This is a genomic window from Paraburkholderia sp. BL25I1N1 (genome assembly GCF_003002025.1).
Taxonomy (GTDB): domain Bacteria; phylum Pseudomonadota; class Gammaproteobacteria; order Burkholderiales; family Burkholderiaceae; genus Paraburkholderia.
Window position 1 is genome coordinate 114,201 of the sequence record NZ_PVZB01000015.1, and the last position, 110,809, is coordinate 225,009.

114 protein-coding genes, 2 tRNA genes and 1 other RNA gene (2 of these 117 only partly in view) are annotated in these 110,809 nt (G+C 63.4%); 52 read left to right on the plus strand and 65 right to left on the minus strand.

Annotation, left to right across the window (positions count from 1 at the left end; all coding sequences use genetic code 11):
- On the plus strand, positions 1-647 hold the 3' portion of the coding sequence (locus tag B0G73_RS22835) for an outer membrane protein assembly factor BamD (RefSeq protein WP_106283536.1). Its footprint begins 214 nt before the window's first position; 647 of the gene's 861 nt are visible here — the last part of the coding sequence; the start codon falls outside the window, past its left edge; the stop codon is at positions 645-647.
- Between the two features lie 120 nt (positions 648-767).
- Here the strand turns inward: B0G73_RS22835 and rlmD are convergent, their stop codons facing one another.
- The 6 genes from rlmD to surE all read right to left on the minus strand — a co-directional run bounded on the left by rlmD (position 768) and on the right by surE (position 7,034).
- Positions 768-2,186 (minus strand): 23S rRNA (uracil(1939)-C(5))-methyltransferase RlmD, encoded by a 1,419-nt coding sequence (gene rlmD / locus B0G73_RS22840; RefSeq protein WP_106283537.1) that lies wholly within the window; start codon positions 2,184-2,186, stop codon positions 768-770.
- A 215-nt stretch (positions 2,187-2,401) separates the two neighbouring features.
- On the minus strand, positions 2,402-3,178 hold the full coding sequence (locus tag B0G73_RS22845; RefSeq protein ID WP_106283538.1) for a 3'-5' exonuclease: 777 nt from the start codon (positions 3,176-3,178) through the stop codon (positions 2,402-2,404).
- 4 nt (positions 3,179-3,182) lie between these two features.
- Positions 3,183-4,265 carry an RNA polymerase sigma factor RpoS gene (gene rpoS, locus B0G73_RS22850; protein WP_106283539.1) on the minus strand — a complete coding sequence of 361 codons (1,083 nt, stop codon included), beginning with the start codon at positions 4,263-4,265 and terminating at the stop codon, positions 3,183-3,185.
- An 11-nt stretch (positions 4,266-4,276) separates the two neighbouring features.
- Complete coding sequence (locus tag B0G73_RS22855; protein ID WP_106283540.1) at positions 4,277-5,221, minus strand: peptidoglycan DD-metalloendopeptidase family protein; 945 nt, start codon at positions 5,219-5,221, stop codon at positions 4,277-4,279.
- A gap of 5 nt (positions 5,222-5,226) precedes the next feature.
- Positions 5,227-6,279: a protein-L-isoaspartate(D-aspartate) O-methyltransferase gene (locus tag B0G73_RS22860; RefSeq protein WP_106283541.1), complete on the minus strand. Its 1,053-nt coding sequence runs from the start codon at positions 6,277-6,279 to the stop codon at positions 5,227-5,229.
- Positions 6,276-7,034, minus strand: coding sequence for a 5'/3'-nucleotidase SurE (gene surE / locus B0G73_RS22865; protein WP_106283649.1), 759 nt, complete (start codon positions 7,032-7,034; stop codon positions 6,276-6,278). The genes B0G73_RS22860 and surE overlap by 4 nt, the downstream gene beginning before the upstream one ends.
- A 224-nt stretch (positions 7,035-7,258) precedes the next feature.
- On the opposite strand from surE, the gene B0G73_RS22870 reads away from it, so the two are divergent.
- Complete coding sequence (locus tag B0G73_RS22870; RefSeq protein ID WP_106283542.1) at positions 7,259-8,233, plus strand: NADPH:quinone oxidoreductase family protein; 975 nt, start codon at positions 7,259-7,261, stop codon at positions 8,231-8,233.
- A gap of 146 nt (positions 8,234-8,379) precedes the next feature.
- Here B0G73_RS22870 and B0G73_RS22875 read toward each other — a convergent pair whose 3' ends face one another.
- The 8 genes from B0G73_RS22875 to ffs form a co-directional block, all read right to left on the minus strand.
- Complete coding sequence (locus B0G73_RS22875; RefSeq protein WP_106283543.1) at positions 8,380-9,204, minus strand: ABC transporter permease; 825 nt, start codon at positions 9,202-9,204, stop codon at positions 8,380-8,382.
- 53 nt (positions 9,205-9,257) lie between these two features.
- The gene (locus B0G73_RS22880) at positions 9,258-10,070 is read right to left on the minus strand and encodes an ABC transporter ATP-binding protein (RefSeq protein ID WP_106283544.1); all 813 of its coding nucleotides are present in this window, start codon (positions 10,068-10,070) and stop codon (positions 9,258-9,260) included.
- A gap of 121 nt (positions 10,071-10,191) precedes the next feature.
- Positions 10,192-11,229 carry an ABC transporter substrate-binding protein gene (locus B0G73_RS22885; protein ID WP_106283545.1) on the minus strand — a complete coding sequence of 346 codons (1,038 nt, stop codon included), beginning with the start codon at positions 11,227-11,229 and terminating at the stop codon, positions 10,192-10,194.
- A 74-nt stretch (positions 11,230-11,303) separates the two neighbouring features.
- Positions 11,304-12,545: a CaiB/BaiF CoA-transferase family protein gene (locus tag B0G73_RS22890; RefSeq protein WP_106283546.1), complete on the minus strand. Its 1,242-nt coding sequence runs from the start codon at positions 12,543-12,545 to the stop codon at positions 11,304-11,306.
- Positions 12,546-12,745: 200 nt separating this feature from the next.
- Positions 12,746-13,342, minus strand: coding sequence for a recombination mediator RecR (gene recR / locus B0G73_RS22895; RefSeq protein WP_106283547.1), 597 nt, complete (start codon positions 13,340-13,342; stop codon positions 12,746-12,748).
- A 267-nt stretch (positions 13,343-13,609) separates the two neighbouring features.
- The gene (locus B0G73_RS22900; protein ID WP_007182071.1) at positions 13,610-13,936 is read right to left on the minus strand and encodes a YbaB/EbfC family nucleoid-associated protein; all 327 of its coding nucleotides are present in this window, start codon (positions 13,934-13,936) and stop codon (positions 13,610-13,612) included.
- A 67-nt stretch (positions 13,937-14,003) separates the two neighbouring features.
- A complete protein-coding gene (locus B0G73_RS22905) occupies positions 14,004-16,679 on the minus strand; it encodes a DNA polymerase III subunit gamma/tau (RefSeq protein ID WP_106283548.1) in 2,676 nt (891 codons plus the stop codon).
- A 228-nt stretch (positions 16,680-16,907) separates the two neighbouring features.
- Positions 16,908-17,006, minus strand: an RNA gene (gene ffs / locus B0G73_RS22910) — signal recognition particle sRNA small type.
- A 442-nt stretch (positions 17,007-17,448) separates the two neighbouring features.
- Between ffs and trxA the strand changes: the two genes are divergently transcribed.
- The 8 genes from trxA (at position 17,449) to B0G73_RS22950 (ending at position 26,399) form a co-directional block, all read left to right on the plus strand.
- A complete protein-coding gene (gene trxA / locus B0G73_RS22915; RefSeq protein ID WP_006048864.1) occupies positions 17,449-17,775 on the plus strand; it encodes a thioredoxin TrxA in 327 nt (108 codons plus the stop codon).
- Positions 17,776-18,014: 239 nt separating this feature from the next.
- Complete coding sequence (gene rho / locus B0G73_RS22920) at positions 18,015-19,283, plus strand: transcription termination factor Rho (protein ID WP_006048863.1); 1,269 nt, start codon at positions 18,015-18,017, stop codon at positions 19,281-19,283.
- A 223-nt stretch (positions 19,284-19,506) separates the two neighbouring features.
- Positions 19,507-20,058, plus strand: a complete 552-nt coding sequence (locus B0G73_RS22925; RefSeq protein WP_106283549.1) for a MerR family transcriptional regulator — start codon at positions 19,507-19,509, stop codon at positions 20,056-20,058.
- Positions 20,055-21,611 carry an MFS transporter gene (locus B0G73_RS22930; protein WP_106283550.1) on the plus strand — a complete coding sequence of 519 codons (1,557 nt, stop codon included), beginning with the start codon at positions 20,055-20,057 and terminating at the stop codon, positions 21,609-21,611. Before B0G73_RS22925 ends, B0G73_RS22930 begins: the two co-directional genes overlap by 4 nt.
- Before the next feature lie 14 nt (positions 21,612-21,625).
- Positions 21,626-22,459, plus strand: a complete 834-nt coding sequence (locus B0G73_RS22935; RefSeq protein WP_106283650.1) for a zinc-dependent peptidase — start codon at positions 21,626-21,628, stop codon at positions 22,457-22,459.
- A gap of 239 nt (positions 22,460-22,698) precedes the next feature.
- Positions 22,699-22,965 carry a type B 50S ribosomal protein L31 gene (locus B0G73_RS22940; RefSeq protein ID WP_007182076.1) on the plus strand — a complete coding sequence of 89 codons (267 nt, stop codon included), beginning with the start codon at positions 22,699-22,701 and terminating at the stop codon, positions 22,963-22,965.
- Between the two features lie 294 nt (positions 22,966-23,259).
- The gene (locus tag B0G73_RS22945) at positions 23,260-25,017 is read left to right on the plus strand and encodes a glycosyltransferase family 39 protein (RefSeq protein WP_106283551.1); all 1,758 of its coding nucleotides are present in this window, start codon (positions 23,260-23,262) and stop codon (positions 25,015-25,017) included.
- A gap of 2 nt (positions 25,018-25,019) precedes the next feature.
- Positions 25,020-26,399, plus strand: coding sequence for an MATE family efflux transporter (locus B0G73_RS22950; RefSeq protein ID WP_106283552.1), 1,380 nt, complete (start codon positions 25,020-25,022; stop codon positions 26,397-26,399).
- 190 nt (positions 26,400-26,589) lie between these two features.
- On the opposite strand, the gene B0G73_RS22955 is transcribed toward B0G73_RS22950, so the two are convergent.
- The gene (locus tag B0G73_RS22955) at positions 26,590-27,039 is read right to left on the minus strand and encodes a carboxymuconolactone decarboxylase family protein (protein WP_106283553.1); all 450 of its coding nucleotides are present in this window, start codon (positions 27,037-27,039) and stop codon (positions 26,590-26,592) included.
- Positions 26,991-27,485, minus strand: coding sequence for a MerR family transcriptional regulator (locus B0G73_RS22960; protein WP_106283554.1), 495 nt, complete (start codon positions 27,483-27,485; stop codon positions 26,991-26,993). The genes B0G73_RS22955 and B0G73_RS22960 overlap by 49 nt, the downstream gene beginning before the upstream one ends.
- A gap of 347 nt (positions 27,486-27,832) precedes the next feature.
- On the opposite strand from B0G73_RS22960, the gene B0G73_RS22965 reads away from it, so the two are divergent.
- Entirely contained in the window at positions 27,833-28,429 is a 597-nt protein-coding gene (locus B0G73_RS22965) for a helix-hairpin-helix domain-containing protein (RefSeq protein ID WP_106283555.1), read from the plus strand.
- Positions 28,430-28,509: 80 nt separating this feature from the next.
- Positions 28,510-29,079, plus strand: a complete 570-nt coding sequence (locus tag B0G73_RS22970; RefSeq protein WP_374957029.1) for a YidB family protein — start codon at positions 28,510-28,512, stop codon at positions 29,077-29,079.
- A gap of 155 nt (positions 29,080-29,234) precedes the next feature.
- Here B0G73_RS22970 and clpB read toward each other — a convergent pair whose 3' ends face one another.
- Together clpB and B0G73_RS22980 are read right to left on the minus strand one after the other, a co-directional pair.
- Entirely contained in the window at positions 29,235-31,832 is a 2,598-nt protein-coding gene (clpB, locus tag B0G73_RS22975; protein WP_106283557.1) for an ATP-dependent chaperone ClpB, read from the minus strand.
- 119 nt (positions 31,833-31,951) lie between these two features.
- Complete coding sequence (locus B0G73_RS22980; RefSeq protein ID WP_106283558.1) at positions 31,952-32,452, minus strand: Rrf2 family transcriptional regulator; 501 nt, start codon at positions 32,450-32,452, stop codon at positions 31,952-31,954.
- Positions 32,453-32,756: 304 nt separating this feature from the next.
- Between B0G73_RS22980 and B0G73_RS22985 the strand changes: the two genes are divergently transcribed.
- Positions 32,757-33,299 (plus strand): group III truncated hemoglobin, encoded by a 543-nt coding sequence (locus B0G73_RS22985; RefSeq protein ID WP_106283559.1) that lies wholly within the window; start codon positions 32,757-32,759, stop codon positions 33,297-33,299.
- Between the two features lie 156 nt (positions 33,300-33,455).
- Here the strand turns inward: B0G73_RS22985 and B0G73_RS22990 are convergent, their stop codons facing one another.
- The 6 genes from B0G73_RS22990 to B0G73_RS23015 all read right to left on the minus strand — a co-directional run bounded on the left by B0G73_RS22990 (position 33,456) and on the right by B0G73_RS23015 (position 39,833).
- On the minus strand, positions 33,456-33,932 hold the full coding sequence (locus tag B0G73_RS22990) for a molybdenum cofactor biosynthesis protein MoaE (RefSeq protein WP_106283560.1): 477 nt from the start codon (positions 33,930-33,932) through the stop codon (positions 33,456-33,458).
- Between the two features lie 45 nt (positions 33,933-33,977).
- A complete protein-coding gene (gene moaD, locus B0G73_RS22995; RefSeq protein ID WP_012432823.1) occupies positions 33,978-34,235 on the minus strand; it encodes a molybdopterin converting factor subunit 1 in 258 nt (85 codons plus the stop codon).
- A 30-nt stretch (positions 34,236-34,265) separates the two neighbouring features.
- Positions 34,266-35,510, minus strand: a complete 1,245-nt coding sequence (gene glp, locus B0G73_RS23000) for a gephyrin-like molybdotransferase Glp (RefSeq protein WP_106283561.1) — start codon at positions 35,508-35,510, stop codon at positions 34,266-34,268.
- A gap of 179 nt (positions 35,511-35,689) precedes the next feature.
- Positions 35,690-37,144: a threonine synthase gene (gene thrC, locus B0G73_RS23005; protein WP_106283562.1), complete on the minus strand. Its 1,455-nt coding sequence runs from the start codon at positions 37,142-37,144 to the stop codon at positions 35,690-35,692.
- A gap of 8 nt (positions 37,145-37,152) precedes the next feature.
- Positions 37,153-38,484: a homoserine dehydrogenase gene (locus B0G73_RS23010; RefSeq protein WP_106283563.1), complete on the minus strand. Its 1,332-nt coding sequence runs from the start codon at positions 38,482-38,484 to the stop codon at positions 37,153-37,155.
- 98 nt (positions 38,485-38,582) lie between these two features.
- The gene (locus tag B0G73_RS23015) at positions 38,583-39,833 is read right to left on the minus strand and encodes a pyridoxal phosphate-dependent aminotransferase (protein ID WP_106283651.1); all 1,251 of its coding nucleotides are present in this window, start codon (positions 39,831-39,833) and stop codon (positions 38,583-38,585) included.
- A gap of 405 nt (positions 39,834-40,238) precedes the next feature.
- Between B0G73_RS23015 and B0G73_RS23020 the strand changes: the two genes are divergently transcribed.
- The 12 genes from B0G73_RS23020 to B0G73_RS23080 all read left to right on the plus strand — a co-directional run bounded on the left by B0G73_RS23020 (position 40,239) and on the right by B0G73_RS23080 (position 53,911).
- Positions 40,239-40,613 (plus strand): Mth938-like domain-containing protein, encoded by a 375-nt coding sequence (locus B0G73_RS23020; protein WP_106283564.1) that lies wholly within the window; start codon positions 40,239-40,241, stop codon positions 40,611-40,613.
- Between the two features lie 407 nt (positions 40,614-41,020).
- Positions 41,021-42,772 carry a glycosyltransferase family 39 protein gene (locus B0G73_RS23025; protein WP_106283565.1) on the plus strand — a complete coding sequence of 584 codons (1,752 nt, stop codon included), beginning with the start codon at positions 41,021-41,023 and terminating at the stop codon, positions 42,770-42,772.
- 25 nt (positions 42,773-42,797) lie between these two features.
- Positions 42,798-43,169: a multidrug efflux SMR transporter gene (locus B0G73_RS23030; RefSeq protein WP_106283566.1), complete on the plus strand. Its 372-nt coding sequence runs from the start codon at positions 42,798-42,800 to the stop codon at positions 43,167-43,169.
- A gap of 247 nt (positions 43,170-43,416) precedes the next feature.
- Positions 43,417-44,568: a DegT/DnrJ/EryC1/StrS aminotransferase family protein gene (locus B0G73_RS23035; RefSeq protein ID WP_106283567.1), complete on the plus strand. Its 1,152-nt coding sequence runs from the start codon at positions 43,417-43,419 to the stop codon at positions 44,566-44,568.
- Positions 44,569-44,574: 6 nt separating this feature from the next.
- Positions 44,575-45,627 (plus strand): glycosyltransferase, encoded by a 1,053-nt coding sequence (locus B0G73_RS23040; RefSeq protein WP_106283568.1) that lies wholly within the window; start codon positions 44,575-44,577, stop codon positions 45,625-45,627.
- On the plus strand, positions 45,624-46,559 hold the full coding sequence (locus B0G73_RS23045) for a formyltransferase (RefSeq protein ID WP_106283569.1): 936 nt from the start codon (positions 45,624-45,626) through the stop codon (positions 46,557-46,559). The genes B0G73_RS23040 and B0G73_RS23045 overlap by 4 nt, the downstream gene beginning before the upstream one ends.
- Positions 46,556-47,602, plus strand: coding sequence for a bifunctional UDP-4-keto-pentose/UDP-xylose synthase (locus B0G73_RS23050; protein WP_106283570.1), 1,047 nt, complete (start codon positions 46,556-46,558; stop codon positions 47,600-47,602). Before B0G73_RS23045 ends, B0G73_RS23050 begins: the two co-directional genes overlap by 4 nt.
- Before the next feature lie 10 nt (positions 47,603-47,612).
- Positions 47,613-48,506 (plus strand): polysaccharide deacetylase family protein, encoded by an 894-nt coding sequence (locus B0G73_RS23055; protein ID WP_106283571.1) that lies wholly within the window; start codon positions 47,613-47,615, stop codon positions 48,504-48,506.
- A 142-nt stretch (positions 48,507-48,648) separates the two neighbouring features.
- Positions 48,649-49,110 (plus strand): peroxiredoxin, encoded by a 462-nt coding sequence (locus B0G73_RS23060; protein WP_073426815.1) that lies wholly within the window; start codon positions 48,649-48,651, stop codon positions 49,108-49,110.
- A 353-nt stretch (positions 49,111-49,463) separates the two neighbouring features.
- Positions 49,464-51,314 carry a PhoH family protein gene (locus B0G73_RS23070; RefSeq protein ID WP_106283572.1) on the plus strand — a complete coding sequence of 617 codons (1,851 nt, stop codon included), beginning with the start codon at positions 49,464-49,466 and terminating at the stop codon, positions 51,312-51,314.
- A 205-nt stretch (positions 51,315-51,519) separates the two neighbouring features.
- Positions 51,520-52,746 carry a C40 family peptidase gene (locus B0G73_RS23075; RefSeq protein WP_106283573.1) on the plus strand — a complete coding sequence of 409 codons (1,227 nt, stop codon included), beginning with the start codon at positions 51,520-51,522 and terminating at the stop codon, positions 52,744-52,746.
- A gap of 358 nt (positions 52,747-53,104) precedes the next feature.
- Entirely contained in the window at positions 53,105-53,911 is an 807-nt protein-coding gene (locus B0G73_RS23080) for an SDR family oxidoreductase (protein ID WP_106283652.1), read from the plus strand.
- Between the two features lie 59 nt (positions 53,912-53,970).
- Here the strand turns inward: B0G73_RS23080 and B0G73_RS23085 are convergent, their stop codons facing one another.
- From B0G73_RS23085 to B0G73_RS23130, 10 genes are all read right to left on the minus strand, one after another.
- Positions 53,971-54,981, minus strand: a complete 1,011-nt coding sequence (locus B0G73_RS23085; RefSeq protein WP_106283574.1) for an inorganic phosphate transporter — start codon at positions 54,979-54,981, stop codon at positions 53,971-53,973.
- Entirely contained in the window at positions 54,981-55,607 is a 627-nt protein-coding gene (locus tag B0G73_RS23090) for a DUF47 domain-containing protein (protein ID WP_012432805.1), read from the minus strand. The genes B0G73_RS23085 and B0G73_RS23090 overlap by 1 nt, the downstream gene beginning before the upstream one ends.
- A gap of 138 nt (positions 55,608-55,745) precedes the next feature.
- Complete coding sequence (locus tag B0G73_RS23095) at positions 55,746-57,131, minus strand: replicative DNA helicase (RefSeq protein ID WP_074763850.1); 1,386 nt, start codon at positions 57,129-57,131, stop codon at positions 55,746-55,748.
- A gap of 133 nt (positions 57,132-57,264) precedes the next feature.
- Positions 57,265-57,717 carry a 50S ribosomal protein L9 gene (rplI, locus tag B0G73_RS23100; protein WP_106283575.1) on the minus strand — a complete coding sequence of 151 codons (453 nt, stop codon included), beginning with the start codon at positions 57,715-57,717 and terminating at the stop codon, positions 57,265-57,267.
- 27 nt (positions 57,718-57,744) lie between these two features.
- Positions 57,745-58,020: a 30S ribosomal protein S18 gene (rpsR, locus tag B0G73_RS23105; protein WP_007182109.1), complete on the minus strand. Its 276-nt coding sequence runs from the start codon at positions 58,018-58,020 to the stop codon at positions 57,745-57,747.
- Between the two features lie 2 nt (positions 58,021-58,022).
- A complete protein-coding gene (gene priB / locus B0G73_RS23110; RefSeq protein WP_035550556.1) occupies positions 58,023-58,322 on the minus strand; it encodes a primosomal replication protein N in 300 nt (99 codons plus the stop codon).
- Between the two features lie 51 nt (positions 58,323-58,373).
- Positions 58,374-58,748 carry a 30S ribosomal protein S6 gene (gene rpsF, locus B0G73_RS23115; protein WP_006048823.1) on the minus strand — a complete coding sequence of 125 codons (375 nt, stop codon included), beginning with the start codon at positions 58,746-58,748 and terminating at the stop codon, positions 58,374-58,376.
- A gap of 288 nt (positions 58,749-59,036) precedes the next feature.
- The gene (locus B0G73_RS23120) at positions 59,037-59,978 is read right to left on the minus strand and encodes an anti-sigma factor (protein ID WP_106283576.1); all 942 of its coding nucleotides are present in this window, start codon (positions 59,976-59,978) and stop codon (positions 59,037-59,039) included.
- Positions 59,968-60,699, minus strand: coding sequence for an RNA polymerase sigma factor (locus B0G73_RS23125; protein WP_106283577.1), 732 nt, complete (start codon positions 60,697-60,699; stop codon positions 59,968-59,970). Before B0G73_RS23125 ends, B0G73_RS23120 begins: the two co-directional genes overlap by 11 nt.
- 153 nt (positions 60,700-60,852) lie before the next feature.
- Complete coding sequence (locus B0G73_RS23130; protein WP_012432799.1) at positions 60,853-61,767, minus strand: LysR family transcriptional regulator; 915 nt, start codon at positions 61,765-61,767, stop codon at positions 60,853-60,855.
- 163 nt (positions 61,768-61,930) lie between these two features.
- Here B0G73_RS23130 and gcl point away from each other — a divergent pair, with 163 nt between their 5' ends.
- The 4 genes from gcl to B0G73_RS23150 all read left to right on the plus strand — a co-directional run bounded on the left by gcl (position 61,931) and on the right by B0G73_RS23150 (position 66,583).
- On the plus strand, positions 61,931-63,706 hold the full coding sequence (gcl, locus tag B0G73_RS23135) for a glyoxylate carboligase (RefSeq protein WP_106283578.1): 1,776 nt from the start codon (positions 61,931-61,933) through the stop codon (positions 63,704-63,706).
- A gap of 105 nt (positions 63,707-63,811) precedes the next feature.
- A complete protein-coding gene (gene hyi / locus B0G73_RS23140; RefSeq protein WP_106283579.1) occupies positions 63,812-64,621 on the plus strand; it encodes a hydroxypyruvate isomerase in 810 nt (269 codons plus the stop codon).
- Positions 64,622-64,715: 94 nt separating this feature from the next.
- Complete coding sequence (locus B0G73_RS23145) at positions 64,716-65,624, plus strand: 2-hydroxy-3-oxopropionate reductase (RefSeq protein ID WP_106283580.1); 909 nt, start codon at positions 64,716-64,718, stop codon at positions 65,622-65,624.
- Positions 65,625-66,181: 557 nt separating this feature from the next.
- Positions 66,182-66,583, plus strand: coding sequence for a DUF3597 domain-containing protein (locus B0G73_RS23150; RefSeq protein WP_106283581.1), 402 nt, complete (start codon positions 66,182-66,184; stop codon positions 66,581-66,583).
- Positions 66,584-66,717: 134 nt separating this feature from the next.
- Here the strand turns inward: B0G73_RS23150 and B0G73_RS23155 are convergent, their stop codons facing one another.
- The 6 genes from B0G73_RS23155 to B0G73_RS23180 all read right to left on the minus strand — a co-directional run bounded on the left by B0G73_RS23155 (position 66,718) and on the right by B0G73_RS23180 (position 73,219).
- Positions 66,718-67,761: an asparaginase gene (locus tag B0G73_RS23155; protein WP_106283653.1), complete on the minus strand. Its 1,044-nt coding sequence runs from the start codon at positions 67,759-67,761 to the stop codon at positions 66,718-66,720.
- A 219-nt stretch (positions 67,762-67,980) separates the two neighbouring features.
- On the minus strand, positions 67,981-68,907 hold the full coding sequence (locus tag B0G73_RS23160; RefSeq protein WP_106283582.1) for a CysB family HTH-type transcriptional regulator: 927 nt from the start codon (positions 68,905-68,907) through the stop codon (positions 67,981-67,983).
- A 94-nt stretch (positions 68,908-69,001) separates the two neighbouring features.
- A complete protein-coding gene (locus tag B0G73_RS23165; protein WP_012432793.1) occupies positions 69,002-70,060 on the minus strand; it encodes a sulfate/molybdate ABC transporter ATP-binding protein in 1,059 nt (352 codons plus the stop codon).
- Positions 70,060-71,106: a sulfate ABC transporter permease subunit CysW gene (gene cysW, locus B0G73_RS23170; RefSeq protein WP_106283583.1), complete on the minus strand. Its 1,047-nt coding sequence runs from the start codon at positions 71,104-71,106 to the stop codon at positions 70,060-70,062. Before cysW ends, B0G73_RS23165 begins: the two co-directional genes overlap by 1 nt.
- Positions 71,103-72,005 carry a sulfate ABC transporter permease subunit CysT gene (gene cysT, locus B0G73_RS23175; protein ID WP_106283584.1) on the minus strand — a complete coding sequence of 301 codons (903 nt, stop codon included), beginning with the start codon at positions 72,003-72,005 and terminating at the stop codon, positions 71,103-71,105. The genes cysW and cysT overlap by 4 nt, the downstream gene beginning before the upstream one ends.
- A 173-nt stretch (positions 72,006-72,178) precedes the next feature.
- Entirely contained in the window at positions 72,179-73,219 is a 1,041-nt protein-coding gene (locus B0G73_RS23180; protein WP_106283585.1) for a sulfate ABC transporter substrate-binding protein, read from the minus strand.
- 312 nt (positions 73,220-73,531) lie between these two features.
- On the opposite strand from B0G73_RS23180, the gene lexA reads away from it, so the two are divergent.
- The 3 genes from lexA to B0G73_RS23195 all read left to right on the plus strand — a co-directional run bounded on the left by lexA (position 73,532) and on the right by B0G73_RS23195 (position 75,396).
- Positions 73,532-74,182, plus strand: a complete 651-nt coding sequence (gene lexA / locus B0G73_RS23185) for a transcriptional repressor LexA (RefSeq protein ID WP_012432789.1) — start codon at positions 73,532-73,534, stop codon at positions 74,180-74,182.
- A 105-nt stretch (positions 74,183-74,287) separates the two neighbouring features.
- Positions 74,288-74,632 (plus strand): hypothetical protein, encoded by a 345-nt coding sequence (locus tag B0G73_RS23190; protein WP_106283586.1) that lies wholly within the window; start codon positions 74,288-74,290, stop codon positions 74,630-74,632.
- A 101-nt stretch (positions 74,633-74,733) separates the two neighbouring features.
- The gene (locus tag B0G73_RS23195; RefSeq protein ID WP_106283587.1) at positions 74,734-75,396 is read left to right on the plus strand and encodes a DUF2939 domain-containing protein; all 663 of its coding nucleotides are present in this window, start codon (positions 74,734-74,736) and stop codon (positions 75,394-75,396) included.
- Between the two features lie 174 nt (positions 75,397-75,570).
- On the opposite strand, the gene B0G73_RS23200 is transcribed toward B0G73_RS23195, so the two are convergent.
- Entirely contained in the window at positions 75,571-76,035 is a 465-nt protein-coding gene (locus B0G73_RS23200; protein WP_106283588.1) for a universal stress protein, read from the minus strand.
- A 288-nt stretch (positions 76,036-76,323) separates the two neighbouring features.
- On the opposite strand from B0G73_RS23200, the gene nodI reads away from it, so the two are divergent.
- Positions 76,324-77,238 carry a nodulation factor ABC transporter ATP-binding protein NodI gene (gene nodI, locus B0G73_RS23205; protein ID WP_106283589.1) on the plus strand — a complete coding sequence of 305 codons (915 nt, stop codon included), beginning with the start codon at positions 76,324-76,326 and terminating at the stop codon, positions 77,236-77,238.
- Between the two features lie 104 nt (positions 77,239-77,342).
- A complete protein-coding gene (locus B0G73_RS23210; protein WP_106283590.1) occupies positions 77,343-78,170 on the plus strand; it encodes an ABC transporter permease in 828 nt (275 codons plus the stop codon).
- Between the two features lie 86 nt (positions 78,171-78,256).
- On the opposite strand, the gene B0G73_RS23215 is transcribed toward B0G73_RS23210, so the two are convergent.
- Positions 78,257-78,679, minus strand: coding sequence for a hypothetical protein (locus B0G73_RS23215; RefSeq protein WP_106283591.1), 423 nt, complete (start codon positions 78,677-78,679; stop codon positions 78,257-78,259).
- 317 nt (positions 78,680-78,996) lie between these two features.
- Positions 78,997-79,959, minus strand: coding sequence for a LysR family transcriptional regulator (locus B0G73_RS23220; RefSeq protein ID WP_106283592.1), 963 nt, complete (start codon positions 79,957-79,959; stop codon positions 78,997-78,999).
- Positions 79,960-80,187: 228 nt separating this feature from the next.
- On the opposite strand from B0G73_RS23220, the gene B0G73_RS23225 reads away from it, so the two are divergent.
- The gene (locus B0G73_RS23225; protein ID WP_106283593.1) at positions 80,188-81,591 is read left to right on the plus strand and encodes a M20 family metallopeptidase; all 1,404 of its coding nucleotides are present in this window, start codon (positions 80,188-80,190) and stop codon (positions 81,589-81,591) included.
- Between the two features lie 63 nt (positions 81,592-81,654).
- The gene (locus B0G73_RS23230; RefSeq protein WP_106283594.1) at positions 81,655-82,938 is read left to right on the plus strand and encodes an MFS transporter; all 1,284 of its coding nucleotides are present in this window, start codon (positions 81,655-81,657) and stop codon (positions 82,936-82,938) included.
- 219 nt (positions 82,939-83,157) lie between these two features.
- Here B0G73_RS23230 and B0G73_RS23235 read toward each other — a convergent pair whose 3' ends face one another.
- Entirely contained in the window at positions 83,158-84,210 is a 1,053-nt protein-coding gene (locus B0G73_RS23235; RefSeq protein WP_106283595.1) for an NADP(H)-dependent aldo-keto reductase, read from the minus strand.
- A gap of 154 nt (positions 84,211-84,364) precedes the next feature.
- On the opposite strand from B0G73_RS23235, the gene B0G73_RS23240 reads away from it, so the two are divergent.
- Together B0G73_RS23240 and B0G73_RS23245 are read left to right on the plus strand one after the other, a co-directional pair.
- On the plus strand, positions 84,365-84,577 hold the full coding sequence (locus B0G73_RS23240; RefSeq protein WP_106283596.1) for a DUF3820 family protein: 213 nt from the start codon (positions 84,365-84,367) through the stop codon (positions 84,575-84,577).
- A gap of 206 nt (positions 84,578-84,783) precedes the next feature.
- Entirely contained in the window at positions 84,784-85,029 is a 246-nt protein-coding gene (locus B0G73_RS23245; RefSeq protein WP_106283597.1) for a hypothetical protein, read from the plus strand.
- Positions 85,030-85,088: 59 nt separating this feature from the next.
- On the opposite strand, the gene B0G73_RS23250 is transcribed toward B0G73_RS23245, so the two are convergent.
- The 3 genes from B0G73_RS23250 to B0G73_RS23260 form a co-directional block, all read right to left on the minus strand.
- A complete protein-coding gene (locus B0G73_RS23250) occupies positions 85,089-85,739 on the minus strand; it encodes a trimeric intracellular cation channel family protein (protein ID WP_181196624.1) in 651 nt (216 codons plus the stop codon).
- 133 nt (positions 85,740-85,872) lie between these two features.
- Entirely contained in the window at positions 85,873-86,412 is a 540-nt protein-coding gene (gene cysC / locus B0G73_RS23255) for an adenylyl-sulfate kinase (RefSeq protein ID WP_106283598.1), read from the minus strand.
- Positions 86,409-88,019 carry a sulfotransferase gene (locus B0G73_RS23260; protein WP_106283599.1) on the minus strand — a complete coding sequence of 537 codons (1,611 nt, stop codon included), beginning with the start codon at positions 88,017-88,019 and terminating at the stop codon, positions 86,409-86,411. The genes cysC and B0G73_RS23260 overlap by 4 nt, the downstream gene beginning before the upstream one ends.
- 350 nt (positions 88,020-88,369) lie before the next feature.
- Between B0G73_RS23260 and B0G73_RS23265 the strand changes: the two genes are divergently transcribed.
- Entirely contained in the window at positions 88,370-88,735 is a 366-nt protein-coding gene (locus tag B0G73_RS23265; RefSeq protein WP_106283600.1) for a hypothetical protein, read from the plus strand.
- Positions 88,736-88,811: 76 nt separating this feature from the next.
- Here the strand turns inward: B0G73_RS23265 and B0G73_RS23270 are convergent, their stop codons facing one another.
- The 4 genes from B0G73_RS23270 to B0G73_RS23285 form a co-directional block, all read right to left on the minus strand.
- Entirely contained in the window at positions 88,812-89,873 is a 1,062-nt protein-coding gene (locus B0G73_RS23270) for an exo-alpha-sialidase (protein WP_106283601.1), read from the minus strand.
- Between the two features lie 619 nt (positions 89,874-90,492).
- Positions 90,493-90,568 (minus strand) — tRNA-His (locus tag B0G73_RS23275).
- 88 nt (positions 90,569-90,656) lie between these two features.
- A complete protein-coding gene (gene dusA, locus B0G73_RS23280) occupies positions 90,657-91,658 on the minus strand; it encodes a tRNA dihydrouridine(20/20a) synthase DusA (protein WP_106283602.1) in 1,002 nt (333 codons plus the stop codon).
- Positions 91,659-91,777: 119 nt separating this feature from the next.
- A complete protein-coding gene (locus B0G73_RS23285) occupies positions 91,778-92,023 on the minus strand; it encodes a hypothetical protein (RefSeq protein WP_106283603.1) in 246 nt (81 codons plus the stop codon).
- Between the two features lie 627 nt (positions 92,024-92,650).
- Between B0G73_RS23285 and B0G73_RS23295 the strand changes: the two genes are divergently transcribed.
- Positions 92,651-92,917 carry a hypothetical protein gene (locus B0G73_RS23295; protein WP_106283605.1) on the plus strand — a complete coding sequence of 89 codons (267 nt, stop codon included), beginning with the start codon at positions 92,651-92,653 and terminating at the stop codon, positions 92,915-92,917.
- 143 nt (positions 92,918-93,060) lie between these two features.
- Here B0G73_RS23295 and B0G73_RS23300 read toward each other — a convergent pair whose 3' ends face one another.
- Positions 93,061-93,333, minus strand: coding sequence for a DUF6566 family protein (locus B0G73_RS23300; protein ID WP_106283606.1), 273 nt, complete (start codon positions 93,331-93,333; stop codon positions 93,061-93,063).
- A 112-nt stretch (positions 93,334-93,445) separates the two neighbouring features.
- The gene (locus B0G73_RS23305) at positions 93,446-93,643 is read right to left on the minus strand and encodes a hypothetical protein (protein ID WP_041758893.1); all 198 of its coding nucleotides are present in this window, start codon (positions 93,641-93,643) and stop codon (positions 93,446-93,448) included.
- 152 nt (positions 93,644-93,795) lie between these two features.
- Here B0G73_RS23305 and B0G73_RS23310 point away from each other — a divergent pair, with 152 nt between their 5' ends.
- Entirely contained in the window at positions 93,796-94,089 is a 294-nt protein-coding gene (locus B0G73_RS23310; RefSeq protein ID WP_106283607.1) for a hypothetical protein, read from the plus strand.
- A 23-nt stretch (positions 94,090-94,112) separates the two neighbouring features.
- Here the strand turns inward: B0G73_RS23310 and B0G73_RS23315 are convergent, their stop codons facing one another.
- From B0G73_RS23315 to ssuD, 4 genes are all read right to left on the minus strand, one after another.
- Positions 94,113-94,328, minus strand: a complete 216-nt coding sequence (locus tag B0G73_RS23315) for a molybdopterin-binding protein (protein ID WP_106283608.1) — start codon at positions 94,326-94,328, stop codon at positions 94,113-94,115.
- 48 nt (positions 94,329-94,376) lie between these two features.
- Entirely contained in the window at positions 94,377-95,378 is a 1,002-nt protein-coding gene (locus tag B0G73_RS23320; protein WP_106283609.1) for an ATP-binding cassette domain-containing protein, read from the minus strand.
- A complete protein-coding gene (ssuC, locus tag B0G73_RS23325) occupies positions 95,375-96,217 on the minus strand; it encodes an aliphatic sulfonate ABC transporter permease SsuC (protein WP_106283610.1) in 843 nt (280 codons plus the stop codon). The genes B0G73_RS23320 and ssuC overlap by 4 nt, the downstream gene beginning before the upstream one ends.
- Positions 96,218-96,284: 67 nt before the next feature.
- Positions 96,285-97,445, minus strand: coding sequence for an FMNH2-dependent alkanesulfonate monooxygenase (gene ssuD / locus B0G73_RS23330; protein WP_106283611.1), 1,161 nt, complete (start codon positions 97,443-97,445; stop codon positions 96,285-96,287).
- A gap of 504 nt (positions 97,446-97,949) precedes the next feature.
- Here ssuD and B0G73_RS23340 point away from each other — a divergent pair.
- The gene (locus tag B0G73_RS23340; RefSeq protein WP_106283613.1) at positions 97,950-98,375 is read left to right on the plus strand and encodes a hypothetical protein; all 426 of its coding nucleotides are present in this window, start codon (positions 97,950-97,952) and stop codon (positions 98,373-98,375) included.
- Between the two features lie 96 nt (positions 98,376-98,471).
- Here the strand turns inward: B0G73_RS23340 and B0G73_RS23345 are convergent, their stop codons facing one another.
- Both B0G73_RS23345 and B0G73_RS23350 read right to left on the minus strand, forming a co-directional pair.
- Positions 98,472-99,596, minus strand: a complete 1,125-nt coding sequence (locus tag B0G73_RS23345) for an enoyl-CoA hydratase/isomerase family protein (protein WP_106283614.1) — start codon at positions 99,594-99,596, stop codon at positions 98,472-98,474.
- Between the two features lie 46 nt (positions 99,597-99,642).
- Positions 99,643-100,569: a TetR/AcrR family transcriptional regulator gene (locus B0G73_RS23350; protein WP_106283655.1), complete on the minus strand. Its 927-nt coding sequence runs from the start codon at positions 100,567-100,569 to the stop codon at positions 99,643-99,645.
- Between the two features lie 135 nt (positions 100,570-100,704).
- On the opposite strand from B0G73_RS23350, the gene B0G73_RS23355 reads away from it, so the two are divergent.
- Entirely contained in the window at positions 100,705-101,703 is a 999-nt protein-coding gene (locus tag B0G73_RS23355) for an NAD-dependent epimerase/dehydratase family protein (RefSeq protein ID WP_106283656.1), read from the plus strand.
- Positions 101,704-101,920: 217 nt separating this feature from the next.
- Here the strand turns inward: B0G73_RS23355 and B0G73_RS23360 are convergent, their stop codons facing one another.
- Positions 101,921-102,205, minus strand: a complete 285-nt coding sequence (locus B0G73_RS23360; RefSeq protein ID WP_106283657.1) for a DUF1488 domain-containing protein — start codon at positions 102,203-102,205, stop codon at positions 101,921-101,923.
- Positions 102,206-102,381: 176 nt separating this feature from the next.
- Positions 102,382-102,660 carry a hypothetical protein gene (locus B0G73_RS23365; RefSeq protein WP_106283615.1) on the minus strand — a complete coding sequence of 93 codons (279 nt, stop codon included), beginning with the start codon at positions 102,658-102,660 and terminating at the stop codon, positions 102,382-102,384.
- Positions 102,661-102,949: 289 nt separating this feature from the next.
- Between B0G73_RS23365 and B0G73_RS23370 the strand changes: the two genes are divergently transcribed.
- Together B0G73_RS23370 and B0G73_RS23375 are read left to right on the plus strand one after the other, a co-directional pair.
- A complete protein-coding gene (locus B0G73_RS23370; RefSeq protein ID WP_106283616.1) occupies positions 102,950-103,141 on the plus strand; it encodes a hypothetical protein in 192 nt (63 codons plus the stop codon).
- A gap of 74 nt (positions 103,142-103,215) precedes the next feature.
- Positions 103,216-103,608 (plus strand): hypothetical protein, encoded by a 393-nt coding sequence (locus B0G73_RS23375; protein WP_106283658.1) that lies wholly within the window; start codon positions 103,216-103,218, stop codon positions 103,606-103,608.
- Between the two features lie 31 nt (positions 103,609-103,639).
- Here the strand turns inward: B0G73_RS23375 and B0G73_RS23380 are convergent, their stop codons facing one another.
- Complete coding sequence (locus tag B0G73_RS23380; RefSeq protein WP_374957030.1) at positions 103,640-103,972, minus strand: DMT family transporter; 333 nt, start codon at positions 103,970-103,972, stop codon at positions 103,640-103,642.
- A 10-nt stretch (positions 103,973-103,982) separates the two neighbouring features.
- Positions 103,983-104,480 carry a heme-degrading domain-containing protein gene (locus B0G73_RS23385; RefSeq protein ID WP_106283618.1) on the minus strand — a complete coding sequence of 166 codons (498 nt, stop codon included), beginning with the start codon at positions 104,478-104,480 and terminating at the stop codon, positions 103,983-103,985.
- A gap of 241 nt (positions 104,481-104,721) precedes the next feature.
- Between B0G73_RS23385 and B0G73_RS23390 the strand changes: the two genes are divergently transcribed.
- Positions 104,722-104,798: transfer RNA gene (locus B0G73_RS23390), tRNA-Met, on the plus strand.
- Here the strand turns inward: B0G73_RS23390 and B0G73_RS40615 are convergent.
- On the minus strand, positions 104,777-104,941 hold the full coding sequence (locus B0G73_RS40615) for a hypothetical protein (protein WP_181196625.1): 165 nt from the start codon (positions 104,939-104,941) through the stop codon (positions 104,777-104,779). The two genes, B0G73_RS23390 and B0G73_RS40615, sit on opposite strands and share 22 nt — an antisense overlap.
- A gap of 243 nt (positions 104,942-105,184) precedes the next feature.
- On the opposite strand from B0G73_RS40615, the gene B0G73_RS23395 reads away from it, so the two are divergent.
- The 6 genes from B0G73_RS23395 to B0G73_RS23420 all read left to right on the plus strand — a co-directional run bounded on the left by B0G73_RS23395 (position 105,185) and on the right by B0G73_RS23420 (position 110,367).
- Positions 105,185-105,730 carry an NUDIX hydrolase gene (locus tag B0G73_RS23395; protein ID WP_106283619.1) on the plus strand — a complete coding sequence of 182 codons (546 nt, stop codon included), beginning with the start codon at positions 105,185-105,187 and terminating at the stop codon, positions 105,728-105,730.
- Positions 105,731-105,739: 9 nt separating this feature from the next.
- A complete protein-coding gene (gene aat / locus B0G73_RS23400) occupies positions 105,740-106,477 on the plus strand; it encodes a leucyl/phenylalanyl-tRNA--protein transferase (RefSeq protein WP_106283620.1) in 738 nt (245 codons plus the stop codon).
- A gap of 116 nt (positions 106,478-106,593) precedes the next feature.
- Entirely contained in the window at positions 106,594-107,415 is an 822-nt protein-coding gene (locus tag B0G73_RS23405; RefSeq protein ID WP_106283621.1) for an arginyltransferase, read from the plus strand.
- A gap of 83 nt (positions 107,416-107,498) precedes the next feature.
- On the plus strand, positions 107,499-108,560 hold the full coding sequence (locus B0G73_RS23410; RefSeq protein WP_181196626.1) for a quinone-dependent dihydroorotate dehydrogenase: 1,062 nt from the start codon (positions 107,499-107,501) through the stop codon (positions 108,558-108,560).
- Positions 108,561-108,798: 238 nt separating this feature from the next.
- A complete protein-coding gene (locus B0G73_RS23415; protein ID WP_106283623.1) occupies positions 108,799-109,593 on the plus strand; it encodes a cystine ABC transporter substrate-binding protein in 795 nt (264 codons plus the stop codon).
- A gap of 114 nt (positions 109,594-109,707) precedes the next feature.
- Positions 109,708-110,367 carry an amino acid ABC transporter permease gene (locus B0G73_RS23420; protein ID WP_106283624.1) on the plus strand — a complete coding sequence of 220 codons (660 nt, stop codon included), beginning with the start codon at positions 109,708-109,710 and terminating at the stop codon, positions 110,365-110,367.
- Positions 110,368-110,385: 18 nt separating this feature from the next.
- On the opposite strand, the gene lepB is transcribed toward B0G73_RS23420, so the two are convergent.
- On the minus strand, positions 110,386-110,809 hold the 3' portion of the coding sequence (gene lepB, locus B0G73_RS23425; RefSeq protein WP_106283625.1) for a signal peptidase I. It continues 275 nt past the right edge of the window; only the last 424 of its 699 coding nucleotides appear in the window; its start codon lies off the right edge, out of view; its stop codon occupies positions 110,386-110,388.

Genomic DNA, 110,809 nt, shown 5'->3' on the forward strand with positions numbered 1-110,809 from the left:
GCAAGTGCGCCAAGTACTTCGAAATGCTCGAGGGGCGCGATCCGTTCGGCCACTTCGCGCAACAGGCGCAGATCAACGTTGCGTACTGCAACTGGAAAGACAACGAAAACGCCGCCGCCGACCAGGCTATCGACCGCTTCATCCAGCTGCACCCGGATCATCCGGACATCGCTTACGCGTACTACCTGAAGGGCATGATCCACTTCAACGACGACCTCGGTCTGTTCGGCCGCTTCTCCGGCCAGGACATGAGCGAACGCGATCCGAAGTCGCTGCGTGAGTCGTACGACGCGTTCAAGGTCGTGGTGGACAAGTACCCGAACAGCAAGTATGCGCCGGACGCCGCGCAACGCATGCGCTATATCGTGAACGCGCTGGCGTCGCACGAAGTTCACGCAGCGGATTATTACTACCGCCGTGGCGCTTATGTCGCCGCAATCAACCGCGCGCAACTGGCGCTCACGCAATACAAGAACGCACCGGCTATCGAAGACGCGCTGCACATCATGATGCTGTCGTATCAGAAGCTGAACCAGCCGCAACTGGCCGACGACACGAAGCGCGTGCTGGCCGGCACCTTCCCCGACAGCCCGTACATCACGGGTCATGCACGTCCGGGTACGGAAAAGTCGTGGTGGCAGTTCTGAGCTTCACCGCGTATTGAGAATCAGCAGGAAAAAAACGCCACGACTTCGGTCGTGGCGTTTTTGTTTGTGCGTTGCGTTGCTTTACGTCGCCGAGGCGCCACGCGGCCGCGCCAGCGCCGCTCAATCCCGCTCGAACAACGCAATCGACTCCACATGCGACGTGTGCGGGAACATATTGACCACGCCCGCCCCCACCAGCCGATAGCCCGCCTCATGCACGAGCAAACCCGCGTCGCGCGCGAGGGTCGCCGGGGCGCACGAGACGTAGACGATGCGCTTAGGCAGCGGTCCAACGCCGCTCTGCGCGATCTCCACCAGCGCCTTGGCGACGGCCAGCGCGCCTTCGCGCGGCGGATCGATCAGGAACTTGTCGAAGTGGCCGAGCGCGCGCATGTCGTCGGCGGTGACTTCGAACAGGTTGCGGCACGCGAACGACGTATGCCCCGCCACGCCGTTCAACCCGGCATTAGCCAGCGCGCGCGAGGTCAACACCTCGCTGCCTTCGATCCCCACGACCTCCCTCGAAATCCGCGCGAGCGGCAGCGTGAAGTTACCGATCCCGCAGAACAGATCGAGCACCCGGTCCGTGCGCGCCGGCGCCAGCAAGCGCAGCGCGCGGCTCACCAGCACGCGGTTGATGGCGTGATTCACCTGGGTGAAATCGGTCGGCTTGAACGGCATACGAATGTCGTATTCCGGCAGCGTGTAGTCGAGCTGTACGTCGAGCGGATAGAACGGCGTGACCGTGTCCGGGCCGCCCGGCTGCAACCAGAACTGCACCTTGTGCTGGTCGGCGAAATCACGCAGCACCTGCTCATCCGCAGCGGTGATGGGCTCGAGGTTGCGCACCACCAGCGCCGTGACGGATGAACCGACCGCCAGTTCGAGCTGCGGCATGCGGTCGTAGATCGACAGCTTGCGCACCATGAAACGCAATGGCATGAGCATGGCCGACACGTGCGGCGGCAGCACTTCGCACGTCTTCATGTCGGCGATGTAGCTGCTCTTCTTCTCATGGAAGCCGATCCGCATGCCGCCCTTTTCCGGCAGGAAACGCACGGCCAGACGCGCACGGTAGCGATAACCCCAGGACGGCCCATGAATCGGCCGGAACACCGTTTCCGGGCGCAGCTTCGCCAGATGCTGCAGGTTGTCTTCGAGCACGCGCTGCTTGACGGCCACCTGCGCGCGAATGTCGAGATGCTGCATCGAACAGCCGCCGCAGATATCGAAGTAAGTGCATTTCGGCTTGGTGCGCATCACGCTTTCGCGGAACACTTGCACCACTTCGGCCTGCTCGAATTTGGGCTTGCTACGATGCGTCGAATAACTGACGCGCTCGCCGGGCAACGCGCCTTCGACAAAGATGACCTTGCCGGACGTACCGTCTTCGGTTTCGGTGCGGCCGACGCCGCGCGCTTCCATGTCGAGCGAAACGATTTCAATGACCGGCTCGTTGCCGGTGACAACGTGTGCCGGCGCGGGCGGGGGCGTCTTGGAGCGCTTCGGCGCGCGGCGATGGGGGGCAGTTCGGGACACCTGCGACTTCCTGACAAACTTGGGGAAAGGCGAGATTGTAGACGAAGCGCCGCGCCTGCCCTTCATTCGGCGCGGCGGGAACGGCCCCGCGCGGGTCGAGGCCGAGCGCAACGCGAGTTCGCAGACCACGAGCGACTTGCATCCTGAACGAAAGGACCGCCGCGGCCCTGCAATCCGCCGCAGGGCAGACACGTCACGCCCCGACCGCGAGCGGCTTACTGGTCAAACGCCGCCAGATACTCGGCCCATTGCGGCGCCGTTTCCAGCGCCAGTGCGTTCTTGACCAGGTTGATCTCGTCAGCATACTCCGCGGGCGAAAATGCGCCGCGAATCAGTTGGAAGCGGCAATAGAGCAAGTATGTGTTGACGACGTCGGTCTCGCAGTAATTGCGAATTTCCTCGATGCGCCCCTGTTGATACGCGTGCCACACCTGACTGCCGTCCATGCCCATTTTGCCTGGGAAGCCGCACATCTTGGCGAGCGCGTCGAGCGGCGCGTTGGCGCGCGCCTGGTACATGGCGAGCACGTCCATCAGATCCGTGTGACGCGCGTGGTAGCGGCTGATGTAGTTGTTCCACTTGAACTCGCGGTCGTCCTCGCCGAGATCCCAGAACTTGTAGGCGGGAATGCCGTTGACGAGCGCGCGGTAGTTCAGCACCGGCAGGTCGAAGCCGCCGCCGTTCCACGACACGAGCTGCGGCGTGTACTTCTCGATCACGCGATAAAACGACTGCACCAGCGCCGCCTCGCCGTCTTCCAGTGTGCCGAGCGAACGCACCCGGAAACCATTGTTGTCGCGGAACACGCAGGAAATCGCCGCGATCCGCTGCAGATGATGCGGCAGGAAATCGCTACCGGTTTTTTCGCGGCGCGCGGCGAACGCATGCTCAGCGACTTCGGCGTCGCTCAGGTCGGCGGGCAAATCTTCGAGGCGGCGAATGCCGACGACATCGGGAATCGTCTCGATGTCGAAAACAAGAATCGGTGTCATCAGGTTATAGAACGGCGTCCTTGCGAACACCGTTGGAGGCGAAGAAGCGCTTCAACCGCACAAGCGCTTCCTGTTGGATCTGGCGCACACGCTCGCGCGTGAGGCCCATTTCGTCGGCCAGCTCTTCGAGCGTGGCGGGCTCGATGTGATTCAGGCCGAAGCGCCGCTCGATCACATGACGATGCTTGTCCGACAGGCGAGCCAGCCACGCGCGCGTAAGCGTTTCCAGTTCGCGGTGCTGCACTTCGGCATCCGGCGACTGGCTCTGGTCGTCGGACAGCAGATCGAGAAGACTGCTCGCCGGATCGAGATCGAGCGGCGCGTCGAGCGACGCGGTGTGCTCGTTCAGCGCGAGAATGTCGGTGACTTCGTCGGTGGTCTTGCCGGTCAGATAGGCGATGTCGTCGATACTGGCGTCGCGGCGCTCGGCGGCCTCGCCCGAATTCATCGAATTTTTTTCCAGATGACGCTTGGCGCGCAACACCTGGTTGAGCTCGCGAATCACGTGTACCGGCAAACGGACCGTGCGCGCCTGATTCATGATGGCGCGCTCGATACTCTGGCGAATCCACCACGTGGCATAAGTGGAAAACCGGAAGCCGCGCGTCGGATCGAATTTTTCGATCGCGTGCATCAGGCCGAGATTGCCTTCCTCGATCAGATCGAGCAGCGGCACGCCGCGATTCAGATAGCCCTTCGCGATGCTGACGACGAGCCGCAGATTGCGCTCGATCATGACTTGCCGCGCTTCGAATTCGCCCGCCTTGGCAAGACGCGAATACTTCTGCTCTTCCTCGACGGTGAGAAGCGGCTTGACGCTGATACGGTTAAGGTAGTGCTGAATCGTGTCGGCCGTCAGCTCGGCTTGCAGCAGCGCGCGGAAATCGTCCGCGTCCGGCGCGGCTTCGCTCGCGCCTTCACGGGTCTCGCCGGCTTCGTCCGCGCCGCCCTGGCGTTCGTCGAGATCGCGTTCCTCCGCGACTTCTTCTTCCACTTCCGAAGCGCCGCTTTCCTCCACCGAAGCGGACATAGCGTGGCTGATCGTCTCAGACTCGGCTTGCGGCGGGCGGCGCTTCGATTTCGGCATGGTCGTATCGCTTATTGCGGCGGCAAATACTTCAGTGGGTCGACAGGTTTACCCTGCCGGCGAACTTCGAAATGCAACATCACACGGTCGGAATCGCTGTTGCCCATCTCGGCGATCTTCTGCCCCTTCGTCACCGCGTCCCCCTCTTTTACCATCAAAGAGCGGTTATGTGCATACGCCGTGAGATAAGTTGCATCATGCTTGATGATAATGAGATTGCCGTAACCACGCAGCCCATTTCCGGCATAAACCACGCGGCCGTCCGCCGACGCCTTCACCGGATCGCCGGCAGCGCCACCGATATTGACGCCCTTGTTGGTCGAGTCGTTGAACGTGCCGAGCAGCGGGCCGCGCACCGGCCACGCGAACGCCACGTTGCCGGACGCGCCGGCGTTCGAATCGCTGGCCGCGCCAGGCGTGGCCGGCGGCGTCAGCGACGCGTTGTTCGTCGTAGAACCGTAGATGGGCGGCGCCGCCACACCGGCCGCGCCAGCAGTCCCGCCCGCCGACGCCGACGTGCTGCCGAGCGGTGCGCTTTGCACCGCAACACCGCTGCCGATCGGCGCGGTCGACACGCCCGGCGTCAGCGCCGCGGTGTTCGCACCCGGCGGCACGACGCGCAGCAACTGATCGACTTCGATCTGATTCGGGTTGGTCAGATTGTTCCACGCCGAAATGTCGCGGTAGTTCTGGCCGTTCTCCAGTGCGATCCGGTACAGCGTGTCGCCCGGCTTCACGCGATAGTAGCCAGGCGGCGGCGGTCCGAGCGGCACGGTCGGCTGCGCGGCTTGCGTACCGAGCACGCCGCCGCCGGAGCGGTCGACGACCGGCGCCTGATCGAGCCGGGATGCGCAAGCCGTCATCAACAGGGACAAGGCGAGCACGCACACGCTACGCTGGGTTACGGTCATGGGGACATTCAGTGTGGTTCTTTGCATCGCGCGCAACATACTCATCGGTGTCAAATCACTCCGGATTTTAAGGGTACAAAGAAAACGCGATCAAGCCGCGACTCGCGCCACTGCGCGGGTCCGAGGCGCTCGACCAGAGTCAGCACCTGGTTCTGGCCGTCCTGCGAGCCGACCGGCGCGACCAGACGGCCGCCGATCGCGAGTTGTTCAAGTAACGCTTGCGGTACGTCCAGCCCCGCCGCGGCGATCACAATCGCGTCGAACGGCGCCGCGGCCGGCAGTCCCAACCGCCCATCGCCGTAATGCAGGCGAATGTTCGGGATGCGCAGCGGACGCAAGTTCGTCTTCGCGCGTTCGGACAGCGGCTTGATGCGCTCGATCGAGTAGACCTCGCGCGCGACCTGGCTCAGCACGGCCGCCTGGTAACCGCAGCCGGTGCCGATTTCGAGCACGTTGTTCAGCACGCGGCCGGCGGCGGCCAGCTCGATCATCCGCGCGACCACCGACGGCTTGGAGATCGTCTGGTGATGGCCGATCGGCAACGCCGCATCTTCGTAGGCCTGAACCGCGAGACCCGGGTCGATGAACATGTGGCGCGGTACCACCGACATCGCGTTCAACACGCGCTGATCGGTCACGCCGTTCGCACGCAGGCGTTCGACCATCCGTTCGCGAACCCGTTCCGAGGTCAGTGCCATCGCGCCGTTCAAAGCGACGTTCGGCGCGGCGCTGCGCTCGTTGGATCGGGCCGCGGGTTTGGCCGATGCCGCCGACTGCGGCGCGGTGCGTGTCGTCGAACTTTGAACGACCGGCTTGGCCGGCGTTTTAACGGAAGGCGCGGCCACCGGCTTCGGCGGGGTCGCCGCCGAAGGCTTGGCTTGCGGTTTTAGCTGCACCGCGGGCTGCGCCCTTGCCTGCCTGGATTGGGATTTACCCGAGGAGCCAGGCGGCGCATTCTTCGCGGGCTGCTGGCGCGCGTTCAGTGCCGCGCTCGCGGCGAGCGCCGCCGCGCGGATTTCGCCTGGGCGTCCTTCGGGCCGGCGCGGTTCGCGCACCAGATCCTCGAGGCCGAGCGGAAAGCGCTTGGCGCGCTCGCTGGTCATGAAGCGCCGCCGCCGGCGCGCGCCCAGTCGCGCGCTGCGGGCAGCATTTGCGTGTGGGTCAGGTCAAGCTGCAATGGCGTGATCGACACGTGGCCGTTGGCGACAGCGTGAAAGTCGGTGCCTTCGCTCGCGTCGCGCGCGCTCCCCGCCGGACCGATCCAGTAGATCGGCTCGCCACGCGGGTTGGTCTGGCGAATCACCGGCTGCGACGGATGCCGTTTGCCGAGACGCGTGATCTGCCAGTCGCCGAGTTGTTCGTACGGCAGATTCGGAATGTTGACGTTCAGGAGCGGATGCCCAGGCAACGGCTGCTGCAGATAGTGCGCGACGATTTCAGCGGCGACACGCACGGCGTCGTCGAGATGCACCCAGTCCTTGTCGACCAGCGAGAATGCAATGGCCGGCACGCCGAACATGATGCCCTCGGTGGCGGCCGCGACGGTGCCCGAATAGAGCGTGTCTTCGCCCATGTTCTGACCGTTGTTGATGCCCGAGACCACGAGGTCCGGCGTGTGGTCGAGCATGCCGGTCAACGCGATGTGCACCGAGTCGGTAGGCGTGCCGTTCACGTAATAGAAACCGTTGGCCGAGCGCAATACCGAGAGCGGCCGCGACAGCGTCAGGGAATTCGACGCGCCGCTGCAATTCTGCTCGGGCGCCATCACGGTGACGTCCGCGATCGGCTTGAGCGCTTCGTAAAGCGCAGCAAGGCCGGGCGCCAGATAACCGTCGTCGTTGCTGAGTAGGATTCGCATGCGGCGATTGTAACCGAGGAAAGAAGACGCGCGAACGACACGGCAGGCCGTGCGTGCGACGTATGCAATGCGCACGCGTCGGGATCGTGAAAGGCTGGCGCGAGTCGGCGGCCGAACATGCATCGAGCACTCGCCGATCGCGTGCGAGCCAATAAAAACGCACGGTCGTGCTGATTGTTTTACACTCAGAATACTTGCGAACCCCTGATCGAAACGGAGACACGATGCGCGCGATTCGTTGCAAACAATATGGGCCACCGGAGAGCCTGGTCGTCGAAAACCTGCCGGACCTCGAAGCGCCGCCAGGCCATGTCGTGATCGACGTGAAAGCCGCGGCCGTCAACTTTCCCGACGTGCTGATCATCGAGAACAAATACCAGTTCAAACCGCCGCTGCCCTTCACGCCCGGTTCGGAAGTCGCGGGCGTGGTGCGCGCGGTCGGCGCCGGCGTCACGCAGTTCAAGCCCGGCTCGCGCGTGGTCGCCTTCACAGGTCAGGGCGGTTTCGCGCAGCAGGCGCTCGCGCCAGCCGCGGCGTGCGTACCGTTGGCGGACCATGTGGACTTCGAGCTGGCAGCGGCGTTCACGCTGGCGTACGGCACGTCGCATCACGCCGTGGTCGATCGCGGCGCGTTGCAGGCGGGCGAGACGATGCTGGTGCTCGGCGCGGCCGGCGGCGTCGGGCTGGCAGCGGTCGAAATCGGCAAGGCGCTCGGCGCGCGCGTGATCGCGGCGGCGTCGAGCGACGAGAAACTCGCGACCTGCGTCAAGCACGGCGCGGATGCCACCATCAACTACAGCACCGAAGATCTGCGCGAGCGCGTCAAGGCGCTCACCGACGGTAAAGGTCCGGACGTGATCTACGATCCGGTGGGCGGCGTGTATACGGAGCCGGCGTTTCGCAGCATCGGCTGGCGCGGGCGTTATCTGGTGGTCGGCTTCGCCAACGGCGAGATTCCGAAGCTGCCGCTCAACCTGACGCTGCTCAAAGGCGCGAGTCTGGTCGGTGTGTTCTGGGGCGACTTTGCAAAGCGCGAGCCGCAGCACAATCACGCGGCGTTTCAACAGATGACACGGTGGATCGGTGAAGGCAAGCTCAAACCGTATGTGTCGGCGCGCTATTCGCTCGATGATACGGGACGCGCGTTACGGGATATGGCCGGGCGTCGCGTGATCGGGAAGGTGGTGGTGACGCCTTAGTCCTCGTTTGACCGATTCGGTCTCGTAGCAACCAAAAGGAACGACGTGCGGTTTTCCAACTCGCGCGTCGTTTCTTTTTCGCTAAGCGTGGTGCGTTGCGTGTTGAGCGTTGCGCTTCGCGCGTATCGAACCCGCGCCGCTCTGCCCTACAGCTTTTCCGTGTCGCCGGTCTTGGGCTGCCACTTCATCAAGCGCCGCTCGCCGACGCCGACGATCGCATCCAGAATCAGCGCGAACGCGGTCAACACCAGAATCCCGGCAAACACGGTATTGATATCGAAGGTGCCTTCGGCCTGCAGAATCAGGTAGCCAACGCCGCGCGCCGAGCCCAGATACTCCCCCACCACCGAGCCGACGAACGCCAGTCCCACCGACGTATGCAAGCTCGAAAACACCCAGCTCATCGCACTAGGCAAGTAGACGAAGCGCAGCAAATGCTTGCCGTTCGCGCCGAGCATGCGCGCGTTGGCGAGCACGACCGGACTGACTTCCTTCACGCCCTGATAGACGTTGAAGAACACGATAAAGAACACTAGCGTGACGCCGAGCGCCACCTTCGACCAGATGCCCAGCCCGAACCACACGCCGAAGATCGGCGCGAGAATCACGCGCGGCATCGAGTTGGCGGCTTTGATGTACGGATCGAACAGCGCGCTCGCCAGCGGCGAAAGCGCGAGCCACAAGCCCACGCCGAGCCCGAGCGCCGTGCCGAGCACGAACGCGAGCACGGTTTCGACCAGCGTGATCCACAGGTGCAGATAGATCTCGCCGCCCACGAACCACTCCCAGATCCGTTGCAGCACTTTCTGCGGCTCGCCAAAGAAGAACGCGGCCTTGTTCGGATCGTCGAAATAGAAAGGCGGTAGCAGCGTCGGGCTGGTCAGCACGTACCAGAATACGAAGCACAGCACGAGCAGCAGCCATTGCCAGATCACCAGATTCGCCCGGTTCGGGCGCAACGTCTTCCACATGACTCGGTTTGCCTTGGACGATTGATTGACGCCAATACGTGACGCGCTTACGTTTATACGGCGGTGAGTTGCTGCTGATAGCCTTTGAGCACCTCGTCGCGCAGCACGCTCCAGATCTGCGCATGCAACTCGACGAAACGCGGATGCGAACGGATTTCGGCGACGTCGCGCGGACGCGGCAGGTCGATCGTGAATTCGCCGATCGGGTGCGTGCCCGGCCCGGCCGAAAGCACCACCACGCGGTCGGACATCGCGATCGCTTCGTCGAGATCGTGCGTGATGAACAGCACCGCTTTGCGTTTGGCGGCCCACAGGTCGAGCAACTCGTTTTCCATCAACTGACGCGTCTGGATATCGAGCGCGGAAAACGGCTCGTCCATCAGAATGATGTCCGGATCGAGAATCAGCGTTTGCGCCATCGCGACGCGCTTGCGCATGCCGCCCGATAGCTGATGCGGATAGCGATCGCCAAAGCCGCCGAGGCCCACGCGCTTTAACCACTCGTCGGCTTTGACGCGCGCTTCGGCCGGCGGTACACCGTGGAACGCGAGGCCGGCCATGACGTTGTCGATGGCCGAGCGCCACGGCATCAGCGCGTCGGCCTGGAACATATAGCCGGCGCGCCGGTTAATGCCCTTGAGCGGCTCGCCGAACACGCTGACCGTGCCCGACGAAGGTCCTAGCAAACCCGCGCCGACATTCAGCAGTGTGGATTTGCCGCAACCGGTCGGCCCGACCACCGAGACGAACTCGCCCGGCGCGATGCGCAGCGTGGTGTCCTTCACCGCCGTGTAGCGCTGCGCGCGATTGTCGCGCGCGGCGAACGTGCAGGTGATGTTCTCGAGCGCCAGTGCGGCAACGGTCATCGTTCAGCTCGCTTCGAAAGATCGGATTGGTATGTGATCAGGTCACGTTATCGCACGCGGCGCCGGGATCGGGTTGCGACGCGCGCTGCGTCGCCTCGCAGTCCGGATGCCCGCGCTCGACTCAAACCTTGACGGTAGTCAGCGCTTTCTTGACGAAGTCGTTGGTCCACGTCTTCGACAGATCGATCGGCTTGCCCTGCACGTTCGGGTCGAATGCCTGCAAGGTCTTCAGCGACGTCGCGGGACCATCCGCCGGCATCAGGCCATCGGGCGACATCGCTTCCTTCACGTGCTGCCACGCGTCCAGATACACCGCGCGGTCGCCGAGCAGGTAGCCTTCCGGCACCGTGTTGATCAGTTCGCTGCCGGTCGCCGTTTGCAGCCACTTGAGCGCGCGCACCATCGCGTTGGTCAGCGCCTGCGTGGTGTTGGGATTCTTCGTGATGAAGCTTTGCGACGCGTAGAGACACCCCGCCGGCATATCGCCACCGAAGACGTTGCGCGTGTCGGCGAGCGTACGCGTGTCCGACACGACGCGAATCTCGCCGGTGCGCTCCAGCTTGGTCATGACGGGGTCGAGATTGGCGATCGCGTCGATCTGCCCCGACTGCAACGCGGCGATCGCGCCGGCGCCCGCGCCGACGCCGATAAACGCGACGTCTTTCGCGCTCAGTCCCGCTTTCGCCAGCACGAAGCTCGCCATGATCGAGGTCGACGAGCCCGGCGCGGTCACGCCGATTTTCTTGCCCTTCAGATCGGCAATCGACTTGTAGTTGGGCATGGTCTTCTTCGAAACCGCGAGCACGATCTGCGGCGCGCGCCCTTGCAGCACGAACTCGCGGAACATCTGCTTTTGCGCCTGCAGCAGCAAGGTATGCTCGAACGCGCCGGACACCACGTCCGCACTGCCCCCGACCGCCGCCTTCAATGCCTGCGAGCCGCCGGCGAAGTCGGAGATTTCGACGTCGAGCCCTTCGTCCTTGAAGTAATTGCGGCGCTCAGCGATGGTGAGCGGCAAGTAGTAGAACAGGTTCTTGCCGCCGACGGCGATCGCCACCTTGCTGGTTTCAGGTTTGCCCTGCGCGAAGGCGAGCGGTGTGGCGGCGAGCGTGGCGCCCGCGAGTGCGGCGGTGCCGGCGAGAAAACTTCTCCGTTGCATGGGCTCGAGTCTCCAAACTTTCGTGGTCCGGTTTATCTTTTTACCGCGACGCTCGTGGGCGCCGCGTGCGCTGCTCAAACGATCTGTTGCGCGTGCAACCTTGCAATGTGGTCTGCATCATAACCTAGCGATTGCAGGACTTCATCGGTATGTTCACCCAGTTCCGGGCCGAGCCAGCGTGTCTCGCCCGGCGTGGCCGAGAGCTTCGGCGTGACCGACGGCAGCGTGATTTCCTTACCGTCCTGCCACTTGAAACGCTGGATCATCTGGCGCGCCATGAACTGCGGATCGGTGAACATGTCTGCCACACTGTAGATGCGGCCCACCGGCACGTCGGCGGCATTGAGCACGGCGAGCGCTTCGTCGATGGTGCGCGTGGCAAGCCAGGCGGCGATCGCGCCGTCGATTTCCTGGGTGCGCGGCACGCGCCCGTCGTTATGCGCGAGCGCCGGATCGTTCGCGAGATCCTCGCGCTCGATCGCGATCATCAGGCGTCTGAAGATCGGATCGCTATTGCCGCCGATCACGATACTGCCGTCGCGGCACGGATACGTATTGGACGGCACGATACCCGGCAGCGACGCGCCGGTGCGCTCGCGCACCATGCCGTACACGCCGTATTCGGGCACCACGCTTTCCATCATGTTGAAGACGGCCTCGTACAGCGCGACGTCGACGACCTGCCCTTTGCCGCCGTTCACCTGTTTGTGATGCAACGCCATCAGCGCGCCGATCACGCCGTGCAGCGCGGCGATCGAATCGCCGATCGAAATACCGATGCGCGGCGGCGGCAAGTCCGGGTAGCCGGTGATATGACGCAAGCCGCCCATCGATTCGGCGATCGCGCCGAAGCCGGGCCGGTCGCGATACGGACCGGTTTGCCCGTAACCGGACAGCCGCACCATGACGAGACCGGGATTTTCCGCCGACAGCACGTCATAACCAAGCCCGAGTTTCTCCAGCAAGCCGGGCCGGAAATTTTCGACGACGATATCCGCTTCTTTCGCGAGGCGCCGCACGATCTCCTTGCCCTCTTCGGCCTTCAGATTGATCGTGACGGATTTCTTGTTGCGTGCCTGCACGGCCCACCACAGCGACGTGCCGCCGACTTCCGGATAGAGCTTGCGCCATTTGCGCAGCGGGTCGCCGCCCTTGGGATCTTCGATCTTGATGACGTCGGCGCCGAACTCGCCAAGAAAGCGCGCGGCGAATGGGCCGGCGATCAGCGTGCCGAGTTCCAGCACCTTGACGCCGGCGAGCGGGCCGGTTTTATCTTGCGGCGCGGCGCTCGCGCCTGATTCAGAGGTAGCGCTCATGTGTCTCCTTTGTCGACCCGAGTTAGCGCTTCAGCGCTTACTCGGGTCCCATGCAAAGCTGTCGACCCGAGTTAGCGCTTCAGCGCTTACTCGGGTCCCATGCAAGGCTGTCGGCGGGAGTTAGCGCTTTAGCGCTTACTCCCGCCCCACGCAAAGCTGTTCCGCGCTAACGCGCGTCGCCATACGGCGAGCGCCTTGTGCTACATCGAACGCCGGTCGAGCATGGCGCGGGCGATCGTGCCGGCGTCCACGTATTCGAGTTCGCCGCCCACCGGCACACCGCGCGCGAGGCGCGTCACGGCCAAACCGCGCGCCTTGAGCGTCTGCCCGAGGTAATGCGCGGTCGCCTCGCCTTCGTTGGTGAAATTAGTGGCGAGCACGACTTCCTTGACCACGCCATCCGATGCGCGTTTGACCAGCCGGTCGAAATGAATCTCCTTCGGCCCAATGCCGTCGAGCGGACTCAGCCGTCCCATCAGCACGAAATAGAGGCCGCGATAGGTCATGGTCTGCTCGAGCATGATCTGATCGGCAGGCGTTTCGACGACGCACAGCAAAGTGGCATCACGCTCCTCATCGAGGCAGACTTCGCAGATCTGCGCCTCGGTGAAGGTGTTGCACTTCTCGCAGTGCTTCAGATGCTCAGTGGCGAACAGCAACGAGCGGCCGAGTTTTTCGGCGCCGTCGCGATCGTGCTGCATCAGGTGGTAAGCCATGCGTTGCGCGGACTTCGGCCCGACGCCGGGCAGCGCGCGCAGCGCTTCGACGAGCGCCGACAAGGCGGAAGGTTGTTTCATGCGGATCGGCGTCGAAGTGGGTAGTGCCCGGCAATCCGGGTGGCGATGCGGTTGATACGATCGGTTTCCATCATTGCGGCGAGGGCCAGCCCGAGGGCGCACGTTGCACGCCTCAGCCGAACGAACGCCGGTCGAGTCAAGCCGGAACAAGCGCGCGGCGAGTGCAGCACCGGCGGCACATGCAGTGCATGCAACTCACACGTTCCGTTCACGCCGCGGCGACAATTGCCGCGGCGCCTGACCCGCCGCCTCGCGGCGTCGTCGCGTTCAGAACGGCAGTTTGAAGCCCGGCGGCAACGGCAGACCCGAAGTCATACCGCCCATTTTCTCCTGCGCGGTGGCTTCGGCTTTACGCACGGCGTCGTTGAACGCGGCGGCGACCAGGTCTTCCAGCATGTCCTTGTCGTCGGCGAGCAGGCTCGGGTCGATCGATACGCGGCGCACGTCGTTCTTGCAGGTCATCGTCACCTTCACGAGACCGGCGCCCGACTGCCCCTCGACTTCGATCAGCGCGAGTTGCTCCTGCATCTTCTTCATGTTTTCCTGCATCTGCTGAGCTTGCTTCATCAGCCCGGCGAGTTGGCCTTTCATCATGGACATGCTCCTTCTTGATAGCGTGAATTTCGGAAATCGGGCGCGCTACAACGTGTTGCGCTGCGAATCAGTGGACCGACGGCGCGCCGTTCGCGCCGGCGTCCGGAGTAATCGGGCGGATCGAGCCCGGCACTATGCTCGCGCCGAACTCGCGGATCAGCGACTGCACGAACGGATCGGCGCCGATCTCGCGCTCCGCTTCCTGCTGGCGCTGCGCGCGCAAGGCGGCGTCGTGCGCGGCGGCCGTGCGGCGCGCCGGACCGACTTCGACGAGCACGTCGACAGCCTGGCCAAGCCTGTCGGCGAGCGCGGCTTTCAGTTTAGCGACCTGCGAGGCTTCCGCGTACTGCGGCACCGGCACGCTCAATTTGAGCGTGCTGCCCTCGAGCGCCATCAGTTCGCTGTTGAACGCCAGCTGATAGGAAATGCCCTTGAGCGGCAAGTCGACGGCCAGCGCCGGCCAGTCGCCCTTGAAACCGAGCGGATCGAGGGGCACCGCGGGCGGCAGCGGACGTTGATCGACCACCGGCGCCGGCGTGGACGCTGCGGACGTATTCACGCGGACATCATCCGGGCCGCTGTCGAACACGGGCATGTAGCCGTCGTCGGGCAGGCCGTAATAGCCTTCGTCCGCAGCGGTGAGCGGCATGTATTCGTCGGGCGGCATGTCGTCCCACGGCGGCACCGACGCGCCGTTCTGCTCGGCGCCGTTGCGTTGCGCGGGCGCTGAAGAGGCGGACGCGCGAGCCGCCGGTGCTGCCTCCTGCGGTGCGCGGCGCGGTGCGCCCGGCGTCGGCACGGGAACGACGACGCGCGGTGCGGCCGGTTTCGGCGTAGCGGGAACGGCAGGTTTTGCGGCCGCTGCTGCGCTCGCGCGGCCACGGTCCGAGGACACTTTCAAACCGGCGCTGCGCAGGACGTCGAGCGCCGCGCTCGCGCCGCCTGCGCGACGCGGTGCGCTATCGGCTGCGGGCGACGGCTCTTCCAACGGTGCCGCGGCGGCAGCCTGCTCGGTGCGAGCGAGCGCCGCAGCCGCGGGTGCGCTTAGCGAAGTCGCGGGCGCTGAGTCGGCGAGGGGTCCGGGGACGTTGTTCGTCGCCGAACCATCGGGCTCAGTGGTTACGGAAACTTCGTTCGCCGCCGAGTCGGTAGGCGCGTCATCCCACGGTGCCAAGGCGGCGGCCGCCGTGGCCGCAGACGAGACTGGCGACGCGGATGCCGCGGCGGCATCGTCCACCGGCCGCGACTGCGCTGAATTCATGTTGTGAACAACCGGCACCGACTCACCGGCGACCGCCGGTTCCGCGCCAGATGATTGCTCTGCTGCCTCGCCTCGACCAGAATCCGGTGGCGCAGCTTGAATACTGTTATGAGCAGGCGGCACTTCAATTGGGCTATTGGCTTGCTGCGCCGGCTGAACCGCGGCGCCCTTCTCCAATGCCGCGGCATTGCCCGGCTGCGTTTCGCGAACCGGCGCAGCGGCGTTCACGCTCGCACCACGCGAATCCGTCAACACAGCGCTTGCAGTCGCGCTCGCCGGCGCTCCCAATGCTCCCTGCTGCGCGGCCACAGCCGGCGCACCGGCGCGTTGTGCCCCACTCGCTCCCGCCTGGCCAGACGCGCGCGCCGAACCCACGGCGCCACCGCCACCGCCCGTGGGCGCCGGTTCGAACGCGAGCATGCGCAGCAGCGTCATGGTGAAGCCGGCGTACTCGTCCGGCGCGAGACCCAGTTCGCTCCGGCCGATCGTCGCGATCTGATAGAACAGTTGCACCTGCTCGGCGCTCAAGGCTTCAGCGAAGCGGCGCAAGTCGGCGGCCTCAGGCCACTCGTCCAGTACCGACGACGGCGCGAACTGCGCCCACGCGATCCGATGCAGCAAACTCGCCAGATCCTGCAGCGCCGTCGAAAACGACAGGCTGCGCAACGCCATCTCGTCGGCGACCGACAGCACCGCGGCGCCGTCGCCGTCCGCGAGCGCGTCGAGCAGACGAATCAGATAGCTCTGGTCGAGCGCGCCGAGCATGCCGCGCACGGCTTCTTCATTAACCTGATTGGCCGAATAGGCGATCGCCTGATCGGTCAGCGAAAGCGCGTCGCGCATCGAACCGTCGGCCGCGCGCGCGAGCAGGCGCAGCGCCTGGGCGTCGTACGGCACCTTCTCTTCGCCGAGAATATGTTCGAGATGCGAGACGATGTGGCCGGCGGGCATCTGCTTCAGATTGAACTGCAGACAGCGCGACAGCACCGTGACCGGAATCTTTTGCGGATCCGTCGTGGCGAGAATGAACTTGACGTGCGAAGGCGGTTCTTCCAGCGTCTTCAACATGGCGTTGAAGGCGTGGTTGGTCAGCATGTGCACTTCGTCGATCATATAGACCTTGAAGCGCGCATCCACCGGCGCGTAGACGGCGCGCTCCAGCAGTGCCGCCATTTCGTCGACGCCGCGATTACTCGCCGCGTCCATTTCCACATAATCGACGAAGCGCCCTTCGTCGATCTCGCGGCACGCGCGGCACACGCCGCACGGCGTGGAGGTCACGCCGGTTTCGCAGTTCAGCGCCTTGGCGAAGATGCGCGACAGCGTGGTTTTGCCGACGCCGCGCGTGCCGGTAAACAGATAGGCATGGTGCAGACGGCCGCCGTCGAGCGCGTGCGTGAGCGCGCGCACCACGTGCTCCTGTCCGACGAGCGAAGCGAAATCCTTCGGCCGCCATTTGCGTGCGAGAACTTGATAGGTCATCGGGAAATTGTATCAGTAACGATGGCGTGCAAAACCGATTCGCGACCGCTCGCGAACGCATCCCGTCACTTCATTGGAAGCGGCTAACGGACCGATAGAAAAAAATAGATGAAGCGCGCGAGAAACATCGGGAGGCGTGGCTGCATGCCGCTGCGCTCAGGGTAAACAGAAGATGGAATGCGTTTGCGGAAGAACCCGCGGAGAAAAACAAGAACAACAGAAAAGGAAGGTGACGAGCCCGACCCTCGGCACTGGTGGAAAACGGCTGTGGCTGCTTCGTTCCCGACCTGACCAGGTTGACCATCCCTCCATGCGAGGAGGCCCGTCACGAAACATTCTATCATCGCTTGGTCCGTCGTGCGACTGTTAATACGAGCAAATCGTCAACGGCGCGCCGAATCGCTACTTGCGCACCATATAGTCGATCTCGCAGCGAGGCCGGCGAAAGCCACTTGAGTTTGGCCGGCAAGCCACCAGATAGGTTGCGTCATGGTTTGATGAATCACGGTGGCACTTCGTCGGCAGCCATTGGCCCCACTGCCCTGATGAGTACTATCGGCCCCGGCAACGCATAGCGAATTAAGCTAAACTGCCGTACGGATGACCCGCAAACGCGAGCCTTCCGCATACTCCGAAACAGGTTCACACCTTTTCCGGTGTGTGTCGGCAAAGTTCCGGTTGCGGCAAAGCGAACGGAAGTTTCCTTAGGTTTTGACGTATCGTGGCGAGCAATTCAGGCGGGCCTCGAACCGATAGAGGTATTCATACAATGAGCGAACAAATCAAGCATATTAGCGACGCATCGTTCGAACAGGACGTCGTGAAATCCGATAAACCCGTGCTGCTCGATTTCTGGGCTGAATGGTGCGGTCCGTGCAAAATGATCGCGCCGATCCTCGACGAAGTCGCGAAGGATTACGCCGATCGCCTGCAAATCGCCAAGATCAACGTCGACGAACATCAATCGACGCCGGTCAAGTTCGGCGTGCGCGGTATTCCCACGCTGATCCTGTTCAAGAACGGCGCTGTTGCGGCGCAGAAAGTCGGCGCACTGTCGAAGTCGCAACTCACCGCGTTCCTCGACGGCAACCTGTAAAGCGGTCTGAGCAACGCGCTGCGAGGTCTCTCTGAAAGCCGCGGGCGCGTTGTGTTAAGCGTGTTGTCGGGCGACAACACGCTTAACAAGAAAGATGCCATGCCGTCGCACCGGCGGAAACTGGCGTGTGCTATGCTAGAATCCGCAAAACGTCGAAAAGACGTGTAAGTCCTTGAGCGGTTCCGCTCACTCTCCTCCCAGATTTCATTTCGTCGCACCTTCTCCTGCGGGTTCTCCGTATGCATTTATCCGAGCTTAAGACTCTGCACGTGTCCGAATTGATCGAGATGGCCAATGGCCTCGAGATCGAAAGTGCGAACCGCCTGCGCAAGCAGGAATTGATGTTCGCCATTCTAAAAAAACGAGCCAAAACGGGCGACACGATCTTCGGCGACGGCACGCTCGAAGTGCTGCCGGACGGCTTCGGCTTCCTGCGTTCGCCGGAAACCTCGTACCTGGCCAGCACGGACGATATTTATATCAGCCCGTCGCAAATCCGCCGCTTCAACCTGCATACGGGCGACACGATCGAAGGCGAAGTGCGTACGCCGAAAGACGGTGAACGCTATTTCGCGCTGGTGAAGGTGGACAAGGTCAACGGCCAGCCGCCGGAGGCCTCGAAGCACAAGATCATGTTCGAAAACCTGACGCCGCTGCACCCGAACAAGGTGCTGCTGCTCGAACGTGAAATGCGTGGCGAGGAAAACGTCACGGGCCGCATCATCGACATGATCGCGCCGATCGGCAAAGGCCAGCGCGGCCTGCTGGTCGCATCGCCGAAGTCGGGTAAGACCGTGATGCTTCAGCACATCGCCCACGCGATCAAGCAGAACCATCCGGATGTCGTGCTGTTCGTGCTGCTGATCGACGAACGCCCGGAAGAAGTGACCGAAATGCAGCGCTCGGTGGCAGGCGAAGTGATCGCCTCCACGTTCGACGAACCGGCCGCGCGTCACGTTCAAGTCGCCGAAATGGTGATCGAAAAAGCCAAACGCCTCGTCGAAATGAAGAACGACGTGGTGATTCTGCTCGACTCGATCACGCGTCTCGCGCGTGCGTACAACACGGTCGTGCCGGCCTCGGGCAAGGTGCTGACGGGTGGTGTCGACGCCAACGCGCTGCAACGTCCGAAGCGTTTCTTCGGCGCGGCGCGCAATATCGAGGAAGGCGGCTCGCTGACCATCATCGGCACGGCGCTGATCGAAACCGGCAGCCGCATGGACGACGTGATCTACGAAGAATTCAAGGGCACCGGCAACATGGAAGTGCACCTGGAGCGCCGTCTTGCTGAAAAGCGCGTCTATCCGTCGATCAACCTGAACAAGTCCGGCACGCGCCGCGAAGAACTGCTGATCAAGCCCGAAGTGCTGCAAAAGATCTGGGTGCTGCGCAAGTTCATTCACGACATGGACGAAGTCGAGTCGATGGAATTCCTGCTCGACAAGATCCGCCAGACGAAGAGCAATTCGGAGTTCTTCGACATGATGCGTCGTGGTGGCGGCAGCTAAGGAATTGGACTGATCCAGCCGCACCAATCGCAATTTACGCATCGCATGAAAAAGCCGCTCGTCGCAAACGAGCGGTTTTTTTTCGCCCTTCGATTTGCCACCTGCGCACGGCGCACAGGCCACCTCCGGTTTCCAACTCACGCGTCGCTCAGCGCGGCAACCTATACGTGAACGTACACGTTGAAGTACAATACAAACGGTCCGTCATGTCTGCCCCACGCCTATGTCCAAGGCCTCACCCACTCTGCTGACGGTGCGCGACGCCGCCGAACGTCTCGGCGTCACCCCGCGCACGCTGAAGTACTACGAAGAACGCGGCCTCGTGTCGCCCACGCGCAGCGAAGGCCGTTACCGGCTTTATGACGAGGACGATCTGAAGCGCTTCGGCCGCATCCTGCGTTTGCGCTCGCTCGGCTTCTCGCTGCACAGCGTCACCGAAATGCTCAAGCGTCCGCTCGAATCCGTCGACGGCGGCCACCGCTATTCCACCGAATCGCTGCAGCAGATTCACGACGCCATCGAGCAGCAGGTTGCGGCGCTCGACACGCGCATCGAAAGCGTGCGCCGCGAACTGAAGGAAGCGCAGAAGCTGCGCGCGGAACTGAGCCCCGACCTCGACTACCTGAAGCGGCGCCTTGCCGGCGAAAATGCGGAGGCGTTGCTCGAACAGCGCCGCAACGCGCGCGCCAAGGCAGGCAACGCGACACCTTCGAAACGGGCAAAGGAACCGAACGAATCCACGCCGGGTGAGTCCACGCCGGGCGAATCCACATGAGCACTACATCGCCCCGCGTGTCGTTGTTCAGCGCCGAAAAACTGCGCGGCGATTTCTTCCCGTGGGTGCTGGCCGTCGTTACCGGCCTCGATTATTTCGACAATTCGATCTTCTCGTTTTTCACCAGCTATATCGCGGGCGGCATCAATGCGTCGCCCGATGAACTGGTGTGGGCGTCGAGCGCCTATGCGGTCGCGGCGGTGCTGGGCATCCTGCAACAGCAATGGTGGGTCGAACGCTTCGGCTACCGGCGCTACGTGGCCGGCTGCATGCTGCTCTATGCCGCCGGCGCGCTGGCCGCGGCGCTGTGTGAATCGTCGATCGAACTGGCGTTCGCGCGCGGCTTTCAAGGCTACTTCATCGGCCCGATGATGGGCACCTGCCGCATCCTGATCCAGATGAGTTTCAAGCCGCAGCAGCGGCCGGCGGCCACTCGCGCGTTTCTCATACTGATCGTCCTGAGCAGTGCGCTGGCGCCGCTGATCGGCGGCCAGCTGGTCGGGCATTTCGACTGGCGCGCGCTGTTCGCGTGCACGGCGCCCGTAGGCGTGCTGTTCGCCGTGCTGGCCTTGCTCGCGCTGCCCGACTCCGGCAACCGTCTGCCGGAGGACCGCGGCTCGGCGCATTTCTGGCCGTACGTGATCTTCGCGTTAGCCCAAGGCGCGCTGCAGATCGTGATGCAGCAGGTGCGCTTCCAGTTGTTCAGCGCGTCGCCCGGATTGATTCTGCTGAGCGTCGCCGGGATTGTCGCGCTGGGCTGGTTCGCCTATCACCAGTGGCATCATCCCGCGCCGCTCGTGCGCCTGCATGCGCTGCGCGAGAAGGTCTTCCAGGTCGGCCTCGTGCTCTACATGTTTTATTACTACATCTCGACGGTATTCAGCTATCTGATCTCGCGCTTTCTCGAGAGCGGGCTCGGCTATCCGGTCGAAAACACCGGGCAACTGGTCGGCACGACGTCGCTGATTTCGGCGAGCGCGCTGTTCGTCTATTTGCGTTACGCGAAGCTGCTGCCGCGCAAGAAATGGATTATCGTGTCCGGCTTCGCGGTCGCCGCGTTCGCCGCGGCATTGATGACGCGCATGTCGCCGGGCGCCGGCGAATCGGCGTTGATGCTGCCGCTGCTGTTGCGCGGTTTGCTGCTGCTGTTCATCGTGCTGCCGGTCGCCAATCTGACATTCAAAATCTTCGCCATTGAAGAATTCAGCCACGGCTACCGGCTGAAAAACATCGTGCGGCAACTGACCATGTCGTTCGCGACGGCCTCCGTGATCATCGTCGAGCAACATCGCCAGGCGCTGCACGAAACTCGCCTCGCGGAGTTCGTGAATCCGTACAATCCTGTGTTCCAGAACTCGCTCGCCGCGCTGACGAACGGCTTTGCAGCCGCCGGCCGCTCGCCCTCCGAGGCGCACTCGCTGGCGCTCGTGGAACTCAGCCGCAGCGTCGCGCAACAAGCCAGCTTTCTGACCTCGCTGGACGGTTTCTACTTCCTGATCGGCGTGGCGATATGCGGCGGCCTGTTTGCCGCGTGGCAAAAACAGATCGACTAGGGTTGCTTCAGGCCATGCTATCGAAACTGACTCAATGGTTCGGCACACGCCGGCGCGAGCGCGCGCTGCGCGACTACGCGGTCGGCGATTCGCTCTGGCAAGCCACGCTCGACGGCCTGCCGTTCCTCGCGCACCTCGCCGCGCCAGACCTCGTGCGTTTGCGCGAAATGACGAGCCTGTTCCTCGCGCAAAAGGAATTTTCGACCGCGCACGAATTGGAACTGACCGACGCGATGACCGTGGCGATCGCCGCCCAGGCATGTCTGCCGGTGTTGAACCTGAGCCTCGATCTGTACCGCGGCTGGGTCGGCGTGATCGTCTATCCGGGCGAATTCGTGATCCGCAAGACGGTCGAGGACCAGGACGGCGTGGTGCACGAAGTCGAACAGGACGCGAGCGGCGAAGCATGGGAAGGCGGGCCCGTGGTGCTGTCGTGGGAAGACGCGCAAATGACGGACGGCACTGATGCCTACAACGTCGTGATTCACGAATTCGCGCACAAGATCGACATGCTGAACGGCGAAGCGGACGGCCACCCGCCGCTCATGCGCCGCTGGCACGCGCCGCTCGATTCGCAGGCTTGGGCCGACGTGTTCGACCACGCTTACGACCACTTCTGCGCGAAAGTCGACGCGGTGCCGGAGCGCCGCTGGGCGCGCTTCGAGCGCGACTCGCTGATCGATCCGTACGCGGCAGATCATCCGTCGGAATTTTTTGCCGTTTGCAGCGAGGCGCTGTTCGTTCAGCCGCAGGCGTTCGAAGCCGAGTATCCGGAGTTGTATCGGCTGCTTGCGCGTTATTACCGGCAGGATCCCGCGCGAGTCGGCTTGACGTTCCCGCCCGCCTGATGCGCAACGCCCGCCAGGCAAGGGTTGCCGCCCGGCCTGCAAGCCGGTCGCCAAGCGAGCCGGACAGCCGTGAAAACGGCACGCGCCGCTAGCAAAAAGCCTCGGCAAAAGTCGTCAAGCGACTGATTTTCTGGCATAATCGCCGTTTTTCGACCATAGGCAAGTGGCTCGCGCCTAGATGCGGTTCGTTCAAATACGGTCGCACGCGGGTTGGCTACCGCCAGATTAAAGGAAAGACCATGAAAGAAGGCATTCACCCGGATTACCGCGAAGTTCTGTTCATCGACGTGTCGAACGACTTCAAGTTTGTGACGCGCTCGACCATCCAGACGCGTGAAACCGCCGAATTCGAAGGCAAGACCTACCCGCTCGCCAAGATCGAAGTGTCGTCGGAATCGCATCCGTTCTACACGGGCCAGCAAAAGATCATGGACACGGCAGGCCGCGTCGAGAAGTTCCGCAACAAGTTCGGCTCGCGCGCTACCGGCAAGGTGGCAGCGAAGTAATACCTGGCTCGTCGCCGGCTCTGGCCGGCAGCGAAGCAGGAGCAAAAAGGGCAGCGCGAGCTGCCCTTTTTTGTCGCCCGGCTGATCATCCATCGCCAATGCGGCGGCGAAAAGCTACGAGCACGGCGCGCCACCCAAACCGTGTTACAGCTTTCCCAACCACGTTGCGAGCCGTTACCGGCCGTGACGCGCATCGCACGGCACGACTACAATGCCGGATGCTCCAAACTGGCCATTCGAGCCGGACATGCCGTCCGGTCCCGGCTGCACCGCTTATCCGATATCCACACACGCATGAGACCTGCCGTTCGCCTCACTGCCTCAGCGACCAGTGCCTTGCCGCGCTGGCTGCTGCTGACCATCTGTATCGTCTACGCATCGTTCGGACTATTCGGCCGCGATCCGTGGAAGAACGAGGATGCAGCCGGCTTCGGCGTCATGTGGACCATGGCGAACGGCGGCGCGCACGACTGGCTGCTGCCGAATCTGGTCGGCAAATACCTCACTGAAGACGGCCCGCTCGGCTACTGGTTCGGCGCCAGCGCGATCCGCCTGCTCGCGCCGTGGGTCGATGCGAGCAATGCCTCGCGCGTCTTCACGGGCCTGATGTTCTGCGCGGGCTGCGCGTTCGTCTGGTACGCCGCTTACCTGCTCGGCCGGCGCGCCGAGGTCCAGCCGTTCAAATACGCGTTCGGCGGCGAGCCGGAACCGCGCGATTACGGCCGCACGCTCGCCGACGGTGCGCTGCTGATCCTGCTTGCCTGCTTCGGCCTTGCCGAGCGCGGCCACGAAACCACGCCTCAACTCGCGCAGTTCTTCGGCATCGCGATGCTCGTGTACGGGCTCGTGCGCATGATCGACAAGCCGATCCAAGGCGCGCTGATCTGGGGGCTCGCGATCGCCCTAGTCATGCTGGCCAGCAGTCCGGTGCTGGTCGGCGCGCTGCTGCTCGGCACGCTGGCAATGACCCTGATCGTGCGCGAAACGCGCTCGCGCTGGCTGCTGCTGGCGGGTCTGCCGGTGGCGCTCGTGCTGTCCGTGGCGTGGCCCATCGCCGCGCTCGCCGCCTTCCCCGACGACGCCGTCTGGTATCTCAATCAATGGGTGCACGTCAGCTTGAGCTCGTTCGCCGGGCCGCCCGGCTCGGTGGCCGGCTACGCGCTGAAAAACCTGCCGCTTTTCACGTGGCCCGCGTGGCCGTTGGCGCTCTGGGCGTGGTTCAGCTGGTCGGGATTGCGGCGCGCGCCGCACGTGGCCATTCCGCTTTCGGTGATCGGACCTCTGTTCGTGCTGGTCGTGCTGCAGAGCCATCAATCGAACCGGCTTTACATGCTGCTGCTGCCGCCGCTCGCGGTACTGGCCGCGTTCGCGCTGCCCACGCTCAAGCGCGGTGCGATCAACGCGATCGACTGGTTCGCGCTCCTGAGCTTCACGATTCTCGGCAGCTTCGTCTGGCTGGTTTATATCGCGGGGCTGACCGGCTTTCCGCATCCGCTCGCGCGCAATCTCGCGCGTCTCGCGCCGGGCTTCGCGCCGCAGTTCAAGATCCTGTCGTTCGCGTGCGCGGTCGCCGTGACGGTCTGCTGGTTCGTGCTGGTGCAGTGGCGGCTCGCGCGCCATCCGAAAGTCTTGTGGCGCAGCGTGGTGCTCTCGAGCGCCGGCACCACCCTGATGTGGGTGTTGCTCATGACGCTGTGGCTGCCGGTGGTCAACTACAGCCGGACCTATAAGGACGTCGCCCAACAGATCGCCGCCCATCTGCCGGACGACTACACCTGCATCTCGCCGGTGCGCCTCGGCAATGCGCAAATCGCGACCTTTGCGTATTTCGGCGACATGCACTTCTCCTTCGACCAGGACTGCGACGTGATCCTGCGTCAGGATACGCAGGACTACGGCGAGCCGAGCGCGATGTCCGACTTCGTCTGGAAGCTGGTGTGGGAAGGCCGCCGTGTTGCCGACCGCGACGAACGCTTCCGCCTGTACGTGCGCATCGACCGTCCGAAGCCGCCGGTCGTCAAGCGCCGCAACTGGCACAAGAAGTCCGACTGAGCATGTTCGCCGACGTACGGAAAATCGCCGGACTCGCGTGGCCGGTGCTGATCGGGCAACTGGCGATCATCGCGTTCGGCGTGATCGACACGGCGATGGTCGGCCGCTACTCGGCTGTCGATCTGGCGGCGCTCGGCCTGGGCTCGTCGGTCTATATCTCTGTGTATATCGGCCTCACCGGTATTCTGACCGCGCTGCAACCGATTACCGCGCAACTCTACGGTGCGCGCCGCTACATCGAGATCGGCGAGGAGGTTCGCCAGGCCTTGTGGCTCGCACTCGCGCTGACGGTGATCGGCTTTCTGATTCTGTTTTTCCCGGGCCCGGTGTTGCAGGTTGCGCGCGTGCCCGAGGCGCTGCACGACCGCACTGTCGCGTATCTGCGGATTCTGGCCTTCGGCTTGCCGGCCGGCCTCGCTTTTCGCGTCTACAGTTCGATCACCAATGCGGTGGGCAAACCGCGGCTCGTGATGATCCTGCAGATCGGCGCGCTGCTGCTCAAGGTGCCGCTCAACACGTGGTTCATCTTCGGCGGGTTCGGCGTGCCGGCGCTCGGCGGGCCGGGTTGCGCGCTTGCCAGCACGACGATCAACTGGGGGCTGGCCGCGCTCGGCATGTTGCTGCTGACGCGCGTCGACGTGTTCAAACCGTTCGCGATCTTCGCGCAGTTCTGCTGGCCAGTCTGGCGGCGCCAGGCGGCGCAACTGCGGTTGGGCATTCCGATGGGCCTGTCGTATCTGATCGAAGTCACCTCCTACACGTTCATGGCGCTCTTCATCGCGCGCTTCGGTACGACGACGCTCGCCGGCCATCAGATCGCCGGCAATATCGGCGCGGTGCTGTATATGACGCCATTGTCGATCGGCATCGCTTCGTCGACGCTGGTCGCGCAGGCGCTCGGCGCGCATCGTCCGGCAGCGGCGCGCACGCTGTCGCGTCACGGCATCATGATGGCAATGGCGATCGCCTGCTGTTACGGCGCGGTCGTGCTGGTGCTGCGGCCGTACATCATCGAAGGCTATACGCCGAATGCGCAAGTCGTCGCGGCGGCGTCGCCGCTGGTGCTGATCGTCGTGTGCTATCACCTGTTCGATGCGTTGCAGATCACCACCGCGTTCGTGCTGCGCGCCTACAAAGTGGCGGTTGTGCCGACCGTGATCTACGCGGTGGCGCTGTGGGGTGTGGGGCTCGGTGGCGGCTATGTGCTCGGCTTCAATGTGACTGGCGGCACGCCGGAATGGCTGACCGGCGCGCGCGGCTTCTGGGTGGCGAATACCGCGAGTCTCGCGATTGCGGGCATCGGCTTGCTGATGTACTGGCGGGTGGTGAGCAAGCGCTATTTGCATGCCGAGGCGGCGCTTCGGGTCGATTCGGCGGCTTGACGGGCGCTGCTGTACAGCGGCGAAATGCGCGGGTTTCCCGTTGGTGAACTGCAGTTTGGTCTCCGCCCAACGCCCCGTTGTCGTGGGGATTGTCAATAACGGACCGTTAGTTGCGTTAGAACTGCAGTAAAAAGCGGCCGCGCAATGCAGCCGCCCGCCCTACCTTGCTGTCGCCCTTGCCTCGCGGATATCAACCCGCGTGTGCTTGCTCCTCCAGCACCTGCGCCCCGTTAGCCGTTTGCGCATCGCTCACTGCCTGATCATGGCGCTCGAAAATCTCGCGCGCGGCAAACAACGCATTCAGCGCCGCCGGAAAGCCCGCGTACAGCGCCATCTGCATGAACACCTCGACGATCTCCTCGCGCGTGCAGCCGACGTTCAACGCCGCCTCGATATGCACCTTCAATTGCGGCTGCGCGCAGCCGAGCGTCGCCAGCGAGGCGATCGTGGCAATCTCACGCGCGCGCAGATCGAGTTGCGGCCGGCTGTAAATATCGCCGAAGCCGAATTCGATCAGCAGACGGCCGAAATCCGGCGCGATCGGCGCCAGCGCGGCGATCACCTGTTCGCCGGCCGAGCCGTCAATCTGCTTCAGTTTGTCCCAGCCTCGGGTGTAGCGGTCGTTGTGTGCGTGGTCCATGGTGAGTCCTCTTCCGAATGTGAGTGCGCCTGAGTTTCGTCGGTCTGTCGTGTCGAATGCTCCGCGACGGGTGCGCGCCCGGCCGCTTCGTAGTACGCGATCTTGTCGACGATCGCGCCGAGGTTGCTCTGCAACTCGGCGATCCGCGCCAAAACCGCATCCCGATGCGCCACCAGCAGATCGCGGCGCGCGCCCACCGTAGGCTGCCCTTGTGCGCGCAAGGCCGCGAACGCCTGCATGCCGGCGATCGGCATGCCGGTCGCCTTCAGACGCATCAGGAACCGCAGCCAGTCGAGATCAGCCGGCGAATACAGCCGATGCCCCGCCTGCGTGCGGCCGACGGCGCGAACCAGCCCGGCCTGCTCGTAGTAGCGCAGCGTATGCGTCGAAACGCCGATCGTTTCAGCGACCTGCCCGATGGTGAGTGCTTTCGAGATATTCGACATGACGGAACTCAGGTTAGGACTTCGAGTGCACTCTAAGTCAAGTGCTGTCATTTGTCTGCGCTGTCATTCGTCTGCGCTGTCATTTGTCCGCGCTGTCATTTTTTACGGCGTGATGTTTTGATCGATAAGCTCACAACAGCCTAATAACGAGGCAAAAGGTTTAAATCTTGTTCACACTGATTTACTTGTCGTGAATCGATCGGTATAAATCGTCCGCGTTCGCAAATAAGGGCGCGCAATTTGTTCTATGCTTAAGCGCAGCGAAAGCTGACAGGCTGCTGTCGTCCGAGCTTTGTACGGGTCGTCCCTTCGCGGCTAACTTTTTTGCCCACAATGGAGTGCTTGCCATGCTGAAGAAGCTTTTAATGCTTTGCGTTGCTTTGGCTTTGTCGCTGTCGGCCGGATTTGCGGCGGCCGTCGAAGTAAATTCCGCCGATCAGGCGGCGCTCGAATCGGTCAAGGGTATCGGCCCGGTGCATGCGAAAGCGATCATTGACGAACGCACGAAGAATGGCCCGTTCAAGGACGCCGACGATCTCGCCACGCGCGTCAAGGGCATCGGCACGAAATCGGTGGCCAATCTCGAAGCGGCCGGCCTGACGATCAACGGTTCGTCCACACCGCCGAGCGGCGCCAAGCCCGCCGCGAAGCCGGGCAGCACGGCCACGACGAAGGCAGCGCCAGCCGCCGCGCCTGCGGCCACGACCGCGGCGCCAGCCACGGCTGCGACCACGACGCCGGCCGCGCCCGCGGAGGCTTCCGGCGCGAAGGCATCGAAGTCGAAGAAGAAGAGCAAGGCTGCGGCATCCGACGCGGCGGCGGCATCCGCGCCGGCCGCCACGACCGCGGCGGCGCCGGCCAGTGCCTCCGACAGCAGGGCTTCGAAGAAGAAAGCGAAGAAGAGCAAGGCCGCATCGGCTGCGGCGGCCTCGGGCGGCGCCTGACAGCACGGAAAGAGGACCGGACAGAATCACACGGAGTACGAAACAGGATCAGGCAGCGGCAGCGTAACGGCCCAAGGGTTATGCGCGTGGCGGCGACACCAGTGCACCGTCGGCGCCGTCTCGCCGCCGCCCGCCTTCCTTCCACAGCGCCGCGCAACCGCGCGGCGTTTTCACCCGCTGACCCGTCGAGCACGTGTCGGCATTCAAGAGAGACTGTCATGAGCCTACTCGACACACTCGGTTCCCTGGTTGGCAAATCCCCCGAAGGCGGTGGTGGCCAGCAAGCCCTGATCGCGGCTGCGCTCGAATTCGTCAACAGCCAGCCGGGCGGCCTGAACGGCCTGATCGACCGCTTCAAGGAAAAAGGCCTCGGCGACGTCGTGACGTCGTGGGTCAGCAATGGCGAAAATCAGCCGATCGCGCCCGACGCGCTGCACAGCGTGCTCGGCTCGGAAGCCGTCACCAACCTCGCGGCGAAGGCCGGCGTGCAGCCGGATCAGGTCACCGGACTGCTGTCGCAGATTCTGCCGCATGTCGTCAATGCGGCCACGCCGGAAGGCGAAGTGCCGGCTGAGGGCAAGCTGAACGCCACGACCGTGCTCGGCGCGCTGGGCGGCTTGTCGGCGTTGTTCGGCAAAGGCAACGCGTAACGACACGGGCGGCCTTGGCTGCCCACATGCCCGCTTGCAGCGCAATCAGCGGGCAAAAAAAACGGCAACGAAGTCACCTTCGTTGCCGTTTTTTAACATCGTCAGGAACGGCTCGACCGCCGCCGCTCCTTCTCTCCGAAGCGAACGCGTTTCGCTTAATGCACGACGCGTTCGAATACCAGCTTGCCCTCTTCCAGTTCGACCGGAATCACGTCCTTCGGACCGAACTTGCCGGCCAGAATCAGCTTGGCGACCGGGTTCTCGATCTCCTGCTGGATCGCGCGCTTCAACGGCCGCGCGCCGAACAGCGGATCGTAGCCGACCTTGCCGACATGCTCGAGCGCCGAATCCGACACCACCAGTTGCATATCGAGCTTGGCCAGCCGCTCGTGCAGACGCTGCAACTGGATTCGCGCGATCGACTGGATATTCGAGCGGTCGAGCGCGTGGAACACGACGACGTCGTCGATCCGGTTCAGGAACTCGGGCCGGAAGTGCAGCTTCACTTCTTCCCAGACCGCGTCCTTCACCGCGTCCTGCGGCTCGCCGACCATCGACTGGATCACCTGCGAACCGAGGTTCGACGTCATCACGATCACCGTGTTCTTGAAGTCCACGGTGCGGCCCTGTCCGTCGGTCATGCGGCCGTCGTCGAGCACTTGCAGCAGCACGTTGAACACGTCCGGGTGCGCCTTCTCGATTTCGTCGAGCAGGATCACGCTATACGGCTTGCGACGCACGGCTTCGGTCAGATAACCGCCTTCTTCATAGCCCACGTATCCCGGCGGCGCACCGATCAGGCGCGCGACGCTGTGCTTCTCCATGAACTCGCTCATGTCGATACGGATCAGATGATCTTCCGAATCGAACAGGAACGATGCCAGGGCTTTGCACAACTCCGTCTTGCCCACCCCGGTTGGACCGAGGAACAGGAACGAACCATACGGCCGGTTCGGATCCGACAGACCGGCACGCGAACGGCGGATCGCATCGGCAACCGCGCTGATCGCCTCGTCCTGACCGACCACGCGCGCATGCAGTTTCTCTTCGATCTGCAGCAGCTTTTCGCGCTCGCCTTGCATCATGCGCGACACCGGAATGCCGGTGGAACGCGACACGACTTCAGCGATTTCCTCCGCCCCGACCTGCGTGCGCAACAGACGCGGACGGGTCGGATTGTTCTGCTCGCTCGCCTCGGCCTTGGTCACTTCCTTCAACTGCGCTTCGAGCCCCGGCAGCTTGCCGTACTGCAACTCGGCGACCTTCTCAAGCTTGCCTTCGCGTTGCAGGCGCGTGATTTCCGCACGCGTCTTTTCGATCTCTTCCTTCAGTTGCGCGCTGCCCTGCACCGCGGCTTTTTCCGCGGTCCAGATTTCTTCGAGGTCCGAATATTCGCGATTCAGCCGCTCGATTTCTTCCTCGATCAGTTGCAGACGCTTTTGCGACGCTTCGTCTTTTTCCTTCTTGACGGCTTCGCGCTCGATCTTCAACTGGATCAACCGACGGTCGAGCCGATCCATTTCTTCCGGCTTCGAGTCGATTTCCATCTTGATCTTCGAGGCGGCTTCGTCGATCAGGTCGATCGCCTTGTCCGGCAGGAAACGGTCCGTGATGTAGCGATGCGACAGTTCCGCAGCGGCCACGATTGCGGGGTCGGTGATATCGACGCCATGATGCAACTCATACTTTTCCTGCAGACCGCGCAGGATCGCGATGGTCGCTTCGACCGACGGTTCGTCGACCAGCACCTTCTGGAAGCGGCGTTCGAGCGCGGCATCCTTTTCGATGTACTTGCGATATTCGTCCAGCGTGGTCGCGCCGACGCAATGCAGTTCGCCGCGCGAGAGCGCCGGCTTGAGCATGTTGCCCGCGTCCATCGCGCCTTCGGCCTTGCCCGCGCCGACCATGGTGTGAATTTCGTCGATGAAGACGATGGTCTGCCCTTCGTCTTTCGCGATGTCGCTCAGCACGGCTTTCAGGCGTTCTTCGAACTCGCCGCGATACTTGGCGCCGGCCAGCAAGGCCGCCATATCGAGCGACAGCACGCGCTTGCCCTTGAGCGTTTCCGGCACTTCGCCGTTGACGATACGCTGCGCCAGACCTTCGACGATCGCGGTCTTACCCACGCCCGGTTCGCCGATCAGCACCGGGTTGTTCTTGGTGCGGCGTTGCAGGATCTGGATCGAACGACGGATCTCGTCGTCACGGCCGATCACCGGATCGAGCTTGCCGGCCCGCGCGCGCTCGGTGAGATCGATGGTGTATTTCTTCAGCGCTTCACGCTGGCTTTCGGCGTCCTGGCTATGCACCTGCGAGCCGCCGCGCACCGCGACGATCGCGCTTTCCAGCGACTTGCGCGACAAGCCGTGCTGACGCGCGAGACGGCCGGCCTCGCCTTTGTCGTCCGCAACCGCGAGCAGGAACATTTCGCTCGCGATGAACGTGTCGTTGAGCTTCTGGGCTTCCTTGTCGGCTTGATTCAGCAGACCGGTCAGCTCGCGGCCGATCTGCACGTTGCCGTCCGTGCCCTGTACTTGCGGCAGACGCGTCATGGCGTCGCCGAGCGCCGTTTGCAGCGCCTGCACGTGCACGCCGGCACGCGAGAGCAGCGAGCGCGCCGAACCATCCTGCTGGGCGACGAGAGCCGACAGGACGTGAACCGGTTCGATGTATTGATTGTCGTGGCCGACGGCCAGACTCTGGGCATCCGCCAGGGCTTCCTGGAATTTAGTGGTGAGCTTGTCGATTCTCATCAAGAGACCTCCAATTTTCGATTACCACCAAAATGAGGCGTTTTATCCAGGTTTCAAGCGTTTTTTTGCCCCAAGCGACAACTATTTAACATTTGACGCGCGAGAAATGCCTGGCGCATTCATGCCGCCGACGCCGCGTCGCCGTTGGCCGGCGAGACCGGCGTGATCGGAATCACGTTGCTCAAGCCAAGCAGCGCGGCCAGCGGGCCGTGCGGCTGCGCCATCTCGCCAATGGTATGGCGATCGAGCTCGGCGAGGAAGGCATTGCGCGCCGCCTCGAGCGCGCCGCGCAAACGGCATTGCGCCGTAATGACGCAGCCCCGGCTCTCGCCGCGCTGGTCCGGAAAGCAACCGACCAGCGCAAAGTCGCTCTCCGTCGCGCGCACGATTTCGCCGACCGTCAGCGCATTCGTCTGCTCCGCGAGCCGCAGGCCGCCGTTGCGGCCGCGCACGGTCTCGACCCAGCCGAGTTCGCCGAGCTGCTGCACGACCTTCATCAAATGGTTCTTGGAAATGCCGTACGCGTCGGAAATGTCCTGGATGGTCGACAACCCTTCGCCACGAACGGCGAGGTACAGCAGGACACGTAGTGAGTAATCCGTATAGTCGGTCAGTCTCATGGGTGCAGGTAGTGCAATGAGCGCAAGCCGCGATCCGGGGGATAACCGCGTCGATGCAAGGGTTGCCGTGGGCCGTCGCTTCGCCCTAAGATGCAGGCGCCACGCATATTTTCCAGTTCTGCGCAGACAGGCGGAGTGCGTGAATCGGCATTAATGGTAACGTTTCCTGCCTGGGGCATTCTTACGAAAAGCGGGGTATTCGCATCCTACTTCCGCACGTTCGGGCTCCATTTGAGGCTATTTCCGACGCTGTGTGGCGCCATGTGGCGATATGCAGTGAATCGCTGCATTTTTTGGAATCTGCATGAACCCGTCTTTCCCTGCCGCGCCAGTGGTCGAGCGCGCCGCCGAGCCCACCGAGGCGAATATCCGCGATCTCGTCTACGGCTTCTACGACCGCGTGCGAGCCGACACGCTGCTCGGCCCGGTATTCGACGCGAAGCTGGCGGGCCGCTGGGACGACCATCTGCCCAAGATGTGCACCTTCTGGGGCAGCCTCGTGCTGGGCGCGAAGCAATACCGCGGCAACGTGCAGCAGGCGCACCAGCCGCTCGAGGGAGTCGAGCCGCAGCACTTCAGCCGCTGGCTGTATCTGTTTCTGGATACGGTCGAATCGCGTTATCAGCCGGCTGCGGCGGTGCGCTTCATGGAACCGGCGCTGCGTATCGCGCAGAGTCTGCAACTGAGCCGTTTCGGCTGGGACTACAAGATTCCGGAGGAACAACAGGCGTTGCTGGACCGCATCGCGCCAAAACGGCATCCGCGCGACGGCGAGGATGGCCACGCGGCGCGGCCGCCCGGCGAGCCGTTTCCGACGCGGATCGTCGGCCGGACGCGGGACGAATGAGCCAGCCCGGTTCAGGTTGATAACCCGCTTTGAAACGGTACGGCGGCACGGAGTAACCGTGGCGAGCGTCGTCCCCAGCCTAGGAGCGCTTCAGATTGGCGTGAGATGCGCCAGGACGCTTTCTGACTCGCCAGCTCCCATGCTCAAACCCGCGCCCTATTCCGCCGTTCGATTGTCCGATTCGATGCCCCAGCGCGCGAGCGCCGCGTCGTCGGTGACACGGGCATCGACCCAGCGCTCGCCGGCTTCGGTCTTCTCTTTTTTCCAGAACGGCGCCTGGGTCTTCAGATAATCCATCACGAATTCGCACGATGCGAAGGCTTCCCCCCGATGCATCGCCGTGGTCGCCACCAGCACGATCTGATCGAGCGGAGACAGCTTGCCGACCCGATGCACGATCGACACCTCGATGCCCGGCCAGCGCTCGCGCGCGCTCACGACGATCGCTTCCAGCGACTTCTCCGTCATGCCGGGATAGTGTTCGAGCTCCATCGTCTCGACGGTGTTGCCGTCGTTCAGATCGCGCACGGTGCCGACGAAGCAGGCCACCGCGCCGATCTTCGGATTGCGCGCGCGCAATGCGGCGACCTCGGCGGTGAGGTCGAAGTCTTCCGTCTGGACGCGAACGGGCATCTAAGGCTCCTATGCGGTTAAGCGGCGTTGTGGCCTTTTTTTGGTTCAGCCGCCGGTGACAGGCGGAAAAAACGCGACTTCGCAGCCTTCGGTAACGCGCGTCCCGGCGCCGGTCATCACGTGGTTGCAAGCCATGCGCAGCGCGCGCCCTTCCGCCAGCGTGTCGGCCCAGATGCCGCCGCGCACGCGCAGCCACGCGCGCACATCGCCGACGGTCGCGATGCCGTCGGGCAGATCGACGGTTTCGTCGGCTAGGTCGAGCGCTTCACGCACGCTCGCAAAATATCGGAGTTGAATCTTCATCAGGGTGCCGCCGGCGGTGGCCGGCCTCGCTCAGTTCAGCAATTCGGAAAAAGGAATGAAGCGCACGGTCTCGCCGGCGCTGATCGCGTGATTCGGCGGATTGTCGATCAGGCCGTCGCCCCACACTGTCGACGTCAGCACGGCCGAACTCTGGTTCGGAAACAGATCGAGGCCGCCGGCCGGGTTGATGCGCGCGCGCAGGAATTCGTTGCGGCGGTCGGCCTTGCTCTGCGTGAAATCCGCCCGCAGCGACAGCGCGCGCGGCGCGACCGTCTGCACGCCGGCCAGGCTCAGAATGAACGGCCGCACGAACAGCAGGAAGGTGGCGAAGCTGGATACGGGATTGCCCGGCAAACCGATAAAGAAGGTTTCAGCCGAAACCGGGGACTCCGACGCAGCCTCGCCACGCTGCGCCGCACGGCGCACCGCGCCGAACGCGAGCGGCTTGCCCGGCTTCATCGCGATCTGCCACATCGCAAGCCGCCCTTCCGCTTCCACCGCCGGCTTCACGTGATCCTCCTCGCCCACCGACACGCCGCCGCAGGTCAGGATCAGGTCGTGCGCCTCGGCGGCTTCGCGCAGTGTCGCGCGCGTTGCATCGAGCTTGTCCGCCACGATGCCGTAGTCGGTGACTTCACAGCCGAGCTTCTCCAGCAGGCCGCGCAATGTGAAACGGTTCGAGTTGTAGATCGCGCCCGGCTTCAGCGGCTCGCCAGGCATGGTCAGTTCGTCGCCCGTGAAGAACACGGCAACCTTGACGCGCCGCCGCACCGCGAGTTCGGCGCAGCCGACCGAGGCCGCCAGTCCCAGCGCCTGCGGCGTAAGCCGCGTGCCCGCCGGAAGAATCACCGAGCCGCTGCGGATATCCGCGCCCTGCGCCGTGATCCATTCTCCCGGTTGCGGACTGTGCAGGACGGTGACGTCCGCGCCGGAGGCTTCGGTCTGCTCCTGCATCACGATCGCGTCGGCGCCGGGCGGAACCGTGGCGCCGGTGAAGATGCGCGCGGCCGTGCCGGGCTTCAGCGGCTCCGGTGCGTGACCGGCGGGGATCCGCTGCGAGACCGGCAAACGGCTGTTGCCCTGCGCCGTCAGATCCGCCGTGCGGATCGCGTAGCCGTCCATCGAACTGGTGTTCATCGGCGGGACGTCGAGCGGCGACGTGACGTCGGCCGCGAGCACGCGGTTCAGCGCTTCCAGCGTGGGGATCGACTCCGTGCCGGAAATCGGGCTCGCTGCGCTGAGGAGAGTCGCCAGGGCTTCGGCGGTGGCGAGCATCGGCGCGCGGGGCGTGGGTGTGGACATCTCTGATCTCGGGGCCGCTGACTAAAAGAATATTGTAGCGGTCGAAGCGGATAGCCTGGGCAGCCCGGCGTTATGGGGGGATTTTTTGGAGTTGGAGTGCTTGCCACGAGGGTTCGCGGCAAGCGTCGTTTAGCGTCGAGCGCGACGCCGACTTAATGAGCGCCCGCGTTCGCCGCAACGAAGTCCTTCACGCGCTGCACGTCCGCCGGCAGCACTTCGAAACGCTGCGGCAACGACTCGAGTCCCGCGAACGCCGCCGGCCGCTCCGGCTCGCGCAACAGCGCTTCGCGGATCGTCTCGCCGAACTTGATGGGTTGCGCCGTCTCCAGCACGATCATCGGAATGCCCGGCTGCAGATGTTCGCGCGCCACCTTCAGGCCGTCGGCCGTGTGCGTGTCGATCATCGTGTCGTACCGCTCGAACACGTCGCGGATCGTGTCCACGCGGCTGTCATGGCTGCTGCTGCCAGACACGAAACCGAACTCGCGCACGCGCGCGAAATCGCCGCTTGCCGCAAGGTCGAAGCCGCCCTTCTCTTCGACATCGCGGAACAGTTGCAGCACGCGCGCCGGATCGCGGCCGAGCAGATCGAACACGAAACGCTCGAAGTTCGACGCCTTCGAAATATCCATGCTCGGGCTGCTGGTGTGGTACGTCTCGGCCGCCTTGCGCACGCGGTAGATGCCGGTGCGGAAGAACTCATCGAGCACGTCGTTTTCGTTCGTCGCGACGACGAGTTTCTCGATCGGCAGGCCCATCATGCGCGCGATGTGACCCGCGCACACGTTGCCGAAGTTGCCCGACGGCACCGTGAACGACACGCGCTCGTCGTTCGACTTCGTGGCCGCGAAGTAGCCCTTGAAGTAGTACACGACCTGCGCCACGACGCGCGCCCAGTTGATCGAGTTGACCGTGCCGATCTTGTACTTGGCCTTGAACGCGTGATCGTTCGAGACGGCCTTGACGATATCCTGCGCGTCGTCGAATACGCCTTCAACAGCGATGTTGAAAATGTTCGGGTCTTGCAGGCTGTACATCTGCGCGGTCTGGAACGCGCTCATTTTCTTGTGCGGCGACAGCATGAACACGCTGATGCCCTTCTTGCCGCGCATTGCGTATTCCGCGGCGCTGCCGGTGTCGCCCGAAGTCGCGCCGAGAATGTTCAGCGTTTCGCCGTTATTGGCGAGCGCGTATTCGAACAGGTTGCCGATCAACTGCATCGCCATGTCCTTGAACGCGAGCGTCGGACCGTTCGACAGTTCCAGCAGCGACAGCGGCGCGCCGTTTTCGACGCCGAGCGTCTTCAACGGCGTGATCTGCGCGGCGCTTTCGTCGTCGCGCACATTGCAGTACGTGGCCGCCGTGTAGGTCTTGCGCGTGAGCGCGCGCAGGTCTTCGGCGGGAATGTCGTCGCTGAATTTCGACAGTATCTCGAAGGCGAGGTCCGCATACGGCAGCGTGCGCCAGCGCGTCAGTTCGTCAGCCGTGACGCGCGGATAGTCGGCCGGCAGGTAAAGGCCGCCGTCTTTCGCGAGACCGCCCAGCAGGATGTCGGAAAAGGTATGGCGCTCGCCGGCTCCGGCGCCGCGCGTGGAGAGGTAGTTCATAGTTCGGCCTAGTTCAGCGCTTCCATGCGCAGCTTCGTGACTTGCGAGACAACGGTCTTCAGCGCTTCGATCGTTTTGATCGCGGCGTTGACGTTCTTCTCAACCGTTTCGTGCGTAATCAGGATGATGTCGGTTTCGCCCTTGCCGTTCGCGTCGACCTGCTCCGATTCCTTCTGCAGCAGCGCGTCGATCGAAATGCCGGTGTCGGCCAGAATGCGCGTGATGTCGGCCAGCACGCCGGTTACGTCCGCCACTCGCAAACGCAGGTAGTAGCCGCTCGTGACTTCGTCGATCGGCAGGATCGGGGTGCTCGACAGGCTGTCCGGCTGGAACGCCAGATGCGGCACGCGATGCTCCGGGTCGGCCGTGTGCAGACGCGTCACGTCGACCAGATCGGCCACCACGGCGGAAGCGGTGGGCTCGGCGCCCGCGCCCTTGCCGTAGTAAAGCGTGGTGCCGACCGCGTCGCCGTGTACGACGACCGCGTTCATCGCGCCTTCCACGTTCGCCAGCAGGCGCTTTTCCGGAATCAGCGTGGGATGCACGCGCAATTCGATGCCTTTGTCTGTACGGCGCGTGATGCCGAGCAGTTTGATACGGTAGCCGAGTTCCTCGGCGTATTTGATGTCGATCGCCGCCAGCTTGCTGATGCCTTCGACGTAAGCCTTGTCGAACTGCACCGGCACGCCGAACGCGATCGCGCTCATGATGGTCGCCTTGTGCGCGGCGTCCACGCCTTCGATGTCGAAGGTCGGATCGGCTTCGGCGTAACCCAGTTCTTGTGCGGCTTTCAGCGCGGTTGCGAAATCGAGCCCACGGTCGCGCATTTCCGAAAGGATGTAGTTCGTGGTGCCGTTGATGATGCCCGCGATGTACTGGATGCGATTGGCCGTCAGCCCTTCGCGCAGCGCCTTGATGATCGGAATGCCGCCCGCCACCGCCGCCTCGAACGACACCATCACGCCGTTGGCGCGCGCCGCTTCAAAGATCTCCGTGCCGTGCACCGCGAGCAGCGCCTTGTTGGCGGTGACCACGTGCTTGCGGTTCTTGATCGCGCGCAGAACGAGCTCGCGCGCCACGCCTGTGCCACCGATCATTTCGGCCACGATATCGATCGACGGGTCGTCGACCACCGCGTTGAAGTCATCGGTCAGCGCCACGGTGCTGGCTTCGCTGCCGAGCGCCGCGGTCGCCTTGGCGGGATTGCGCACGGCAATGCGCGCAATCTCGATGCCGCGGCCCGCGCGGCGTTTGATTTCTTCCTGATTGCGGCGCAGTACCGTGAAGGTGCCGCTGCCTACCGTGCCGAAGCCCAGCAGTCCAACTTTGATCGGTTCCATGCAGCGTGTGTTTTCGAGTAGATGATTAAAAGGGAAACGGGTGGCGCCCGGCGGACGGCGCGACGCGGTGGGAGCCGCGTCGTATGCTCTATTGTGCGCTAGGCAGAGTGACGCTTGCGGTAACCGTCGAGGAAGCGCGCAATGCGGTTGATCGAATCCGCGAGATCGTCCACGTTCGGCAGGAACACGACGCGGAAGTGATCCGGCGTCGGCCAGTTGAAGCCGGTGCCCTGCACGAGCAGCACGCGCTCTTCCAGCAGAAGGTCGAGGATGAATTGCTGATCGTCCTGGATCGGATAAATCTTCGGGTCCAGACGCGGGAACATGTACAGCGCCGCCTCGGGCTTCACGCAGCTCACGCCGGGGATGGCCGTCAACATGTCATACGCGAGTTCACGCTGTTTGTACAGGCGCCCGCTCGGCACGATCAGGTCGTTGATGCTCTGATAGCCGCCGAGCGCGGTCTGGATCGCGTACTGGCCGGGCACGTTCGGGCACAGGCGCATGGACGCCAGAATGCCGAGCCCTTCGAAGTAGTCTTTGGCGTGACGGCGATTCTCGCCGGCGGTCAGGCCGGAGATGAACATCCAGCCGGCGCGGTAGCCGCACGAACGGTAGCTTTTCGACAAGCTGTTGAAGGTGACCGTGAGCACGTCTTCGGAGAGCGCCGCCATCGACGTGTGCTTCTTGCCGTCGTAGACGATCTTGTCGTAGACCTCATCGGCGAAGATCACGAGGCCGTGCTGGCGCGCAATTTCGATCAGGCCGAGCAGCAGTTCGTCCGAATACAGCGCGCCGGTCGGGTTGTTCGGGTTGATGACCACGAGCGCGCGCGTGTTCGGCGTGATTTTCGCGCGAATGTCGTCGAGGTCGGGCATCCAGCTATTCGACTCGTCGCAGATATAGTGCACCGGCGTGCCGCCCGACAGGCTCACGCCGGCGGTCCACAGCGGGTAATCGGGAGCGGGCAGCAGCACTTCGTCGCCGTCGTTCAGCAGACCTTGCAGCGCCATCACGATCAGCTCGGAGGCGCCGTTGCCGATGTAGATGTCGTCCAGTTCGACGCCGTGCACGCCCTTTTGCTGCGTGTAATGCATGATCGCCTTGCGCGCGGCGAACACACCCTTGGAATCGGAGTAACCCGACGAGCCCGGCAGGTTCAGGATCATGTCCTGAATGATTTCGTCCGGCGCGTCGAAGCCGAACGGCGCGAGATTGCCGATGTTCAGCTTGATGATACGGTGGCCCTCTTCTTCGAGCCGCTTCGCGTGTTCGAGGACGGGCCCGCGAATGTCGTAGCAGACATTCAACAACTTGTTGGATTTGAGAATCGGTTTCACGGCGGGCACTTCATCCTGGTTGATGGCGGGGGCGAACAGGCGTGCGTTCCTCAGGCGCACCGGCGCTCAATGGCACCGGAGCGGCGGCGAGAAGAACCACACAGACAATTGCAGACGAAAGCGGCCGAAAGCGGGCAAAACCAGGCGGGTAGCCGGTGGGCCGCACCCGTGGACTCCGCGCGGCTTGTGGCGGCACATGAGCGAGGGGCGCCGCAAGGCGGCTAAAAAGTTATAATTTAGCGGATTTTGGCCGACTTCCGCAATGCACCAACCGCAACGGCAAGCCTTTTCGGCCGCTTCTGTCCCGCTAGTACCCCATGCGCGTGTCCCACTCGCGTCGAATCGCCCTGCCCCCGCTGCATCGGTCAGGCCGGCCACACGCATGATGTCTCACGACGACTTCGGAAAACCAATTTGAAACTACATCAGGATTCGAGCGGCGCCCTCAATACCGTGACCGGCTACGGCGCCGACTATGTCGAAATCAATCTGGTGCGCCACTCGAGCAGCATTCTCGTGCTGCCGGACGCGCCGGTCATTGCTTGGCCCGTCTCCTCTTTCGAGCAGCTGAGCGCAGAGCACTTCGCCATGCTGGTCGACTCCGCGCCCGAAGTGGTCGTGTTCGGAAGCGGCGAACGGTTGCGCTTTCCGCATCCGCGCCTGACCGCCGCGCTCACGGCGAAGCGCATCGGCGTGGAGACGATGGACTTCAAAGCCGCCTGCCGCACCTACAACATTCTGATGGCCGAGGGCCGCAAGGTCGCGGCCGCGCTGCTGATCGAGGCCTAGAGCCAAGGCGGCGCCGGTCTCGTGCGCGTGGTTTGCGATGCGAGTACGAGGCCGCTGCGCGTCCGTATCGGAAGCATCGGCGCCGCCGGCGCCGAACTGCGCGCCCTGGCCGAGTCACGGCCGATCACGTACACTGCGCGCCATTGATTGCTGGAACGGCAGCCTTGGCACGCCTGCGCGAGCCGAGAAGGATCTGTCGAAGGAAGGTGCCGCAGCGCCGCCGTCGAACTGACGGCGCGTGGCAAGGCAACCAGAACGCGGCGCGGCCAGTCTCATGCTCGCGCGCCCCGGGAGTGGCCGTCTGGCAAAGCGCCGGCCGCTCCGCTAACAGCCGCGCCCGACCGGTCGCCATTTCCAAACAACACCGCTTCGCCGCCTGCGCGGCGTCGCCACAAAGGTTGAAATCCATGAACGATACGCCGACGAGGCTACCGCTCAACCGCACTACGATTCTGCTGCTGGTGCTGGCCCTTGCCGTGATCTGGTTCGTGCCGCTCGGCTGGCGCCATCTCCTGCCTAGCGACGAAGGCCGCTACGCCGAAATGGCGCGCGAGATGTTCGTCACCGGCGACTGGATCACGCCGCGCTACAACGGCTACAAGTATTTCGAGAAACCGCCGCTGCAGACCTGGGCGAACGCGCTCACGTTCGCGTGGTTCGGCGTCGGCGAATGGCAGGCGCGGCTCTATACGGCGCTGACGGGCTTTGCCGGCGTGCTGCTGGTCGGCTTTACCGGCGCGCGCGTGTTCAACGCGGCGACTGGCGTGTTCGCGGCGATCGTGCTGGCCACGTCGCCGTACTGGAACCTGATGGGCCATTTCAACACGCTCGACATGGGCCTGTCGTTCTGGATGGAGCTGACGCTGTGCGCGCTGCTGCTCGCGCAGCGCCCCAACCTGCCGACCGGCAGCGTGCGCGGCTGGATGTGGGTGTGCTGGGGTTCGATGGCGCTGGCCGTGCTGTCCAAAGGCCTTGTCGGCGTGATCCTGCCGGGCGCGGTACTCGTGCTGTACACGGTGATCGCGCGCGACTGGGCCGTGTGGAAGCGCCTGCATCTGATCGGCGGCCTGATCGTGTTCTTCGCGATCGTCACGCCGTGGTTCGTGCTGGTGCAACAGCGCAATCCGGAATTCCTGAACTTCTTCTTCATCGTTCAGCAGTTCAAGCGCTATCTGACGCCTGAGCAGAACCGTCCGGGGCCGTTCTACTACTTCGTGCCGGTGCTGATCGTGGGCTTTCTGCCGTGGCTTTCGGTGACGCTGCAAAGCGTGCGCCACGCGTGGCGTCTGCCGCGCCAGCCGAACGGCTTCGCGCCGGTCACGCTGATGCTGACGTGGACCGTCTTCATCTTCCTGTTCTTCAGCGCGTCGCACTCGAAGCTGCTGTCCTACACGCTGCCGATCGCGCCGCCGATCGCGCTCCTGATCGGCATGTATCTGCCGCTCGTCACGCGCGAGCAGTTGCGCCGCCACCTCGCCGGCTATGCACTTTTTCTCGTAGTCGCCGCATTCGCCGCCTTGTTCATGGCGCGCTTCGGCAGCGCCCGCAATCCGGCCGAGCTGTACGCCGAGTACCGCACGTGGGTGCTGGCGGCGCTGGCCGTCGCCTTCGTGATGACGCTGGCCGCGTTGTGGCTGAACCGCCGCGGCCGGGCCGGCAGCCTCGGCGCCGTCGCCACCTTCGGCGCGGCGTGGCTGCTGCTCGGCACCATTGCCGGTACGGGTCACGACGTGTTCGGCCGCCTGAGCTCCGGCGCGCCGCTCGCGCCGGCCATCAAGACCGAGATCGCGAAACTGCCGGCGGATACGCCGTTCTACTCTGTGGGCGTACTCGACCACACCATGCCGTTCTATGTCGACCACACCATGATCATGGTCGAGCACCCTGACGAACTCGCGTTCGGCGTGTCCGTCGAGCCGCAGAAATGGATTCCCTCCATCGATGCCTGGGTCGAGCGCTGGAAGGCCGACCGCTATGCGCTTGCCCTGATACCGCCGGGCACCTACGACCGTCTCCTCAAGGAAGGCCTGCCGATGCGGGTGATCGCCCGCGACTCGCGCCGCGTGGTGGTGGAAAAGCCGACGGCCACGCCCACGGCGGCCGGCGCGGCCGCCGCCGAAGCGCCTGCGCCGACGCCGGTAGAAAAAGCACAACAATGACCCCATATCAGGATCTAACCGTTCGATGAACCCGATTTCCCTCTTTTGCATTCTTGCAGGCGTCACGTTGAACGCCGGTGCGCAGTTGCTGCTCAAAGCCGGTACGAATGCCGTTGGACACTTCGAATTCACCCGTGCGAACATCCTGCCCATCGCCTTTCGCCTGGCAACCCAGCCGCCGATCATCGGCGGCCTGGCCTGTTATGTGATCAGCGTGGCAGTGTGGGTCATCGGGCTGTCGCGGGTGGACGTGTCGATCGCCTATCCGATGCTGTCTCTCGGCTACATCGTCAACGCGTTCGCGGCGTGGTACCTGTTCGGCGAAGTGCTGTCAGTACAGAAGCTGATCGGCATCGGCATCATCCTGGTCGGCGTGGTGGTGCTGGCGCGCAGCTAGGCGCCACTGTCCAAGGCAAGGTGTGCCCGACACAATTTATTACTGTTTATCGCCGGCGCCGGCTGGGAAGATCCAGACGGCAAAAGATTCCGTAAGCGGACAGCCCGGCCGTCTAAGGAATCCGTAAGGTTGACCACGGTATGCTGCGCGGTTGCGCCCTTTTTGCCGCGACCCCGGGTTTTGCGCGTAGTGTGTGGTGTCCTGCGCGCCCTGCGGGTTGCGCCTCTTTCAATCGAGCGAAGCATTCATGACCCAGTCAACAGTCCCGTTTTTGCCCTTTGTCAAACCCGAGATCGATGAGGAAACGATTCAGGGCGTCGCCGACGTGCTGCGCTCCGGCTGGATCACCACCGGTCCGCAGAACCAGAAGTTCGAAGCGGCGCTTTCCGAGTTCTGCGGGGGACGTCCGGTGCGCACGTTCAATTCCGGCACGGCAACCCTGGAAATCGGCCTGCGTATCGCCGGCGTGGGCGAAGGCGACGAAGTCATCACCACACCGGCCTCGTGGGTGTCGACCAGCAACGTGATCTATGAAGTCGGCGCGACGCCGGTGTTCGCCGACATCGACCCGGTCACGCGCAACATCGACCTCGACCTGCTGGAAAAAGCCGTCACACCGCGCACCAAGGCGCTGATTCCGGTGTACCTGTCGGGCCTACCGGTCGACATGGACCGTCTTTACGCAATCGCCCGCGCGCACAAACTGCGCGTGATCGAAGACGCCGCGCAAGCGTTCGGCTCGACATGGAACGGCGAGCGCATCGGCAAGCTGGGCGACATGGTTTCGTTCAGCTTTCACGCGAACAAGAACCTCACCTCGATCGAGGGCGGCGCGCTGGTGCTGAACAACGAGGAAGAAGCGATCCTCGCCCAGAAGTACCGGCTGCAAGGCATCACACGCACCGGCTTCGACGGCATGGACTGCGACGTGCTGGGCGGCAAGTACAACCTGACGGACGTCGCCGCGCGCGTCGGCCTCGGCCAGCTGCCGCATCTGGAGCGCTTCCTCGCGCAGCGTAGGAAGCTCGTGCGCGCGTATTTCGCGGGTCTGGAAGGCGGCGCGGCGCTCAAACTGGGAGTCGGCCTGCCATTTGCTGACTATAAAAACAGCAACTGGCACATGTTCCAGATCACGCTGCCGCTCGACAGACTGTCGATCGACCGCGCCGGTTTCATGGGTCAATTGAAGGAACGCGGCATCGGTTCGGGCGTGCACTACCCGGCGATCCACCTGTTCTCGCTGTATCGCGCGCGCGGCTTCAAGGAAGGCATGTTCCCGCATGCGGAGAAGTTCGGCGCGACCAACGTCACGCTACCGCTCTTCACGTTGATGAACGAAGGCGACGTGGAGCGCGTGTGCCGCGCGGTCAATGAAATTTGCGAACAATACGGAAAATAAGCGGAAATGATTTATTCGGAACATCGCGCTGCAGCGTCGGATACGCCGGAAGTGTCGGTCATCATCCCGGTGTACAACGAGGAAGCCGGTCTGGCCGCGCTGTTCGCGCGCCTGTATCCGGCGCTCGACGCGCTCGGCGCCGGTTATGAAGTGATCTTCATCAACGACGGCAGCCGCGACAAATCCGCCGCCCTGCTCGCCGAACAGTTCCGCGCGCGTCCCGACACGACCCGCGTGATCCTGCTGAACGGCAACTACGGCCAGCATATGGCGATTCTGGCGGGCTTCGAGCAATCGCGCGGCGAGATCGTCATCACGCTCGACGCCGACCTGCAGAATCCGCCGGAAGAAATCGCCAAGCTGGTCAACAAGATGCGCGAAGGCTACGACTACGTCGGCACGATTCGCCTGCAGCGCCAGGACAGCCTGTGGCGCCGCAAGGCCTCGCGCGTGATGAACCGGCTGCGTGAGCGCATCACCCGCATCAAGATGACCGACCAGGGCTGCATGCTGCGCGCGTACAGCCGGCACATTGTCGACACGATCAATCGCTGCGGCGAAATCAACACGTTCATTCCGGCGCTCGCATACACCTTCGCGCAGAATCCAGTCGAAATCGAGGTCGCGCACGAAGAGCGTTTTGCCGGCGAATCCAAGTACTCGCTGTACTCGCTGATCCGCCTGAACTTCGACCTCGTGACCGGCTTTTCGGTCGTGCCGCTGCAATGGCTGTCGTTCATCGGCGTGATCCTGTCGCTCGGCTCCGCGGCGCTGTTCGTGCTGCTGCTGATTCGGCGCTTCATTATCGGCGCGGAAGTGCAAGGTGTGTTCACGCTGTTCGCTATCACCTTCTTCCTGCTCGGCGTGATCATCTTCGCGCTCGGCCTGCTCGGCGAATATATCGGCCGGATCTATCAGCAGGTGCGCGCGCGTCCGCGCTATCTCGTGCAGACCATTCTCGAACAGCGCGACGGCACGACCGTGACCGAAGCGCCGCGCCAGACCGTCGTGCAGGCGGTGCAGGCCGCGCCGCTTCTCGATCAGGGCCCGACTCCATGAAGCCACGCGCCGTCGTATTCGCCTATCACAACGTCGGCGTGCGCTGTCTGCAGGTGCTGCTCGCGCGCGGCGTGGACGTGGCGCTCGTCGTCACGCACGAAGACAGCCCCAGCGAAAACATCTGGTTTGGCAGCGTCGCCTCGGTCGCGGCCGAGCACGGCATTCCGGTCGTCACGCCGAACGATCCGAAGAGTGCCGAGCTGCGCGCCGCGGTGAGCGCCGCGCGCCCGGACTTCATCTTCTCGTTCTACTACCGCCACATGCTGCCCGTGGACGTGCTGGCGCTCGCCGCACGGGGCGCTTACAACATGCACGGCTCACTGCTGCCGAAATATCGCGGCCGCGTGCCGACCAATTGGGCGGTGATTCACGGCGAAACGGAGACCGGCGCGACGCTGCACGAAATGGCCGCCAAGCCGGACGCGGGCGCGATCCTGGCGCAAACGCCGGTGCCGATCCTGCCCGACGACACCGCCGCGCAGGTGTTCGACAAGGTCACCGTGGCCGCCGAACAAACGCTGTGGCGCGTGCTGCCGTCCCTGCTGGCGGGCGAGGCGCCGCGTCTGCCGAACGACCTCGCGCACGGCAGCTACTACGGCGGCCGCAAGCCGGAAGACGGCCGCATCGACTGGACGCAAACGGCGCAGCAGGTCTACAACCTGATCCGCGCGGTCGCGCCGCCTTACCCGGGCGCTTTCACGGACCTCGGCGGGCGGCGTTTCATCGTCGCGCGCGCGCGCCTCGCCGCGCCCGGCGCGCTTCGCTCGGATTTGCCCCCGGGCCTGCACGTAAGCGATAATGCCGTTTTCGCGATATGCGGCGACGGCCGCGCGATCGCCATCCACGAATTGCGGCACCAGCACGACGGCAGCGAGTCTGTCGTCACTCCGGCCGAATTTGCCCAGCTCATCCAAACTCCCCGTCATCAATGAAAAAAGTCCTGATTCTGGGTGTGAACGGCTTCATTGGCCATCACCTGTCCAAGCGCATTCTCGAAACGACCGATTGGGAAGTGTTCGGGATGGACATGCAGACCGAACGTCTGGGCGACCTCATCAATCATGAACGGATGCACTTCTTCGAAGGCGACATCACGATCAACAAGGAGTGGGTCGAATATCACGTCAAGAAGTGCGATGTGATCCTGCCGCTGGTCGCGATCGCCACGCCCGCCACGTACGTGAAGCAGCCGTTGCGCGTGTTCGAACTGGATTTCGAGGCGAACCTGCCGATCGTGCGTTCGGCCGTCAAGTACGGCAAGCATCTCGTGTTTCCGTCCACGTCCGAGGTCTACGGCATGTGCACGGACGAGCAGTTCGACCCGGAAGAATCGCAACTGTCGTACGGCCCGATCAACAAGCCGCGCTGGATCTACGCCTGCTCCAAGCAGTTGATGGACCGTGTGATCTGGGGTTACGGCATGGAAGGCCTGAACTTCACGCTGTTCCGTCCGTTCAACTGGATCGGCCCGGGCCTCGATTCGATCTACACGCCGAAGGAAGGCAGCTCGCGCGTGGTCACGCAGTTCCTCGGCCATATCGTGCGCGGCGAGAACATCAGCCTGGTGGACGGCGGCGCGCAAAAGCGTGCGTTCACGGATATCGACGACGGCATCGGCGCGCTGATGAAGATCATCGAGAATGAAGACGGTGTCGCCACGGGCAAGATCTACAACATCGGCAACCCGACCAACAATTTCTCGGTGCGTGAACTGGCGCACAAGATGCTGACGCTCGCCGCCGAATTCCCCGAATACGCGGACACGGCCAAGCAGGTGCAACTGGTCGAGACCTCGTCGGGCGCGTACTACGGCGCGGGCTACCAGGACGTGCAGAACCGCGTGCCGAAGATCGACAACACCATGCAGGAACTCGACTGGGCGCCGAAGTCGACCTTCGACGAAGCGCTGCGCAAGATTTTCGAAGCGTATCGCGGCCACGTCGGCGAAGCGCGCGCGCTCGTCGAACAGCAATAAGGGCTGATCCTTGGCTCGCATCGTCCTGAAGATCGACGTCGACACGCTGCGCGGCACCCGCGAAGGCGTGCCGAACCTCGCGCGCATTTTCGACCGCTTCAAGGCGCGCGCCACTTTCCTCTTCAGCCTCGGGCCCGACCACACCGGTTGGGCAATGCGCCGCGTGTTGCGACCGGGCTTTCTGAAGAAGGTGTCGCGCACTTCGGTGGTCGAACACTACGGCGTCAAGCAGTTGATGTACGGCGTGCTGCTGCCCGGCCCGGACATCGGCGCCAAGGCGGCCGCGGAGATGCGCGCGATCCACGAAGCCGGCTTCGAATGCGGCATTCATACGTGGGACCACGTGTATTGGCAGGACAACGTGCGCTCGAAAGACCGCGCATGGACTACGGCGCAAATGCAGCAAAGCCACGACCGTTTCGTCGAGGTGTTCGGCGCGCCGCCGGTCACACATGGCGCGGCAGGCTGGCAAATGAACGGCCACGCGTTCGAACAGATCGACGCCTGGGGCATGCGCTACGCGTCCGACGGACGCGGCCACTCGCCGTATCTGCCGGTGGTCGGCGGGCGCACGCTCTCGCACGTGCAGATGCCCACCACGCTGCCCACGCTCGACGAAGTGCTCGGTGTGGACGGTGTCGAAACGCACAACGTCGCCGCGTGGATGTTGAAGCACACGGAAAACAATCCGCACGACCAGGTGTTCACGCTGCACGCGGAACTCGAAGGGCAAAAGCTCGCGCCGATCTTCGAGCAGCTTCTGGAAGGCTGGCGCGCGCAGGGCCATACCTTCGCGACGATGGGTGATTACTACGCGACGCTAGACCGCAGTACGCTGCCATCGTACCCTGTTACATGGGGCGAAATTCCAGGGCGCTCCGGCGAGTTGATTGTCCAGCCCTGACTGGCCGATCCGCAGCCGGCCCTGACAGACCCGCCGCCGCGCGAGAGCATGCCGCGCGCCGGCCGCCCCTCCCCCAAAGTCTCGATGCCAGGCCGACGCCGCCGCAGTCATCCGGCGCAGGCCATCACAACCGGAGAACCTCGTGCCCATTGCAGTCGACCAACCCATCCCCGACTTCACCGCCCCCGCTACCGGCGGCGAGATCACGCTGTCCAAGCTGCGGGGCAAGAAGGTGGTGCTGTATTTTTATCCGAAGGACAACACGCCGGGCTGCACGACCGAAGGTCTGCAGTTCCGCGATCTGTATCCGAAGTTCAAGAAGGCCGGCGCGGAAATCCTCGGCGTGTCGCGCGACAGCCTGCGCTCGCATGACAACTTCAAGGCAAAGCTCGAATTGCCCTTCCCGCTGATCTCGGACCCTGAAGAAACGCTGTGCGCGCTCTTCAACGTCATCAAAATGAAGAAAATGTATGGCAAAGAGGTACGGGGAATTGAACGCTCCACGTTCCTCATCGACGCTGAAGGCGTGCTGCGCCAGGAGTGGCGCGGCGTGAAAGTGCCGGGCCACGTCGACGATATTCTGGAGGCTGTACAAGCGCTTTGAGGCGCGCTATATTGGGTTGCAATGAGTGCCTGTACACACCCAATTTTTGCCGCTGCGCCAGACTTGACGGCTGCTTCCCGTTTCCTGGGTTCCGTCGGAGTCGCGAGGTGCAACGCGAGCACTGTAGGCGAGCCGCTTGCCCCGTACGCCGGGGCGGCGGCTTTTTTAATTGCGCGGAGCCGTTCTTTCACTCGGCCACGCGCATCCGTTAAGGAGCCGATCGAAGACCAGGCGAACCGGCATCTCTAGACCGAATGCGCGCCTCCGGGCGCAATCTGCGTGCGCACTCACTGGCACCGGCAGAATGCGACAGGCGGCGCACGATATGTGACCCGATTAATTCGAGGGAAACCATGCCTTTGCCTACCCCCCCCAGCAAGCTCGGCAATCTCCTGCCGCCTGACGAATACAAGGCCAAAGCCGCCAGCCCGGCGCGCTCGGCCGCGAAGAAACAGGCGGTCGTTGGGGAATCCGCAGAGTCGGCCGACTACGGCCGCGCGAACGTCGCCACGCCGATGGCACACGCCGCCAATGCCGCGACCACTTTGCGGCCGGTGCCGGCATCGTCGGCGGCCGCTGTTGCGTCCGCATCCGCTGAACAGGCTGCTCCGGCGCGTGGTCGCAAAACGAAGCAGACCGCCGCACTGCTGCAACCGGTTCCCGCCAGTCGTCCGCAAGCCGAGCCGGCCGCGCAGCCGGTCGTGGCCCGCGCGCCGAGCGCGAAGCAGGCTGAAGCGAGCACGCCCACGGCTGCCGCGCCGGCTACGCGCGGCACCACCAAGAAACGCGGTGCGGGCACCGAGCCGGTTGAAATGCAGAAGCTCTTCGTGCTCGACACGAACGTGCTGATGCATGATCCGAGCTGCCTGTTCCGTTTCGAGGAACACGACGTCTATCTGCCGATGATGACGTTGGAGGAACTCGACAACCACAAGAAGGGCATGTCGGAAGTCGCGCGCAACGCTCGCCAGGTGAGCCGCACGCTCGACGCGCTGGTAGCGAACGCCGGCAACATATCCGACGGCATTTCGCTCGCGCGGCTGGGCAGCCGCGAGGCGTCCGGGCGTCTGTACTTCCAGACCAAGCTCAACGCCATCGAGCCGGTGGAAGGTTTGCCGGAAGGCAAGGCCGACAACCAGATCCTCGGCGTGGTGCGCGCGCTGCAGCGCGATCGGATGGATCGCCAGGTCGTGCTGGTGTCGAAAGACATCAACATGCGCATCAAGGCGCATGCGCTCGGCCTGCCCGCTGAAGACTACTTCAACGACCAGGTGCTCGAAGACAGCGATCTGCTGTATTCCGGCATCCGCGCGCTGCCGCAGGATTTCTGGACCAAGCACGCGAAGGGCATGGAAAGCTGGCAGGACACCAAGACCGGTACGACGTACTACCGTGTCACGGGTCCGCTGTGCGCCTCAATGCTGGTCAACGAGTTTGTCTATCTGGAGCCGCAGAACGGCGAGCCGGCGTTTCACGCGCTGGTGCGCGAACTGAACGGCAAGACGGCGCTGCTGCAAACCTTGCGCGACTACGGGCACCACAAGAACAACGTGTGGGGCATCACGGCGCGCAACCGCGAGCAGAACTTCGCGCTGAACCTGTTGATGAATCCGGAGATCGACTTCGTCACGCTGCTCGGTCAGGCCGGCACCGGCAAGACGCTGGTCGCGCTCGCCGCCGGCCTCGCGCAGGTGCTGGACGACAAGCGCTACAACGAGATCATCGTGACGCGAGCGACGGTGCCGGTCGGCGAAGACATCGGCTTCCTGCCGGGTACGGAAGAGGAAAAAATGCAGCCGTGGATGGGTGCATTCGACGACAACCTCGAAGTCCTGCAGAAAACCGACGACGCAGCCGGTGAGTGGGGCCGTGCCGCGACTCAGGAACTGATCCGCTCGCGCCTGAAGGTCAAGAGCATGAACTTCATGCGTGGCCGCACGTTCGTGGACAAGTATCTGATCATCGACGAGGCGCAAAACCTGACGCCTAAGCAAATGAAGACGCTGGTCACGCGCGCGGGTCCGGGCACGAAGATCATTTGTCTTGGCAACATCGCGCAGATCGATACGCCTTATCTGACGGAAGGCAGTTCGGGTTTGACGTACGTGGTCGACCGCTTCAAGGGCTGGGCGCACAGCGGGCATGTGACACTGGCGCGCGGCGAGCGTTCGCGCCTTGCGGATTACGCGTCGGAAATTCTTTAAGTTTCAATTAGTTAGCGTTATCTAGAAGCCGCGTCCGGAGTAATCCGGACGCGGCTTTTTTCTTGACTGTACCTTCTCGTCGGGCAACACTTAGCGCACGAACTTCAAGTAATTTGTCAAGAATTCTTGCCGGAGCGAGGTTCCAAGGGCTACCATCCGGACATCGTTCGCCGTTAAACGGGCGTTTACCGCTCTCCTCGTCTTCATGCGCCGACTCGCCTTTTCGCTGCTGACCGTTCTGCTGCTCGCCGCCTGTGCCGGCGCGCCGCAGAAAACGTCATCGCGCGCGGGCAGTTCGGTCGTGGTGGCGAACGGCGCTTATCATGCTCCGCCGCCCGGCTTCCCGAACTTCGTCGATCACAGCATCGGACGCGAGGAAATCTCGATTCAGGCGATGAGTCTCGTCGGCATTCCATACCGTTGGGGCGGAAATACGCCGGATAGCGGCTTCGATTGCAGCGGATTGGTTCGCTATGTGGTGTCGCGCGCGGCATCCGTCAATCTGCCGCGCACGACGGCGGATATGAGCGGGCGCGGCGAATCGATCGAACCGGACGAGATCGCGCCGGGCGATCTGATTTTCTTTAATACGACGGGGCGCGCGCATTCGCATGTTGGCATTTATGTGGGCAAGCTGCGCTTCGTCAACGCACCGTCGACCGGCGGTACGGTGCGGCTCGACTATCTGACCAATCCGTATTGGGCCAAGCGTTTCGACGGGATCCGCCGCGTGGCCGCGCCGGCAGCGACACCGGCGCCGTTCGATACGCCGAGTTATCAGGCTGCGGCGCCGCAGCCTGAGCGCGTGGCGCAGACGGCGCCAGCTTATGCGGCGGCTGCGGGTGTGCCGGCGTATGCAGGTAAGGCGGCGACCGTGGCGCCGACGTCGGCGAAGACTGCTTCACAGGCGTCGCCGGTTTATGCCGCTGGCACGCTGCAACCCCAATCGCAATCGCAGCAGACAGCCCGCGTCGCGGCAACGTCGCGCGTGCCGTCTCCCACCGAGACGCAATCGACAACGACCGCGGCCGCGCCGCAAGCCGATCCGTTCGAACCGCCACCGCCGGGACTGAGCGCGGCGCAGATGCAGGCGCGTGCGGCAGGCGCGGTGTCGCCGACGCCGGTTCCGGCCGCTCAAGCCAGCGCCTATGACGGCATCGCCGGCGCGCCTGCTCAACAACAGGCGGCCGCTTCACGCACGGCGCCGCAAATGGCGAGCTCCCGCGCGCCCGATCCAATCGACGCCGCCGCCGACGCGTTCGAGCCGCCGCCGCCGGCGTCCGTCGCCGCGCGTCAGGCTCGCCAAGCGCAGCAAGCTGACGAAAATGGCAGCGTGCAGATCATGCGGGCTTCGACAGGCGCGCGCGGCATGCCCGCGCCCACGCAAACCAACGACGACCCGATCGCGCGCTTTGCCAACGGCAATTTCTGACGCCGTGATGTGGGCCTGGCGCAAACAGGCGTGGATCAAGCCGCTTCCGTGTCCATACGACGCGATGTAGGCTGCGGCAAGCCAGGGTGCGCGGACCTGATACTAACGCTCAGCCGTTCAACAACATCACGCAGCGCACCACCGCCCAGCGAATCACGATTCGCCCTCAGCACTTCAGACCACGCCCAAATCGCGCCGCCTGGCGTCGATATTTCGTTATACAACCGGCCGTCGGCGCACGAACAGCAAGTGACGCACCGTCGTTCACGATCCTCCCCCTCACTACGATCCCACACACGACACCGCCCCCGCTGATCTGCTATCGTCATCGATATTCTTCCGACAGCAGGTGATGACGATGGATCTCGGGCTCAAAGACAAGGTGGTGTTGATCACAGGCGGCAGCAAGGGAATCGGGTTCGCGTGCGCCCGCGCGTTCGCGCTCGAGGGCGCCAAAGTCGCGATCGTCTCGCGCGATCCCGCCAACCTCGCGCGCGCTTACGAGCAGTTGAAGCAGGAAGGCCTGCACGTGCACCGGACCCGCGCCGACCTGCACGAACCGCACAGCGCCGCCGATATCGTCGAGGAAGTCAGCACCGCAGTCGGCCCGATCGACATACTGATCAACAGCGCCGGCGCCGCGCGCCGCTATGATCCGGAAACGCTCGACGCCGACGCGTTCCGCGCCACCATGGAAGCGAAGTACTTCCCCTACATCTATCCCCAGCAGGAAGTACTGCGCCGCATGGCCGAACGCGCCAAGTCCGGCAACGGCGGTGAGCCCGGCACGATCGTCAACATTATCGGCATGGGCGGCAAGATCGCGAGCGATATCCATATTGCCGGCGGCGCCGCGAACGCCGCGCTGATGCTCGCCACCGTCGGCCTGGCCCACTATTACGCGCGCTACGGCATCCGCATCAACGCGATCAACCCCGGCTCGACGCTGACCGAGCGTGTCGAGGAGACCGTCAAGCTGGAAGCGACGCAGCAAGGCGTCGAGAGCGCGGAAGCGCTCGCGCGCGGGCAGGCCAAAGTGCCGCTCGGCCGCTATGCCAAACCGGAGGAAATCGCCGACGTCGCGCTATTTCTGGCGAGCCGCCGCGCGAGCTATGTGACGGGGGCAATCGTCCCGATGGACGGTGCCAGCGCGCCGCTCATCTAGACGGCGCGCTACGAATCCGGACAGTTTGATAGCGCGGCGGGCAGCGCCGCCGCGCGGTTTTACAGGAAACGGTGGCCGAGCCACCAGGCGGCGCCGGAGAGCGCCGCGGAAGCCGGGATCGTCAGAATCCACGCCCACACGATATTGCCGGCCACACCCCAACGCACCGCGCTCAGCTTCTGCGTCGCGCCGACCCCGACGATCGCGCCGGTAATCGTATGCGTGGTGGACACGGGAATGCCGAGCCACGATGCAGTGAACAGCGTGATCGCGCCGCCCGACTCCGCGCAAAAGCCGCCCACGGGCTTGAGCTTGGTGATCTTCTGCCCCATCGTGCGGACAATGCGCCAGCCGCCGAACAGCGTGCCGATGCCCATGGAAAGATAGCAGCCGCCGATCACCCACAGCGGCGGCGCCTCCGCGAACGACGACGCATAGCCCGTAGCAATCAGCAGCATCCAGATAATGCCGATGGTTTTCTGCGCGTCGTTGCCGCCGTGCCCGAGGCTGTATAAACCCGCCGACACCAGTTGCAGGCGCCGGAAACGCCGGTCGACCTTGCTCGGCGGCGTGCGGAAGTAGATCCACGACACCGCCAGCATGAAGAACGAGCCGAGCACGAAGCCGAGCAGCGGCGAAATGAAGATGAAGGCCACCGTCTTCATCAGGCCGTCGAAGTTGAGCGAGCCCCAGCCCGACTTGGCGAGCGCCGCGCCCACCAGGCCGCCGATCAGCGCATGCGAGGAACTCGACGGAATGCCGTAATGCCAGGTGATGATGTTCCAGCCGATCGCGCCGGCCAGCGCGCCGAAAATCACGTAATGGTCGACGATGTTCGGGTCGATCGTGCCCTTGCCGACGGTTGCGGCCACTTTCAGGTGGAACACGAAATACGCGATGACGTTGAAGGCCGCCGCGAAAGCCACGGCCTGCTGCGGCTTGAGCACGCCGGTCGAAACGACCGTGGCGATCGAATTCGCCGCGTCGTGAAAGCCGTTCATGAAGTCGAAAATCAGCGCGACGGCGACCAGGCCGACGACGACCCAGATTGCGAGTTGTATCGATTGCATTATGCGTTTTCCAGCACGATGCCTTCGATGATGTTCGCTACATCCTCACACTTGTCCGTGATCGTTTCGAGCAATTCGTAAATCGCTTTGAGCTTGATCAGGGTCTTGACGTTGTCTTCTTCGCGGAACAGCTTCGACATGGCCGAGCGCAGCACGCGGTCGGCTTCCGATTCCAGACGGTCGATATCCTCGCAGGCCTTCAGGATCTGGCTCGCCTGCTTCATGTCGGACAACAGGCTCACCGCGAACTGCACGCGCTCGGAGGTGGCCGTGCAGATGTGCGCCAACTGGCTCGCCTCGGAGGTCACGGCTTGAACGTCGTACAGCGAAATGGCGGTGGCGACGTCTTCCATCAGGTCGAGGATGTCGTCCATCGTGGTGATCAGCTTGTGGATCTCGTCACGGTCGAGCGGCGTGATGAACGTCTTGTGCAGCAGGTCGATGGTTTCGTGCGTGAGCTTGTCAGCGGCCTTCTCGGCTTTCTGCACGTTTTGCTTATGAGTCTCGGCGTCCTGCAGGTTGTCGATCAGCAGCTCGAGTTCGCGGCTTGCAGAGACGATGCACGTTGCGTGCGCATTGAAAATTTCAAAGAACTTGCCCTCGGTGGGCATGAATCGACCGAACATTGGGATCCCGAAAATTGGTCACATTATGGCTGACATAAAACCGCCACATTGTACCGTTGCGAGACCCCGGCCGCACTTGTGAAAGCGCCGTTACAACGACGCTCCAGTTATAGCTTCACTTCTGCGCGAATTGCGTTTCTAGTCGCTGTAGAAATTTTGCGCGCCCGCAAAATTGTCGAACTTCGTGAATTGACCATGGAACGTGAGCCGAACAGGGCCGATCGGACCATTCCGCTGTTTGCCGATGATAATTTCGGCCGTGCCCTTGTCCGGGCTGTCCGGGTTATACACTTCGTCGCGGTAAATGAACAGGATCACGTCGGCATCCTGTTCGATAGCGCCGGATTCGCGCAAGTCGGACATGATTGGTCGCTTGTTCGGGCGCTGTTCAAGGCCGCGGTTGAGCTGCGACAAGGCGATCACCGGTACGTCGAGCTCCTTGGCGAGACTCTTCAGCGAACGCGAGATTTCCGAGATTTCGGTCGCGCGGTTTTCACCTGACGACGACCCGCTCATGAGCTGCAAATAGTCGATGATGATCAGCCCCAGCTTGCCGCACTGGCGCGACAATCGCCGCGCGCGCGAGCGCAATTCCATCGGGTTCAGACCGCCGGTTTCGTCGATGAAAATCTGCGCTTCGCTCATTTTCTGCACGGCGTGCGTGAGCTTCGGCCAATCCTCGTCGGTGAGGCGCCCGGTTCGCATACGGTGCTGATCCAGCCGTCCAACCGAGCCGAGCATACGCATGGTGAGCTGCGAACCCGGCATTTCCATCGAGAACACCGCGACCGGCAAGCCGTACTCGACCGCCACATATTCGCCGATGTTCATCGAAAATGCCGTTTTACCCATCGACGGACGACCCGCGACGATGATCAGTTCGCCGCCGTGCATGCCCGAAGTCATGCGGTCCAGATCGACGAAGCCGGTCGGCGTGCCGGTCACGTCGCTCGGATTGGCGGTGTGATAAAGCGTGTCGATCCGCTCGACAACTTGCGTGAGCAGCGGTCCAATTTCGAGGAAACCCTGCGTGCCGCGCGCGCCGTCCTCGGCGATCGAAAAAACCTTCGATTCGGCCTCATCCAGCAACTGCCGGACTTCCTTGCCCTGCGGATTGAAGGCGTCGGCCGAGATTTCGTCGGCGACCGAGACTAGCCGGCGCAGCACCGCGCGATCGCGCACGATTTCCGCGTAGCGGCGGATGTTGGCCGCGCTCGGCGTGTTCTGCGCGAGCGCATTCAGATAGGCCAGACCGCCGACTTCCTCCGCCTTGCCCGAGGTGCCGAGCGCCTCGTAGACGGTGATCACGTCGGCCGGGCGCGTGGCCGCGATCAACTTGCCGATGTGCTCGAAGATGATGCGGTGGTCGTAGCGGTAAAAATCGCTCTGCGACAGGAAATCGGCGATGCGGTCCCACGCGGCATTGTCGAGCAGCAGGCCGCCCAGCACCGATTGCTCGGCCTCGATCGAATGCGGCGGGACTTTCAGCGACTCGAGTTGGGGATCTTTGGACGGTGCGTTCATGGAGAGGAATTATCAGGTAATCGAGCGGCCGCGGCGAGCGGGAAAAACAAAAAAACAGGCACAAAAAAGGCAGGGGCCGGTTACCCGGCCCCTGCCCTTCGCCAGCAACGTCCTGGCAAATACTACCTGATGCTTAGACGTGTTCGCCGATCACAGCCACCGTCACATCGACCAAGACGTCGGTGTGCAGCGAGATCTGAACTGCGTGCTCGCCAACCAGCTTCAGCGGGCCTTCCGGCAGACGCACTTGCGCCTTTTCCACTGCGAAGCCTTGCTTGACCAGGGCTTCAGCGATGTCCGCGTTCGTCACCGAACCGAACAGACGGCCGTCAACGCCAGCCTTCTGATTGATCTGAACCGTCGAGCCACCCAGCTTTTCGCCTTGAGCGGTAGCAGCAGCCAGCTTTTCAGCGGCGACTTTTTCCAGTTCTGCGCGACGCACTTCGAATTCAGCCAAAGCTTCTTTCGTTGCACGGCGAGCTTGCTTGTTCGGGATCAGGAAGTTACGTGCGTAACCGTCCTTGACCTTCACGATATCGCCCAGGTTGCCCAGATTGACGACTTTTTCCAGAAGAATAATTTGCATTCGGAGACTCCTTATCGCGTCGTCGGGTTAGGCCTTGTGCTGGTCGGTGTACGGCACCAGCGCGAGGAAACGTGCGCGCTTGATTGCCGTATCCAGCTGGCGTTGATAGTGCGACTTCGTACCCGTGAGACGCGCCGGCGTGATCTTGCCGTTTTCGCCGATGAAGTCCTTCAGCGTTTCGAGGTCCTTGTAGTCGATATGATCGACGCCAGCGGCCGTGAAACGGCAGAACTTCTTGCGCTTGAAGAGCGGATTTTGTTGCTGACGACGCTTGTCGAATTTCTTACCAGTCGGGCGGGGCATGTTCAGTCCTTTCCAATGTCCTGCAATGCTGTGATGTGAAATACCAGAGTTCTTGCGTTGCGGTGCTTTTTTGCCAGAAAGCCTGTGAAGAGCGTTTCCACGCCCATCTGACAGCTTTCCAGCTTACCGCTCGCCTCGCCTGCGGCTACTGCCTGCATGGTCAGTTCGACTTGCCGGGTAATGCCGGCTTCGACGACTTCCGTGCGGTGGTGCAACGTGCAGCCTGCAATCGGAACGCCGGCGGGGGTATATCGCACCGGTTCGCGTTCAACGACGCTGGCCGTCAGTTGCAGCCGATTCATGTAGCCTTCGACGAGAACGACGCTTTGATCTGGTAGCTTAAATAGTGTGTCTTAAGCCTGCGCTTCGGACGGTTGCGTAGCAGCCGACTTCTTGGCTTCTTCGCGCTGCACTTCCTTCATCATCGGCGACGGGCCGGTTTCGGCCTTCTTCATCTTGACGATCAGGTGACGCAGAACAGCGTCGTTGAACTTGAATGCGTGTTCCAGCTCGTCGAGCGTGGTTTGGTCGCATTCGATATTCATGCAGACGTAGTGAGCCTTCGCGAGTTTCTCGATCATGTAGGCCAGTTGGCGACGGCCCCAGTCTTCGATACGGTGGATCTGGCCACCGTGCGAGGTGATCGTGGACTTGTAACGCTCGATCATGGCGGGCACTTGCTCGCTCTGATCCGGGTGCACGATAAATACGATTTCGTAATGACGCATATTCACTCCTTGTGCTGACTTATGGATTAAAGCCACCCGGGCGTCGAACCGGTGTGGCAAGTGAGAAGCCCAAGAGTGTAACCCGATTGGGGCCGGGTTGCAAGATATCCCGTTATTGCGAGGCGCGAATCGGGTGTGTTTTCAAAGGTTTAGGCGCCGGCGCCGCGACGTGGAGACAGTTTCTTGCGCCTGGCGGCCTGAAACGCGCGACGGAACGTGTGGAGCGGCCGCACCCGCAAGCCCCGGCAGCCTGCGGCCCACCAGGGCCGCCCAGCGCGCCGGTGCAGTCTACGAGCCAGTTTCCGTGCGCTCGCTGCCGCTTTGCAGACGCGCCTTCAGTGCCACTTCGAGTCCCTTCAGCGCGTCCGGCGCGGCGTCCGAGATCGCCCACCAGGTCATGCCTTCCGCGTTCCAGTGCGCAATCGAGTAGCCTTCGCGGCCGAGCGTCGCCGGCGCCGTGCCGCTGGAGGCGGTCTGCGGAAAGACGTACACGTCGATCACATGCTTCTGGTAGCGGTACACCAGCACGGCCACCCGCTGATGCGCGAGGTAATCGAGGCGGCCGCCCTCCAGCGCGAAGCCGTTCGCCGCGAGATCCTCGACCGGAGGCGAATAGTCGAGCCGGCCGTTGAACCACGGCTTGACCGTATGCCGATCCGTCGAAATCACGTCGATATCCCGTCCCGAGACCTGCGCGCGCACGTGACTTTCTATCAGCTCGTCGGTAAATGGTCCGAAGTCCGCCGGCCGACGCAGGTTCAGCGCCACGCCAGCCGCCGCCGCGCACAGCGCGAGCACCAGCACCGTCAGCCAGCCGCGCCCGAACACGCCGCCTGAGCCCACCGCGCCGCCGCCGACGCCGCCCGTGCCAGCGCCCGTCGGCCAGCCCAAGCCACCCTGCGGCGCACGCATACCAGCCAGCAAACGCTCGAGCCAGCCGCGCCGCGCCTGCTCGCGCGGCGGCGCCTTGACGTTGGCAACCGGCGCCTCGGCCGCCGCAACCGGCTCGTCGACGGACGGCAATCCGGCGACGATCCGCTCGCGCAGCGACTGCGGCGCACGATGGTAAGGCAGCGCGCGCACCGCGCCACTCAAGGCTCGCAGGTTCTCGCTTTCGCGCCGGCAGGCGTCGCAGCTCTCGATGTGCTGCTGGACGCGCCGCGCATCAGGCGCGGGCAATTCGTGATCGGCGTTCGCGTCGAGGAGCGGCCGCGCTTCGTTACAGTCCATCTGGCGTCTCCTGAGCGTTGCCGGCGGCACCGCCGGGTGTGTTGAGCGGCCGGCCATTGGCGGACGCCCGCAATGGGGTCACGCTCGCCGTAGCCGATCTGCCTGGGCCGGCCGCCGCGCACGCGGACGACCGGTGCGACGCGCTTCCGCCCCCCTGTTTCTCCATGAGCAACGCGGCAAGCTTGCGACGCCCCCGCGCGAGCCGGGACATCACCGTGCCGATCGGCACGTCGGCCACCGCGGCGATCTCCTTGTAACCCATTTCCTCCAGCTCCCGCAGCATCAGCACTTCCCGATATTCGACAGGCAACTGCGCAAGCGCCTCGTGCACGCGCTTCGTGTCCTCGTCGCGGATCAGGAGCGCCTGCGGATCGGCGCCGCCGACGCTCCAGCCCTCGAACGAGGCGTCGTCCATGGTGTCGTCGAACTCCACCGTCTCATGCGACGACGAACGTCGTCGCCATTCCGTGTACCAGGTGCGTCGCACGATCGCCAGCAGCCAGGGCCGCGCCGAGTCGCCGCGAAACGTGTCGAAGAAGCGGAATGCGCGCATGAACGCTTCCTGCACGACGTCGTCGGCATCGCTCGCGTTACCGCACAACCAGCGCGCAAGGTTGTACGCGGCATCGAGGTGCGGCAGCGCCATCTGCTGAAAGCGCCGGCTCCTCGCTGCTTCGGACTCGCCGTGCGCGCGGACAGGTTCTGAATCGGTCTGGACCACCTCGGCCCTCCAGGGCATTGCGGCTATGCGATGTAGCTCGTCGGGACACTCTCTGCAACGGATAACCGGCCATTTGCCGAGTTTATTCCCGACGCCGCCCGGAATCCGCAAAAAATCCGGCCGAACCGCCGGCGCGCCCGGATGCGGCAGCGGCTAGTAAGCCGGGCGGTTCCAGTAATCCTCGCTGGCGTAGACCTCTTTCAGATAATCGATGAAGTACCGCACCTTCGCCGGCACGTACCGCTGCTGCGGGTAGACGGCGAGAATGTCGTAGTCGGGCAGCGCGAACTCGTCGAGCACGGTTTCCAGCTCGCCGCGCGCCAGCTGCTGCTGGATCTCCCACGTGGAGCGCCAGCCGAGCCCGAGACCTTCCGACACCCAGCGGTGCAGCAATTCACCGTCGTTGCAGTCGAGCGTGCCGCCCACCCGCACCGTCGCCAGCTTGCCGTTGCGGCGGAAATACCAGCCGCGGTTTTGTCCGCCTTGCAGATTGAACGCGAGACAGTTGTGCTGCGGCAGATCTTCGAGCGTTTTCGGTCTGCCGTGCTGGCGAAAATACTCCGGCGTGCCGCACACCACGCGCCGGTTCGACGCCAGTTTGACCGCGACGAAGTTCGGATCGACCGCGCCGCCGATCCGGATCGACAGGTCGTAACCCTCGCGTACCAGATCCACTACCCGGTCAGTCAGATTGAACGACACCTGTAATTCCGGCTTGTCGGCGAGAAACACCGGCGCGAGCGGCGCGACGTGCTTGCGCCCGAACGCCGCCGGCGCCGACACGATCAGATGGCCGTTCACGGCGCGCCGCCCGGCGCTGAGCTCGTTTTCCGCCTGATCCCATTCGGTGAGCAGACCCCGGCAGCGCTCGAGAAACGCGGCGCCGTCTTCGCTGACGACCAGCCGCCGCGTCGAGCGGTACATGAGTTTGACGCCGAGGCGCTTTTCCAGCGCGTCGATGCGGCGACCCAGAATCACCGGCGACACGCCCTCCTCCAGCGCGGCCGCCGCCAGGCTGCCGGCATCCGCGACACGCACGAAGGTTTCGATCTGTTTGAAGCGATCCATTTTTGTCTCCCTGCTGCCAGTCCCGATGCCAGTGCGCGGGTCATTCCATACTTTTTGTTTCGAAATAAGCGACCCGGACTGATCTTATCAAACCTTTCCGTCAGGCCTAAAGTGCACTCAACACTTTTAATTCGCCCATTCCCAAGACATTCAGGAGACATTCATGGCCAAGATGAGAGCCGTCGACGCAGCGGTGCTGGTGCTCGAAAAAGAGGGCATCGACACCGCATTCGGCGTTCCGGGCGCAGCGATCAACCCGTTCTACTCGGCCATGCGCAAGGCAGGCAACATCAGCCACGTGCTGGCCCGCCACGTCGAAGGCGCGTCGCATATGGCCGAAGGCTATACGCGCGCTCAACCGGGCAACATCGGCGTGTGTATCGGCACGTCGGGCCCGGCCGGCACCGACATGATCACCGGTTTGTACTCGGCTCAGGCCGACTCCATTCCTATTCTGGCTATCACGGGCCAGGCGCCGCGCGCGCGTCTGTACAAGGAAGATTTCCAGGCCGTCGATATCGAATCGATCGCCAAGCCGGTAACCAAGTGGGCCGTCACCGTGCGTGAACCGGCGCTGGTGCCGCGCGTGTTCCAGCAGGCTTTCCACCTGATGCGCTCAGGCCGTCCGGGTCCGGTGCTGGTCGATCTGCCGATCGACGTGCAACTCGCCGAAATCGAATTCGACATCGACACGTACGAACCGCTGCCGGTCTACAAGCCGAAGGCGACGCGCAAGCAGATCGAAGCTGCGCTCACCTTGCTGAACAACTCGGACAAGCCGCTGATCGTCTCGGGTGGCGGCGTGCTGAACGCGGCCGCGGAAGATCTGCTCGTCGCGTTCGCTGAAACCATCGGCGTGCCGGTGATTCCGACGCTGATGTCGTGGGGCGCGATTCCCGACGACCATCCGCTGATGGCCGGCATGGTCGGCCTGCAAACCTCGCACCGCTACGGCAACGCGACGATGCTTGCCTCCGACTTCGTGCTCGGCATCGGCAACCGCTGGGCGAACCGTCACACGGGCAGCGTCGAGGTGTACACGAAGGGCCGCAAGTTCGTGCACGTCGATATCGAACCGACACAGATTGGCCGCGTGTTCGGCCCGGATCTGGGCATCGTGTCGGACGCGAAGGCCGCGCTCGAACTGTTCGTCGAAGTGGCAAAGGAATGGAAGGCCGCGGGCAAGCTGAAGGACCGTAGCGCGTGGGTCGCCGACTGCCAGGAACGCAAGCGCACGATGCACCGCAAGACGCACTTCGACAACGTGCCGATGAAGCCGCAGCGCGTCTACGAAGAGATGAACCAGGTGTTCGGCCGCGACACGTGCTACGTGAGCACGATCGGTCTCTCGCAGATCGCCGGCGCACAGTTCCTGCACGTCTACAAGGCGCGCAACTGGATCAACTGCGGCCAGGCGGGTCCGCTCGGCTGGACGATTCCGGCGGCGCTCGGCGTGCGTGCGGCTGACCCGCAGCGTCCGATCGTGGCGCTCTCGGGCGACTACGACTTCCAGTTCATGATCGAAGAACTGGCCGCCGGCGCGCAATTCAAGCTGCCGTACGTGCATGTGGTGGTGAACAATTCGTACCTCGGCCTGATCCGCCAGGCACAGCGCGCGTTCGACATGGACTTCTGCGTGCAGCTCGGCTTCGAGAACATCAACGCACCGGAGATGAACGGCTACGGCGTGGATCACGTCGCGGTCGCCGAAGGTCTGGGTTGCAAGGCGATCCGCGTGTTCAAGCCGGAAGAACTGAAGCCCGCGCTGCTGAAGGCGCAATCGATGCTCTCCGAGTTCAACGTGCCGGTGATCGTCGAAGTGATTCTCGAACGTGTGACCAACATCTCGATGGGCACCGAAATCGACGCAATCAACGAGTTCGAAGAACTGGCCACGAAGCGCGAAGACGCGCCGACCGCGATCAGCATGCTCGACTGAGTGGCCTGACGCAGCGAAACGATGAGCATCACGTGAGCGCGGTTCAGCAACACCGAACCGCCTCACGAAGTTATTCCACTGACCGACCAGAGAGACAGACGCACCATGCCGAAATTTGCAGCGAATCTCACCATGCTGTTCAACGAAGTCCCGTTCCTCGACCGCTTTGCGGCCGCTGCGGACGCGGGCTTTCACGCCGTCGAATTTCTGTTTCCGTATCCGTTTCAGATCGCTGAATTGAGCGAGCGTCTGCAGCAGAACCGCCTGAAGCTGGTGCTGCACAACCTGCCCGCGGGCAACTGGGAAGCCGGCGAACGTGGCATCGCTTGCCTGCCGCATCGCGTGAGCGAATTCCGGGAAGGCGTCGGCCGCGCGATCGAATACGCGAAAGCACTGAAGGTGCCGCAACTGAACTGCCTCGTCGGCATTCCGACGGCCGGCGTGGATGCGGACAAGGCGCGCTCGACCATCGTCGACAACCTGCGCTTCGCCGCGGGCGAACTGAAGAAGGCCGGCATCAAGCTGCTGGTCGAGCCGTGCAATTCTTATGACATTCCTGGCTTCGCACTGAACCGTTCGGCCGAAGGTCTCGACGTGATCCGCGCAGTCGGTTCGGACAATCTGTTCCTGCAGTACGACATCTATCACATGCAACGGATGGAAGGTGAACTCGCGGCGACCATCAAAAAGAACCTGCCGCAAATCGCGCACATCCAGCTCGCCGACAACCCGGGCCGCAACGAACCGGGCACCGGCGAAATCAACTACCCGTTCCTGTTCGATCTGCTCGACTCGCTCGGCTATGACGGCTACGTCGGCTGCGAATACAAACCGCGCACGACGACCACCGCCGGCCTCGGCTGGGTGCAGAGCGTGGCCGGGCAAACCCGCGGCGCGGCGCACGCCGCCGCCTGAGCGTCGCATCGCCTGGTTGCCGGGCGGGATCAGGCGCTCGACGCCCGAAGGAAGTCCCACGAGGGACCCCAAACAACACTGGAGATTTAGACACATGGCAAAGATCGGTTTTATCGGCCTCGGCATCATGGGCGCGCACATGGCGCGCAACCTCATCAAGGGCGGTCACTCGCTGTTCGTGAATGGCGCGTACCCGGTGCCGGAAGATCTGAGCAAAACGACGAGCGTCGTCGCCAATTCGACCGCTGTCGCGCAGGCGGCCGATATCGTGATCATCATGGTGCCGGACACGCCTGATGTCGCCAACGTGCTGTTCGCCGACGACGGCGTCGCCGCCGGCCTTTCGCAAGGCAAGCTCGTGATCGACATGAGCTCGATCTCGCCGCTCGACACGCAAGCGTTCGCGAAGAAGATCAATGCGCTCGGCGTCGACTACCTGGATGCGCCGGTTTCAGGAGGCGAAGTCGGCGCGCGCGAAGCGTCGCTGACGATCATGGTGGGCGGCCCGGAAAAGGCCTTCGCCACGGCCAGGCCGCTGTTCGAACTGATGGGCAAGAACATCTCGCTGATCGGCGACAACGGCGCGGGCCAGACCTGCAAGGTCGCGAACCAGATCATCGTCGCGCTGAATATCGAAGCCGTGGCCGAAGCGCTGCTGTTCGCCTCGCGCTCGGGCGCCGATCCGGAACGTGTGCGCAAGGCTTTGATGGGCGGCTTCGCGTCATCGCGGATTCTCGAAGTGCACGGCGAGCGCATGACCAAGCGCAAGTTCGATCCGGGCTTCCGCATCGAATTGCACCAGAAGGATCTGAACCTCGCACTCGACGGCGCGCGCAAGCTCGGCATCGCCCTGCCGCATACGGCAAGCGCGCAGCAACTGTTCAGCGTGTGCGCGGCGAATGGCGGCAAGGCATGGGACCACTCGGCAATGGTGCGCGCACTCGAAATCATGGCGAATTTCGAAGTCGCGCAAGCGCCGGGCAGCGAAGCCAAGGCGGCTTGAGGCAGTGATACGGACTGCCCTGATCGTTGCACTATCAACGTCATGGCAGTCGCAGGTGGGGCGCCCGGTTCGTCGTGCGGCATGCACGGCGGAACGGGCAAATCGTGCCGCTCTGGGCTGAGAGCGGCAAGTGGGGTCCGCAGCGGCACCCGGCGGCGCCGGGGAAGCCTTGGTCGGTCAGACGTCGTCGTCGGGTGTCCGGCTGTCGGATTTCAATGTTTAGCGATGTTTATGCTTTTTCGGCCAAACTCTCGCAGCGGGTGCGTCACGCACGCCGCTCACCGGCATGTCTCTTTGCCGCTCCCCTCGTACGCATGCCCGCAAGTCTGCTTGCATTTGCTTGCAACTCCGTCCCCTTTGCTCGACCTTTTTTGACACATCGGTCCGCGCTTTTCTCCTACACTCGTTGAGTCTGGTTGCGGGCGTGTCGGCGTTCAAGTGCGGCTTGCCGGTCATGGCAACGCGTGCCCGCTGTTTCATTCGCCCGATTCCCAACCAGTGTTCAACCCGTGAGCGGAATGTGCTTGCGCCAGTAACCCCTCTGCAAAGGATTCAGAATGAGCATCTTTGGTGACATCGTACATAAGCTCTTTGGCAAAGCGAAACCGGACCAGCCCGCGCCCGCTGTCGAGCCGACACCGGATCCGGCCGCGGCGCAGGCTGCTGCACCGTCGGCCGCCCCGGCGCCCGCGCCGCTGGCCGACGTCGACGTCGCTGTCGTCATGGACCAGTTCGTGAGCGAGAGCGGTCAAACGTTGAACTGGCGCACGTCGATCGTCGACACGCTGAAGGCGCTCGGCGTCGACAGCAGCCTCGATCATCGCAAGGAACTCGCCAGGGAACTGAAGTACACCGGCGACACGAACGATTCGGCAAGCATGAACATCTGGCTGCATAAACAGGTGATGGTGGCGCTGGCAGCAAACGGCGGGAAGTTGCCGCCAGATCTGGCGAACTAACAGCGTGCAGGCGTCGCCTTTTCGGCGCTAGCGAGAAACCGCAAGCTGAAACGACAACGCGGCGCTCCGGTCGATGACCTGGGCGCCGCGTTGTCATTTAAGCGTCATGCGCTGAATGCTCAGCGCTGCATCGCTCAGTACGTATCGAAAATCTTCTGCAACGCCACCGGCCCCGTTGCGCCCGCGGCCAATGCCAGCATCAGCAGCACGCGCGCCTTGTACGGATTCAGCGAACCCGCGCTGACGAAGCCGAGTGCGTCGTCGGCGGCCGCGCCGTTGCGCATCACGTGCCCCGATCCCACGCGCGACGCACGCACCACCGCGACGCCTTGCGAGGCGGCATCGGCGAGCGCCTGCTGCACCGAGGCGTGAATCGAGCCATTGCCCGTGCCCGCCACGACGATGCCGCGCACACCCGCGGCAACCAACGCATCGACGGCAATGCGCGACACGCCCGCGTAGCTCACGACGATTTCCACATGCGGCCACGTCGCGCCGATCACGAACTCGGTTGCGAGCGTATGCGGACGCACAACGCCGCGCTGGAACTCGACGCGGCCGTCCTGCACCCAGCCGAGCGCGCCGATTTCGGGCGAGTGAAACGCGTCGACCGCATAGGTGCTCGTCTTGACCACGTCACGCGCGCTATGGATCTTGTTGTTGAAGGCCACCAGCACGCCCTGCCCGCGCGAACTCGCCTGCGCCGCGACCGTCACGGCGTTCAGCAGATTCAGCGGGCCATCGGCGGACAGCGCCGAAGCCGGACGCATGGCCGCCGTCAGCACGACCGGCTTGTCCGACTTGACGGTGAGATGCAGCAGGTAGGCGGTTTCTTCGAGCGTGTCGGTGCCGTGCGTGACCACCACGCCGTCGATCTCATCGTCGGCGAGCAGCGTGTTGATGCGTTGCGCGAGCGTGGTCCAAAGCGGCATCGCCATGTCCTTGCTGTCGACGCTGGCAATCTGCTCGCTCTCCATGCGCGCCACCGTCGACAAGGCCGGCACGACGGCCAGCAATTGCTCGACGCCGATCACACCGGCCTGATAACCCGAGGTGTTGGTGGCGCTCGCGGCCGCGCCGGCAATCGTGCCGCCGGTCGCCAGCACGACGATGCGCGGCAGCAGTGGCGTGGTGCCTTCGTTTGAAGGTATAGCGGAAGAAGAAGTCGAAGTATTCATGGCGGCGATTGTAAGCGATGCGCCGCGCGCCGCCATGCGTGAAAAAACGGATGTCCGTTCGTTTCGGGGTTACATGAGGCCGGCGCTTTGGCGCCACACGTTTGCGCGGCGTCTGCACCGGGGCCAGCCGCAGCCCGCATGAAGTTCGCACTAACCGGCCGCCGCGATGGTGCGGCAGCGTTCGGCGTTGCGCCGGACCGCGACGATCCGGCGCATCTATCAAACCGCTTCGCGCAATTGCGCGGCGATATCCGCTTCGTTCAATTGCGGCGCGAACATCTCGATCAACCGGTACGCGTACGCGCGCAGGAACGCGCCCTTGCGCAAACCGACCCGCGTGGTGCTCGCTTCGAACAGATGCTGCGTGTCGAGCGCGACCAGTTCCGTATCGCGCTTCGGATCGTAGGCCATCGCCGCGACCACGCCGATGCCCATGCCGAGCTCGACGTAGGTCTTGATCACGTCGGCGTCGATCGCGGTCAGCACGACGTCGGGCAACGCGCCCGCTTTCGCGAACGCCTGGTCGATATGCGAGCGGCCCGTGAAGTCCTGATCGTAAGTGACGATTGGGAATTCGGCGATTTCGTCGAGCGTCAGATTCGGCCGGCCCACCAGCGGATGATCCTTCGGCACGACCACGACGTGATGCCATGAATAGCACGGGAACGTGACGATATCCGGGAAACGGTCGAGCGCTTCGGTGGAGATGCCGATGTCCGCTTCGCCGTTGATGATCATCTGCGCGATCTGTTGCGGGCTGCCCTGACGCAGCGCCAGATGCACTTTCGGGAACACCTCGGTGAATTGACGGATCACTTTCGGCAACGCGTAGCGCGCCTGCGTATGGGTGGTCGCCACGACGAGGTGGCCGCTATCCTGATCGGCGTACTGGCGCGCGACGCGGCGCAGATTCTCCGCGTCGAGCAGCATCCGCTCGATCAGTTGATGTACGGCCTTGCCCGGCTCGGTGAGGCCCGTGAGGCGCTTGCCGCGTCGAATGAAAATGTCGACACCGAGTTCGTCCTCCAGATCCTTGATCTGTTTCGATACGCCCGACTGTGACGTGTACAGCACGTTCGCCACCTCGGTCAGATTCATGTTCTGACGCACGGCTTCGCGCACAAAGCGCAATTGCTGAAAATTCATCTTGATGTCTCCGGTTCGGCCAGAGTTGAGTTATTTGAGTTCGTTTGAAACGCCGGGTCGTGTTGCTGTCGCTGCGCGCCTGACTGCGCTGCGCTCACTGCGCTGGAAACACACGCAAGGCGCGCGGCACCGCGGTCACGCCGTCGCCGATCGAGAGCTGCAGATCGCGCCACGCTTCGCGATCGAGTTCGGCCTCGAGCAGATTGCCCTCGCGGCCCGCGAGTTCGACCCGCACGGAGCCGCCCAGTGTCACCACGCGCCGCACGTCGACGACGATGCCTTCGCGATGCCCCGACGCCTGCGGGTACAACTGCAGATCGTGCGGACGCACATAGGCGAACGCGGGGCCGCTGAAATCGGCCTTGATGGAAACCGGCAACGCCGCGCCGTCCACCACGAAACCGCTTGCATCGACGTTGCCGTGCAGGCGATTCGCCGCGCCGAGAAACTCGTAGACGAACGAGGTTTGCGGATGGTCGTACACGTCCTGCGGACTGCCCACCTGCTCCACGTGCCCGCGATTCAGCACGACGATACGGTCAGCCACTTCAAGCGCTTCTTCCTGATCGTGCGTGACGAAAATCGTCGAGATATGCAGATCGTCGTGCAGACGACGCAGCCAGCTGCGCAGTTCCTTGCGCACCTTCGCATCCAGCGCGCCGAACGGTTCGTCGAGCAGCAGCACTTTCGGTTCGACGGCCAACGCGCGCGCGAGCGCGATACGTTGCCGCTGGCCACCCGACAGTTCCGACGGATAGCGTTGCGCGAGCCAGTCGAGCTGCACGAGCTTGAGCAGTTCATGCACCTTCTCGCGGATCACCGCTTCCGAGGGGCGCTCCTTGCGCGGCTTCACCCGCAAGCCGAAGGCCACGTTCTCGAACACCGTCATATGGCGGAACAGCGCGTAATGCTGGAACACGAAGCCCACTTCCCGCTCGCGCGCGCCGACCGTCGCCACGTCCTGGCCTTGCAGCACGACCTGGCCGCCGTCGGCGTATTCGAGTCCCGCGATCACGCGCAGCAAGGTCGTCTTGCCACAACCCGACGGCCCGAGCAGCGCAACCAGTTCGCCCGGCGGAAAGTCGAGCGAGACGTTATCGAGCGCGACGAAATCGCCGAAGCGCTTCTGCAGGTTACGAACGGTGATACCCATTACAGCTCTCCTTGCTTGAGCGGGTGTTGCTGCGGTGCATGCGTTGCTTGCGTTGTGTGTGATGCGCTTGTTGCGGGTGTTGCGCTTGTTGGATTGGCCGCAGGCGTAACGGGACCTGCGTATGCGGGCACATCGCGCGCGGCCGACAGTTCCGCCGACATATGGCGCTCGGCGAGCAGCTTCAGGCCGAGCGTCACGAGTGCGAGCAGAGCCAGCACCGACGCCACGGCGAACGCCGCCGAGAAGTTGTATTCGTTGTAGAGGATTTCGACGTGCAGCGGCATCGTGTCGGTCTGGCCGCGAATATGGCCCGACACCACCGACACCGCGCCGAACTCGCCCATCGCCCGCGCGTTACACAGAATCACGCCGTACAGCAGGCCCCATTTGACGTTGGGCAGCGTGACGCGGCGGAAGATCTGCCAGCCCGACGCGCCGAGCACGTGCGCGGCTTCTTCTTCGTCGTTGCCTTGCGCCTGCATCAACGGAATCAGTTCGCGCGCGACGAACGGGAACGTGACGAAGATCGTTGCCATCACGATGCCCGGCACCGCGAAAATGATCTGCACGTTGTGGTCCTGCAGCCACGGGCCGAACCAGCCCTGCGCGCCGAACATCAAGACATAGATCAAGCCCGAGATCACCGGCGACACCGAGAACGGCAGATCGATCAGCGTGGTCAGCAGCGCCTTGCCGCGGAACTCGAACTTGGCGATACACCACGAAGCCACGAGGCCGAACACGAGGTTCAGCGGCACCGCGATCGCGGCGGTGATCACCGTGAGCTTGATCGCCGAGAGCGCGTCCGGATCGGCGAGCGATTCCAGATAGAAGCCGAGCCCCTTGTTCAACGCCTGATAGAACACGGCGGCGAGCGGCACGACGAGAAACAGCGCGAGAAACAGCAGCGCGACGGCAGTCAGAATCCAGCGCACGACAGGCGGTTCGGTGACCGGATCGGGCCGGCGCGCGACGTTCAGCGGCGCGCGCGGCGCCACGGCCACGGTTGCGGCAGTACCTGCGTTCTTCACGGAATCGCGGCTCATTGCGCACCTCCGCCGACACCGATCGCCGCGACACTCGCGGCAGCAGGCGCCGGGCCCGCCCCCCCACGACTCGTGCGGCGCTGCAGATACCACTGCAAGGTATTGATAAAGAGCAGCATCAGGAACGACACGACCAGCATCACGACCGCGATCGCAGTCGCACCCGCGTAGTCGTATTGCTCGAGCTTGGTGATGATGAGCAGCGACGTGATTTCCGACTTCATCGGCACGTTGCCGGCGATGAAAATCACCGAGCCGTATTCGCCGAGCGCGCGCGCGAATGCCAGCGCGAAGCCCGTCAGCAGAGCCGGAAACACCGCCGGCAACACCACGCGGCGAAACGTCAGCCAGCGCGATGCGCCCAGGCACGCCGCCGCCTCTTCCTGCTCGCGTTCGAACTCTTCGAGCACCGGCTGCACCGTGCGCACCACGAACGGCAAACCGATGAAAGTCAGCGCGACCAGCACGCCCGCCGGCGTGAACGCGATCTTCAGGCCGAGCGGCTCGAGGAACTGCCCGATCCAGCCGTTGCCCGCGTACACGGCCGCGAGCGAAATACCCGCGACCGAGGTGGGCAGCGCGAACGGCAGATCGACCACGGCATCGACAATGCGCTTGAACGGAAACGTGTAGCGCACCAGCACCCACGCCACCAGAAAGCCGAACACCGCATTGATCAGCGCGCCGCCGAGCGCGGAAAAGAAGGTGAGCCGATACGACGCGAGCACGCGCGGCGAACTCACCGCGCGCACGAACTGGCTCCAGTCGAGCGTGGCGGTCTTGAGAAAGGTCGCCGCAAGCGGAATCAGCACCACGAGGCTCAGATAAGCCACCGTGATGCCGAGTGTCAGGCCAAAACCGGGCAACGCGCTCGGTTTTCGGAAGGTCAACGTCGTCATGCTCGTTACTCGTTCAGGTTGATGCTCGTATTGCCGGCCGCCGGGCCCTGGCGGCCAAAAGCGCGCCCCATGGGGCGCGCTCGGGAGTGACACGTCGCCGCGTCGTGCTGCCTATGTCTATGCCTTTGCCTATACCTTTGCCTATACCTTTGCCGATTCCGGCAGCGGGCTTGTTACTGCGGCTGATAGATCGAATCGAACACGCCGCCGTCGGCAAAGTGCGTTTTCTGCGCGTTGGTCCAGCCGCCGAACGAATCGTCCACCGTGTACAGCTTCAGCTTCGGAAACTTGGCGGTCAGCTCGGCCGGCACCTTGTTCGAACGCGGACGGTAGAAGTTCTTCGCGGCGATCTCCTGGCCTTGCTCGCTATACAGGAAGTTCAGGTAAGCCTCCGCGACCTTGCGCGTGCCATGCTTGTCGACGACCTTGTCCACCACGGCGACCGGTGGCTCCGCCAGAATGCTGACCGACGGCACCACGATCTCGAACTTCTCCGGACCAAATTCCTTGAGCGACAGGAAGGCTTCGTTTTCCCATGCGATCAGCACGTCGCCAATACCGCGTTGCACGAAGCTGGTGGTCGCGCCGCGCGCGCCCGAATCCAGCACGCCGGCATTCTTGTACAGCTTGCCGACGAATTCTTTCGCCTTCTGATCATTGCCGCCCGGTTGATGCTCGGCGTACGCCCACGCCGCGAGGTAGTTCCAGCGCGCGCCGCCCGACGTCTTCGGGTTCGGCGTCACGATCGACACACCCGGCTTGATCAGATCGTCCCAATCCTTGATGTGCTTCGGGTTGCCCTTGCGCACCAGAAACACGATCGTCGACGTGTACGGCGAGGCGTTATCCGGCAAGCGCTTCTGCCAGCCCTTGTCCAGCAAACCCTTGTTGGCCAGTGCGTCGATGTCGTAGGCGAGCGCCAGCGTCACCACGTCGGCCTGCAGACCGTCGAGCACCGAGCGCGCCTGGGCGCCCGAGCCGCCGTGCGACTGCTTGAAGGTGATCGTCTCGCCCGTCTTCGCCTTCCACTCCTTGCCGAACGCCTGGTTGACGTCCTGATACAACTCACGCGTCGGGTCGTAGGAGACGTTCAGCAGCGTCGTGTCGGCGGCGTGCGCCTGCGCCATCACACCGAGCGCGCCCGCCGCGCCCAATGCGAGCGCCGCGATCAGTTTCTTCGTCCTGCCTGCCAGCCCCGTACCTTGGTGATTCATGTCAACTTTCTCCGCGTTGTCCGCTGAAACAGCGTGTGGTGTCATCTTGCGTCGCGGTCACGTGCACATGAACGTCAACTGGAGGCCCAGTCTATCGAAGGGCTTTCATCATTAAAAATAATGTTTCTTCATTCTTTAATACTCAAAAGTGGTAATGACAGCTGGATAAGGCGTTGCGGCGCGAAAACGGGTGTTGAAGCATCGCCTGACGACGCCGGAACGCCACCCTTCGCCCCGAACTTAAAGTAAAGCTTGAATTGCGCCGAATACTGTATAAAAATACAGCCACCTGTTCATACATACAGTGGCGCCATGACCAAACTCACCGCACGACAGCAGCAGGTTTTCGATCTGATCCGCAGGGCTATCGAACGCACCGGCTTTCCGCCCACCCGCGCGGAGATCGCCGCCGAGCTGGGTTTCAGCTCGGCCAATTCGGCAGAAGAACATCTGCGCGCGCTCGCTCGCAAGGGCGTGATCGAACTCGCGGCCGGCGCATCGCGCGGCATTCGCCTGCTGGCCGGTCCGGAAGACTCGCCGCACCAGTTCACGCTGCCGCACGCCAGCATCATGCAACTGTCGCTGCCGCTGATCGGGCGCGTTGCCGCCGGCAGCCCGATCCTCGCGCAGGAACATATCTCGCAGCACTACGCGTGCGACCCGGCGCTGTTCTCGAGCAAGCCCGATTACCTGCTGAAGGTGCGCGGGCTGTCCATGCGCGACGCGGGCATCTTCGACGGCGACCTGCTCGCGGTGCAGAAGCGCAGCGAAGCGAAAGACGGTCAGATCATCATTGCCCGGCTCGGCGACGACGTCACGGTCAAGCGCCTGAAGCGCCGGCCGAACGGGCTCGAACTGATCGCCGAGAACCCCGATTACGAAAACATCTTCGTTGAAACCGGCAGTGCGGAGTTCGCGCTGGAGGGTATCGCCGTGGGGCTGATCCGCCCCGGCGAGTTCTAACCCAGTTCTAACCCTTTTGCGCGTTCAACAGAATAAAAAGCCGCGTCAATGTCGCATCGACACTGCATCAACGCCGCATCAACGTTGCATCGTCTGGAGAGTCTCATGGAACGTCTTGCCCGCCTGCTGCCCTTTCGCCAGTTCGGTCGTCTGCGTCACCTTCGCAAGCTGGTGCCCTGCTCATTGATCGAGGCGGCCACGCGCAGCACACCGTCGCTGTTCGACTCGCCCGAGGCTGCGTCGAGCTTGCCTTCGTCGTTGCCGGCGTTTGCCCGCGTGTCGTTGAATTCCGGCCTGAATACGGCTGAACCGGCGCGTCGCGCACCGGTGCGGGTCTATCACGGGCCGTCGCGTCTCATCATGGTCGGCACGATGGACGCAGTTTGCCGCATGATCGACCGCTGCATCGCCGACGAAGCCAACGTCCATGGCGCGGTGTTCGAGTCGTGATGACCCTGTCTTGAGCGGGCGGCGAGAGATTGCATTGCGTGGGATCGTTTTCGCGTGGCCGTGGTCCACGTTAGATCACACCTGATGGAGAGTCCCACTCGATGGCAGTTCCGAAACATACTCAACGCGGCAGCAGAGGCGGCGCCACAAAGCCGCTGATCGTCACACTCGTCGTGATCGTGGTGATCGCCGCACTGGGGTTTGCTTATGCGTCGCCGTACATCGCGCTGAACAATCTCAAACGCGCGGCCGATGCGCGCGACGCGCAAACGGTCAATCAGTACGTCGACTTCCCCGCGTTGCGTGAGAGCCTCAAGGAACAGGTCGCCGGCCTGCTGACACGCCGGCTTGGCGCGCACAGCAACGGCAATCCATTGGCCGCCATTGGCGCGATGATCGGCGTCGCATTGATTGGCCCGCTCGTGGATGCCTACGCCACACCGGACGGTGTCGCGGCCTTGCTGAACGGCATGCCGCCGCGCGGCGATCCGGGTGAGCGGCCGCCCGCGCCGCCGGCCGCGAACAAACCGTCCGACGCCGCCGCGACCGCACCGGCGCCGGCAGCGCCTCCTGCCGGCAACGCGGCGAATGGGAATGCCAACGCCACGCCCCCGCAACCGCCGCAGACTAGCGCGGGCTATCGTGGGCTCAACGAGTTTGTCGTCACGTACCAGCATGGCGCCGGCGACGCGCGTTACTCAGCGATCTTTCAGCGCGAAGGGATATTCACGTGGAAGCTGGCCGCGGTGAATCTGAACGAGTGATCGCGGCAGGTCGGCTTTGTTTGGGCGCGGATCCCGTGATCGCGCCAATTATTTGGCGAGTCGCGGCGAGTCGCGGCGAGTCGTTCAGCGACTTCGTTATGGCGTCGAGGCCACCGGGTAGTGAGGCCGGAGTACCCGGCCGCCAGCCAACCGCCCACAATGGCGACATGCGCATCAAGCCGCCGCTTGCTGCTGCTCCTGCGCCGAAGAACACGCCACCAGAATGCTGCACGAGACACGGTCGAGCAGCGGCGTATTGCCCGCGCCCATCCACCATCGCGACAAACCCGTGCGGCAACGGTGGCCGACCACGACCAGGTCGACATGCAGTTCATTGGCGAGGGTGGCGATCTCATCGATCGGATGGCCGAATGCAAAATGCCCTTGTGCGGTGACGCCTCGCTCGGTGAGCCAATCGACGCCTTCCTGCAGAATGTCGCGCGCGGTCTTTTCGAAACTGCCACAGGCCACGTCGGTCAGCAGGCCCGCGCTTTGCGCAATACTCGAGCGCATGTCGACGACGGAAAGCAAATGGGTTTCCGCTTTCAGATCCAACGCCAGGTCGGCGCCGCAACGGAGTGCTTTGCGGCCTTCGCGCGAGCCGTCGTAGCACAGCAGGATTTTCTGGTAGCTCGCCATGATTTTTCTCCCTTCGCGCGGGACGCGCGATTCTCAATTAATCATGGTGCGCCGCAATTCAGGTTGCAAGGGATGGAAAACGCTAACTGTGCGCTGACCGCCCTCTAACCACGCCCTAAACAGGTGCGCGAGCCGCTCGGAGGGTCGCCGCGCGCCGATGCCGCAGTGCAAGAAACCGGCTTCGCATTGTCGGGGCGAACCAACAGCGTCCCGCCTATGCCCTAGAATAGGCCGCCTCCCCCGGCCACTCACGTCATTCACGCCCTTCCTTGGAGACTTGTTCGATCCATGCCCGAAGCCGCCATCGAATTTCATCAGGTCAAAAAAAGCTACGGCGAAAAAACGGTCGTCGATGGACTGTCGTTTCATGTCAACGCCGGCGAATGCTTCGGCCTGCTCGGCCCGAACGGAGCGGGCAAGACCACCACGTTGCGTATGCTGCTCGGCATCGCTGCGCCGGATGCGGGCACGATCCGTCTGTGCGGCGAGCCGATCCCCGGCCGCGCGCGCGTGGCACGGGCGCGCGTCGGCGTGGTGCCGCAGTTCGACAATCTCGATCCCGACTTCACGGTGCGTGAGAACCTGCTGGTGTTCGGCCGCTACTTCGGTTTGAGCGCCGCGCAATGCCGTGCGATGGCGCCTTCGCTGCTCGAATTCGCGCGGCTCGAAAGCAAGGCGGACGCGCGCGTGAGCGAGTTGTCCGGCGGCATGAAGCGGCGCCTCACGCTGGCGCGCGCGCTCGTCAACGATCCCGATGTGCTGATCATGGACGAACCGACCACCGGCCTCGATCCGCAGGCGCGGCATCTGATCTGGGAGCGGCTGCGCTCGCTGCTCGCGCGCGGCAAGACCATTCTGCTGACCACGCACTTCATGGAAGAAGCCGAACGCCTTTGCCACCGGCTGTGCGTGATCGAGGAAGGACGCAAGATCGCCGAAGGCGCGCCGAGCGCGTTGATCGCTTCCGAGATCGGTTGCGATGTGATCGAGATCTTCGGACCCGACCCGGTCGCGTTGCGCGATGAACTGGCGCCGCTCGTCGAGCGCACCGAGATCAGCGGCGAGACGCTGTTCTGCTATGTCAACGACGCGCAGCCGGTGCATGCGCGGCTCAAGCAGCGCGCGGATCTGCGCTATCTGCATCGACCGGCGAATCTGGAAGATGTGTTCCTGCGGCTCACGGGCCGCGAGATGCAGGATTGAAGCGCATCGGTCGAGACCGGCATCGCACGCAACGCCCTGCAACTACAACGACGCCCTGACAGAAACCACGCAGGGACACGCACGAGACACGCACGAGACCCGCAATGGACGCACGCACCTACGAAACGACCGGCGACACGCCATCGAATCAGGAAGCCTTCGCCGCCTTCCCCGCGAACGCCAGCAACTGGATCGCGGTGTGGCGCCGCAACTATCTGGTGTGGAAGAAACTCGCGATCGCCTCGATGTTCGGCAACCTGGCCGACCCGATGATCTATCTGTTCGGCCTCGGCTTCGGGCTGGGGCTGATGGTCGGCCATGTCGACGGCGTGTCGTATATCGCGTTTCTCGCGGCGGGCACGGTGGCCTCGAGCGTGATGATGTCGGCGAGTTTCGAGTCGATGTATTCGGGCTTCTCGCGCATGCATGTGCAGCGCACCTGGGAAGCGATCATGCATACGCCGCTGACGCTCGGCGACATCGTGCTCGGCGAGGTGATCTGGGCCGCCAGCAAATCGGTGCTCTCGGGCGCGGCGATCATGCTGGTGGCAGGCGCATTGGGCTACGCGAATTTCCCGTCGATGCTGCTGGCCTTGCCGGTCATCGTGCTGACCGGGCTTGCGTTCGCGAGCATCGCGATGGTCGTGACGGCGCTCGCGCCTTCGTACGACTTCTTCATGTTTTACCAGACGCTGGTATTGACGCCGATGCTGCTGCTATCGGGCGTGTTCTTTCCGGTCTCGCAACTGCCTGCCGTTGCGCGGGGCGCAACCCAGATATTGCCGTTGGCGCATGCGGTCGACCTGATGCGGCCGGCCATGCTGGGTCGGCCCGTCGATAATGCGCTGTTGCATATCGCTGTGCTGGCCGCGTATGCACTCGGCGGGTTTATCGTGTCGGCGATTCTGTTTCGCCGCCGGATGATGAAGTAGGTTTTCCGGCCGTCAACCATAACAGACGCCAGGCGCTGATCGCCGCGCCCGACGAAACATCAGCGCCTGCCGCGAGCCGGACCCGCTCAGTCCTCGTCATCCGTCCACGGAATGTCCACGTCGGAGATAAACGCCACCGTGGCGAACGGGCCGCCGTCCTGACGCCCGATCTTGCCGTCGGCGCGCTGCCACTCGACCCGGAACACCGTGCCCGGATCGTCGGCGATCAGGCGGACCGTGCGCACTTCATCCGGATCGGCCTCTTCGACGGGGCCATCGAGCGAGATCTGCAGCTCCTGCGGCCACAGGCCATCGGCCGGATCGTAGATCTTGTCGCCGTCGGGAATCAGGGTGAAGGCTTCCACGCCGATGGTGGCCGACGCGTCCACGATCATCTTGCCCAACGCGCGCAGCAATGCCGTCGCCCGCGCCGAATTCGCCTGACGGATGGCCAGATCCCCGCGCGTCAGCGCCTGCTCAAGTTTTGGGTTTGTTTTTTGTTGCGCCATTCGATGTCCTGGGTCCTATCGCTCTGTTGTGGACGGCGCGCGAATTCGAGCGCGCGCCGCTCTCCATTTTTCGGGCTGAATCCTACCATCGCCATGCACTGCAGCATTGCCGGTCATGCACTGCGGCGCTTTCAGCCCACCCCGTCCACCACAGTTTAGGTCGTGATTCGCGATCCGGCTGCAACATTTGCCTTTCAATCGGTCGCGAATCGATCGCTATCGCACGCATGTCGCCGGCCTGGTTGGTCGCGCGCAGGCCGTCGTCATCGCAGTCTCGCCGGCTTGATGCCGCGTGGATTGTCCAAGCGCTGCGGCCGTCAGCCCTTGGCTCTGCCGCGCTTTCGCGCGGCCTTCGAGGCCGTCGCATCCGCCGGCTTCGCACCCGCGATTTCCGCGATCAGATGATCCCGGAACGCCCTCACCGACTGCGGCAGTTCACGCCCCGCCATGGTCTGCACCTGGATGCTGCGCTGGCGCATCTGCGGATGCGTCAGCGGCATTACGACAAAACCGTCGCCGGCGTAACGGTCACGCACGGACAGCAGACCCGTGAACATGATCGCGCCGGACTTCTGTGCGTAGCGATACATGGCGCCGCTGTTGTTACAGGTCAGCTCGGGCTCGAGCAGGACGCCTTCGAGCGCGCAGGTAATGTCGATCAACTGACGAATCGTCGTGCCCGGCTCGGGCAGCACAAGCGGATAGCGCTGCAAGTCGGCGAGCGACACCTTCGCGCGCGCGGCCAGCGGATGATCGGCGCGCAGCAGCGCCAGCACCGGCGCGCGCTCCGTGTGCTCGACTTTCACGCCCTTCTCCGGCGCGAGGCTGAAGGTCAACGCGAGGTCGGCGTCGCCGTCGCGCACCTGACGGGTCGCCTCGCCCGGCGACATAACCGAGAGCGTGAAGTCGATGCCCGGATACTGAACCCGGAAGCTCGCCATCGCAGTGGGCAGGAAGTCGGCGGCAAAACCTTCGGAACTCGTCACCTTGATCATGCTGCCGTGCAAAGTCTCGAGGCCGCCGATCTCCTTCATCACATGCTCCGCCTCCAGCAGGCTGCGCTGCGCGTAGGCGAGCAGGCGTTCGCCCGCTTCAGAGAGCGCCATGCCGCGCGGACGCCGCTCGAATAGAGCGACGCCGAGATCGCTTTCGAGCCGCGCCACCTGCCTGCTGATCGCCGAGACGGCGACATGCAGCCGCGCGGACGCGTCGCTGAGTGAACCGGTGCGGGCGACTTCGACGAAATAGCGCAGCGCGATGCCATGCAGCGAAAGTGCCATGTGTGCTGTCCCATTCAACGGTCAGCGCCGGCGCGCCGATATCCGCAAGCGCCTTCTGTACGCGCGGCGAGCTTTGCCTTTTCGGCAACGCAAGCTTCGAAAGACGATCATTGTGACAAAAAAAACGGCCTCCTAGAATCGGTTCGAAGATGCAGGCCGCGTCAGAGCGTCATCAGACAAACGACCACGCGCCGCCCGCCCCCACATTCGCCCGCATTGGAGACACGCATGAGCCGCACTCAGGCCATCGAGCACGCCACCCATCATTTCGAATCCGGCGCCTTTCTGGAAACGCTCAACCGGCGCGTCGGTTTTCGCACCGAAAGTCAGGAGGACGATCGCGCCGCCACGCTGCTGTCATATCTGACCGACGAGATCACGCCGGAAGCCAGAAGCCTCGGTTTCAGCACGCGCATCGTCACCAATCCGGTGGATGGCTTCGGGCCTTTCCTGATCGCGCAGCGCCACGAGGGCGACCATCTGCCCACCGTGCTGATCTACGGCCACGGCGACGTGGTGCGCGGCTACGACAGCCAGTGGCGCGCGCCGCTGACACCGTGGGCCGTGACCGTCGAAGGCGAACGCTGGTTCGGCCGCGGCACGGCCGACAACAAAGGCCAGCACAGCATCAACCTCGCCGCGTTGGCGAGCGTGCTGGCCGCGCGCGACGGCAAGCTCGGCTTCAACGCGAAGCTGCTGATCGAGATGGGCGAGGAAACCGGGTCGCCCGGACTCGACGCGATCTGCCACGCGCACCGTGAAGAACTGGCCGCCGACGTGCTGATCGCCTCCGACGGTCCGCGTCTCGCCGCGCGCCGCCCCACGGTATTCCTCGGCTCGCGCGGCTCGGTGAATTTCAGGCTGTCGTTGAATCTGCGCGACGGCGCGCATCATTCGGGCAACTGGGGTGGCCTGCTGCGCAATCCGGCGACGGTACTGGCGAATGCGTTGGCGAGCCTCGTCGACGCGCGCGGTGTGATCGCCGTCGACGGTTTGCGCCCGCCGCCGATTCCCGAGGCGGTGCGCCGTGCGCTCGCCGATATCACGGTAGGCGGCGGCCCGGGCGATCCGGACGTCGACGAAAACTGGGGCGAGCCAGGCCTTACCGCACCCGAGCGTGTGTTCGGCTGGAACAGCTTCGAAATACTCGCGTTCAAGGCCGGCAACCCGGAGAACCCGGTCAATGCGATTCCGTCGTCGGCGTTCGCGCATTGCCAGTTGCGCTTCGTGGTCGGCACCGATTGGGACAACCTCGAACGGCATCTGCGCAAGCATCTGGACGCACACGGCTTCTCGCAAGTGCAAATCGACCTTGAACGCGGCGCCCCCGCCACGCGTCTGAACCCGGACGATGCGTGGGTCACGTGGGCGATTGCCTCGCTCGAACAGACCACCGGCAAGAAGACCGCCGTGCTGCCGAACCTGGGCGGCACGCTGCCCAACGAAGTGTTCGCCGACACGCTCGGCCTGCCGACCATCTGGGTGCCGCACTCGTATCCGGCCTGTTCGCAGCACGCGCCCAACGAACACCTGCTCGGGCCGGTCGTGCGCGAAGGTCTGCAGATCATGGCGGGCCTCTTCTGGGATCTCGGCGAAAACTCGCCGCGCGCGACAAACAACCCCGCTATTTAAGCGACGCCCGCACGAATCGGGCGCATCACGCCGTTATCGCATCCGTCACGAGGCACGTCCACGATGAGCACGTCCACCCTGCAAGCCAGCGCCGCGCGGCCATCCGCCGCGAAGGTCCATCGCATCATTCTCGCGGCGTCGATCGGCAACGCGCTCGAATGGTTCGACCTCGTCGTCTACGGATTCTTCGCGGTGACCATCGCGAAGCTGTTCTTTCCGGCGCGCACCGAAGCCATTTCGCTGATGCTCACGCTTGGCACCTTCGGCATCTCGTACATGATCCGGCCGCTCGGCGGACTCGTGCTCGGTTCGCTCGCGGACCGCGCCGGACGCAAGGCGTCGCTTCTTCTCTCGATCGCGTTGATGATGATCGGCACCCTGACGATCGCCGTGATGCCGCCGTATGCGGCGATTGGCCTGTGGGCGCCGGCGGGCATCATGCTGTCGCGCCTCGTGCAAGGTTTTTCGGCGGGCGGAGAGTTCGGTGCGTCCACTGCGTTTCTGGTCGAACATGCGCCCGAGCGCCGCGGCTTCATGGGTAGCTGGCAGTTCGCGAGCCAAGGCATGGCGACGCTGCTCGCTTCCGGTTTCGGCGCGGTGCTGACGAGCCAGCTCACGAGCGCGCAACTCGAATCATGGGGATGGCGCGTGCCGTTTCTGTTCGGCCTCGCGATCGGTCCGGTGGGTTTCTATATCCGCCGTTACGTGGATGAAGGCGCCGAGTTCAGCGCCGAGCCGAAAGCCCGCACGCCGCTACGCGATCTGTTCGGCACGCAGAAGGTCCGCATGCTGCTGGCGGTCGGCTCGCTGATCATTTCGACGGCGGCCAACTACATGATCCTGTACATGCCGACCTACGCGATCAAGCAACTGCACTTGCCTGCCTCGACCGGCTTCGCGGCGACGCTCGCCACCGGCGTGGTGCTCACGGTGCTCACGCCGTTCGCGGGTCATCTGTCCGACAGCCTCGGACGCATCCGCATCATGGGGACGGCCGCCATGCTGATGCTGGTGACGGTATATCCGGCTTTTGTGTATATGAACGCGCATCCCTCGTTCGTGACGATGCTGCTCGCGCTGATCTGGATCGGCATATTGAAGGCGACGTATTTCGGTGCGCTGCCCGCATTGATGTCGGAGATTTTCCCCACGCAGACGCGCGCGACCGGTTTGGCGGTGAGCTACAACATCGGCGTGACGGTGTTCGGCGGTTTTGCGCCGTTCGTGATCACGTGGCTGATCGATGCAAGCGGCAATAAGCTCGCGCCGGGTTTCTATCTGATGTTCTGTGCGGTGGCGAGTTTGCTCGCGCTTTATGCGGTGCGCGGGAAGTTGAAAATCCGCTGACGGACGCGCGAATCCCGCCTCGCCCGCAGCGCCGTGGCAAAGGTGTTCGCCATCACTGAATACGCGGGAGCGGAGTACCAGCCGAGCACGTCTGCCTACGCGGTAGCGTCGCCGAAGCGACGCGCGAATCCCTTGCGAACGCCCGGCCATGCAGCCGGGGCAAATCAAACGTTCGCATGATGCGAGCCGCACTCGCAGCTCGCATTCAACGGCCCCGCATCAGGGCGCCGGATTCGGCTGCAGTTCGTGCAGCGCATCGATTTCCGCGAGTACTTCCGGCGAGAGCTTCACCTCGACGCTGGCGATGTTTTCCTTCAACTGATCGAGCGAAGTCGCGCCGATCAGATTGCTGGTCACGAACGGCCGGCTATTGACAAACGCGAGCGCGAATTGCGCGGGCGACAAGCCGTGACGCTTCGCCAACTCCACGTAACGCGTGATCGCCTGCACAGCTTGCGGCTTGCTGTAGCGTTGAAAACGCTCGAACAGCGAAATGCGCGCGCCGGCCGGACGCGCGCCGCCTTCATACTTGCCCGTCAGCCAGCCAAAGGCCAGCGGCGAATAAGCCAGCAAGCCGATGTTGTCGCGATGCGCGTATTCGGACAGCCCCGCTTCGCACGTGCGATTCACGAGGCTGTACGGATTCTGAATGCTGACGATGCGCGGCAAGCCGAGCTTTTCGGCCGCGCGCAGAAACTGCGCGACGCCCCACGGCGTTTCGTTCGACACGCCGATGTGACGCACCTTCCCCGCCTTGACGAATTCCGCGAGCACCGACAGCGTTTCTTCGATGGGCACCGTATAGGCGTCGTCGACCCACGGATACGCCGGGCGGCCGAAGGTCATCGTGCTGCGATCCGGCCAGTGCAACTGATACAGATCGACGTAGTCCGTTTGGAGACGCTTCAGGCTATCGTCGAGCGCTTCGGTCAGATTCTTGCGGTCGAACTGGTTGCCTTTGCCACGAATATGGGTCGGGTTGTGCGGTTGACGCGCCGGGCCGGCGATCTTGGTGGCAAGCACGATTTTCTCGCGCGCGCTGCGATGCTGCGCGAGCCATGTGCCGATGTAGCGCTCCGTCGAACCTTGCGTCTCGGCACGCGGCGGCACCGGGTACATTTCAGCGGTGTCGATCAGATTGATGCCGTGATCGAGTGCGTAATCGAGCTGGGCGTGCGCTTCCTGTTCCGTGTTCTGCTCGCCCCACGTCATGGTGCCGAGACCGATCAGGCTAACCTGCACGTCCGAGTCGCCGAGTCTGCGGTATTCCATCGAACTTGTCCTGTTGATTGGTTGACGAAAAGCGCTGACGTTACCATGTCCGCCCGAGCTCTGCCTGGCGCGCTAAAATGCCGCTCCAGCGCGCGTCACCCATTTTTTCGCGCACAATCTTTCGCTGCGGCTTCCCTGCGCCGACCTGCCTGCCATGAATCCCGAACACCTCGAACTGCTGGTCACGCGCGTCATGCCTTACGGGAAATATAAAGGCCGCGTGATTGCGGACCTGCCCGGTCATTACCTAAACTGGTTTGCTAGCCAGGGCTTTCCGCCCGGCGAAATCGGCCGGCTGCTGGCGTTAATGCACGAGATCGATCACAACGGTTTGAAGTCGCTGCTCGAGCCTTTGCGCAAGCGTTGATCGCCTCGCGGTGAAAGCGATGGGAAGCGCCCTGAAGCGTGGATGAAAGTCGCCCTGTCGGCATCGTGCAAGCAATGCCGGCCTGCACAAATTTACACGGTATTTTGCTTGTACCTTGGCCGCCGAATGGACTTTAATCCACGTAGGTCTTCGCGCGAACTCCATCATTCGCGCCATCGTCCGCATGTCATTTTGCCTGTCCGTCCATGTCTGAATTCAGCTTGTCCGCACTGCTCGAATTTATCGGCCACGACCTCTCGCCTGTGAGGGCGGTGATCATCTTCTTCCTGATCGGCTATCTCGTCGTCGGACTGCCTTTGCATTTCCGCCAGGGGCCCGCCTCGCGCGACATCTGGGGCACCGCTGCCGGCGTGACCATGGCAGCGATCTATGCGGCATTCATTATCGGCGTGTACCCGGCGTTGCATCATTCGGCCGGGTGGTTGCGGTAACGCGAAGCGGCTTCGAAGTGCGCCGTGCCTGAGCGCGTGCATACGACGACGCTCATCGCTCAAACCGGCGACACCTTCGGCAGATGCCAGCCATAGTTCACGGCGAGCATCCGCAAGACGAAGCACGCCGCGCCGCCCGCCAGCGCCGCCGGGCCCGGCGGCAAACCGGCACGGCGCGCCACCACCACGATGAACGCCCCCGCGAACGCGGCCGTTGCATAGATGTCGGCGTGCAGCACGAGCGGCACGCGCGCCAGCAGCACGTCGCGTATCACGCCGCCGCCCACGCCGGTGAGTGTGCCCATCAACATCGCGATAAACGGACGGATCCCGAACAGCAGCGCTTTTTCCACACCTGCCACGGCAAAGAGCGCGAGGCCCGCCGCGTCGAGCATGGTGACGAGCGCAACGGGAAACTGCTGCGCCGTCGAATGGAACATAAAGGTCAGCAACCCGGTGACGAAGGTCAGCGCCGGATAGCGCCAGTCACGGATCGCGTTCGGCGGTGAATCGCCGATCAGCAGATCGCGGATCACGCCGCCGCCGAGCGCCGCGACAAACGAAATCACCATCACGCCCAACAGGTCGAGACCGCCGCGGATCGCGCTGAGCGCACCCTCGACCGCGAACACCACCGTACCCGCCAGGTCCGCTGCCAGCACCAGTGTTTCGACGTTCAGTCTGATTTTTCGTATCGACAATGTCGGCATCGACGCTTCACCCTTCCTGCTTTCTGTCTACGAGAAATCGAAACGGTATAGGGAAATGCCGCGGGCGGGGTGAAAAATCTGCGTGTACGGTCACGCGCCGCGTGTGGCGCGCGACGCTTCAGGACGAAGCGCGCTAACCGCTCAGACGCCCCGTCGCGACCAGATGCGCAAGCAGGCGATCGACAGACTCGTCGATCGGCATGCGGTCGCTCTCGATCACGACATCCGACGCGAGCGGTGCTTCGAAAGGTCCGGAAATGCCTGTGAAATGCGGGATCTCGCCACGCCGCGCGCGAGCGTAAAGCCCTTTGGCATCGCGCGCTTCGCAGACACCCAGCGGAGCATTCACGAACACTTCCACGAAACCGTCGCCGACGATTTCACGCGCCGAGCGCCGATGCCGATGCTCAGGCGAAATCACCGCGGCAATCACAACGAAGCCCTGCTGCATGAACAGCGCCGCGACATGCGCGACCCGCCGCAAGTTCTCGGTACGGTCCTCGGGCGCGTAGCCGAGGTCGGCGTTCAGCCCGCGCCGCAGCACGTCGCCATCGAGCACGATCGCGGCGTGCCCCGCTTCCTTCAGGCGGTCATGCAAGGCGTTGGCGAGCGTCGATTTGCCCGCGCCGGAAAGCCCCGTCATCCAGATCACGGCGCCACGCGACGCGCTCATGTGCGATGCTCCGTGCCGCTTATCCCAACCTCGCCGGCCTCGCCGACCTCGCCGGCGTCCTGGCGATGCGTCGGCGCCAACACCGCGCCAAGGCCGTTGAACAACGGTTGCAGCAAGGCGTGACGCGGCAGCCAGCGTTGCAGCGAGGTCTTGTACAGCGGACGCCGCACCTGCGCGGAACTGGCCGTATTCACCTGGCGCGCGGTCTGATAAAACGACAGACAGCGTTCGTCCCAGTCGAGCCCGCAATGCGCGAGCAGGCGGCGCACATTGGCTTCGAAATCGTCGACCAGTTCCTCATATTTGACTTCGATCATCACACCTTCGGGGAGCACGCGTTGCCAGTGCGCCATTAGCGCGTCGTACGCGCGATAGTAGCGGCCCAGTTCGCCGAGATCATAGCTGAACGGCACGTCGTGAAAGATCCGCGAGAAAATCGACAGACAGGTTGGCAACGGCGCGCGGCGGCTGTGAATGAAGCGGGCATTCGGCAACGCGAGATGGATCAGGCCGAGGTTGATGAAGTTGAACGGATACTTGTCCGTGAAGTGCGTGTAGTTCGCAGCCGGATCGCGTTCGTCATTTGGAGTCGGGCTCTGAAGTTCCGGCAGCGCGTTGCGCATGCGACGCAGATAGTCCGCGCCGAGCGTGCGCAACGGCGCGGCGCCGACGTTTTCCAATGCTTCGATATCGATCCGCAACGGATCGCCCGGATCGCGGTGAATGCAGCCCACCAGCGCCTCGCCGAATTCCGTGCGCTCGCCCGCGCCGAACACCTGAGGATGGCTCGCGAGAATCTGCTCGATCAGGGTCGAGCCCGAGCGCGGCATGCCGACGATAAAAACCGGCGTCTGCGATACGTCGCCGAGACCGCGCTTTGCCGCCAGCAGATCGGAAGTCATTAGTTCGGGCAAATGGGCGAACAGGCCTAGCGTTTCCGTTTCGTTGTAACGCACGCCGGCGCGGTGCAGCGCGTTGCCCTTCAGGAAGTGATCGAACGACGCGTCGTTGCGGCCCACATCGGACAGCGCCTGGCCGTACGGAAAGTGAAGCTCCGCCTGATCGGCCGGCGTGAACGAAGCGGCGTCGCCGACGAGACGCTCCATCGCGAGGAACACCGGATCGTCGGCGGCGAGGCGCCTGGATTGCACGAAGTTGCGGTAGTACAGCGGCACTTGCGGCGCGGCTTCGATAGCGCGGCGATACGCTTCGTGTGCCTCGTCGAAACGGCCGAGTGCCTGCAGGCAGTTGCCCATGTTGTTGTGCGAGCCGTCGGCTTGCGGATTCACACGCGTCGCCTCGCGATAGGCGTCCACCGCCTGTTCGAGACGATGCATCTGCTCGAGCGTCCAGCCGAGACCGTGGTGCGAATGCGTGTCGCGCGGATCGAGCGCGATCGCTTCGTGATAGCGGACCACGGCTTCGGGAAAACGGTTCAGCGCGGCGAGCGTGGCCGCCAGGCGCTGTTGGACAAGCGGGTCGGTGGGATCGAGCGCACGGGCGGTTTCGTAATGTTGGAGCGCGGCGTCGAGTTCGCCGCGCGCGGCGCAGGCGTCGCCTTCGGCGCGCAATTCCGATGCAGCAGCCGGCTGTGGATCTTGCTTCATTGACGGCTGGATTCTTGCAGGCTTCGCATCGAGCGGTCCTGACAGTGGCGAAGTGCGATCTTTTCCTCCAGCCCGGCAAAGCGGCACGGTTGGAAGTCGAAGGTAATTGTCTGAAGCAAACTTAACAGTCGCGCCCTACAGTTTCGTTTCGAAAATTTAACTAACTGTTACAGCGTCGCATGCATGGAAGGTCTGGAAAGCTTCGCACCGCGCCTCACTGCTGCGGTCTGCGATCGCCATGCATGCCGGATCGGCACGCCATAGCATGCGCAAACGGTAATTTGCGGACACAAATGCCGCTGAACTCTTGAGCGCGCGTTTTTTCTCAATCACATACGAAGGAGAAAATCGTGAGCAGGCTCATTGCATCAATGGCACTGTTGGCGGTGACGGCCGGTTTGACCGGATGCGCAGTCGCGCCGGGATACGACTACGGCTATGCACAACCTTATTACCCTGACTACGGCTATGCGTACGGGCCGCCGTATGCGCCGGTTTATGGCAGCGTCGGCATTTATGGCGGCTGGGGTGGATCCTGCTGTTATCACGGCGGCGATTGGCACGGCGGCCATGGGTGGCACGGCGGGAATGGATGGCACGGCGGCGGCGGTTGGCACGGCGGCGGATATGGCGGATCTCACGGCGGCGGCAGCGCCAGCGGCGGGGGAAGTTCATGGAGCAGCGGCGGTGGCGGCCATGGGGGACATGGGCGTTGAACTCGCAAACCCGAAAACAAAAACGGCGCTGTGATTTCTCACAGCGCCTCAGACGCAGAAGCGAAGTTTGATCGGATTAATGGATTCGGCTTGGATCAATCACGACATGTTTTATGTGAATCTTTTTCCATGTGTACGTGACGTGAACCAGACCGTCCGGGGACTGGATAACCGCCGGATAAGAAAATTCCTGATTTGCCTCGTTCTCAAGGTCCAGAACTTCGTGATAAGTCTGGTGATCAGATGAAATGAGGACGGTCAGTCTGTGGCGGTCCCAACGACCTTCGACATAAGGTAGCGGATTGGCGACGATCAGGTCACGCCCGTCGATCAGGGTCACGGCGTCCAAACCCGAGTTTGAGTTGGGAATATCCACCGGCGAGAGAGCAGTCCACGTCTTTCCCCAATCACTCGACCTGGTGCTGAATACAAAGCCGTTTTTTGTCCGGACTAGCGCCTGCAACTGGCCGTGACGATGGTCGAGAATTGTTGGCTGGATTGCCTGAATTGCACGCGGGCCCGCCGCCGGATATTCGACTTCCCAGGTAGCCGCCCCATCCGTGGACCGTTCGAAATGAACTTTCCATCCGTCATGTTCGGTACTACTCCCGGCTATTACAATTCCATTTGATAACTCGACGGGTTTATCTTTTGCCGGTCCGGATATACCAGGGCCAAGAGCAGCCGGCTTCGACCATGAGGTTCCCCCATCAAGCGAGGTCATCCGGAAAGGATGCCAGTCCGCCGGCAATTTCCCGCGACTATAAAACAGCATCAACGGACCGTGCCTGGGAGAAAAAAGAATGGGATTAATTACCGTTAGAGCCTCACCGTCAGGCGAACGTCCGTCTGCGACCCGGACTGGCGCACCCCATTGTTTTCCGGAGTATTGCGCTACCCAAACACCAACGTCACTAGCGGCCTCTTTGCTGCCAGCCAACCACGCCGCCACCAAATGCCCTTTCGAAAAGGCAATCGTCGAAGCATGACAAAACGCGATTTTCTGCGGAGGATTAATAATATCCGCCGAAAGGATTGCGTCAGAATTATTTTCACGGCCAGCGGTAGTTTGAATCAGCGAAAAAGAAAGGATAACGAAAGTTATATGTCTGAAATATGACAACAGATGAAAATTCATACGATTAAACCGCTGGCATGGTTAGCAACTGCTATTTTGAGACGGCGAATGGTAACCGATCCGAATATTTTTTTTCGAAATAAGCTGGATTTATTTTCGGAAATTTATTTGTAATGTCGGCGGTTTAAACTGAAGTGCGGTAGTGTCTGCGTGTTTCTCCACGCTGCGGTCGTGGCGGCGTGGCCGTAATCAAATAGCCTTTACCGGATTTGGAATGGTATTTTCGGTCGAGCGAGCGCGCTTGGACGGCCTGCGCGCGAGTAACGGTTGCGCTGTTCTTCGGATCGAGGCCGACGTGTGCCGCACCGCTTCATCGGATACGGATAGATATCGCGGGCCTGCGGCAGGTCGTTGACGGCGAGGCCGTCCTCGCCCCAACCAGTGGACTTATGAACTAATGTTGTCGCGCGCCCTTCAGCGCTCCCGAGCAGACGTTTTTTGCCGAAAACCGAATTGCCTCGGCACGCCTCAAATACCGCTTTCCGCGAAGTATTTTAGTGGTTATACGCGGCGTTTTTTCCGCCTATCCGGCGCCCGTTCCGAAAACAAAAAAGCCGTTCCGAATTTCACATTCTGGAACGGCTTGGATGCTTCAACTATTTGAATCTATTGAATTCTTTGGGGTGGCTGATGGGGCTCGAACCCACGACAACAGGAATCACAATCCTGGACTCTACCAACTGAGCTACAGCCACCATTGACATCTGCTTGACTTGCCGTAAAACCTGGCTCGTCGATGAAGAAACGAGATTATACGAACAAGAATCTCGTTTGCCTAGTCCTTTATTCAAAAATTTCGATCGGCTCGCGCAGATGCTGTCTTGCCTCATCGAAGATGGTCAGATCGCGCGCGGCGAGACGCTTGCTATCCGACAACACGCGACGCCAGCCACGCGCGCCCGCTTCCCCACGATAGAGCCCGAGCGCATGGCGCGTGATGGCGCCGAGATACGTGCCGCGCGCCATCTCAGCGGCGCAATACTCGATCAACTTCGCTTCGACCTGCTCGCGCGTGAGTGGTGTTTGCGTCGACCCATAGAAGCGTGCATCGACATCGGCTAGCACGTACGGATTGTGATAAGCCTCGCGCCCGAGCATCACACCGTCCACGTGTTGAAGATGCGTCTCGACTTCGTCGAGCGTCTTGATGCCGCCGTTGATGATGATCTCCAGATGCGGAAAATCGCGCTTCAACTGATACGCGTACTCGTATTTGAGCGGCGGAATCTCGCGATTTTCCTTCGGGCTCAAGCCCTTGAGAATCGCGTTGCGAGCGTGCACGATGAACACGTTGCAACCGGCGTCCGCAATCGTGCCGACGAAATCGCGCACGAATCCATACTCTTCCACGGCATCCACGCCGATGCGGTGCTTCACGGTGACCGGCACCGACACCGCATCGCGCATGGCCTTCACGCAATCGGCAACGAGCTGCGGCTCGTTCATCAGGCACGCACCGAATGCGCCGCGCTGCACGCGTTCGGACGGGCAACCGCAGTTCAGATTGATTTCGTCGTAGCCCCATTGCTCGCCCAGCTTCGCCGAACGCGCGAGGTCGTCGGGCTCGCTGCCGCCGAGTTGCAGAGCGACCGGCGCTTCTTCGGGCGTGAAGGCAAGATGGCGCGGCACATCGCCGTGCAAGAGCGCGCCGGTCGTCACCATTTCCGTGTAAAGCCACGTATGGCGAGAGATCACGCGATGCAGGGAACGGCAATGACGATCGGTCCAGTCCATCATCGGTGCGACCGATACACGGCGCGGGCTGGGAGTGTGCGGTGAAGACATGGGGCGGCCAGACGGCTTGATTCAAAACACCGATTTTACCGCAAGGCGCAAATTCGCCGGCGCGGGGGCGCGATACTCGTCGCCCACGCTTCAGTTGCTTTAACACCAACCGCCGAGCTTCAGCGAGTCGCCCCCGAAACGTTGGTTCCGCCCTCGTCCGTTTTAGCCTTCAGCAAGCCGGTATTCAGCATGGCGGAAAGCACGTCCTCAATACGCGCGTCTTCGAGCAGGCGTCGGCCGGCGCGCAGGCGTCGCGCGTTAGTCAAATCGATGGCGCGCTGCAGATCGGAAGTCTCGGCGGCGATATACACCGCCATCCCATAGCCGTATCGATCGGCGAGCCTGGAGTCGAAGAAGTATTTCATGCTCCCGTTTTCGGCAGCCGCGCCGAAAACTTTACAGCGGATTCACGAAAGCACCTGAAACGGTTGCCCCTCGCAAGACGGTCAGGTCATTAATGCTGCCCGGCGTTCAGTAGCAGCCATACCTGCTGTCGAGGTTCACCGGCAACGACACGCGCGAACGCCGCTCGACAACGCACGCACGTGTAATGCTCCTCCGCGCGCCCGTCTTTCACCGCCCCACGACTGTTTAGCGTCAGGTTGTCATGCGGGCGATGCGCGGAAGGCAAGCCATAGAGCTCGAAGCAGTCCGCGCACGGCTGAATCCACAGGTCCATCGAGGTGTTCTCCAAGGCGACGAATCCAAACGAAATTCGATCCGCGCCATGCTATCCAAGGCCATTAACCCCCACCGCTACCCGGGTCTTTGACGTCCCAAACCGCTTGGCCCGTGGGGTCGAACCACTGCGGACGCTTGCTCCGCCTGCCTCTAGCTGATTATTTCAAATCCAAGAACAGTACTTTCAGATTATCGATACAAATTTTCGATAGTAGGGGTATACACTGCCTTCCATCGACGTTGCAGACACACCTCACTGCCCCCTGCGACGCCTTCCTGAATTGAAGTCGAAACATTATCGGAGTCACACCATGAAGACCAAGCTCATCGCCGCCCTGCTGGTTGCTGTTTCTGCCTCGATCGCCGCTCCCGCTTTTGCTAGCGGCTACGGCCCGGCGCCGTCGTATCGTCCGTCGGTCGGCGCACCGGCTTCGCAACAAGGCCAGAACGCACAAACCGTGGCAGCTGAACGTGCCAACGCTGAATCGAATGCCTACGGCGGCGTGAACAACGTGTCGTCGCAATCGGGTGCCAAAGAGCCGGTTTCGGGCCCGCAATCGGTTTTCTTCGGCCACTAAGCAGTTGCCGTTGAACCGGCTGCCTCACGAGGGCAACCGGTAAACTGGGCGCCGCGCATGCAGTATGGATGCCGGCGCCCAGTTGCGTTTGCATCATTGCACCCGCATCGGGACAGCCGGCTTGATCGGACGCGCGCGCACTTTCACCCAAGTGCGGAAGGCATGTGCGGCGCGGCGTCGAGGCCGCCCGTGTCGATCACTTCGCGCGCCGCGCGGAAGCCCGCCTCGGCCGCGGCATGCTCGGTGCACCATAAGGTGTCGATATGCACGAGCCGCCAGTCGACCACCACAGCCTCACCCCGCAACACCCGAAAATGCGCTTTGACGCCCGTCAGCACCTGTTCGACGGCGACCTCGATGTCGTAGTCCTGATAGCGCTCCTGGTAGTCCCCCATGTCGAGACCCTTCGGCTCCATCTTCGCCTCCATAGTGGCGCCGCCAATGCGACGGCCAGACTTGTCCGGCGAGCACGCTCGACGGCTCGCGGATCGATCCGGCCCGAACGTCAGGCCGCCCTCGCGCTGACGATTAATCGCAATCGCCCGAAAGATATTGCCGGCCATTGCAGGTGATCTCGACGTCGCCGCCGCTCGCCTCGGCGACCAGGCCGCCGGCCAGCAATTCGGCTGTCACGGACTGCGCCAGCTTCGGCGCATCCTGTCCGACACCGACGTCGTTCAGACGCCGCAAGGCTTCCACCGCTTCGGGACTCAATGACTTTGACATGGCCGTCTCCGTCTGCATGCTCAATTCATCCTAGCAAGTTTCGGGGACGTATGCAGGGGCGCGTCGCGGCACGCGAAATGCGTGGAAAACATGATTCCACCGGCGCGCGGCGGCGCCGAAACCGTAAGGCGATATCGCCCGGGAGGACGGATATGAAGCGAAGCAGATGGGCGGTATTGGCAATGGGCGTCGCGCTGGCGACAGGCCTCGGCATAAGCGGCACCGTGACGCCATTCGCACAGACGGCGAAACCGGCACAAACGCAGCAAAAGCCGGCGCAGACAGCGCCGCAAAACGACAACTCGTCGATGGCCAAGCCGCCCGAGGCCGCTTCCGGCTCAGGCGGCTCGAGCAATCCGGACAACATGCCGATCAAGCGCCCGAGCAAGCCGACCAACGACAAAATGACGCACGAGCCGCCCGCCAGCGGCGCGAACGCGAAATAACGCGAGGCTGAATTGCGCGAACCTCAGAAGCGCGCGATCGACACCTCCGTCGACTTCACCAGCGCGATCACCTCCGAGCCGACCGCAAGCTCGAGTTCGTCGATGGAGCGCGTGGTGATCACCGAAGTGACGATACCGAACGGCGTATCCACATCGACTTCGGACACGACCGGTCCGCGGATGATTTCCTTGACCTTGCCTTTGAACTGATTGCGTACGTTGATTGCGGAAATGCCCATATCGATTGACTCCAGAAAAGCGATTTAGAAACAGTCAGTCAAGCAATGTCAGACGGCCCAACGGACCTCTGTCGGCCGCCTGAGACGGCCTTCGTCACGTGCGTCGTACGCGTGATGGGACAGCGCGTCGTCATTCGGCGCCGTCTTCAGCACGCGTTGCAACACATGTTCTTCGAGCGCGGCGAAACCGGCCGACGCGCGCGCCCGCGGACGCGTGAGCGGCACCGGCTGATCGAGCGCGATGCGCCCTTCTTCGATCAGCAAAATCCGGTCGCCGAGCGCCACGGCTTCGTGCACGTCGTGCGTGACCAGCAGCGCGGTGAATTGATGCTCGCGCCACAGGCGCTCGATCAGTGCGTGCATTTCGATGCGCGTCAACGCGTCGAGCGCGCCGAGCGGTTCGTCGAGCAACAGCAATTGCGGCCGATGCACGAGCGCCCGCGCCAGCGCCACCCGCTGACGCTGACCGCCGGAAAGCTGCGCGGGCCAATCGTTGGCGCGCTCCAGCAAGCCGACTTCGGCGAGCACGGCACGCGCGTCCTCACGCGCGCCGCGGCCGAGGCCGAGCATCACGTTTTGCAGCACGCTCTTCCAGGGCAGCAGGCGCGCATCCTGGAACATGATGCGAGTGTCGATTGACCCGCCGTCTTCGGTGCGCTTTTCGAGTACACCCGAGCTGGTCTTTTCCAATCCAGCGACGAGGCGCAGCAAGGTCGATTTCCCGCAGCCGCTGCGGCCGACGATCGCCACGAAACTGCCGCGCTCGATCGACAGATTGAAGTCGGACAGCACCTGACGCTCGCCGTAGCTTTTGCCCACGCCACGCAACTCCACCGAATAATCCGCGGCACGGCGTGCGCCGTTGCGCGACAGCGCGCCGGTCGATAGTCCCGCGTCGACACGCGGTCGATGATGATGCACCGCATCGGCATATTCGAGAGCAGCCGCTTCGTGCGCGTCGTGATCGACGTTACGAGCGTGTGCCAACTCGGCTTCGAGATCGCTGCCGGCAATCCCGCCGAACGACGCGGACAAGATCGTGGCGCTCATGATTTCGCTCCTCTTTGATAAGCCGGATGCCAGCGCAGCGAGACGCGTTCGAGGCTTTTTGCCAGCACGTCGGCGAGTTTGCCGAGCGCCGCGTAGAGCAGAATGCCGACCACCACCACATCGGTTTGCAGGAATTCGCGGGCGTTCATGGTCATGTAGCCAATGCCCGATTGCGCGGAAATGGTTTCGGCGACGATCAGCGTGACCCACATCAGCCCGAACGCGAAACGCACGCCGACGAGAATCGACGGCAACGCGCCCGGCAGCACCACGTGCCGGTACAGCGCGAAACCCTTCACGCCATAACTGCGCGCCATCTCGATCAGATTGGCATCTACCGAGCGGATGCCGTGAAAGGTGTTCACGTAGATCGGGAAAAACACGCCCAGCGCGACGAGAAACACCTTCGCCTCCTCCTCGATGCCGAACCACAGAATCACGAGCGGAATCATCGCCAGCGCCGGGATGTTGCGGATCATCTGCACGGTCGAGTCGAGCGCGATCTCGGCGGGCTTGAACAAGCCGGTCGCGAGTCCGAGCACGAGGCCGATGCCGCCGCCGATCGCAAAACCCGACACCGCGCGCCACGTGCTGACCTTCACGTCCGCCCACATTTCGCCGGACTGGATCAGGGACCACGCGGCCTTGACGACCGCGAGCGGTTCAGGGAGCACACGCGTCGACAGCACGCCGCTTCTCGCGGCGAATTCCCACGCCAGCAGAATCGCGAGCGGCGCGAGCCACGGCGCGAAATGCGCGCCGATCCGGCGCCACGTGTGCAAAGCCGCGCCGGCCTCGGCGCCTTCGTGCCGCGCGGCGCTCACAGTGGATTCAGCCATGTTTCCCGTTCCTCATTGCTTATCGATGACCGAGCGTGCCCGGTGCGGCACGCACCAGATTCGAGATTCAGCTCGAACTGGCCGCCTTCGGCAGATAGTTGTTGCCGACGATCTCGCCGAACGGCCCCGACAGCGGTCCATTCGACACCTTGTTGCGACGATTCGGCAGCAACGGAAACACGAGTTCGGCAAAGCGATACGACTCTTCCAGATGCGGATAGCCCGACAGAATGAAGGTGTCGATGCCGAGTTCGGCGTACTCCTTCATGCGCGCCGCCACCTGCTCCGGATTGCCGACCAGCGCCGTGCCCGCCCCTCCGCGCACGAGGCCCACGCCCGCCCACAGATTCGGATAGACCTCCAGTTCCGCGCGGCCGCCACGCTTGCCGCCGTGCAGCGCGGCCATGCGGCGCTGGCCTTCGGAGTCCATCTTCGAGAACGAGGCCTGGGCACGCGAGATGGTCTCGTCGTCGAGCTTGCTGATCAGCTTGTCGGCGGCGGCCCACGCTTCTTCTTCGGTCTCGCGCACGATCACATGCAGACGGATCCCGAACTTGATCTGGCGGCCATGCGCCGCGGCGCGCGCGCGAATGTCGGCGATCTTCTTCGCCACGGCTTCGGGCGGCTCACCCCACGTCAGATAGGTATCGATATGCTCGCCCGCCATCTCGTGCGCGGCCGGCGACGAACCGCCGAACCACAGCGGCGGATGCGGGTTCTGCACGGGCGGATACAACGCCTTGCCGCCCTTCGAGCTCAGATGCTTGCCCTCGAAATCGATCGCGTCGTTGGTATGCGCGGCGCTCAGCAGCTTGCGCCAGATGTGCAGGAATTCGTCGGTGATTTCATAGCGCGTGTCGTGGTCGACGAACACGCCATCGCCTTCCAGCTCCGCGGCATCGCCGCCGGTCACGACATTGATCAGCAGACGCCCGTTCGACAGCCGGTCGAAGGTCGCCGCCATGCGCGCGGCCAGACCCGGCGACGAGATGCCCGGGCGGATCGCCACCAGAAACTTCAGGCGTTTGGTCGCGGCGATCAGGCTCGACGCGACGACCCATGCGTCCTCGCACGAGCGGCCCGTCGGCAGCAGCACGCCCTCGTAGCCGAGCGTATCGGCGGCGACGGCGATCTGCTGGAAATAGTCGTAATCGGCTGCGCGTGCGCCTTGGGACGTACCGAGATAGCGGCTGTCGCCGTGAGTCGGAATGAACCAGAACACATTCATTTGCTGCTCCTGCATGGACGAAACTGGATTGAATGAAGACGATGCGTCGAGCGTTCGCGCACACGCCGGCCGCGCGCATCCCTCCGGCACACAGCCGGACGGTGCGGCGCAAAGAGACGGAAAAATGCGGTGTCGTTGCGCGCTAGCGGCGACAACGGACCGGCCGGCGCGCGTGCGCCATGCGGCGGATGAAGATCGGCATCAGGCAGGACATCGCGACGGCTTCCCTCGACCAAACGTGCGCGTCATGCGCTCGATTAAACGGCGACAGCGGCAAACGCCGTCTGCATGGAGAAACAGTCTATGGATCGGGCTGCGGCTTTTGAACGATTTTTTTTAGCTTAGGTTTTCCACTTTCGTGATTAGCCCGACGCTAAAGCATACGGATGTTGCGCGGTGTGTACGCTGGAAAAGGGGTACGTCTAGATATAATGGCGCACGTTTTCCGAATAATCCGGTACAGGCCATGCGAACCACGCCGCCTGTATCCTGGCGGTGCAATGCATGCAAAAACTCATCCTGCCGTTCGTCGCCGGTTTTCTGGCTTCCCTGTTCTTCCACGAATCGACGCTGGCGCTGCTGCACGCAGCCGGGATGATCGAGCCGACCGGCTTTTCGACTGCGCCGTTTTTACCGCTCGGCTTGCCTGAGTTCATTGCCAACGCGATCTGGAGCGCGTTCTGGGCCGTGCTGATGGCGTGGCTGTTGCGCGTCGCGCCGCATCGGCGTGCGCCGTGGGTGCCGGCTTTCGTGTTCGGCGGCATTGTGTTGACGGCGGCGAGCGTGTTCGTAATCGACCCGCTGCGCGGAATCTGGCCGAGCGGCAACATGCTGCCGCGCCTCTCCGTGGGGTTCGCTGCGAATGCGATGTGGGGCTGGGGCGCGCTCGTGTTTATGCGCGCCTTCATGGCGAGCGAAGACGAGGAATAAACGGCTTGGGCGGTTTGGCCGCTGGCCGTTGGCAAACGGCGCTATGCCGCGCGTTACGCGCGTCATAGCTTCCCGCCTGGCTTCAATTCTTCGGGTTTAACCGCGCAAATCCCGCAGCGGATGCTCGTTCGCCGGCCACGGGCTGTCGAACATCTTCTCGACGTCGGCGGCAATCACATCCTCGATGCGCGCGAAGCGCCAGCGCGGGGCGTTGTCCTTGTCGATGATGCGCGCGCGAATGCCTTCGATCGTGTCGCCGTGCAGAAAGCTCGAGCGCGTCAGATCGAGGTCGCCACGTAGCACGTCGGCCATCGAACCCTCGGCGCGCGTCACCACTTCCAGCGATACCGCCATCGACAGCGGCGAGCGTTCGCGCAAGACCGCAATCATCTGTTCGGCCCAATCGGCGGCTTCGCGCTCGCTTTGGAGCGAGGCAAGAATCCGCGCGACGTCGGGCAAGGCGAAGTGACGGTCGATCAACGCCCGCCCGTTCGCCAGCGACGACGCCTCCGGCTGCGGCACGACCTGATGCGCGAGCGCCGCGCGTTCGATGCACGCCACGACGTCCGCGCCCCGCTCGAAACGCTCGCTGCGCAAGGTGTCGACCAGTGCGGGCAAGGCCGCGTCGTCGATGTACGCGTCGGCGAGACCCGCGTAAAGCGCGTCGGCCGCGCCGATCGTTTCGCCGGTCACTGCCAGGTAGCGGCCAATCGCGCCGGGCGTGCGGGCGAGAAACCAACCCGCGCCGACGTCCGGAAACAGGCCGATACGGGTTTCCGGCATCGCCATCTTCGTCGAATTCGTGACGACTCGCAGACCGCCGGTGCGATGCGCGCCCTGCGAAATGCCCATGCCGCCGCCCATCACGACGCCGTTCATCAACGCGATATACGGTTTCGGAAAGGTGAAGATGGCGTGATTGAGCCGGTATTCCTCGATGAAAAACGTGTCGCGCGCATCCTGTTCGCCGCGCTGCGCCGACTCATACAGAAAGCGGATGTCACCGCCCGCGCAGAACGCGCGCGGGTGCCGGCTGCGCACCACGACGGCGAGCACGTCCGGATCTTCGCGCCACTGATCGAGCGCCGCGTGCATCGAGCGAATCATGCCGGTCGACAGCGCATTGAGCGCCTTCGGCCTGTCCAGTTCGATGAAACCGATACGGTTGGCTACGAAAGTCGCGACTTCGTCGCTGACGGCGGGCGAGGCGGAAATGGACATGGCGAGCTAAGCGCAACCGCGCAAATTGAGGTGGGATTGAACGTTATCACGCAGTTGTGCTTTTGCGCCTCGCGGCCGGCGCGGCGACATCGCTCGCTGCGGCTTTGGCCGGTTTTTTAGCTGAAGGCTGCGCGGCGCGATCGTTGTCCGAATGCGCTGGCGACCCGGTACGCGTTTCAGGGGATTTTTTCCTGCGTGCGCCAGCGGTGACCGCGGCGCCCGGCGCCTGCATTGCGTGCGACGCGCCCAACCAGGCGTCGAGCGCGATGCCCACCACCGTGTCGAGCGGCGCGGTCGGGAACACGGGACACGTCAGATTCAGCGCGACGATGCCGTGCAAGTTCGCCCAGAACGCCTCGGCCCACACCGCCACGTCCATCGACGCCGACAGACGCCCCGCCGCTTTGAGTTCTTCGAGCGCGGAAATCATGATGTGCAACGCGGCCTCGCCGGGATCGTCCCCGGTAGCGGCCGTGTCGCCGTTCGCTTCGTCAGCCGCCGTCGCTGCGGGATCCGCGCTCTGCACCGCGGCGCTCGCCGCCGCACCACCTAACGCCGCGCCGGCATTGGCCGAATCCGCCACCGCCTTACCCTTCGCCGCGCCGCCCAGCGCCGCGCCGGTGTAGCTCGGATCTTCCATGAAGATCAGCCGGTACGTTTCCGGATGCGCGACACCGAACGCCACGTAGGCCCGGCCGAGCGCCTTGAGCCGCTCGACCGGATCCGCGATGCCCGCGAGCGGCACGAATGTCTGCAGCAGTTGCGCATAGCCTTCCGCGCACAACGCTTGCGCGATCTCGTCGCGGCTTGCGAAATGCAGGTACAGCGTGGCCGGCGAATATTCGATGGCGTCGGCGATTTTGCGCATGGACAGCGCGGCAAAACCTTCGCGCATCACGATGCGCCGCGCGGCATCGAGGATGCGTTCGCGCAGTGCCTGTTTCTGGCGGTTTTTTCGTTCAGCGATTCCCATGACGAACATTCTCGGGTTGACAAACTGAAAAGTCAAATTAAACTGAACACTGTTCACTGAACGATGTTCATTAAATTTCAGATCATCAGTCACAATCCATGCGGACGCGATGCGGCGCCGCTTCAAGGAGTCGTCATGCAAGTCACGGGCAAGGTGGGTTTATTCGGCGCCGCGGGCGCGGCCGGTCAGATCATCGCGGCGGCGCTCAGCGCGGCGGGCCGCGATTACCGGGTGGTCGGCCGCTCGCGCGCGCCGCTCGAGGCCGCGTTCGGCCACGATCCGCACGCGGAAATCGTCACGTGGAATCCGGACGACCCCGCTTCGATCCGCGCGGCGTCGCAGGATCTGCAGACGGTGATCTATCTGGTCGGCGTGCCCTACGATCAGTTCGCCGCGCATCCGCCGCTCATGGAGAGAACGCTGGCGGGCGTGACGGCGGCGGGCGTCGAACGCTTCATTCTGATCGGCACGGTGTATCCGTACGGCCGCGCGCGCGGCAATCCGATCCGCGAAAATCATCCGCGCGAGCCGCACACGTTCAAGGGCCAAATGCGGCTCGCGCAGGAAAATCTGGTGCTGGCGGCACATGGACGCGACGGTCTCTCGACGCTCGTGCTGCGCCTGCCCGACTTCTACGGCCCGAAGATCGAGCGCAGTCTGCTGAACGGCGTGTTCGAAGCGGCGGCGACCGGCAAGCGCGCGCAGGTGATCGGCCCGGTGGATGTGCCGCATGAATTCATCTATCTGCCGGATATCGGGCCGGTGATCGAAAAGCTCACGCGCACGCCCGAGGCGTATGGGCGCTGGTGGCACCTCGCCGGCGCGGGCATCATCACGCAGCGCGAAGTGGCGCGGCAGGCTTATGCGCTAGCCGGCCGCCAACCGAAGCTGATGGTCGCCGGCAAGACCCTGCTGCGCGTGCTCGGCCTGTTCAACCCGTTGATGCGGGAGCTGGTGGAAATGAATTACCTGATGACCGAACCGCTCGTGCTCGACGACTCGGCGTTGACCGAACTGATCGGCCCGATCGCCAGAACGTCTTACGAAGAAGGCATTCGCCACGCATTCGATGCCGCGCGCGAGGCGGCATCGGCAAATGCGGGAGCAAACGGAAGCGCCGCGAGCGCGGCTTGAACGAGAGCGCGAAGGTCGTCGGGATTGCGCGCGTGGCGTTTGCGAGTTGTGCGATGTTGTGCAGCCTCGGGCGCATCGGGTCGGCGCATGCGAACTCGCTGTGGCTCGCACGGCCCGCTCTGTGGCGGATTGCTCACCGCCGTAGCGCGTCTGACCCGCCAATCCGCTGCCGTTGCGACGGAGTCCGCATGGCCGCACGCTCGCTCGGGCAGCGCGACTACCCCGCCACGTTGCCTGGCGGAAAGTGGCCACTCTTCAGCAACACAGGCGTGCCGTTGCTGATCTGCAAGTGCTCGCGCGCGACCGCTTCGATGCGCGGACGTCCGGCGTCGAAAGCGCGCATCCAGCCTTCCAGGTCCTCGGAGTAGGCGCCGAAGTGATCTTCGAGCGCTTCGACCGAGATCGCGCACGGCACTCGTTCGCCGTTCACCAGCGCGGGAAAGACTACGGTCAGATTCGAGTCGCGGTAGGCAGGCGCGTCCGCGGGAAACCGAATTTCCATGGCTGCCTCATCAGAAAGATCCGACGGGAAACCGGCGCAGGCAAAAACCGGCCGGCCCCGGAGAACGTCGTTATGGTACTCGCGCGGCCGGACCGAGGTCCAGCCTGCCGCAGCGCTTTCATCAGCGGTTTTGCCGACAGGCCCGGCGACGCTTTTCTTCACCTTGCGCACCGCCATCAAGCGCTTCCCAGCAGGCGGTCGATGTAATCACGCGCCGCCTGCTCGACGAAGACGAGCGCCTCCTCTTCGCTGCCGAAGCGCTGGCCGTCGCCGAGTTCGAGCAAGGTTTCCATGCGGTGAGGATCGTCCGGACCGTGTTCAGCCAGACTCACCGAGCCGACGTAAGTCCCGCTCGCGTTGCTTGCGGTCGCGGCCGGCGCGTCGGCCGCCGGCACGAGGCGCGCGGTGGCGCTGATGTAATAACCGCGGTAAGGGCCGCTGACCCGTTCAGCCATATTCGTTCTCCTCGTTGCAAATCATGGGTGGGCGCCGCGTCGAACCGCGTGCGATATGTCTGCCCGTGCGTCGACCTGCATATTGCCGGCTGCGTCCGTGCGTGCCAGAGCAGCACGCGCGTCTGCGCGCGGCCAACCAGTATGTAAGGCGCGTCGCGAGCCGATTAGTTCTGCAGCGCGACCCGGCGATGCAGCCGACCGCACTTGTTCGGCCCGCTCCGGTCGAACCGGATCATCGGCACGGTCCGTGCTGCCACGACGACGCCTTTTCGAGTTCAGTGAGCGCAATATGGGAAAATATTTTCTGCAAAGCCACGAATTGCCCGAACCGGATGCGGCGAACACTTGGTTTGCGTACGCCGAGAGCCATGGCATCGACATTCCAAAAGCCATCAGCATCTGGGAAGACGCGGCCACCAAAGAAGGCGAGCAAAGCCGCCGGATGGTCAGCGCGGCGGGCATTACGATCGAAACACCCTGAGCTTGTTCCGAGCGTCGACAGGCGTTCTCGATCCACGTGGCGACCCGAATATCAATCTGAAAGGAAACATCACGATGCATTTCATGACGCAACTGCGCCGCGCCGGCCGCTTCAACCGCCTTCGAACCGGCGCAGCGCCGGCTTTCGTTCGCCGCAGCCCGCTCACGGCCGCCCTTTCCGCCGCCGTGCTGCTCGGCGCGGCGAGCCTTGCCGCCTGCGCATCGTCGAACACCACCTCGCTGATCAACCTGCCGAACGGCCAGACCGGCTTCGCCGTGAATTGCAGCGGCGCCGACGCCGCTTCCAGCTGGGCTTCGTGCTACGTGCAGGCCGGCAAGGCCTGCGGCGCGACGGGCTACGACATCGTCTCCAAAGACAATGACGAAGGCGGCACGGCGGGCGGCAGCGTCACGAACGTTGTCTCGGCCAACGTGAAAAATCGCTCGATGATCGTGCGCTGCAAATGAACGCCTGCAGCGCCGGTGTCGATGCAACGGCTCAGTGCGCCTGCATCTTCGAAAACATGTTCAGCACGGCAACGCCGGCAACGATCAGCCCGAGGCCGATGACGGCCGGCACGTCGGGCACCTGCCGGTACAGCAGCACCGCGACCAGCGTGATCAGCACAATGCCGGCGCCGGACCACACCGCGTAGACGATGCCGACCGGAATGCTCTTCAGCGTGAGCGACAGACAATAGAACGCCACGCCATAGCCGACCATGACCACGGCTGAAGGCAGGAACCGCGAGAAGCCCTCCGACGCCCGCATCGCGGAGGTCGCGATCACTTCGGCCACGATGGCAATGCCGAGCAAAGCATAAGGAGGCAGCCGCATCGGCTCAGGCCTTTGCTAGCGCGAGCTTGCTGTAGTCGTGGCCGAGATGCGCGCACAGCGCTTCCACCACCAGCTCGTGATCGGCGCGCTGCGGCAGACCCGACACGGTGATCGAACCGATCACGCCCGCGTGCGCCACCGTCAACGGAAACGCGCCGCCATGCGACGCATATTCCGTGGCAGCCAAAGCGTGCTTGTCCGCGAGCGTGCCGCCGGCCTGCTGCAACTTCAGGCCGATCGCGTACGAACTGCGGCGAAAATGCGCGACCGTGTTGCTCTTGCGGCGCACCCAATCGATATTGTCCGGCGTCGCGCCGTCGAGCAAGCTGAAGAACAGCGGCTGACCGAAGGTGCGCACGTCGATCGCGACGGGGATACCGCGCGCCTTGGCGACCTCGTGCAGATAGGCGCCGACTTGCCACGCGCGGTCGGCGTCGAATTGTGGGAACACCAGCGTGTGTTCCTGAGCGGCAATCACCTGCAGGTCGTGAGCGATATCCATGGAGTTCAGAGCGTGGTAAGAGGTGGAGCGCGCGCTGCCGTGCGGCCAAGGCGGCGTCGCGGGAGGAATCTGAATTCTAGCGCAGCGCCTTACGGGCGCCTTCCGGCATGCGACGCAAGCCATGCGCGCAGCGACTTAGGCAATTACGCACGCGCCGACGCATGTTTCGTGGATTGAAGCCGGTTCTTAAATAGGTATTGCAACCCTACTGGCTTTGTTCTATAATCTTTTCTTCGACGGACGCGGGGTGGAGCAGTCTGGCAGCTCGTCGGGCTCATAACCCGAAGGTCGTAGGTTCAAATCCTACCCCCGCAACCAAGTTCATCAAGTTGGTTGGAGACGTCGAAAACAACATTCAAGGCTTGCCAAACCGGCAGGCCTTTTTTGTTTTCCCCAAACGGTTTGACAAGTTTTACACCGCGTAGCGCACCACCCGGGTTGTATTGCTGTTCTTTCAGCATCCATCCCAGCATCGGCTTGCAACACGGATCATTCGTCCGCGACACCATGCGCGCCCACGGATCGGCCCTCACGCGCGAGATGCTCGGGATTCCGAACCAAACAGTTGGGCCGTGCGCGATTGGCGCGCTCGTTCCTCCGCACCGGCCTCGTCGCCCACCCAATCCCGCTCGCCGTGATTTTGCGACCTGAGAAAAACTTCGCCCCGGTGATAAACTCCTGTCACCCTTTCTCGTCCCCTTCCTATGAAATTCTGTTCTGTCTGCGGCCAGGGTGTCAGCCTGAGCATTCCGCCCGGCGACAACCGCGAGCGCTTCGTATGCGGCAGTTGCGGCACGGTGCATTATCAGAATCCGCGCAACGTGGTCGGCACCGTTCCGGTGTGGGACGACAAGGTGCTGCTGTGCCGTCGCGCGATCGAGCCGCGCTACGGCTACTGGACGCTGCCCGCGGGCTTCATGGAAATGGGTGAAACGACCGCCGAAGCGGCATCGCGCGAAACGCTGGAAGAAGCCGGCGCGCGCGTCGAAGTGCAAAACCTCTTCTCGCTACTGAACGTGCCGCACGTGCATCAGGTTCATCTGTTCTACATGGCGCGCCTGCTCGATCTCGACATTGCCGCCGGCGAAGAAAGCCTCGAAGTGAAACTCTTCGAAGAACATGAAATCCCTTGGGACGAGATTGCCTTTCCCACCGTCGGCCAGACCCTGCGTTTCTTTTTCGCCGACCGCGCCGCCGGCAGCTTCGGCCTGCACACGGGCGACATCTTCCGCTCGCTGCGCGAAGGTTGAGCGGCGCGCATGGTTCCCTGGCTCGGCCCTGACGACCCGTTTCCGCCCGTCGAACGCGCGCTCGGCGCGACCAGCGGCGCGCCGGGCCTGCTCGCCGCCAGCGGCGACCTGCTGCCGTCACGGCTGATCGACGCCTATCGGCGCGGCATCTTTCCCTGGTATTCGGACGGCCAGCCGGTGTTGTGGTGGAGTCCCGACCCGCGCATGATCCTGCGCCCCGCCGAATTCAAGGTCGCGCCGTCGCTGCGCAAAACGCTCCGGCGCGTGCTGCGCGATGATGCGTGGGAAATCCGCGTCGACCATGATTTCGCCGCCGTGATGCGCGCCTGCGCGCAGGCGCCGCGACGCGGACAGCGCGGCACCTGGATCACCGCGGATGTGGTCGAAGCGTACTCGTCGCTGCATCGTGTGGGCGATGCGCACAGCATCGAAACCTGGTTCGAAGGCAAGCGCGTGGGAGGTTTGTACGGCGTGTCGTTCGGCAAAATGTTCTTCGGCGAATCCATGTTCGCGGAGGTCACGGATGCGTCGAAAATGGCGCTGGCCGCGCTTGTCGGACACTTGCGCCGTCACGAAATAGAAATGATAGACTGCCAGCAGAACACGTCGCATCTGGCGTCGCTAGGCGGTCGCGAGATAGCGCGCAAGGCGTTCATCGCGCATGTTCGCGCGTCGGTCGCGGCGCCGCCGATTCCCTGGCGCTTCGACAAGACCGCGTTGCTCGAGGTCGTCGCGCCAGCGTCGTAGGAAGAATCAGGCCGAATCCGGATCCCTCGCCCACCGAACCACGGGTCGTGAGCCGCGGGTCGTCGACCGCAGGGCGCCGGGTTTGCATTACCAGAGACGCTTCGAGAGCTGCCAACGTGACTCATCCCAACGAGCTGCCTCTTTCCCCGCTTTCGGCGCTGCAATTTTATGCGACAGCGCCCTATCCCTGCAGTTACCTGGACGGCCGCATCGCGCGTTCGCAAGTCGCCACTCCCAGTCACCTGATCAACTCCGACGTCTACACCGACCTCGTCAAGGCCGGCTTCCGGCGCTCCGGCGTGTTCACGTACCGGCCGTATTGCGACGGCTGTCGCGCCTGCGTGCCGGTGCGCGTGCCGGTGGACCAGTTCGAGCCGAACCGCACGCAGCGCCGCGTCTGGAAGAAGCACGGCGAATTGGTCGCCACCGTCGCGCCGCTCCATTACGACGAAGAGCACTACGCGCTCTACATGCGCTATCAGTCGGCGCGGCATGCGGGCGGCGGCATGGATCGCGACAGCCGCGACCAATACGAACAGTTCCTGTTGCAGAGCCGGATCAACTCGCGGCTGGTCGAATTCCGCGAGCCGCTGCCGGACCGGCCGGATGCGCCGGGCATTCTGCGCATGATCAGCATGATCGATATCCTCGGTGACGGACTCTCTTCGGTCTACACGTTTTTTGAACCGGGGCTGCCGAACACGAGTTTCGGCACCTACAACATCTATTGGCAGATCGAGCAGGCGCGTAGTCTCAAGCTACCCTACGTGTATCTCGGCTACTGGATTCGCGAGAGTCCGAAGATGGCGTACAAGGCGAATTTCCGGCCGCTCGAAGGTTTGATCGACGGCGCCTGGCGCGTGCTCGATCCCACCGGCGTGGATCTGCCGCCGGTCGATCTCGCGATTCACGGCAAGCGCCCGCCACTCAAGCCGTAGCCTCGACACGGCAAGCAGGCAATCCGCTCGGGCCGCCGCCTAATCCCGCCAGTCGGTCTCATTAAAAGCGCAAAGCCGGTAAAATGGCGGGTTCCCATTTTCCGGCCGCCCGGCTTCGTCCCGTGTTCAGTTCCCTCTACCCGCTTGTACGCGCCCAACTCTTTCGCATGGACGCGGAAGACGCTCACCATCTCACCTTGCGCATGCTCGGCGCGGCCGGCCGCACCGGTCTCGCCGGCGCCCTCGCGCCGCGCGTGCCGGATGCGCCGCGCACCGTGATGGGGCTGACGTTTCGCAACCCGGTGGGACTCGCCGCGGGCCTCGACAAGGACGGCGCCTGCATCGACGGCCTCGCCGCGCTCGGCTTCGGCTTTATCGAAGTGGGTACGGTGACGCCGCGCGCGCAACCGGGCAATCCGCGCCCGCGCATGTTCCGTCTGCCGCAGGCGAATGCCGTGATCAACCGGATGGGCTTCAACAACGCGGGCGTCGACCAGTTCGTGAAGAACGTGCAGGCGGCGCGCTATCGCGGCATTCTCGGCCTGAACATCGGCAAGAACGCCGACACGCCGATCGAACGCGCCGCCGAAGACTACCTGTACTGTCTTGAACGCGTCTATCCGTTCGCCAGCTACGTGACGGTGAACATCTCATCGCCGAACACGAAGAATCTGCGCCAGCTGCAAGGCGCGGGCGAACTCGACGCGCTGCTCGCGGCGCTCAAGGAGAAGCAGCAGCGTCTCGCCGACATGCACGGCAAGCTCGTGCCGCTCGCGCTGAAAATCGCGCCGGACCTCGACGACGAACAGATCAAGTCGATCGCCGACACGCTGTTGCGCCACCAGTTCGAAGGCGTGATCGCCACCAACACCACGCTCTCGCGCACGGCCGTCGCCGGTATGCAATACGGCGACGAAGCCGGCGGCCTGTCGGGCAAGCCGGTGTTCGACGCGTCGAATGAAGTGATCCGCAAGCTGCGCGCGGAAGTCGGCGAAGCGGTGCCGATCATCGGCGTCGGCGGGATTTTTTCCGGTGACGACGCGCGTGCCAAGCTCGCAGCCGGCGCGTCGCTGGTGCAGCTCTATACCGGGTTTATCTACCGCGGACCGGCGCTCGTCGCCGAATGCGCGCAAGCGCTGCGTTGAACCCAGTTCCGCAGAACGCCGCGCCAGCGCCCGCCCTAGGGCGCCGCGCGGTGCGGCGCGGCACCCTCGATGTGCTCCGTCCTACGTGCATGTCCGCGCCCCGCGCCCCGTGCCCCGTGCCCCGCGCCCCGCGCCCCACGCCCGGAATATAGACATAAACAAACGATATTTAGATTTCGATAGTCTGCTTTGCTATGCTTTCGTCTGCTAAAACGCCGAACGAACAAAAAGGAACTCGATGAAATTTGGCTTGGTTAAAAAGATTCTCGTCGCCGGTCTGATCGGCGCGTCGTTCACCGCAGTCGCCGCCCATGCCGACGACCTCCTCGATCAGATCAAGCAGCGCGGCACACTGCGCATCGGTCTGGAAGGCACCTTCCCGCCGTTCAATTCGAAAGCGCCGTCGGGCGAGCTGGTCGGCTACGACGTCGACATCGCGAAGGCTGTCGCGGCCAAGCTCGGCGTGAAGCCGGAATTTGTGACGACGGAATGGAGCGGCATCATCGCCGGTCTGCAGGCGAACAAGTTCGACGTGATCGTCAACCAGGTCGGCATCACCGACGCACGCAAGCAGGCGCTCGACTTCTCGCCGGCCTACACGTATTCGGCCGCGCAACTGATCCAGCGTAAGGACGACACGCGCCAGTTCAAGTCGCTCGACGACCTGAAGGGCAAGAAGCTCGGCGTCGGTCTGGGCACGAACTACATGGACATGGCGAAGTCGGTGCCGGGCATCGACGTGAAGACGTACCCGGGCGCGCCCGAATATCTGCGCGATCTGGCCGCCGGCCGTCTCGACGCGGCGCTCAACGACCGCCTGATGCTCGCCTACCTGATGAAGAACTCGCAACTGCCGCTGCGCACGGGCGCGAATGTCGGCGCGGGCAATCCTTCCGGCATTCCGTTCAAAAAGGGCAACCCGAAGTTCGCCAAGGCGATCGACGACGCAATGACCCAGCTCGAAGCTGACGGCACGTTTGCGAAGATCTCGGACAAGTGGTTCGGCATCGACGTCAGCAAGCCGATCAAGTAATGCGCGCTGACTGAAAGCAAGGGCGGCATCGTCGACGATGCCGCCCTTCGCGCTTCTACAGCAACGTTTATGATGCGCGCTTTTTGCGCGCCTAACCCGTCCACCGCTCAGCTCATGTCCACCACTTCCCTGCTCGTTGAATCGCTGCCTGTGCTCGCGCAGGGCGCCGTCCTGACGGTCAAGTTCGCGGTTCTGTCGATGATCTTCGGCCTGATCGCCGGCGCCGTGCTGGCGTTGATGGGCGTCAGCCACAACCGCGTGCTGAACTGGATCGCGCGCATTTACGTGAGTGTGATGCGCGGCACGCCGCTGCTGGTGCAGATCTTCGTGATCTATTACGGCTTGCCGAGTTTCGGCATATCGCTCGATCCGACGCCGGCCGGCGTGATCGCGTTGTCCGCCAACGTGGCGGCGTATCTGTCGGAGAGCATGCGCGGCGCGATCCTGGGGATTCAGAACGGTCAATGGCTCGCTGCCTACAGTCTCGGACTCTCGCGACGCCAGACATTGCGCTACGTGATCGCGCCGCAAGCGTTGCGCATTGCCGTGCCGAGTCTGTCGAACAGTCTCATCAGCCTGATCAAGGACACCTCGCTGGTGTCGGTGATTACCGTCACGGAACTGCTGCGCAGCGCGCAGGAGATCATCGCGTCGACCTATCAGCCGCTGCCGTTGTATCTGGCCGCGGCCGCCGTTTATTGGGTGTTGTGTCAGGTGCTCGAGAGCGTGCAACGCTGGTACGAACGGCGCCTTGCGCTGCCGTCGCGCCACTGAGCACCCGGCGCTTCTGATTTAGCGGCTGGCGACAGAAGACGCCGGATCCAGCGGCGCGCCAAAGCGCTCGAAGCGCGGCGTGTAGTAGTGGTCCGGGTCGAGCGAAAACGCGACGCGGCGCGTACGGCCCATCAATTCCTTGCGCGGAAAGAAGCCGAAGTAACGCGAATCGGCGCTGTCGTCGCGATTGTCGCCGAGCATCAGATACTCGCCGGGCGGCACGACCACGGGCCCGAACGAATCACGCGGGCTCGGCGCCTGCGGCGCGAGCCGCACGGAATGCGTGACGCCGTCGAAGCGTTCGGTTAGGTAATCGCCGGGCGATGCGGCGTCGCCAGGCAGCGGCTTGAGCTTGAGCGGCTGGTAATCGGCGCGCACGCCGTTCACGTACAGCACGTTCTCGCGCATCGCCACGCTGTCGCCGGGCAAGCCGATCAGACGC

What these genes read in the sequence shown, in the direction of transcription:
- B0G73_RS23235 (WP_106283595.1), bottom strand. Translation starts at nt 84,210, where the DNA reads ATGGAATACCGCAGACTCGGCGACTCGGACGTGCAGGTTAGCCTGATC.
- B0G73_RS23355 (WP_106283656.1), top strand. Translation starts at nt 100,705, where the DNA reads ATGCAAGTCACGGGCAAGGTGGGTTTATTCGGCGCCGCGGGCGCGGCC.
- B0G73_RS22960 (WP_106283554.1), bottom strand. Translation starts at nt 27,485, where the DNA reads ATGTCGAATATCTCGAAAGCACTCACCATCGGGCAGGTCGCTGAAACG.
- moaD (WP_012432823.1), bottom strand. Translation starts at nt 34,235, where the DNA reads ATGAAGATTCAACTCCGATATTTTGCGAGCGTGCGTGAAGCGCTCGAC.
- B0G73_RS23120 (WP_106283576.1), bottom strand. Translation starts at nt 59,978, where the DNA reads ATGGACTGTAACGAAGCGCGGCCGCTCCTCGACGCGAACGCCGATCAC.
- B0G73_RS23095 (WP_074763850.1), bottom strand. Translation starts at nt 57,131, where the DNA reads ATGAACGCACCGTCCAAAGATCCCCAACTCGAGTCGCTGAAAGTCCCG.
- glp (WP_106283561.1), bottom strand. Translation starts at nt 35,510, where the DNA reads ATGCTCGCCACCGCCGAAGCCCTGGCGACTCTCCTCAGCGCAGCGAGC.
- B0G73_RS23345 (WP_106283614.1), bottom strand. Translation starts at nt 99,596, where the DNA reads ATGTCCATTTCCGCCTCGCCCGCCGTCAGCGACGAAGTCGCGACTTTC.
- B0G73_RS23240 (WP_106283596.1), top strand. Translation starts at nt 84,365, where the DNA reads ATGAATCCCGAACACCTCGAACTGCTGGTCACGCGCGTCATGCCTTAC.
- B0G73_RS22950 (WP_106283552.1), top strand. Translation starts at nt 25,020, where the DNA reads ATGTTCGCCGACGTACGGAAAATCGCCGGACTCGCGTGGCCGGTGCTG.
- B0G73_RS23155 (WP_106283653.1), bottom strand. Translation starts at nt 67,761, where the DNA reads ATGAATACTTCGACTTCTTCTTCCGCTATACCTTCAAACGAAGGCACC.
- thrC (WP_106283562.1), bottom strand. Translation starts at nt 37,144, where the DNA reads ATGAACTACCTCTCCACGCGCGGCGCCGGAGCCGGCGAGCGCCATACC.
- B0G73_RS23010 (WP_106283563.1), bottom strand. Translation starts at nt 38,484, where the DNA reads ATGGAACCGATCAAAGTTGGACTGCTGGGCTTCGGCACGGTAGGCAGC.
- B0G73_RS23365 (WP_106283615.1), bottom strand. Translation starts at nt 102,660, where the DNA reads ATGGCTGAACGGGTCAGCGGCCCTTACCGCGGTTATTACATCAGCGCC.
- B0G73_RS23150 (WP_106283581.1), top strand. Translation starts at nt 66,182, where the DNA reads ATGAGCATCTTTGGTGACATCGTACATAAGCTCTTTGGCAAAGCGAAA.
- B0G73_RS22985 (WP_106283559.1), top strand. Translation starts at nt 32,757, where the DNA reads ATGAACCCGTCTTTCCCTGCCGCGCCAGTGGTCGAGCGCGCCGCCGAG.
- B0G73_RS23350 (WP_106283655.1), bottom strand. Translation starts at nt 100,569, where the DNA reads ATGGGAATCGCTGAACGAAAAAACCGCCAGAAACAGGCACTGCGCGAA.
- B0G73_RS23130 (WP_012432799.1), bottom strand. Translation starts at nt 61,767, where the DNA reads ATGGATCGCTTCAAACAGATCGAAACCTTCGTGCGTGTCGCGGATGCC.
- B0G73_RS22935 (WP_106283650.1), top strand. Translation starts at nt 21,626, where the DNA reads ATGCTATCGAAACTGACTCAATGGTTCGGCACACGCCGGCGCGAGCGC.
- aat (WP_106283620.1), top strand. Translation starts at nt 105,740, where the DNA reads ATGGTTCCCTGGCTCGGCCCTGACGACCCGTTTCCGCCCGTCGAACGC.
- rpsR (WP_007182109.1), bottom strand. Translation starts at nt 58,020, where the DNA reads ATGCCCCGCCCGACTGGTAAGAAATTCGACAAGCGTCGTCAGCAACAA.
- B0G73_RS23225 (WP_106283593.1), top strand. Translation starts at nt 80,188, where the DNA reads ATGAGCCGCACTCAGGCCATCGAGCACGCCACCCATCATTTCGAATCC.
- B0G73_RS22905 (WP_106283548.1), bottom strand. Translation starts at nt 16,679, where the DNA reads ATGACCTATCAAGTTCTCGCACGCAAATGGCGGCCGAAGGATTTCGCT.
- B0G73_RS22885 (WP_106283545.1), bottom strand. Translation starts at nt 11,229, where the DNA reads ATGCAACGGAGAAGTTTTCTCGCCGGCACCGCCGCACTCGCGGGCGCC.
- B0G73_RS22900 (WP_007182071.1), bottom strand. Translation starts at nt 13,936, where the DNA reads ATGATGAAAGGCCAACTCGCCGGGCTGATGAAGCAAGCTCAGCAGATG.
- B0G73_RS22955 (WP_106283553.1), bottom strand. Translation starts at nt 27,039, where the DNA reads ATGGACCACGCACACAACGACCGCTACACCCGAGGCTGGGACAAACTG.
- rpoS (WP_106283539.1), bottom strand. Translation starts at nt 4,265, where the DNA reads ATGCCGAAATCGAAGCGCCGCCCGCCGCAAGCCGAGTCTGAGACGATC.
- B0G73_RS22965 (WP_106283555.1), top strand. Translation starts at nt 27,833, where the DNA reads ATGCTGAAGAAGCTTTTAATGCTTTGCGTTGCTTTGGCTTTGTCGCTG.
- rplI (WP_106283575.1), bottom strand. Translation starts at nt 57,717, where the DNA reads ATGCAAATTATTCTTCTGGAAAAAGTCGTCAATCTGGGCAACCTGGGC.
- B0G73_RS23030 (WP_106283566.1), top strand. Translation starts at nt 42,798, where the DNA reads ATGAACCCGATTTCCCTCTTTTGCATTCTTGCAGGCGTCACGTTGAAC.
- B0G73_RS23260 (WP_106283599.1), bottom strand. Translation starts at nt 88,019, where the DNA reads ATGAAGCAAGATCCACAGCCGGCTGCTGCATCGGAATTGCGCGCCGAA.
- B0G73_RS23050 (WP_106283570.1), top strand. Translation starts at nt 46,556, where the DNA reads ATGAAAAAAGTCCTGATTCTGGGTGTGAACGGCTTCATTGGCCATCAC.
- B0G73_RS23375 (WP_106283658.1), top strand. Translation starts at nt 103,216, where the DNA reads ATGCATTTCATGACGCAACTGCGCCGCGCCGGCCGCTTCAACCGCCTT.
- B0G73_RS23145 (WP_106283580.1), top strand. Translation starts at nt 64,716, where the DNA reads ATGGCAAAGATCGGTTTTATCGGCCTCGGCATCATGGGCGCGCACATG.
- B0G73_RS22855 (WP_106283540.1), bottom strand. Translation starts at nt 5,221, where the DNA reads ATGAGTATGTTGCGCGCGATGCAAAGAACCACACTGAATGTCCCCATG.
- B0G73_RS22870 (WP_106283542.1), top strand. Translation starts at nt 7,259, where the DNA reads ATGCGCGCGATTCGTTGCAAACAATATGGGCCACCGGAGAGCCTGGTC.
- nodI (WP_106283589.1), top strand. Translation starts at nt 76,324, where the DNA reads ATGCCCGAAGCCGCCATCGAATTTCATCAGGTCAAAAAAAGCTACGGC.
- B0G73_RS23220 (WP_106283592.1), bottom strand. Translation starts at nt 79,959, where the DNA reads ATGGCACTTTCGCTGCATGGCATCGCGCTGCGCTATTTCGTCGAAGTC.
- B0G73_RS22925 (WP_106283549.1), top strand. Translation starts at nt 19,507, where the DNA reads ATGTCCAAGGCCTCACCCACTCTGCTGACGGTGCGCGACGCCGCCGAA.
- cysW (WP_106283583.1), bottom strand. Translation starts at nt 71,106, where the DNA reads ATGAGCCGCGATTCCGTGAAGAACGCAGGTACTGCCGCAACCGTGGCC.
- B0G73_RS23230 (WP_106283594.1), top strand. Translation starts at nt 81,655, where the DNA reads ATGAGCACGTCCACCCTGCAAGCCAGCGCCGCGCGGCCATCCGCCGCG.
- B0G73_RS23200 (WP_106283588.1), bottom strand. Translation starts at nt 76,035, where the DNA reads ATGGCGAGCTACCAGAAAATCCTGCTGTGCTACGACGGCTCGCGCGAA.
- B0G73_RS23370 (WP_106283616.1), top strand. Translation starts at nt 102,950, where the DNA reads ATGGGAAAATATTTTCTGCAAAGCCACGAATTGCCCGAACCGGATGCG.
- B0G73_RS23090 (WP_012432805.1), bottom strand. Translation starts at nt 55,607, where the DNA reads ATGTTCGGTCGATTCATGCCCACCGAGGGCAAGTTCTTTGAAATTTTC.
- B0G73_RS23025 (WP_106283565.1), top strand. Translation starts at nt 41,021, where the DNA reads ATGAACGATACGCCGACGAGGCTACCGCTCAACCGCACTACGATTCTG.
- B0G73_RS23410 (WP_181196626.1), top strand. Translation starts at nt 107,499, where the DNA reads ATGGCGGGTTCCCATTTTCCGGCCGCCCGGCTTCGTCCCGTGTTCAGT.
- B0G73_RS23075 (WP_106283573.1), top strand. Translation starts at nt 51,520, where the DNA reads ATGCGCCGACTCGCCTTTTCGCTGCTGACCGTTCTGCTGCTCGCCGCC.
- B0G73_RS22930 (WP_106283550.1), top strand. Translation starts at nt 20,055, where the DNA reads ATGAGCACTACATCGCCCCGCGTGTCGTTGTTCAGCGCCGAAAAACTG.
- B0G73_RS23295 (WP_106283605.1), top strand. Translation starts at nt 92,651, where the DNA reads ATGAAGACCAAGCTCATCGCCGCCCTGCTGGTTGCTGTTTCTGCCTCG.
- B0G73_RS22845 (WP_106283538.1), bottom strand. Translation starts at nt 3,178, where the DNA reads ATGACACCGATTCTTGTTTTCGACATCGAGACGATTCCCGATGTCGTC.
- B0G73_RS22880 (WP_106283544.1), bottom strand. Translation starts at nt 10,070, where the DNA reads ATGACCGTTGCCGCACTGGCGCTCGAGAACATCACCTGCACGTTCGCC.
- B0G73_RS23300 (WP_106283606.1), bottom strand. Translation starts at nt 93,333, where the DNA reads ATGGAGCCGAAGGGTCTCGACATGGGGGACTACCAGGAGCGCTATCAG.
- B0G73_RS22980 (WP_106283558.1), bottom strand. Translation starts at nt 32,452, where the DNA reads ATGAGACTGACCGACTATACGGATTACTCACTACGTGTCCTGCTGTAC.
- B0G73_RS23160 (WP_106283582.1), bottom strand. Translation starts at nt 68,907, where the DNA reads ATGAATTTTCAGCAATTGCGCTTTGTGCGCGAAGCCGTGCGTCAGAAC.
- B0G73_RS23285 (WP_106283603.1), bottom strand. Translation starts at nt 92,023, where the DNA reads ATGAAATACTTCTTCGACTCCAGGCTCGCCGATCGATACGGCTATGGG.
- B0G73_RS22875 (WP_106283543.1), bottom strand. Translation starts at nt 9,204, where the DNA reads ATGTGGAAGACGTTGCGCCCGAACCGGGCGAATCTGGTGATCTGGCAA.
- cysC (WP_106283598.1), bottom strand. Translation starts at nt 86,412, where the DNA reads ATGAGCGCGTCGCGTGGCGCCGTGATCTGGATGACGGGGCTTTCCGGC.
- B0G73_RS23210 (WP_106283590.1), top strand. Translation starts at nt 77,343, where the DNA reads ATGGACGCACGCACCTACGAAACGACCGGCGACACGCCATCGAATCAG.
- priB (WP_035550556.1), bottom strand. Translation starts at nt 58,322, where the DNA reads ATGAATCGGCTGCAACTGACGGCCAGCGTCGTTGAACGCGAACCGGTG.
- B0G73_RS22970 (WP_374957029.1), top strand. Translation starts at nt 28,510, where the DNA reads ATGCGCGTGGCGGCGACACCAGTGCACCGTCGGCGCCGTCTCGCCGCC.
- clpB (WP_106283557.1), bottom strand. Translation starts at nt 31,832, where the DNA reads ATGAGAATCGACAAGCTCACCACTAAATTCCAGGAAGCCCTGGCGGAT.
- B0G73_RS23360 (WP_106283657.1), bottom strand. Translation starts at nt 102,205, where the DNA reads ATGGAAATTCGGTTTCCCGCGGACGCGCCTGCCTACCGCGACTCGAAT.
- B0G73_RS23180 (WP_106283585.1), bottom strand. Translation starts at nt 73,219, where the DNA reads ATGAATCACCAAGGTACGGGGCTGGCAGGCAGGACGAAGAAACTGATC.
- surE (WP_106283649.1), bottom strand. Translation starts at nt 7,034, where the DNA reads ATGCGAATCCTACTCAGCAACGACGACGGTTATCTGGCGCCCGGCCTT.
- B0G73_RS23040 (WP_106283568.1), top strand. Translation starts at nt 44,575, where the DNA reads ATGATTTATTCGGAACATCGCGCTGCAGCGTCGGATACGCCGGAAGTG.
- B0G73_RS23420 (WP_106283624.1), top strand. Translation starts at nt 109,708, where the DNA reads ATGTCCACCACTTCCCTGCTCGTTGAATCGCTGCCTGTGCTCGCGCAG.
- B0G73_RS23070 (WP_106283572.1), top strand. Translation starts at nt 49,464, where the DNA reads ATGCCTTTGCCTACCCCCCCCAGCAAGCTCGGCAATCTCCTGCCGCCT.
- B0G73_RS23340 (WP_106283613.1), top strand. Translation starts at nt 97,950, where the DNA reads ATGCAAAAACTCATCCTGCCGTTCGTCGCCGGTTTTCTGGCTTCCCTG.
- B0G73_RS23250 (WP_181196624.1), bottom strand. Translation starts at nt 85,739, where the DNA reads ATGCCGACATTGTCGATACGAAAAATCAGACTGAACGTCGAAACACTG.
- rho (WP_006048863.1), top strand. Translation starts at nt 18,015, where the DNA reads ATGCATTTATCCGAGCTTAAGACTCTGCACGTGTCCGAATTGATCGAG.
- B0G73_RS23080 (WP_106283652.1), top strand. Translation starts at nt 53,105, where the DNA reads ATGGATCTCGGGCTCAAAGACAAGGTGGTGTTGATCACAGGCGGCAGC.
- B0G73_RS23395 (WP_106283619.1), top strand. Translation starts at nt 105,185, where the DNA reads ATGAAATTCTGTTCTGTCTGCGGCCAGGGTGTCAGCCTGAGCATTCCG.
- B0G73_RS23310 (WP_106283607.1), top strand. Translation starts at nt 93,796, where the DNA reads ATGAAGCGAAGCAGATGGGCGGTATTGGCAATGGGCGTCGCGCTGGCG.
- B0G73_RS23320 (WP_106283609.1), bottom strand. Translation starts at nt 95,378, where the DNA reads ATGAGCGCCACGATCTTGTCCGCGTCGTTCGGCGGGATTGCCGGCAGC.
- B0G73_RS23385 (WP_106283618.1), bottom strand. Translation starts at nt 104,480, where the DNA reads ATGGATATCGCTCACGACCTGCAGGTGATTGCCGCTCAGGAACACACG.
- B0G73_RS23085 (WP_106283574.1), bottom strand. Translation starts at nt 54,981, where the DNA reads ATGCAATCGATACAACTCGCAATCTGGGTCGTCGTCGGCCTGGTCGCC.
- trxA (WP_006048864.1), top strand. Translation starts at nt 17,449, where the DNA reads ATGAGCGAACAAATCAAGCATATTAGCGACGCATCGTTCGAACAGGAC.
- B0G73_RS23195 (WP_106283587.1), top strand. Translation starts at nt 74,734, where the DNA reads ATGGCAGTTCCGAAACATACTCAACGCGGCAGCAGAGGCGGCGCCACA.
- dusA (WP_106283602.1), bottom strand. Translation starts at nt 91,658, where the DNA reads ATGTCTTCACCGCACACTCCCAGCCCGCGCCGTGTATCGGTCGCACCG.
- B0G73_RS22990 (WP_106283560.1), bottom strand. Translation starts at nt 33,932, where the DNA reads ATGCCCGTTCGCGTCCAGACGGAAGACTTCGACCTCACCGCCGAGGTC.
- rpsF (WP_006048823.1), bottom strand. Translation starts at nt 58,748, where the DNA reads ATGCGTCATTACGAAATCGTATTTATCGTGCACCCGGATCAGAGCGAG.
- B0G73_RS22860 (WP_106283541.1), bottom strand. Translation starts at nt 6,279, where the DNA reads ATGACCAGCGAGCGCGCCAAGCGCTTTCCGCTCGGCCTCGAGGATCTG.
- B0G73_RS22945 (WP_106283551.1), top strand. Translation starts at nt 23,260, where the DNA reads ATGAGACCTGCCGTTCGCCTCACTGCCTCAGCGACCAGTGCCTTGCCG.
- B0G73_RS23270 (WP_106283601.1), bottom strand. Translation starts at nt 89,873, where the DNA reads ATGAATTTTCATCTGTTGTCATATTTCAGACATATAACTTTCGTTATC.
- B0G73_RS23415 (WP_106283623.1), top strand. Translation starts at nt 108,799, where the DNA reads ATGAAATTTGGCTTGGTTAAAAAGATTCTCGTCGCCGGTCTGATCGGC.
- B0G73_RS23215 (WP_106283591.1), bottom strand. Translation starts at nt 78,679, where the DNA reads ATGGCGCAACAAAAAACAAACCCAAAACTTGAGCAGGCGCTGACGCGC.
- hyi (WP_106283579.1), top strand. Translation starts at nt 63,812, where the DNA reads ATGCCGAAATTTGCAGCGAATCTCACCATGCTGTTCAACGAAGTCCCG.
- B0G73_RS23035 (WP_106283567.1), top strand. Translation starts at nt 43,417, where the DNA reads ATGACCCAGTCAACAGTCCCGTTTTTGCCCTTTGTCAAACCCGAGATC.
- B0G73_RS22940 (WP_007182076.1), top strand. Translation starts at nt 22,699, where the DNA reads ATGAAAGAAGGCATTCACCCGGATTACCGCGAAGTTCTGTTCATCGAC.
- gcl (WP_106283578.1), top strand. Translation starts at nt 61,931, where the DNA reads ATGGCCAAGATGAGAGCCGTCGACGCAGCGGTGCTGGTGCTCGAAAAA.
- B0G73_RS23315 (WP_106283608.1), bottom strand. Translation starts at nt 94,328, where the DNA reads ATGGGCATTTCCGCAATCAACGTACGCAATCAGTTCAAAGGCAAGGTC.
- B0G73_RS23165 (WP_012432793.1), bottom strand. Translation starts at nt 70,060, where the DNA reads ATGGGTATCACCGTTCGTAACCTGCAGAAGCGCTTCGGCGATTTCGTC.
- lexA (WP_012432789.1), top strand. Translation starts at nt 73,532, where the DNA reads ATGACCAAACTCACCGCACGACAGCAGCAGGTTTTCGATCTGATCCGC.
- B0G73_RS23190 (WP_106283586.1), top strand. Translation starts at nt 74,288, where the DNA reads ATGGAACGTCTTGCCCGCCTGCTGCCCTTTCGCCAGTTCGGTCGTCTG.
- B0G73_RS22890 (WP_106283546.1), bottom strand. Translation starts at nt 12,545, where the DNA reads ATGAGCGCTACCTCTGAATCAGGCGCGAGCGCCGCGCCGCAAGATAAA.
- ssuD (WP_106283611.1), bottom strand. Translation starts at nt 97,445, where the DNA reads ATGAATGTGTTCTGGTTCATTCCGACTCACGGCGACAGCCGCTATCTC.
- B0G73_RS23045 (WP_106283569.1), top strand. Translation starts at nt 45,624, where the DNA reads ATGAAGCCACGCGCCGTCGTATTCGCCTATCACAACGTCGGCGTGCGC.
- B0G73_RS40615 (WP_181196625.1), bottom strand. Translation starts at nt 104,941, where the DNA reads ATGCTGAAAGAACAGCAATACAACCCGGGTGGTGCGCTACGCGGTGTA.
- B0G73_RS23305 (WP_041758893.1), bottom strand. Translation starts at nt 93,643, where the DNA reads ATGTCAAAGTCATTGAGTCCCGAAGCGGTGGAAGCCTTGCGGCGTCTG.
- ssuC (WP_106283610.1), bottom strand. Translation starts at nt 96,217, where the DNA reads ATGGCTGAATCCACTGTGAGCGCCGCGCGGCACGAAGGCGCCGAGGCC.
- recR (WP_106283547.1), bottom strand. Translation starts at nt 13,342, where the DNA reads ATGAAACAACCTTCCGCCTTGTCGGCGCTCGTCGAAGCGCTGCGCGCG.
- B0G73_RS23245 (WP_106283597.1), top strand. Translation starts at nt 84,784, where the DNA reads ATGTCTGAATTCAGCTTGTCCGCACTGCTCGAATTTATCGGCCACGAC.
- cysT (WP_106283584.1), bottom strand. Translation starts at nt 72,005, where the DNA reads ATGACGACGTTGACCTTCCGAAAACCGAGCGCGTTGCCCGGTTTTGGC.